The organism is Streptomyces sp. NPDC053079 (assembly GCF_044546695.1).
GTDB lineage: Bacteria > Actinomycetota > Actinomycetes > Streptomycetales > Streptomycetaceae > Streptomyces.
Genome location: NZ_JBITZJ010000004.1, coordinates 1 through 115,343, shown reverse-complemented (window position 1 = coordinate 115,343; position 115,343 = coordinate 1). Strand labels below are relative to the sequence as shown.

Below are 115,343 nucleotides of genomic sequence, written 5' to 3'. Positions count from 1 at the left end.
CTGCCCGCGGCCAAGCGACGGGCCATGTCGGCTCTGTACGCCTTCTCGCGGCGCGTCGACGACATCGGTGACGGCCCCCTGGACCCCGAGTCCAAGCGGCTGCGGCTCGAGGAGGCCCGTACGACGCTGGACCGGATCCGGGACGGCGCCGTCGACGAGGACGACACCGACCCGGTGGCCGTCGCGCTCGCGCACGCCGTGCGCCGCTTTCCCATTCCCATCGGAGGGCTCGACGAACTGATCGACGGCGTTCAGATGGATGTGCGCGGCGAGACCTACGAGACGTGGGACGAGCTCGCCGCGTACTGCCGCTGCGTCGCCGGCGCCATCGGACGGCTCTCCCTCGGCGTGTTCGGCACCGTGCCCGGCGCCCGGGACGCCGCACGCGCCCCCGAGTACGCCGATACGCTCGGCCTCGCCCTGCAGCTCACCAACATCCTGCGGGACGTGCGCGAGGACGCGGCCAACGGCCGCACCTATCTGCCCTCCGAGGACCTCGCCAAGTTCGGCTGCTCCGCCGGCTTCCACTCCGTGCGGCCCCCGGCCGGCGCCGACTTCACCGGCCTGGTGCACTACGAGGTGCGCCGCGCCCGCGCCCTGTTCGCCGAGGGCATGCGGCTGCTGCCCATGCTCGACCGGCGCAGCGGCGCCTGCGTCGCCGCCATGTCCGGCATCTACCGCAGGCTGCTGGACCGCATCGCCGAGGAGCCGCAGGCCGTGCTGCGCGGCAGGGTCTCCCTGCCCGGGCGCGAGAAGGCCTTCGTCGCCGTGCGCGGACTGTCCGGGTACGACGCCCGCAGCGTCCACCGGCAGACCGCCAGGGGGCGCGCTTGATGACCCGCACGCACACCGGCACCGGGCGCCGCCGCGGCGGCAAGCGGTGCGCAACCCTCCACCCGGCGATCGCGTCCCTGACAGAAGCCGAGGGAGTGGGCGCATGACATCACGGACGACAACCCGGCCCGACCGGCTCCCCACACAGGCAGGCCGCTCCGACGGAGCGGCCGCGGTGGTGATCGGGGGCGGCCTCGCGGGCATCACGGCGGCGCTCGAGCTCGCCGCCGCCGGAGTGCGGGTCACCCTCGTCGAGGGCCGGCCCCGCCTGGGCGGCCTCGCCTTCTCCTTCCGCCGCGGCGAGCTGGCCATCGACAACGGCCAGCATGTCTACCTGCGCTGCTGCACCGCCTACCAGTGGTTCCTCGACCGGGTCGGCGCCCGGCACCTCGCCCCCCTGCAGGACCGGCTCGACGTGCCCGTCCTCGACGTCGGCCACCCCTCGGGCCGCCCCCGCCTCGGCCGGCTGCGCCGCACCGCGCTGCCCGTGCCGCTGCACCTCGCGGCGAGCCTGGCCACGTACCCGCACCTCTCGCTCGCCGAGCGCGCGAACGTGGGACGGGCCGCGCTGGCCCTGCGCGGCCTGGACCCGATGGACCCGGCGCTGGACGGCGTCGACTTCGCCACCTGGCTGCGCCGCCGCGGCCAGTCGGACCGCACGGTCGAGGCGCTGTGGGACCTGGTGGGCGTGGCCACCCTCAACGCCACCGCCGACCGCTCCTCGCTGGGCCTGGCCGCCATGGTCTTCAAGACCGGCCTGCTCTCCGAGCCCGGCGCCGCCGACATCGGCTGGGCGCACGTCCCGCTGGGCGAGCTGCACGACACCCGGGCCCGCGCCGCCCTCGACGCCGCGGGCGTGCGTACCGCCCTGCGCACGCGCGCCACGCGGATCTCCCGTGGCACGGACGGCGGCTGGCACGTGGACATCGAAGCCGGGCCCGGCAGCGCCGAGCGGCTCGACGCCGGCACCGTGGTGCTCGCCGTGCCCCAGCGCGAGACCCACGCGCTGCTGCCCGAGGGCGCCCTGGACGAGCCGGACCGGCTGCTGGGCATCGACACCGCCCCCATCCTCAACCTGCACGTCGTATACGACCGCAAAGTCATGCGACAGCCGTTCTTCACCGCCCTCGGCAGCCCGGTGCAGTGGGTCTTCGACCGTACCGACTCCTCCGGGCTGGCCGCCCTCGACGGCGCGGCCCAGTACCTGGCCGTGTCCCAGTCGGCCGCCCAGGACGACATCGACCGGCCGGTCGCCGAGCTGCGCGAGCGCTACCTCCCCGAGCTGGAGCGGCTGCTGCCCGCCGCCCGGGGAGCGGGCGTGCGCGACTTCTTCGTCACCCGGGAACGGACGGCGACGTTCGCCCCCACCCCCGGCGTGGGCCGGCTGCGGCCGCACGCCCCCACGAACGCGCCCGGCCTCTTCCTGGCCGGTGCGTGGACCGCCACCGGCTGGCCCGCGACCATGGAGAGCGCGGTGCGCAGCGGTCTGACTGCCGCCGGCGCGGCCCTCTGCGAGCTCGGCCGACCGCATCGGGACCCCCTGCGGGAGGCGGCGGTATGACCCAGCGAGCCATCAAGGCGCGCGTTCCCGGAACGGGGCGCGCGTGAGCACGACCACCAGAGGAGAGACCGTGACATCGGCGATCCCAGCTGTCGACACCGCAGGCGTCAGTGCCCTGCTGGAGCGCGGACGGACGCTTGCCACGCCGGTGCTGCGTGCCGCCGTCAACCGGCTCGCGGCACCCATGGACACCGTCGCCGCCTACCACTTCGGCTGGATCGACGCCGAAGGACGGCCGACGCACGGCGACGGGGGCAAGGCCGTGCGGCCCGCCCTCGCCCTGCTCTCGGCCGAGGCCGCCGGCGCCGCACCCGAGGTGGGCATCCCCGGCGCCGTCGCCGTCGAGCTCGTGCACAACTTCTCACTGCTGCACGACGACCTGATGGACGGCGACGAGCAGCGCCGCCACCGCGACACCGTCTGGAAGGCGCACGGCCCCGCGCAGGCCATCCTCGTCGGCGATGCGCTCTTCGCGCTCGCGAACGAGGTGCTGCTGGAGCTGGGCACCGTCGAGGCGGGCCGGGCCACCCGGCGGCTGACGACCGCCACCCGCAAGCTCATCGACGGCCAGGCCCAGGACATCTCCTACGAGCACCGCGAGCGCGTCACCGTGGCCGAGTGCCTGGAGATGGAGGGCAACAAGACCGGAGCCCTGCTGGCGTGCGCGGTCTCCATCGGCGCGGTCCTCGGCGGCGCCGACGACCGTACGGCCGACACCCTGGAGGCCTACGGCTACCACCTCGGCCTCGCCTTCCAGGCCGTCGACGACCTGCTCGGCATTTGGGGCGACCCGGAGACCACCGGCAAGCAGACCTGGAGCGACCTGCGCCAGCGCAAGAAGTCCCTCCCGGTGGTCGCCGCCCTCGCCGCCGGCGGCCCCGCCTCCGAGCGGCTCGCCGCCCTGCTCGCCGCCGACGCCAAGCTCACCGACGCCCAGGCCGCCGACTTCGACGAGGACGAGTTCGCGGCCCGCGCGGCGCTGATCGAGGAGGCGGGCGGCCGGGAGTGGACCTCCCAGGAGGCCCGCCGCCAGCACGCCACCGCCATCGAGGCCCTGAGCGGCGTCGACATGCCCGCAGAGGTCCGCGCGCAGCTGATCGCGCTGGCGGACTTCGTCGTCGTACGGAAGAGTTGATCGCCATTAACCCGATCTAGCCCTCGCGGTCGCCGGCCGGTGTCAATTGTGCGGCACCGGCCGACGGAAGCCCCCCAGTACGGCAGTCACAAGCAGTACGGCAGAGAAGAAACTCACTGCATTAGGGGAAGCCATGACAGCGACGACCGACGGCACCGGGGCCTTGCCGCCCCGTGCAGCCGAGGCCGGCCCGAGCACAACCGTTTTGCCTCCGCACGTGGCGGCCACCGGGTCGCCGAAGACGTACGAAGCCGCGCAGCGGGCCGCCACCCGCGCCGTGGAACACCTGCTGTCCCGCCAGGACCCCCAGGGCTGGTGGAAGGGCGACCTGGAGACCAACGTCACCATGGACGCCGAGGACCTGCTGCTCCGCCGGTTCCTGGGCATCCAGGACGAGCGGACCACCGCGGCCGCCGCCCGCTGGATCCGCTCCCAGCAGCGCCCCGACGGCACCTGGGCCACCTTCCACGGCGGCCCCGCCGAACTGTCCGCCACCATCGAGGCCTATGTCGCCCTGCGGCTCGCCGGGGACGCCCCCGACGCCTCCCACATGGCCGCGGCCTCCGCCTGGATCCGCGCACAGGGCGGCATCGCCGCCGCCCGCGTCTTCACCCGCATCTGGCTGGCCCTCTTCGGCTGGTGGCGCTGGGAGGACCTTCCCGAACTCCCCCCGGAAATCGTCTACTTGCCGAAGAAGTTCCCCCTCGGCATCTACGCCTTCGGCTGCTGGGCCCGGCAGACCATCGTGCCGCTGACCATCGTCTCCGCGCTGCGCCCCGTGCGCCCGGCGCCCTTCGCCCTCGACGAGCTGCACACCGACCCGCGCCGGCCCGTCCCGCCCCGCCCGCTCGCCCCCCTCACCGGCTGGGACGGCCTCTTCCAGCGCCTGGACAAGGTGCTGCACGCCTATCACCGCTTCCCGATCCGCCCGCTGCGCCGTGCCGCACTGGCCTCGGCGGCGCGCTGGATCGTCGAGCGGCAGGAGAACGACGGCTGCTGGGGCGGCATCCAGCCGCCCGCCGTCTACTCCGTCATCGCCCTCCACCTCCTCGGCTACGACCTCGAGCACCCGGTGCTGCGCGCCGGGCTCCAGTCGCTGGACCGTTTCGCCGTATGGCACGAGGACCCGGACGGCGCCCCGGTCCGGATGATCGAGGCCTGCCAGTCCCCGGTGTGGGACACCTGCCTGGCCACCGTCGCGCTCGCCGACGCGGGTGTGCGCCCCGACCACCCGGCGCTCGTCAAGGCCGCCGACTGGATGCTGGACGAGCAGATCCTGCGCTCCGGCGACTGGGCCGTACGGCGGCCCGAACTGCCCCCCGGCGGCTGGGCGTTCGAGTTCCACAACGACAACTACCCCGACATCGATGACACCGCCGAGGTCGTCCTCGCCCTCAAGCGCGTCCGCCACCCCGACCCCGGGCGGGTCGAGGAGGCCGTCCGCCGGGCCGCCCGCTGGACCGCGGGCATGCAGTCGCGGAACGGCGCGTGGGGCGCCTTCGACGCCGACAACACCAGCCCCTTCCCCAACCGGCTGCCGTTCTGCGACTTCGGCGAGGTCGTCGACCCGCCCTCCGCCGACGTCACCGCGCACGTCGTCGAGATGCTGGCGGTCCTCGGCAAGCAGCACCACCCGCGCACCCGGCGCGGCATCGAGTGGCTGCTGGCCGAGCAGGAGGAGTGCGGCGCCTGGTTCGGCCGCTGGGGCGTCAACTACGTCTACGGCACCGGCTGCGTCGTCCCGGCCCTGGTCGCCGCCGGACTACCCCCCGGCCACCCGGCGATCCGCCGGGCCGTGGCCTGGCTGCGCGGCGTGCAGAACGGCGACGGCGGCTGGGGCGAGGACCTGCGCTCGTACCGGGACCCCGAGTGGATCGGGCGCGGCGCCTCCACCGCGTCGCAGACCGCCTGGGCGCTGCTGGCCCTGCTGGCCGCCGGGGAGCACGACAGCGAGGCCGTCGAGCGGGGCGTGCACTGGCTGGCGGACACCCAGCGCGAGGACGGCTCCTGGGACGAGCCGCAGTTCACCGGCACCGGCTTCCCCTGGGACTTCTCCATCAACTACCACCTCTACCGCCAGGTTTTCCCGCTCACCGCGCTCGGCCGGTACGTGCACGGCGAGCCCTTCGCCACCGAACGGCTGGAGGGCTGATGACCCCCGGCACGGGTACCCCCGCCCCCGCACCGCTGCTGGTCGCCTGCGCGCTCGGCATCGAGCGCCTGGCCCTGCGCGGCGGTGCGGGCGGCGCCGCCGGGCCCGTGACCGTACTGCGCACCGGCATGGGGCCCCAGGCGGCGGAACGGGCGGTGACCCGGGCCCTGACCGACGGCACGGTCCGTGCCGACGCGGCCGTCATCGCCACCGGCTTCTGCGCCGGCCTGGCCCCCGGAATGCACCCCGGCGACCTGGTCGTCGCCGACGAGACACGGGACGCGACGGGGCGCACGGAGTGCACCGGCGTGGAACTGCTCGCCAAGGAGCTGGCGCACGTGGCGCCCCGGCGCGTCATCCACACCGGCCTGCTCGTGGGGTCCGACCACGTCGTGCGCGGCGCGGAACGCGCGGCCCTGCACGCCGCCGGCGCACTGGCCGTGGACATGGAGTCGGCCGCGACGCTCCGAAGCGCCGCGCGGGCCGGCACACGCCCGGTTGCGGCCGTAAGAGTGGTCGTGGACGCTCCAGAACATGAACTCGTACGAATCGGGACCTTGCGGGGTGGAATATCGGCTTTCCGCGTGCTCCGCACCGTCCTTCCGGCCTTTTTCGAATGGCACCGTTCTTTGCTGCTCCCCAGGAGGTGAGCTAGATGGCCATGCCGCTCCGCCAGACCATCCGGGTCGGGACCTATCTTTTTGAGCAGAAGCTCCGGAAGCGGGAGAAGTTCCCGCTGATCGTCGAACTCGAACCGCTCTTCGCCTGCAATCTCAAGTGCGAGGGCTGTGGCAAGATCCAGCATCCGGCAGGCGTTCTCAAGCAGCGCATGCCCGTTGCCCAGGCGGTCGGCGCGGTTCTGGAATCCGGTGCGCCGATGGTCTCGATCGCGGGCGGCGAGCCGCTCATGCACCCTCAGATCCATGAGATTGTACGCCAATTGGTGGCCCGGAAGAAGTATGTCTTCCTGTGCACCAACGCCCTGCTGATGCGGAAGAAAATGGAGAAGTTCACACCTTCCCCGTATTTCGCATTCGCGGTGCACATCGACGGACTGCGCGAGCGTCACGACGAGTCCGTGGCGAAGGAAGGCGTATTCGACGAAGCGGTGGAGGCCATCAAGGAGGCCAAGCGGCGCGGTTTCCGGGTCACCACCAACTCGACGTTCTTCAACACCGACACCCCGCAGACCATCGTCGAGGTCCTCAACTTCCTCAACGACGACCTGCGGGTGGACGAGATGATGATCTCGCCCGCCTACGCCTATGAGAAGGCACCCGACCAGGAGCACTTCCTGGGCGTCGAGCAGACCCGCGAGCTGTTCAAGAAGGCCTTCGCCGGCGGCAACCGGCGCCGCTGGCGGCTCAACCACAGCCCACTGTTCCTCGACTTCCTCGAGGGCAAGGCGGACTTCCCCTGCACCGCCTGGGCCATCCCCAACTACTCCCTCTTCGGCTGGCAGCGCCCCTGCTACCTGATGAGCGACGGCTACGTCCCGACGTACCGGGAGCTGATCGAGGAGACCGACTGGGACAAGTACGGGCGCGGCAAGGACCCGCGGTGCGCCAACTGCATGGCCCACTGCGGATACGAACCGACGGCGGTTCTGGCCACCATGGGCTCGCTGAAGGAGTCGCTGCGCGCGGCCCGCGAGACCGTCTCCGGCAACCGGGGCTGACGGCCATGGCCACGACGGAGCCGGTATCCCTCGGGCTCCCCGCCGTACCGGCCCGGGCCCTGGCGGTGCGCCGCCCCGCCCGGCGCATCCAGGTCGGGACGGTGGCGGTCGGCGGGGACGCGCCGGTGTCGGTGCAGTCGATGACGACGACGGTCACGGCCGACGTCGGCGCGACGCTGCAGCAGATCGCGGAGCTGACGGCCTCCGGCTGCCAGATCGTCCGGGTGGCGTGCCCGTCGCAGGACGACGCCGACGCCCTGCCGGTCATCGCCCGGAAGTCCCAGATCCCGGTCATCGCGGACATCCACTTCCAGCCGAAGTACGTCTTCGCCGCCATCGACGCCGGCTGCGCGGCCGTCCGGGTCAACCCGGGCAACATCCGGCAGTTCGACGACAAGGTCAAGGAGATCGCCAAGGCCGCCGGCGACGCCGGCACCCCGATCCGCATCGGCGTCAACGCCGGCTCGCTGGACCGGCGGCTGCTGGAGAAGTACGGCAAGGCCACTCCCGAGGCGCTCGTGGAGTCCGCCCTGTGGGAGTGCTCGCTCTTCGAGGAGCACGGCTTCCGCGACATCAAGATCTCGGTCAAGCACAACGACCCGGTCGTCATGGTCAACGCCTACCGCCAGCTGGCCGCCCAGTGTGATTACCCGCTGCACCTGGGCGTCACCGAGGCCGGCCCGGCCTTCCAGGGCACCATCAAGTCGGCCGTCGCCTTCGGCGCGCTGCTCTCGGAGGGCATCGGCGACACCATCCGCGTCTCGCTGTCCGCCCCGCCCGCCGAGGAGATCAAGGTCGGCATCCAGATCCTGGAGTCCCTGGGGCTGCGTCAGCGCCGTCTGGAGATCGTCTCCTGCCCGTCCTGCGGCCGGGCGCAAGTGGACGTCTACAAACTCGCCGACCAGGTGACCGCGGGCCTGGAGGGCATGGAGGTGCCCCTGCGCGTCGCGGTGATGGGCTGTGTCGTCAACGGCCCCGGCGAGGCCCGCGAGGCCGACCTGGGCGTGGCGTCCGGCAACGGCAAGGGTCAGATCTTCGTCAAGGGCGAGGTCATCAGGACCGTCCCCGAGTCCAAGATCGTGGAGACCCTCATCGACGAAGCGATAAAGCTCGCCGAGCAGATGGAGGCGGACGGCGCCCTCTCCGGGCCGCCCGCCGTCACCGTGCTCTGACCGGCGGAGTCCGACAACGAGGCCTGTACGACCAGGCCGACAAAGGAGGGGGCCGGCGTGTCGTTGCTGGAGAACATCCGCAGTCCGCGCGACCTGAAGGCACTGGACGGTGAGGAGCTGACCGACCTCGCCGAGGAGATCCGCCACTTCCTGGTCCACGCCGTGGCCAGGACCGGCGGCCATCTCGGCCCGAACCTCGGCGTGGTGGAGTTGACCATCGCCCTGCACCGCGCCTTCGACTCGCCCGCGGACCGCATCCTGTGGGACACCGGCCACCAGTCGTACGTCCACAAAATGCTCACCGGGCGCCAGGACTTCTCCAAGCTGCGCGGCAAGGGCGGCCTGTCCGGCTACCCCTCGCGCGAGGAGTCCGAGCACGACGTCATCGAGAACAGCCACGCCTCCACGGTGCTGGGATGGGCCGACGGCCTCGCCAAGGCCAACCAGGTGCTCGGGCGCTGGAACCGCCACGTCGTCGCCGTCATCGGCGACGGCGCCCTGACCGGCGGCATGGCCTGGGAGGCGCTGAACAACATCGCCGCCGCCAAGGACCGGCAGCTGATCATCGTCGTCAACGACAACGAGCGCAGCTACGCCCCCACCATCGGCGGCCTCGCCAACCACCTCGCCACCCTGCGCACCACCGACGGCTACGAACGCGCCCTGTCCTGGGGCAAGGACGCCGTCCAGCGCGTGCCGCTCCTCGGCAAGCCGCTGTACGAGTCGCTGCACGGCGCGAAGAAGGGCTTCAAGGACGCCTTCGCCCCGCAGGGCATGTTCGAGGACCTGGGACTGAAGTACCTCGGCCCGATAGACGGGCACGACGTCGCCGCCGTCGAATCGGCGCTGCGCCGGGCCAAACGTTTCCACGGGCCCGTCGTCGTGCACTGCCGGACCCAGAAGGGCCGCGGCTACCAGCCCGCCCTGGAGGACGAGGCGGACCGCTTCCACACGGTCGGGGTGATGAACCCCCTGACCTGCCAGCCGCTGTCCACCGGCGGCGGGACGTCATGGACCTCGGTCTTCGGCGACGAGATGCTGAGGATCGGCGCCGAGCGGCCGGACGTGGTCGCGATCACCGCGGCGATGCTGCACCCCGTGGGCCTGACGAAATTCGCCGAGGCCTACCCCGATCGGGTCTGGGACGTCGGCATCGCCGAGCAGCACGCCGCGACCTCCGCCGCAGGCCTGGCCACGGGCGGTCTGCACCCGGTCTTCGCCGTCTACGCCACCTTCCTCAACCGGGCCTTCGACCAGGTCCTGATGGATGTGGCCCTGCACAAGTGCGGCGTCACCTTCGTCCTGGACCGGGCCGGTGTCACCGGGACCGACGGCCCCTCGCACAACGGCATGTGGGACATGTCGATCCTCCAGGTCGTCCCCGGCCTGCGCATCGCCGCCCCGCGCGACGCCGACCAGCTCCGCGCCCAGTTGCGCGAGGCCGTCGACGTCGACGACGCGCCGACCGTGGTGCGCTTCCCGAAGGAGAACGTGGGCGAGCCCGTCCCCGCCCTCGGCCGCGTCGGCGGCATGGACGTCCTCGCCCGCCCCGACCAGGAGGCCGCGGTCACGGACGTCCTGCTCGTCGCGGTCGGGGCCATGGCGCCGGTGGCGCTGAACGCCGCCGAGCTGCTCGAGGCGCGCGGCACCACCTGCACGGTGGTGGACCCCCGCTGGGTCAAGCCCGTCGACGAGGCGCTGCCCGCGCTCGCCGGCCGGCACCGCCTGGTCGCCGTCATCGAGGACAACAGCCGCACCGGCGGCGTCGGCTGCGCCGTGGCCCAGTCGCTGCGCGACGCAGGCGTGGACCTGCCGGTGCGCACCTTCGGCATCCCCGAGCAGTTCCTGGCGCACGCCAAACGGGCCGAGGTGCTGGCGGACCTGGGGCTGACCCCCGCCGAGATCGCCGGGCGGATCAGCGCGGCCCTGGCCCGCAAGGAGGCCCCGCAGGCCCCAGGGGAAGCCGGACCCGGCCGCAAGGAGGCCGCCCTGGTCGGTAAGGAGAGCGACAACGCATGACGGCCGACGGCACCAAGAGATTCGACCTGACCCGGCTGCTGGCCGAGCGCGGTGGCGAACGGTACGACCTGCACGCCCGGCACCTCAACCACCAGCTGCCGCGCATGCTGCGCACCATCGGCTTCGACAAGGTCTACGAGCGGGCCCAGGGCGCCTACTTCTGGGACTCCGAGGGGCAGGACTACCTCGACATGCTCGCGGGCTTCGGGGTGATGGGGGTGGGGCGCCACCATCCGGTCGTCCGCCAGGCGCTCCACGACGTCCTCGACGCCTCCCTCGCCGACCTGACCCGCTTCGACTGTTCGCCGCTGCCGGGCCTGCTCGCCGAGAAGCTGCTGTCCTACGCGCCCCACCTGGACCGGGTGTTCTTCGGCAACAGCGGCACCGAGGCCGTCGAGACCGCGCTGAAGTTCGCCCGGTACGCCACCGGCCGGCCCCGGGTGCTGTACTGCTCCCACGCCTTCCACGGGCTCACGGCCGGCTCGCTGTCGGTCAACGGCGAGGACGGCTTCCGGGACGGCTTCGCGCCGCTGCTGCCGGACACCGCGGTCCCCATGGGCGACCTGGAGCGGCTGGAGCGGGAGCTGGGCCGCGGCGACGTGGCGGCCCTGGTGATCGAACCGATCCAGGGAAAGGGCGTCCAGCTCGCACCGCCGGGCTATCTGCGCGCGGCACAGGAGCTGCTGCACCGGCACAAGGCACTGCTCATCGCCGACGAGGTGCAGACCGGCGTCGGGCGCACGGGGGAGTTCTTCGCCTATCAGCACGAGCAGGGGGTCGAGCCCGACCTGGTGTGCGTGGCCAAGGCGCTCTCCGGCGGCTACGTCCCGGTCGGCGCGACGCTCGGCAAGGACTGGATCTTCAAGAAGGTCTACTCCTCGATGGACCGGGTGCTGGTCCACTCGGCCAGCTTCGGCTCCAACGCCCAGGCCATGGCGGCAGGCCTCGCGGTGCTCGCCGTCATGGAGGACGAGCACATCGTGGCCAACGCCCGGGAGACCGGCGAGCTGCTGCGCTCCCGGCTGGCGGCGCTGGTCGGCAAGTACGAGCTGCTGCACGAGGTGCGCGGCCGCGGCCTGATGATCGGCATCGAGTTCGGCAAGCCCAAGTCGCTGGGCCTGCGCAGCCGTTGGACGATGCTGCAGGCGGCCCGCAAGGGGCTCTTCGCCCAGATGGTCGTGGTGCCGCTGCTGCAGCGGCACCGCATCCTCACCCAGGTCTCGGGGGACCATCTGGAGGTCATCAAGCTGATCCCGCCGCTGATCATCGGCGAGCGGGAGGTGGACCGCTTCGTGACGGCCTTCGAGGCGGTCATGGACGACGCCCACGACGGCGGCGCCCTGATGTGGGACTTCGGGCGGACGCTGGTCAAGCAGGCGGTGGGCGGGCGCTGAGGGGACCGTGGGGGCCGCGGCGCACGGCCCCCACGTTGCCCGGTCAGTCCGTGAGCAGCAGCTCCCGCAGCCGCTCGCGCATCAGCGGGTCCACTCCCAGCCCCTCGGCCAGATACCGCTCCGTGGTCCCCCAGGTCTCGGTGATCGCGGTGAACGCGGCGGCCAGATACGCCGCCCGCGCCTCGAACAGCGGCGAGAGCAGCTCGCTCACCTCGGGCGAGCGGTCCGCGTCCGTACCGTCGCCGCGCCGCACGCGGTAGCGGCGGTGCGGCGCGTTCGACTCGAGGTAGTCGGCCTCGACGGCCTCGTGGGGAACGCCGAGCGCGAGCAGCGTCACCGCGATCGACAGTCCGGCCCGGTCCTTGCCGGCGGCGCAGTGCATCAGGGCGGGCACGCTGTCGTCGGCGAGGGTGCGCAGCACCCGGCCGTGCTCGGCGGTGCGGGTGACGATCATCGTGCGGTACGACTCGGCCATCCGGTCCGCGGCCCGGCCCTGGCCCAGGACCGACCGCAGGGTGTCCAGGCCGCCGTCGCGGACCATCCGCCAGAACTCGCTGCCGTCCGCGGGGTCGGACAGCGGGATGTTCACGTTCCGCACCCCGGTGAGCTCGACGTCCGGGCCCTCCAGGGCGATGTCGGCGGCGTTGCGGAAATCGAATACGGTGTGCAGGCCGAGCGAGTCGAGGAAGGCCGCGTCCGTGTCCGTCGCGTGCGCGAGGTGGCCGCTGCGGAACAGGACGCCGGGCCGTACCCGCCGCCCGTCGGCGGCCGGCAGCCCGCCCAGGTCGCGGAAGTTGCGGATTCCGGCCAGCTCGGGCTCGGTCGACGGGACGTGCGGCGTCTGGGTCACGTGCGCTCCTCGGGTCGCGGATGCCGCAGCCGATCGTATTCCGGCTGACGGCATTTTGCCGGGGTGGGATACATCACGGCACGTCAACCCCTGGTTACGGTGGCGTAGGTCACTCCGTAAGGTGAAAGATGTACTGACGTGGCAGACGATTCGAATTCATTCAGCAAGAGCGCGATCGGGTCGTACGCAGCCGTCGGGGACAGCTTCACCGAGGGCGTCGGCGATCCAGGACCCGACGGCACCTTCATCGGGTGGGCCGACCGACTGGCCGTACTCCTCTCCGACCAGCAGGCGGAGCACTCCTTCACGTACGCCAACCTCGCGGTCCGGGGGCGCCTCCTGGACCAGATCGTCGAGGAGCAGGTGCCGCGGGCCGTCGAGCTCGGCCCGGACCTGGTGACCTTCTGCGCGGGCGGCAACGACATCCTGCGGCCGGGCAGCGACCCGGACGACGTGGCGGAGCGCTACGAGGCGGCCGTGGTCCGGCTCAAGGACTCCGTCGGCACGGTGCTGCTGTGCACCGGATTCGACACCCGCGGCGTGCCGGTCCTGCGTCACCTGCGGGGCAAGATCGCGACCTACACCGCCCATGTGCGTTCCATCGCCGACCGTCATGACTGCCCGGTGCTCGACCTGTGGTCGCTGCGCTCGGTGCAGGACCGGCGGGCCTGGGACGAGGACCGGCTCCACCTCTCGGCGGACGGGCACACCCGCGTGGCGCTGCGCGCCGCCCAGGTGCTCGGTCTGCGGGTGCCGGCCGACCCGGACCAGGAATGGCCGGACGAGGGCCAGCGGTCGCCCGCCGAGGTGCGCCGCGACAACATCCACTGGGCGCGCGAGCACCTGGTGCCGTGGATCGGGCGCCGGCTGCGCGGCGAGTCCTCGGGCGACAACGTCGAGCCCAAGCGGCCGGATCTGCTGCCGCTCTAGGGCCGTATACGAGGGGGTCAGCGGGGGAGCCGCCCGTGCGGCAGGTCGGCCCAGACGACACGGCCTCGGCCGGTGTCGTCGGGCCGGACCCCCCAGGCCTGGGACAGCGCACCGACCAGCAGCAGTCCGCGCCCGCTCTCCTCGTCCGCACCGCTGCACCGCGCTCTGGGCTCCGTCGGGGTGTGCCCCTGGTCCGCGACCTCTATGCGCAGGGCCACCGCGCTGATCCGCAGCTGACAGCTGACCTTGTCGCTGTCCGTGTGCCGCACCGCGTTGGTGAACAGCTCCGACACCACCAACTGGGCATCGTCGCAGGCCACTTCGTCTATGCCCCACTCCCGCAGCCGCGCGAGAACTCGTTTTCGCGCCTCCGCCACCGAGGCGTTGAGGGCGGGGAAGTGAAAGGCGTCCTGCAGGCGGCCGGCGAGGTAGCTGCCGCAGAACCCGAGCGAGGGTGCGTCATGGGAGGGGAGCACTCCGCAACTATGTGCGATAGAGCTCATCTGTGGCAAGGTTCAATCTGCAAATTACAGAATCGCAAGGACAGTCTGTCCGGCCGACAGACTGCGTGGCACACTGCTGGCATATGACGGCAGTTGGAGGGGGTGGACAGTGGCGGACTCGCGGCCGGCAGGCGCGCCGACGGTCCTGAGGGTCGTGCTCGGCAGACGGCTGCAGGACCTGAGGGAGAAGGCCGGGCTCTCCTACGAGGAGGCGGGCCGCGCCCTGGACGTCACCCACGCCACCGTCCGCAGGATGGAGAAGGCCGAGGTCGGGCTGAAGATCCCGTATGTGGAGAAGCTCCTCCACGTCTACGGCGTCCTCGACCCCGAGGAGGTCGAAGGCTTCCTCACCCTCACCCGCGAGGCCAACCGCCCCGGCTGGTGGCACCGGTTCCGCGACGTGCTGCCCGAGTGGTTCAGCGCGTTCGTGAGCCTGGAGGGCGAGGCCAACCTCATCCGCGCCTACGAACCCCACTACATCCCCGGCCTGTTGCAGACCGAGGACTACACCCGCGCCGTACTCCGCGCCGGAATGCCGCACGCCCGCGAGGCCGACATCGAGCGCGCCGTCACCGTCCGCCGCCAGCGCCAGGCCCTGCTCACCCGGGACCGGGCGCCCCTGCTGTGGGTGGTGATGGACGAGACGGTCCTGCGCCGGCCCATCGGCGGGCCGGAGGTGATGCGCGCCCAGATCGACCGGCTCATCGAGGCCACGGACATGCCCAACGTACGGCTGCAGTTCATGCCGTTCGCCGCCGGCCCGCACCCGGCGATGTACGGCCCCTTCCATATCTTCCGGTTCCCCATCCAGGAGCTGCCGGACATCGCGTACGCCGAAAACCTCGTCGGAGCCTCGTACTTCGACCAGCGCGACGACGTCTCGTCCTTCCTGGAAGCCCTGGACCGGATGTGCGCGCAGGCCGCGCCGGCACACACCACCAAGGCGATCCTGGGTGGCATTCGTAAGGAGATCTGAACCATGGATCTGGATCACATATACAACGGCATGCCCGCGAGCGACCTCGGCACCGAGGGCTGGAGCAAGCCGTGGAGCGGCGGCAACGGCGGCAGCTGCGTCGAGGTCATGCGACTGGTGGACGGCCGCATCGCCCTGCGGCAGTCCACCGACCCCGGCGGCCCCGCGCTGATCTACACGCACCACGAGATGGAGACCTTCATCCGGGGCGCCAAGGCCGGCGAGGCCGACTTCCTGCTGGCGGGACCGAGCGTGAGCGCCGAGTAGGGCCGGACAGGCGCGAGGGGCCGGCCGCATCCGACCGAGCGGCGACAACTGCATGCGTACCGAAGGGGAACACGGCGTGATCGAGCAAGGCATGCCCGGCATAGGCGCGGGCGGACAGGGTTTCCCCGCCGAGGAGATCGACACCAGCAGGCCGCACCCGGCCCGCATGTACGACTACTACCTCGACGGCTGGGACAACTACGAGGTCGACCGCGCGGCGGCCGAGCGCGTCATCGAGGTCCACCCCCAGGTGCGGCTGTCCGCCCGCGCCAACCGCGCCTTCCTGCGCCGGGCGGTGCAGGCGGCGGTGCGCGGCGGCATCCGCCAGATCCTCGACATCGGCACCGGCATCCCCACCTCGCCCAACACCCACGAGGTGGCACGGGAGATCGCGCCGGACGTCCGCGTCGCCTACGTCGACAACGACCCCATCGTGGCCACCCACGCGGGGGCGAAGCTCACCAACGCGGGCGGCGCCGGGTTCGCGCTCGCGGACGTACGCCGCCCCCAGGCGATCCTGGAGGACCCGGTCGTCCGCGGGCTGATCGACTTCGATCAGCCCGTGGCCCTGCTCCTCGTCGCCGTCCTGCACTTCGTCAAGGACGAGGAGGACCCGGCGGGCATCGTCGCCACCCTCGGCGACGCCCTGCCCGCCGGCAGCGTGCTCGTCCTCTCCCACGCCACCGAGGAGCCGTACGAGGGCTACGCCGCCGGCCGCACCGACACCGTGGCCCGCGACGGCGTGCTGGACGTCTACAAGAACGCCACCGCCGCCCTCAACCTGCGCGGCCGGACCGCCATCGAGCCGCTCTTCGGCGACTTCGAGCTCCTCGACCCCGGCCTCGTCCGGGTGCCGCTGTGGCGACCCGACGGCCCGGTGCCCGGCCCCGAGGAGCTCAGCAACACCATCTTCTACGGAGGAGTGGGCCGCAAGGGCTGAACGGGCGCCCCGCCGCCCTCACGCCCCCGGACGCGCCGGGACGTCACAGCGGTCCTTGAAGCCCTGACTGGTCAGCCCCAGCGCGGAGTTGACGCGCGAGCGGAGGTTCTCCACCGCCACCATCGCCGTCAGCTCCACGAGGGCGGCCTCGCCCAGGCGCCCGCGCAGCCGCTCCACCAGCTCGTCCTCGACGACCGGCGGAGTGGCGGTCATCGCCTCGGCGTACTCCAGCACGTCCCGCTCCAACGGGGTGTAGACCTGGCTGTCCCGCCAGCGCGGCACGTCGCGCAGCTTCTCGTGCGACACGCCCCGCCGCCGGCTCTCCCAGTACCCGAAGTCCATGCACCAGGAGCAGCCGATGGCCGCGGACGACGCCATGACGGCGAGGTCCTTCAGACCGGGGTCGAGCTTCTTCCAGCGGGCCACCGACAACTCGAACAGGGAGTCGGAGACCAGGACCCGTCGGTTGTGCGCCAGCGCCATCAGCGGGTCGAGGACCTTGCCGTAGGCGCGCCTGCTGTACCACGCGGCGAGACGGGTCAGCGGGGTGCGGGACGGATCGAGCGGAACGCGGGCCATGGCCGGTGCCTCCAGCAGAAGAGGAGCGGTTGCTTTCCACCGTACGACGGACCGGCCCCGCGAAAACGTGACACCGTTCCGAAAGATTTTTGAAACCGCAGGTCAGGGGCGGTGTCAGTGGCCTGTCCTAGGGTGGCGGCATGGATGGTGAGCTCTTCCCCCGGCCCCCGGCGGAGATCGCCCCCGGCGCGGTCCACCTCCCCGCCTGGCTGGACGGGGCCGCCCAGCTCCGCCTGCTCAAGGCCTGCCGCCAGTGGGCCAGGCCACCGGCCGGTCTGCACAGGGTGCGGATGCCGAGCGGAGGGCAGATGTCCGTCCAATCCGTCGGACTGGGCTGGCACTGGTTCCCCTACGGCTACGCCCGTACCGTCGTCGACGGCGACGGATCGCCCGTCAAGCCGTTCCCGCCCTGGCTGGACGAGCTGGCCCGGCGCGCGGTGGCGGACGCCTACGGGCGGGAGGCCGGCCCGGAGGCGTACGACATCGCCCTCGTCAACTTCTACGACGACACCGCGAAGATGGGCCCGCACCGCGACAGCGACGAGAAGTCCGACGCGCCGGTCGTCTCGCTCAGCCTCGGCGACAGCTGCGTCTTCCGGTTCGGCAACACCCAGGACCGGGGCCGCCCCTGGACGGACGTCGAGCTGCGCAGCGGCGACCTCTTCGTCTTCGGTGGCCCCTCGCGCCTGGCCTACCACGGCGTCCCCCGGACGCTGCCGGGCACCGCTCCCGCGGCCCTGGGGCTGAAGGGACGGTTGAACATCACGTTGCGGGTGAGCGGGCTGTGACCGGCGTGGCCGGATAATGAGGGTGACCCGCCTCCCCCACGGCCCGACGGCATGGGGGTGCCCCCACTGCCCTGGAGGCGCCGTGACCGGCTCCCGCCCGACGTACTCACCACTCGACTCGCTGCGCCCGGCCGCGTTCGGCGCGGATCCGGCGGGGGAGCGGATGGCGCGTATCCGGCGGTCGCCGAACTTCTCCGGCGGCGTGTTCGTCAACCCCGAGGGCACCCGGGCCACGCCGTCCTCGTCCATGCTGGCGTTCCTGCCCACGTACTTCCGCAAGGAGGAGCGCCTGCGCAGGGCCCCCGCCCACGCCGTGCCCGTCCACCCCACCACCGTCGCGGACCTGGCCACGCCCGCCGCCTCGGGGCTGCGGCTCACCTGGATGGGCCACTCCAGCGTGCTGGCCGAGATCGACGGCGCCCGGGTGCTGTTCGACCCGGTGTGGTCGGAGCGCTGTTCGCCCTTCTCGTTCGCGGGCCCCAGACGGCTGCACCCCGTGCCCGTGCCGCTGGCCGAGACCGGCCCCCTTGACGCCGTGGTCATCTCCCACGACCACTACGACCATTTGGACATGGCGACGGTCCGGGCGCTGGCCCGGACCGGGGTGGCCTTCGTCGTCCCGCTCGGCGTCGGCGCCCACCTGGAGCACTGGGGCGTTCCGGCGGAGCGCGTCACCGAGCTCGACTGGCACGAATCGGCCCACGTCGCCGGACTCACCCTGACCGCGACCCCGGCCCGGCACTTCTGCGGCCGGGCGCTGCGCAACACCCAGCACACGCTGTGGGCCTCGTGGGTGGTCGCGGGCGAGAAGCACCGCATCTTCCACAGCGGCGACACCGGCTACTTCCCGGGCTTCGCGGACATCGGCCACCGCTACGGGCCGTTCGACGCCACGATGGTGCAGATCGGTGCGTACAGCGAGTTCTGGCCGGACATCCACATGACGCCCGAGGAGGGCATGCGCGCCCACCTCGACCTCCAGGGCGGCGACGCGGCGGCGGGCGTCATGCTGCCGATCCACTGGGGCACGTTCAACCTCGCTCCGCACCCCTGGGACGAGCCCGCCGAGGGGACGGTCACCGCGGGGCGGCGCACCGGAGCGCGGGTCGTCGCCCCACGGCCCGGCCAGCCCTTCGAGCCGGGCGTGGGGTTGCCGCTCGAGCTGTGGTGGCGGGCGGTCGCGGCACGTCCGGCGGGCCGGGAGGCCGCGGTGCCGGCCGACAGTGTCGTCGCGGGCACGGAGGCGGCCGCCGGTGCTCCGGCCGCCGGGGCGGGGCCGGCCGGCGCGAGCGAGGCGGAGTCCATCCTGCGGGCGTAGCAACGCCGTTGGCCGGATCTGGTGGGGTGTCAGCCGACGATCTTCGAACGTTTGGCGTTTTTACGCACACGCGTGCGTGTCCCCCTTGTCAGGCAAGTGGACCGGCCGCTTCAATGCCTGACAACGGTTAGGAAAGCTTCCTAACCCATTCCGGACGATCGGGAACGGAGTTCTGCATGCCCACGCGCACCTCGACGCAGATGACGGCGCAGATGACGAGGAGGACCGCTCGGGTCGTCCTCACCGGGATGGCGGTGGCCCTGCCCTTCTCCCTGGTCCTGGGGGGAGTCGGTCAGGCGGCGGCACCCTCCAGACTCCCGGACGCGGGTGTGTCGGCCGCGGCCGCCACCGGCCTGGACGACCCGCACAAGAAGGACATCGCCATGCGGGTGGTCTCCAGCGCGGAGAACTCCTCGCTCGACTGGCGCGGCCAGTTCAAGTACATCGAGGACATAGGCGACGGCCGCGGCTACACCGCCGGCATCATCGGCTTCTGTTCGGGCACCGGCGACATGCTCGACCTCGTCGAGCTCTACACCAAGCAGAAGCCGGGCAACCCGCTCGCCAAGTTCCTCCCCGCCCTGCGCAAGGTCAACGGCGGCGACTCGCACGACGGCCTGGGCAAGTCCTTCGAGGACGCCTGGCGCAAGGCCGCCCAGGACAAGGCGTTCCAGGACGCCCAGGAGTCCGAGCGTGACCGGGTGTACTTCAACCCCTCGGTCAAGCAGGCCAAGCAGGACGGTCTGCGCGCGCTCGGCCAGTTCATCTACTACGACGCGATCGTCATGCACGGCGGCGGCGACGGGAAGTACAGCTTCGGCGGCATCCGCAAGACCGCCCTGTCGAAGGCGAAACCCCCGGCGCAGGGCGGCGACGAGAAGACGTACCTCAACGCCTTCCTCGACGCCCGTAAGAAGGCCATGCAGAGCGAGAAGGCCCACGAGGACACCAGCCGCGTCGACACCGCGCAGCGCGTGTTCGTCAAGGAGGGCAACTTCGACTTCCAGCCGCCGCTGAAGTGGAAGGTCTACGGCGACTCCTACGAGATCAAGGAGTAGGAAACGGCCCACCGGGACGACCGCCCGCGCACCCGCCTCGGGGGAGTGCGCGGGCGGTCGGCTTGCCGGAGCCGGGCCGTCAGTGGCCCGGGCCGTGCTCCATGTCGCAGCACGAGTCGCGGCGCAGCTGCCGCCCGACGGCCGGCCAGTCCTCGTGCGGCCGGCCGTGGCGCACCGCCGGCTTCCCCGCCCGCTCATAGGCCCCGACCAGCTCGCTCTGCCGGTACTCGACGCCGCCGCTCAGCACCGACGTCGTCCGTACGAGCGTGTCGAAGTCGCTGAAGGGGTCGCCGTCGACGACCGTGACGTCGGCGAGCTTGCCGACCTCCAGCGTGCCCAGGTCCCGCTCCGCGCCGAACACCCGCGCGGGCAGCACGGTCGCGGTGCGCAACGCCTGCGCGGCCGACAGCCCGTGCCGGTGCAGGGCCCGCAGCCCCATGTGCAGGGAGAGGCCGACCGGCACCAGCGGGGCGTCCGTGCCGAGGGCGACGATCCCACCGCCCTCCAGCACCCGCCGGTAGACCTCCAGCTCACGACGGAGCGTGTCCAGCTGGGCGGTGGTGGGCGCCTTGGCGGCCGTCTGCTGGACGAGCGTGACGTCCCAGGGCGGCATCAGCTCGGTGACGCGGGGGTCCTTGGCGAGGGCGGGGTCCTGGCCCAGCAGCGGCACCGAGGTGAAGGGCGTGGCGATCAGATGGAAGTCGCCCGCGGTGTAGATCTCGGTCAGGTCCTGGTACGAACGCCCCGTCGCCGACGTGGCGTGCCCGAACTCCAGCCGCTGGGTGGCCTGGAGATGGGTCGTCAGATCCTGGCCCAGCTGCATGCCCGGCGAGCACAGATGGCTCCCGGAGCGCACCCCGAGCCGCTCGTGCGCGAAGCGCGCCGCCTCCTGCATCACCCAGCCCGGCGCGCGGACGTAGGTCTTGACGAAGTCCCAGTCCAGGGCCTCGCCACGGCTCAGCGACCGGCGCAGCCCCTCCCGGGTGCGGTGCGCGCGCCCCATGCTGTACGCGACGCGCGACCCGTCGAGCAGCTCCCCGGTGCTCAGCAGCCGCGGCCCGGCCAGGGCGCCGGCCGCCACGGCCTCGCGGATACGGGCCTGCTCGTAGGCGCCTCCGCCGAAGGAGACCGCCGTCGTGATGCCGTAGGCCAGCTGCAGGGCCGTCTGCCGGCCGCCGTAGGTGACCTGCCACGGATGGGTGTGGGCGTCCCACAGGCCGGGGATCACCGTCCGGTGCGAGGCGTCGACCGTGCGCCGGGCGGACCGCCGGGCCCGGTGCGGCTCGACGGCGGCGATGCGGCCGTCCCGCACCACGATGTCGATGTCCTCGCGCACGGTCGTGCCCGTGCCGTCCCAGAACCGGCCGGCGCGCACGACGGTGTCGGCGGGGGCCGGGCGCCGGTAGTCGAGCGCGACCGAGAGCGTACGGGTGCTGCCGCTCGCCGTGTCCAGCAGCCGCAGCCGCCCGGCGGACAGGTAGAGGATCTTGCGCCCGTCGGCGGAGAACGACGGGTGGTCGGCGGCCTCGTCCGTCAGCCGGCGCGGTGCGCCCTCGGGCGTCCCGTCGGCCCGTACGGGCACCAGCCACAGCGCGGACTCGCTGATCACGGCCATGGAGCGGCCGTCCGGCGACCAGACGGGCCCCGCGTCGAAGCGGTCGGAGATCGAGGCGTGCGGCGCGATGGCGTGCAGACGGGGGGTGCTGCCGTGCCGGGTGTCGACGACGCGGATGAGGTTGTAGCCCTCACGGAACCGCTGATTGAGGCGGTTGCGGTCGCAGAGGGCGACGAAGCGCCCGTCCGGTGACCAGCTGGGTCTGCCCGGCAGCCCGCCGGCGCCCAGCGGCGCCGCCAGCACCCGGTCCTCGCCGGCCACCAGGTCGCGGACGAGGAGGTTCCCGGACAGGTCCAGGCACGCGAGCCGCGTCCCGTCCGGCGACAGCGCGGGCTGTACGCGCCCCCCGTCCGCCAGCACGGTCTCCTCGCCGGAGGCCAGGTCGTGGCGGCGGACGGCGAACAGCCCGTCGCGGTCGTCGGCGTAGAGCAGCGCCCTCCCGTCCGGGGTCCAGGAGGGCGAGTGGAGAAAACGGGTGGGGTCGGCCCGTACCACCTGCCGGGGCGCCCGGCCGCCGGAGACGTCCGCGACCCAGAGGGAGTTGAGTGCGGCGAAGACCACCTGGCGCGCGTCCGGGGAGAGCGCGGGCAGATGCACGGCACGCACGCGCCGCGCGCCGCCGCCCGCGGCGAAGTCGTACCGCTTGACCTCGTAGCGCGGACGGTCCACCGGCAGCTTCGCCATGAAGGGGATCGTGACCGAGGGCGCGGTGCGGGCCCCGGCCGGCGGGGTGGGCGCGGGGGCCGCCGAGGGGTGCGGCAGGGAGTCGGCGGCCGGTGCCTCCGTGGCCCCGGCCGCCTCCGGCCGGATGATCCGGAACTGGCCGCTCACCGTCAGCAGCAGCTCCTCGCCGGACACCCACCGCGGGGGCACGGGCTCCACGTCCCCGTCGACGGCGACCGCGCCGCCGTCCACGACGAGGGTGCAGGTGGCCTCGGGCGAGGCGGTCGTCCGCAGATAGGCCAGCCGCCCGCCCGGCGCGACGGCGGGCGTCATGACCTGCGCCGCGACGCTCTCGGTGTGCTCGGTCCGCACCGGCCCCCGCCCGTCGGCCGGCACGGAGGCGACCGTACGGGCCTCCAGCGACGTCCCCACCACGCGGCCCCGCACGAACCACAGCCGACTCCCGTCCGGCGACCAGACGGGATCGAAGTCCTCCCACGCCCCGTCCTGCCCCGGCCCCTCCTGCCCGGCCACCCCGGTGACCTGCGTCAGCCCGCCCGTCCGCACGTCCACCACCCACACCCGGTACGGACTGCCCGCCACCGGATCACCCCCGCGCTCGGAGGCGAACGCGATCCGCGTCCCGTCCGGCGACCACGCCGGCCCCCGGTCGTCCCACGGCCCGTCCGTCACCTGCCGCAGCCCCGACCCGTCGGTCCGCAGCGTCCAGATGTGGAAGCCCCCGTCCCGGTAGGCGCACACCGCGAGCCACTTGCCGTCGGGCGAGTGCACGGGCCGTGTGGGCTCGAGATCCACCGGAGTGATCGCCACGGCGTCCCCGCCCTTGCGCGGGACGGACCACAGGACGTTCTGCACCTCGGCGATCAGCCGGTCACCGGCGGGGGAGAGGGAAGCGGCCCCGTTGGTGGCCCCGGTGAAGGAGAGGACGGTACGCCCCGAGCCCGCCGCCGGGGGCGCCGTCGCGCCCCCGGGCAGCGCGACGGCGGCACCGGCCGCCCCGGCCGCACCGGCCACGGCGGCGGTCCCGGCCGCCGCCGTCTGCAGAAATCTGCGCCGGGAGATGCTGGTGTTCAACTGTCCTCCTGTGTCAAGGGAGTTACGCGAGGTGGCAGCTAAAATCCAAAAGGCGATCGTTGCACGGCACACACGGGATAGGTCAACACCCCATCAACCACCAAAAACAGGTGAATGTCGGTACGGGGTCGGTGGTGTGGGGTGGCGAGCAGTGATGTGCGCGTGGCGCGTGGGTGAGGAGGTCCGCCCGGAGTCGATCACTGGCCGATCGCCGGTCGATCACCCCGGTCGATCACTCGGGCCCGCCGGGATTCTTCATCCGAACGGGGCACGGGGGCATGGCGTCGACGCTCGACGCGGCGTCGGAGTGCCGTCACCGTGCGTAGCGGCGGGATGGAGTCCCGCACCTGGCTCCACGGGGTGCGAAGCCGTGCGCGACCACCTCACGAAGTGCGGTATTGTTCTCATGCGCGGTCGGCGAGGGCGAAAGCCCGGGCCGGACAAGCACCGGGACGTGGCGCAGTTTGGTAGCGCACTTGACTGGGGGTCAAGGGGTCGTGGGTTCAAATCCCGCCGTCCCGACTTGCATTTTCGCAGGTCAGAGGCCGTTTCCTCGTAGTGAGGGAACGGCCTTTCTGATGTTGTGTCGGTTTGTGGTCGCAATGTGGTCGCACGTGCTCACCGCCGCCGGGGCTGTTCGGGGGTAAGCCCTGGTGCAGGTGGGCTGACTGATGGTGATCATCTGGTTGTGTAGCTGCGGGATGTGGTCGCAGAGCGGTCGCGGTGCCGGGATCGGGCCTGGGGGAGTGGGTGGCCGGTCGGCCTGGGTGAGGGTTTTGTCGATGGCGTCGACGGCTTCGCGGGCTGCCTGAGTGGTGAGATGGCTGTAAATGTTCGCGGTTGTAGAGAGCGTCGAGTGCCGCAGGGTCTTCGACACCACGGTGAGCGGAACGCCGGCGTTGATCGAGATCGTGGCCGACAGGTGCCGGAGATCATGGATCGTCGTACGGGAGACGCCTGCTTTGCGGCAGAGCAGGTGGAACCGGTTGAGGACGTACTCCGGGTGAAGCGGTCGGCCGTCGGGACGGTGGAACACGAAATCACCTTCGAGCCCTGCCATCGTTGACGGGCGTCTGTCTCGGGCGCGGTGGTGGAGGGCGGTGGCGACGCGGCCGGAGACGGCGACCCAGTTCCTGCTGCTCCTGGTCTTGGGCGTGGTGATCACGAGGCGGTTGTTGTCGATCGCGGAGAGCGTCGCGTGTATATAGAGGACGCGCTTGTCGAGGCGGACGTCGTCCCAGCCCAGAGCGAGTGCTTCTCCCTTGCGGATGCCGGTGCCGATGAGGACCTCGACAAGATCGGCCATGAGCGGGTCGGCCGTATGGCAGTACCGCAGGAAGGCCACGGCCTCGTCGACGGTCCAGATGTGACGCTCGGCGGCTGCCGGCCGGGGGATGATCGTGGGCCGGGCGGGGTTGTGGTCGAGCCGGTGGTGCCGGACAGCCTCGCCGAGTGCGCTCGACAAGGTGGTGAGGATCCGGTGAATGGCTGGGCCCCGTCCGCGCGAGAGCTGCGCTCGGACGAAGGCCGTGATGTGACCGTAGCCGAGATCGTCGAGCTTGATCTTCCCGAGCGCGGGGACGAGATCGTCCTCGGCGTAGGCGCGGTAGCGGACCGTGGTCGTCGGCTTCAAGGTCATGGCCTTGGCCTGGAGCCAGGCAGTCAGGTAGTCGGCGACCGTCTGGTTCGGATCGGCGAGAAGACCCGTACCAGCGGTGTCGATCAGGCGCCGCAGGGCCTGTGACGCGGTGCCCCGGTCAGGGAAGCCGCCACGACGGACGGTGTGACGCCCCGGCGCGCACTGAGGGACATCGACGGCGAACGTCCACGTGCCATGATCAGGATCGGCGAGGAGCCGTGGACAGCGTGATCCGAGCTGCTTGTGCAGCTGGTCCCGACAGCTGCAGCGCCGGTAGACACGCCCCCGAGAAGCGGCGGAGCGCATGATGATCGCTTCCAAAAGTTGCGCATTGAACTGCTAGTCCCAGTGTCGACCTGGGGGCGGCGGTTCGTGCGACCACATGCGACCACAACGGCATACGTACTGGCCCTGACCTGCGGATATCCCTTGGCGGGGCGACAGGTACGTCGGCAGGGATTCGTGTTCGAATCCCATCCCGGAATCTTCCAGACAGAGCGTGGCACGAGCCGCTCCATGAGCGACCTCTCGCTCGCCCGGGGAGAAATGCCCCGTTGGTTCGCCGACCTAGCAGTCGAAGATGCCTCGCAGCAGCGAATGCTTCCCTGAGGAAACAAGCGGCCGCTACAGTGCTGGGGAGCGGCCCGGGGGCTCATACGGGGCCGGCGACTTCACCTGCTACGCGGCGTCCCTGCTGCGCACGAGTAGCGGCACAGCATCAACCTGGTCCGCTACCGCTTCTTCGGCAGCGAATCACTCTGGAGACGTTGACTTCCGTCTGGCCCGACAGCTGTCCCCCAGAGCTACCTGCCGCCGTCCGGGGCAGGTGCCGGTGCTGGCTGTTCGAGGCTTCCTTCGGCGGCGATCTGCCGCTCACAGATACCGGGGCCTGGCCGATGCCGATGCGTCCAAGGGTGCGCCACCGGGGGATGGACGTAACCGACTCATTGTCCCGGAACACCTTAACCAGGTGTCGCCCTTGCCGATACGATCTCCGGATGCATGGTGGGGCAGGTCAGAGGCGGGGGATGCAATGAGCGGCAAGTCTGATCCCTTTGAGGCATCCGCAGCGGCGCTCGGCTATCTGCACCAGTTGCGCATGGCTTTGCTGGTGTGCGTGGATCATCTCCAGGCAGGTCTCGACTGGACGGTTGCTGTCGAGGCAGGGGACGACATTGAAACTGTGCGCGAGGATTCAACGGACTGGTGGCAGCTCAAGCACCGTGCGCCCGGGACGCGGATGACCGATGCCAGTAGCGACCTGTGGAAGACGCTCCGGATCTGGGCTACGGCCGTCTCCGACCAGCGGATCGACCTGGAGCGGACGAACCTGTTTCTTCTGACGACTGGTATCGCGCCAGAGGGGACCGTCGGGTCCTACCTGGCGCCGAGTCGTCCCGGTGGATTGCGGAACGAAGCCGAGGCGCTGAAGCTGCTGAATGCGGCACGCGCTAACTCTGCAGCGAAGAGCTCGACCACCCTGGCTAACTTCGCAGCATGGGATGCTCTGGACACAGATGAGAAATTGAACTTGCTCAAACGTATTCAGGTACTCGATGAGGCTGACAACATCACGAAGGCCGGTGACCAGCTGGAGGGCCGGGCTGCCCTGGTTGTCGGTCACCCCCACGCACAAGCCTTCCTTCAGCGCCTGGAGGGCTGGTTTCTTCAGCGCTGCATCGCCCACTTGGCGGGCAGGGGGTCTGGCCCAGTCACCGGGGTTGAATTCGATGACATCTTCGATCAGCGTCGCAACCAGTTCCGGCCCGATAACCTTCCCATCGATGCTGACGTCGTCGACCTCACCGGTCAGGTGACCGAGCACACGGAAAAAGCCTTCGTGCGACAGCTTATGCTCGCCGGGATTGGTAACGCCCGCATACGGATGGCGGTTAGGGACTATGTCCGGGCTTATGAACAGCGCTCCCGGTGGTCCAATGAAAACCTTCTACGCCCTGGTGAACTCGGCCGTTATGAGCGACGCCTGGTCGAGGAATGGGAGAGGCGCTTCTACCTGATGGCCGACGATCTGGGTGAGGACGCGGCTGAATCGGAGATGCGCGTACAGGCGAAGAAGATCTATGCCTGGGTCGAGCAGGACGCTCGATACAGAATCCGGGCCGGCTGTGACGAGGCGTTCGTGACGACAGGTTCCTACCAAATGCTGGCGGATGAACAACGTGTCGGGTGGCATCCCGACTTCGAAGCCCGGCTGATGGCGCTTCTGGAGCCGGCGGTGGGCCGATGACTGTGCCAGTCGAGCTCAGTCGCGAGGAGCGGGCCCTGTTCAACCCGGCGTTCATGGCCCTCGTCAGCTGTCGCGCCGTTCAGGGACACCAACGCGAGGCGGGCCCCTGCCCCCTGCCTATCGCGGTCACCGCTGCGGTGATGGCCCTCCAGCCGGCCATTCGGTCTCTTTTGCCAGGAACAACCAAGGCCAGCCTGCCCAAGTGGGCCGCGGAGAACCAAACCGTCCGCGTCCTGATGGCAGCCAACGCACCCAGTCTGGCAACGATGGTCCGCCCCGGCATCCTTCTCGCTTTGCAGACGGAGCTGCTCAGCCTCAATGACACCGCGCGGTTGCACCTGCGCCTTCGCGCGATACCGGCAACGATCAACGGCACCTCAGACACCTTCGTTGCGATCCAGAAGACCGCGCACATGCTCGGCCGCTGGCTACCCACCGGCGGAAGTGCCGCCACGACCCTGACCCTGCTCGGAGTGCGCCCGTGACTTACCAGATCAAATCGCTGACTCTGTATGGGCACCGTCCCGAGCAGATGCGGGTCCTTGAGCTCCATCCGGGTCGCCTCAACATCATCACCGGAGACTCACGCACCGGTAAGACATCGATCTGGACTATTACCGACTACTGTATGGGCAGCAGCGACTACCCTGTCCGCGCTGGCAAGGTCCGTGATTACACCAGCATCTTTGCCCTGCAACTGGTACGCGGCGATCAGCAGCTGTTCATCGCCCGTCCGGCTCCCGAGAACAGCACCAGCCCCGCTCCCCGACTGTGTCTGCAGTTCCAGAGCGCGGGCGCACCCCCGCTATCCCGAGGCGACATCGACTTCACCTTTCCCCTGGATGCCGCTCGACGCCTGCTCAGCGAGTTCTGTGGCATCGATCGAACAGTCCGTATCCCTGCGCAGCGCGGTACCACTATGGCGCCGTCCATTCGCCACGCTCTGTTCTTTTGCCTTCAGGCACAGAACGAAATCGCCAACCCTGACCACCTATTCCACTCCCAGGGCCATGAGTGGCGGCCGCAGGCCATCCGCGACACGCTGCCCTACTTCCTGGGAGCAGTCGAACCGGAACAGGCCCTACGCCGCGCCCGGCTCAAGCAGCTGCGCGCAGAGCTCAAGAACGTCGAGAGGCAGATCGCCCAGGCTGCCCAAGCAGCTCCCGCGCCTGGACAGGCCCGCGCCCTGATATCTGAGGCTGAGAGTGTAGGCCTCTTGCCCGCCCGTGCCGACGACACCGTCAGGCTCGACGAGGCGCTGAGTATCCTCGCCTCCGTCCTCACCCACGCCCCCGGTCAGCTCGAGTACTCCGACTCCACCGACCACGCTGCCCTCCTGGACCGCGAGCGACAGGAACTGCGCTCCCGGCATCAGCAGATCAGGGCACGAATCACAGAGCTTCGCCAGACTCTGGCCGAAGAGAGCAACTATCTGGCCCAGGCCCGCGACCAGCGTGAACGACTCGCCTCCCTCGGCCTGCTGCGGGCCGCAGCTGACGGCACCGGCCAGCACTGCCCTGTATGCGACAGCGTGGTCTCTCCGGTACAGCAGACCGTCCAGGTGATCCGTAAGGATCTGGAGCGTTTGGACTCCGACGTTGCCTTCGTCAGTGACGACGCCCCGGTCATCCAGGGCCTGATCGCTGCCGAGGAAGAGCGGCTTCAGGAACTGCGCACCGAGGTGGTCCGTAACCGTGAGCAGCGTGAAGCGCTGGACGCCGGCATTCGTGAGGCGGCCCGCTTCCGCAGCCAGGCTCTCCGCGCGGCTTCTGTCCAGGGCAGGATCAGTCTCTTCCTCGAAAATGCGGCCCGCGCCGAACACGCTCCACCCGTCGCTGATACGCGTGAAGAACTGAAACGGGAGATCACTGACCTTGAGGAGGCGCTCGGCTCAGACACGCAAGCCGATCGGCTCGCCAGTTGCCTCTCGTTGATCAATCAGAAGATCGCGGCCAAAGCTCGCGCACTGAGCCTGGAACACTCCGAACATCCTGTACGACTGGACTTGCGTCGCCTCAGCATCGTGGCTGACACTCCTCGCGGCCCGGTGCCCTTGAGCGACATGGGCAGTGGTGAGAACTGGCTTGGATACCACATCGCGGCCTTGTTGAGTTTGCATGAGTGGTTCGCCGAGCAGGGACGTCCTTTGCCGCGACTCCTGGTACTCGACCAGCCGTCCCAGGTGTACTTTCCATCCGACTACGACGGACCCCAAGTAGATCTCGCCGGTGAGGACCGCACCTCACTGCTACGGGTCTATCAAGCAATCAACGATACTGTGAGCCACCTTGACGGAGACTTCCAGGTGATCGTGATGGAGCACGCGGATCTGGAAGACGACATCTTCCACACCGCGGTCGCAGAACGCTGGCGCGGTGGGCACACGGCCCTTGTCCCGCCGGCCTGGATCGACCAAGACAACTGACGCTAGAAGAGGATCCGCTGCAGAGTGCGAGCAGTCTGGTCCTACGAATCGTGCCGTCGGGCAGGCGCAGACGTTGCACCGATGGAGGGTTCACAACGCGACTGTAGGGCTGCGTCCTACTTCTTCGGTACTCGTGCCACAGCAGCATTTGGCGGCCGGCAACTGAACCCAGAGGGGCCAGCTGGCACTGTCAGTGCCCGGGGCTAGGCTCGTGAGCCGAGCCCGACCAGGGGAGGATCCATGCTCGATTGCTCGCTGACCGCTGATGTACCGCTCGGCCCGTTCGAGGGGACCCCGGTCACTGTTCATTCGGCCAAAGGTAAGAACGCCAAGCTGCACGCCACGCCCAGTTGCACCCAGCTGCGGACACACAACGTGACGACGGCAGAGTTGCCGCTGAATGCGACAACGATCGGTCGACTGTGCTCGCGGTGTACGCAGTGGGGCTCGTGGGCACGGCCGGAGAGCGGGCTGGGCATCTTCCTCGGGGCACTTGGCGGAGTGGGCCTGCTGTACCAGCTGCAGTCCTATACCGCGCCGGACCCGGACGACGGCTGGGAGCAGGAAGAAGCGAAGGCCGCGGCTGACCTCCTCCAGGCCGAGTCCACGGCTGAGCGCGACGAGGAAGAAGAGGACGACGCCAGAGAACAGGAGGCGCGCGACGAGGCGGAGTGGCTTCGGGGCCGGGTGTTCGATGACTGGCGCGATGCCGCGAAGAGCCTGCACCAGGCCCGGGCCGTCGCCGCGATGTTCCCTTGGCTCGAGGACTGGGCGGAGCCGAAGCTGGTGGCGAAGGAGCGGTACCTGGAGGTTCTGCGGGCGCAGGCGGCCTTGTTCGTCGATCCGGCGGGGCTTCTTCTGGCCGCCGCAGTGGCCGGTATGAGCGAGCCGGAACTCCCCCTCGAGGATGAGGAATTCAGGGCGCTGGGAAAGAGCGCGGACATCGAGAAGCATGTGAAGGCGCTGTGGGGCGAGTGGCAGCGCAGGGCCTCGGAGGGCTGGGGGCGCCCCGGCGACCGCTCTTACGTCGCCTACAGCCTGGTGCGGCACATCCGTAGCAACCGCAAGGGCTATCACCAGGCTGTGAACGGTGCCCAGGGCCTCGTCGCCTCCTGGGAGGACGCCGCCCGCACGGCCGCGTCCTCAACGGCCCCTGTGCCCACGAGGCGCGTGATCGCGCGCCTGCCGGAAATCGGCGACGATACGGCGCACTCCCGTGAGACGGGCTTCCTGGCGAACCTGGACCGGTGGACGACGGGTGTGCTGGTCACCTACCTCGCCGATGCCGACTGGCGCCGCCGCACTCTCACACTTGAGGTCCCCGATCTCATCGCCGACCGGCTCCTTGCCCGGTCCTACCCAATCGAGTGCGAACTCCACGACGGCGGAGACGGCCCAATCGCGGAGGGGGAGGCGAGTGATCGTGCGAGCCATGTCCAGCCGGGGGTCTTCGATGACACCCCGGTTCTCGGCCGACTCCCGGTCACCGCCGATCACTTCCGCGCCTTGGGTACTGTCTCGCCCAACGCCGACCAGCTCTACATCGTCTTCTCGACGAGCAATGGGGCCGAGGTGCTGCCGCTGGCAGCCATCGAGAAGCGGCTGGCAAGCGGCTGGCACGGGGTCGTCATCGCCGGTGCCTCGGACCTTCCCTCGAGTGTGATCGAGCCATGGGTCGGTGAGATCGGCCGGAGGCCGGAAGAGCGGGAGAGCATCTGGCCCGAGCAAGTCCACGACGTGCATGACCCACGCTTCGGGGACTGGCTGGGCCTCACCGATGGAGCGCGGATGACTGCGTGGCTGACCTTCAGGGATCAAGACATCGAACGTAACCTCCGCTGCCTCGCCATGGCCCGGGGTGTTCATGATCTTCGGACCCTCGACAGCGGGAGCCGTCGGCGCGGAGTGCCCCACGATGTGTGGCAGGGCTTGCTGACCAGCAGGCGCCTGGACCTCGAGCCGTTCGAACCGCCCACCAGTGACCGGTGGCGAGGAGGCAGCGGAATTCCGCTGGGCGTGCTTGCCGAGGTGCAGATCTACACCACCAACGCCGATCCGCGAATCGAGGGCAAGGGGCACTCGCCGCTGTGCAGGCACTCCCGGGAGCGCGGCGTCATCGACGATGACGATCTGCTGACCGTAGGGGACCTGCTTGCCCGGGACGACTTCGACTGGTGCAGCAAGTGCGGCGGCTACGCGGCGCGTCGGCTCACCGACACCCAGCTTTCCTACTACCGCGCAGCTCACCGGCTCCACGACATCGCCCAGAGGCTCGACCCGAAGCGAGCCGGATACGGCCGGGCCGACTTGGAGAAGATCATTTCCCAGCTGAGCGAACTCGCCGATTGGCGCCCGATCGGCGAAGACCACTGGTACTCCCGGGGGGCGAGGAAGTGGTGGCAGATCGTCCGCCGCCTGCAGGCCCAGGCCGAGGCCGGCCGCCATGACATCCCATGACCACCCACACGCGACCAGCTCCTGACCACACTCGCTCCGCCTTGCTGGCTGGACTGGGTAGGGAGCCCTGCCGGATCGCCTCTTTGAGCTCGGTGCGGACCGCGCCCAGCTGATGCCGCCGTGCGACTCCGACGGACAACGAGACCACGAGGACATCAAGGGACGGGTGGAAGGTCGTACGAGACGCTGGGGTCGACGCCTCGCAGCGACGCGGCGGTGACCGTGTCGATCCAGCCCTGGGCTTTGGTCGATCGTGGCGCTGGACTCGGAGAGGGACCTGCGTTCGCGGGTGTGGGAATCAACCCACCGGACGCGCACCCGGTAGGGGAGCGGACGATCGGGGCGGTCTCGATGTCGGGGGAGAGGGGGATGGCGATGGGCAGTTGGTCGACGTGCACCATGAGGCGGCCCGCGCCGGGTCGATGCGGTGGTCGGCCAGCCACCGGTGGACGTCGCAGGCGCTGTACATCGTCAGGCGAGGGGACAGGCGGACGAAGGGAGGGCCCTGGGGCGTGCGGTTCGCCACCTGCGGAGGGTGGACGGATCCAGGTTGAGCATCCGGGCGAGCTGTTCGGTGGAGTGCCAGGACCCCTCCCCTTGGGCCGTCGGGCAGTGGCGCAAACGCAGACACCATCCGGTCCAGTCAAGGTGGGAAGAGCTCACTGTCCAAGGCTGCTTCCCGCACGCGATGGTCGGCGTAAGAGCGAGATGGCAGGGCCCGAAGTGCCGCAGGCAGGGCTCTGCGTGCGGCACTTTGAGCCGTGAGCAGTCCTCGCGGCAACGTGACATGCTCTCGATTCCCCGAATCCTGGGTGGAGCCCACGGTGCCCGGGCCAGGACCAGCGAGATCCGCTGGCCCTGGAGTCTCTAATCCCAAGGTGGGCCCTGCCGTGCGCGAGGTCAACCCTGAATGGGAACAGCGATGCGGGAATCGCGACTCGACAACCGCGCTACCTGCGTAAACGGATCGGTTGGGAAGCACCTGAGGCGTCGGCAACATGGATGCGGGAAACGGTTCAATGAGCGCTATGCGGCTTGGGTGCAGCGCTGATGAAGTGCCAACATCGGTTCGTGCGTGAGAGCGGCGTCGGCAACCGCTGCTCTGCGTGTGGTAGTTGGAGCCCGAATGCCCGAAAGGATCAGCGATGAGTGAGCAGAGTCGACGCGCAGCTTGCGTCGAAGCCGGCATCAAGCCCCTTGCCCCTACCGAGGCGATCTTGGTGATCATCATCCTCCTGGCGGTGACGGTCCTCGCTGTGACGGGAGTGCCTTCGCCTGCGGTTGCTGCTCTGTTGGGCGCGTGCTGTGCGGATGGCAGGCGCCTGGTGCAGAGGCTACGTGTTATGCAGCTTGGAATCGTTTCGCCGGAGCTTGGGCAGGCGTAGGCGTGGGGCGCCGAGAGAAGCCCATCGGCGCATGCAGTAAGTCCCTCGCAGCTCTCGTGTCGTGGCTACGGGCCAGGCGCGAGAGCTCAGGACTGAGCTACGCATGCCTCGCCGAGCGCACTCCCTATAGCGAAGACACCCTGGCTCGCGCCGCATCGGGCAGGTCCGTTCCAAAACTGATGGTGGTTCTGGCATTTGCTCAAGCCTGCGATGCGGACCTGGCTGAGGCGGAGCGACTGTGGAAGAGGGCCCGATATGAATCTCGCAGTGATGGAGAACGAGCGCAGCGTGTGGCCGTACACATAGATTTCGTCGGTAACTTCGTCGACTTGCACGCGGCTCTGATGGAACTCTACGCGCGGGATGGCCGTCGACCATATCGAGAGTTGAACGAGCGGGCGGGAGGATATGGCCGCCTTCCCCCGGCTACGGTCAGCCGTGTCCTCAATCGCCAAGTCTTGCCAAGCCGCGGCTTCGTGCTCTCCTTGGCGCAGGCATGTGGAGTACGCGGCGCTGCGCTCGAAGCCTGGGGAGAGGCGTGGGACCGTGCGGATGCTGTGCGCCGACCATGGCGTCACAACTCATATGCCCGCAACCGTCATCACGCGGGTCATAGAGGGCAGTCCATGCTACATGCGCCACTCGGAACGAGCAAGATGTATTCAGCAACCTCCGGAATGCCCCAAGAATCGTTTAAAGCTACGCCGAGGACGGGCTACGGAACCTCCTGTGTGGCCTGCGGCTATCTCGTGTGCAGCCATTCGGACATGGGAGCCCGCATGGGTGAGTACGTGTGGTGTATGGCCTGTGCCGATGGATCTCTCCAATTGAATGTAGCGTTGATCAATCGTATGCGCAGACGCCTGAATGCTCAGTTGAGCCTTTCTCTTGACCGTCCCGGCGAAGTGAGTGGCGGGGAAGGGTAGGGGAGGAGGATAGTGAGCTCTTCCGAGCTTGCCTAAGGCTTTTCCCGTAAAGAGCTTGGAGTAGGGAGTGACAAGGTCGTATGCAGTACGGCTTGTTCGCCTACCCGACGAGGGTGAGGTTGTGCAGGCGGGCGATCGTCCCTCTGGTGACGAGACTGCTGGACAGCCTCTACTGTGAGCGCGCCCTGCTCTCCAGGGTCTTCAGCGTCACGCAGGTGCCGACAGATCGCGGCGGCAGCGCTGGACAGCCCCTGAGGGCCTTCCCACTATGCCGGTTCTCACCTCTCCGGACCCCCGCTTGCGCCCGAACCGACGGCGACCGAGCAGCGTCCGCCTGCTCGTCAACCACAGGCGGATCAAGGAAGGCGCCGACTCGTCTTCCGCATCACCACACGCCCGGAGGAGCAGGCGCTCGGCGACTGGCTCGGCGAGGATCCGCGCCGCTATCTCGCCACCTGGGTCAATGACGCGGGTGCGCCCCTGATCTGGGCGGTGGATGGCGCGCGCTACTCCTCGAGCGGCCTGGTGATGCGCATCTGGCAGGCAGCCTCGTGGGCCGAGGCTCCTGTGGCGGTGCAGGGACCGGGTGCTGGGTCCTGCTCGGGGAAGGCACTCTCGTCGAGCTCGCCGAGGAACTCGCGGCCGACGGCGCGACCGGATCGGGTGATGACGTCTGTGGATCGTGACATCGGGGTCCTGGCGGTCCTCGACCACCGCTACGAACTGCGCACGCGACTCGGCGCCGGGGCCATGGGACAGGTCTGGCAGTCGTACGACCTGGAGCTGTGTCGCCCCGTCGCCGTTAGGCTCATCCATCCACACCATCTCCCCGCCACCGGCGACCGGACGGCCGCTGACGAGCTGATCGAGCGCTTCCGCCGGGAGGCCCGGCTTGTCGCGGGCTTTCGCCATCCCGGCCTCCCGGTGCCTCTACGACGCGCGCCTCGGACGGGATGCGGAGCACGTCTACATGGTGATGGGGCTCGTTCTCGGCGACACCCTCGAATCCGTCCTGCGGCACGGACAGCCGCTCACATAGGCGCAGGTGGTCGACATCGCTCTGCAGCTCTGCGACATCCTCACGCACACCCATGCCCTCCCAGTGATCCACCGGGACCTCAAGCTGGCGAACACCATGGTGTCGCCCACAGACCGGATCACCATGCTCGACTTCGGGGTCGCGGCGACGTTCAAGGGCGCTACTCGAACCCGCCAGCGGCTGACGCGCAACCGCCAGGTTCTCGGCACCGTCGGATACCTGGCCCCCGAGCAGGTCGTGCAGTCCGGGCTCATCGTCCCGCAGACCGACCTGTACGCGATCGGCTGCATCCTCTACGAACTCCTCACTGGAGGGGCGCCCTTCACAGACGCGCTGAACGTGCTCCTCCACCAGCCTCCGGTCCCGCTATCGATGCTGCGCCCCGAGATCCACCCAGTACTGGAAGCCGTCATCACCGAGACGCTGGCCAAGCGGCAGGACAAGCGCCCCCTCCGCACGGGCCGTCCTCGACCGCTTACTTCTCCCTCCAGCCCGGCGCGGAGCCCACTTCCGCCGCCTCTGTCTCGCTATCCGCCCCCGGCCCCGGCTCCGTGCCGGTACCGGTTCCCGAGCGCTTCAGTCACGCCTAGGCCCTCTTCGACGAGGGCGACCTCGGTCAAGCCCTGCCCGCCTACACGGCCCTCGCGAAGGAACTCGGCAGCGCTGGCCCCCAGCACGCGGACCAGGCGGCGCAGTGCGGGCTCGCGCCGCCCACTGCCGCATGGGCCTCGGGCACCTCCACCAGGCGCACAGGCAGTTCCGCGCTCTGGTCGACGAACTGGCCCCCGTCCGACGACCCCCCTTCTGCTGGGGGTTCGGCTCTACGCCGGAACTTTCCTGGTCAACTTGGGCGACTACGGCGCGGCCACGACCGAACTCACCGATTTTCACTAGTTTCTGCTGTCCCTGCCCAGGGAGCAGTACCGTCAGGAACTGATGGTGGTAAGCCAGCATCTGGACCGGATCAGGCGGGGTTACGCTGGCTGATACGTATCGGTTCCTCACTGTCCCTCCCTCCGCTTGGGCCGGATTCATCGCCTCCGAGAGGCCGTGTACGAGTCCACTCAAGCGCGGTCGAGTTGTCACGTCCGCCCACAGTGCCGGACCTCCTCGGACGCTGTGGGCCTGGGCTCGGGGATGCGCCAGACGATTCGGACCTGCTCGTCAAGGGGGAGGGAGGGGCCACCGACGTAGATGCGGTGAATGAGGTAAAGGATGGCCAGGCGAAATGCCTCCGGCTCGATGTTGCCCATCGTAGCTACTCTCGCCCGGCTCAGCTTGTTTACCTGGCGGACGATGCGCGGCTCGGATTCGAGAGGGCCGAGCTCGGCGACGACGTCTGTTTCGAGCCTGTCGTCCTCGCGCATGGCCAGGATCGAGCGCTGCATTAGACCGGGTTCGGCTTCAATCCGGTCGAGAATGCGGGTGAGGATGTAGTCATGGATCACATCCGCCTCGATTCTGCCGTGCTCCTCGAACTCCTCGCCTGCGCAGCTCGGACACCCCTGGCACTCGACGGGGTCAACGAGGCCATCTTCCGGCCCTTCGTCGGCTTGCCGAGTGGAGATGAAGCACGAGGCTGCCCACATGATCTCGGATCGGCTCAGCTCCAGATCTTCGGCGGTGGACAGGTCGGGGTCGGCGAGTCCGGTGTCTCTTCCGTCCTCCGGCATCGAAAGCTCGGAGCGCATCAGGGACTCCAGGCTGACCCAAACCGGTTGCCAGCCTTGGGTGCTGAGCAGTTGCGTCGCCACCGCGTCTCCCGGGCGTTTCCAGAAGATGAGGTCCTCGTCGTCGCCGTTGACGAAGTGCAGAACGTGGTCCGCCGGGTCGAATTCGGCTCCGGACATTTCGCTCAGATGGGTTAGGACGGCCTGTCGGCCTCCGTAGCGTCCGACGTAGCGGCGGGCCTGGGTGACGAAGGAGCCCATTGTCGTGTCGTCCAGGACCGCGTTGGGGCTGACGCCGATGAAGCGTGGTGGATGAAGGGGGCCGAACCGGCGGAGCTGTTGGGTTGCGTTCGCCCAGTGCAATCTCTTGCTATCCGGGTCGTACACCACGCAGTAGACGGGGATGTTCCCGTTCGCCCAGGTGTCGCCGTGGTGGTGGACGGGCACCGCGTAGCCGTTGCCTCGACGCCAGCTGTCCCCACCCTTGACCTGGACTTTAATCGTGTCGCTCGTGACATTCCCGTCGTCGGTGAAGGTGACGTAGAAGTCCTCACCGAAGTCGTTCTGTCCGGATATCTCTTGAACGATGTGATCATGCTTTTCGAGCAGGGCGCGCAGCGCGTTCACAGCAGCCTGCCCAACGCGCCGTCCATTCGGGAGCTTCGGCATGTCGCCCTCTCTAGAGGTTTCTCGTCTACCCGGGCGGATCCGGACAATGTCGTCATCCGTCATCGTGCCCCATGCCTCTGACATCGGGCCTCGTAGGAGGGAAGCGTCGGGTCCCAGCGGAGCGTGGGTGGCACCGCTCGTTAACGATGAAGGCCAAGGCCGCTGATCGGCAACTTGCCTGGTCGGATCGGTACGGCAGCCGATGTGGTGACAGCAGTGGAGCTGTTCAGGCGACGTGACTCCATATCCGCTTCGTCCTGCCGGACGCATCAGCGCGCAGTCGGATCCCGTGGCCGGCCGCAGGGCGGCTTCCCACAAAAGGGCCGGCGTATGGAAGGCGATGGGTGGGAGGCGCGGGGGACGCTCGCGGGGCGGACTGACCAGCAAGGTCCATCTGCTGTCCGGCGACCGCGCCCGCCCGCTGGTTTGGCGGACCTCGCCCTACCGGCGGGGCGACAGCCTCATGCTCATCCTGGTGCTGGAGGACCTGCGGATCCAGCCGCATGGACCGGGCCGGCCGCGCCGCCGTCCGGACCGCGTGCGCGGTGACAAAGCGTATTCCGGCCGTGACAACCGCACCTACCCGCGACAGCGGGGCATCAAGGTCACCATCGAGGGCCAACCGCAAGTGCCGGGGCCGGGTAGGCGGTCGCCCCCCCGCCTTCGATAAGGGCCAGCACCGGGCCGTCGTCCGATCTGGCGCTCGGCGTTACGCTGGCATTGTGGCCAGCCGGCAATCCCTGAACCGTGGGTGACCAAGATGCAGGGGCTGGGGACCATTTGGGGACCACATGTTGTGCATGTTAATGAACAACTGGTGCGTTAGTGAGTGAATCGCCATGGCGGTTTGCCTTATTCGACGTTGCTGTGACCCTCGGATACTTGACTGGGGGTCAAGGGGTCGTGGGTTCAAATCCCGCCGTCCCGACTAGAGGTTCGCCTCGTAGTCGCAGATCAGAGCCCTGCTTCACTGAAGTGAAGCAGGGCTCTTGTTCGTTTTCCGCCCTGTTGTGTCACATTTGGTCACAGATGTTGTGGATCACACCGATTCGGCCAGGAAGGTGAGGGAGCGGCCCAGCCCGCCCTTCCGGCTCCGGCACAGTCAGGCAGGCTGTTCATTGAACGGGGTGACGCCGATGTTCTCGGCGTTCACAAGCACCCAGAAGTCATCTGCGAGGCCCTGGGTGACGTAGTCGTACGGCATGTAGCCGTAGCCGTTGTCGCCCCAGGACGTACCCCAGGAGTTGCGGATGATGAGTGCGCCTGTCGTGGTGCTGCTGTCGACAGGGTTGGCCACAGCACGGTTGTCGTCGTAGCCGACGGCAACGATCGCGTGCCCCCCCGAGAACGGTCTCATGCGACGAGGGGAAGGGGATGTTACCCCCGGTGGCTTGCCGGATGCTCGTGTAGACCGGGAAGCCGAACATAGAGGGCAGCCCAGCCGCGAGGCTGGCCTTGATGTCGGTGAGCAGTTCGTTGAGGTTGATGGCCGGTGGGTCCAGCCGGTAGTACAGCAGGGCCTGGTAATTCGCTCCGAAGGCGTAGCAGAACGCGGGCGGTTCGTCGTCGAAGTGCTCGACATCGTAGGCCCAGAACTTCTCCGGGGGGACGCCGAAGAGCGCAAGCGCACCCATGGTGGAGCGGAGGTACGCACCGGTGTCGCCCTGGAGGTTGAGGAAGTTGCGCGTCACCTTGTAGACGAAGCGGCGGGAGCCGGGGATGTAGGAACCGGAGGACTGAATCTGAAAGTACTCAAGTACTCCAGTGGCGGCATTGGCCGTGCACGAGCCAAGATCCCCCTGATCCACAATGGGAGAACACTTGGGGCGCAGGTCAACGAGCGGAGGTGGCGCAGCGAGTGCTCGGGAAAGCATCCCTGCTGAGCCGAGGAGTTTGTTGACCTGCGGTGCGTCTTTGGTGTAGTCGCGGATGTCAGGGCGGTCGGGTATCCAGCCCATCCCGCCAACTGGTCCATTGAGTGGAGCGTTCATGAGCGGACCTTCTCTTCAAGAGCGGAGCACGGAAGAAATAGGCCCAAATGGGCGAATCCATCCTCTCTTGGTATAAAAGACTTACGAGTGGGCCGCAAACGGGACTAGGCCAAACGGGCGATGTGTGGGGATCTTCCTCAAGGCGCGAGCAGCTCCCCGAGCTTGTCCGAGCCGGCCTGAAGGCTCCTGGGGTCGGGGTGAACGTAGATCCGCTTGATGAAGGACAGGTCCGAGTGGCCCGCCCAGGCTGAGACCACGGTGTCGGGGACGCCGTTGTTGGCCATCCAGGACAGGACCGCATGACGGGCGTCGTAGAGACGGACACGACGTACACCGGCCTTCTCCATGAGCCGGTAGGCCTCCCGCCGCAGCTTGTCGGTCTTACAACGGCTAACAGAATGAGGTTGGTTGTTGCTGGTGGCCGCGTCTGGCGGGCGGGTTGAGCGTTGTCCGGCTTGTGGGGGCATCACTGTGGATCGTGTCGGATGAGCTGTGAGAGCGGATCGAGCCGCTGCTGCCCTGCAAGGAGCGGAGGTTCCGGCATCCGGGCCGTCGGCGGCTGCCGGACCGGCAGGTGCTGTGCGGCAAAAGTGTTCGTTGAGTTGCGGGTACGAGCGCCGAGGGGGCATACATTCATCGAAGAGCAGCTTATGCTTGTAAAATGCTTTAGGAATGGACGGGACGATCGGACAGCTGGACTACTTCATCGACGCGCCGCGGAGCGTATTGAGTGAGATCCAGGGATACCAGCCGTGGATCTCTTCGAATGAGGCACCCTCAAGACGCAGACTGAGAACGTGGGCAACGCGAATTTGAATGCCCCTGATAACGGGGTGCTCAGAAGCCACTTGCGGCTTTGAGCCAATATATTTCATATAGATACGGCACCTTTCTCATAACACACCCCACCACCCGAGATCAACCCCCAACTTTTTCCTTCTTCCGTCTCTTGATTCTCGGAAGCCGAAATACCGTTGTCGCGGTCTCATCGTCCATAGGGCGTCCTCGTCGGGCGACGGAGCGGGGTATCGGCGGCGGGGTCGGCTTCTCCATGACGCCGGGGACGAAATAGCGGTCTAGATGGTATTCCTCGACCGCGGCGAGCTCGGACGGATCCACTGCGAGGTCTGGGAGATCCGGCGTTCGGACCTTGCGGGTGGTGTCGTTAGGCAGGCACATGAAGGCCTCACCGACGCTCAGGCCCTGGATCTCTCGGGCAATGGCGCTCCCACTGTTCGATCAGTGAGCGTGGATCGACCAGACAAGCGTTTCACGCTTCAACGATTTAGACCTCCATCATTCAGCCAGCTGACCTGGGCTGGCGTATGAAGAGCGGGAGTGTAAGAGAGCGCGCGCTGTCGGCGAGCTTCGCCCGCTTTCGAGACCGGGGTTCGCAATCGGTGGCTGTGGGAGAGAATTCGGCGGGGCGACTCACCCAACTCACCCGGCGTGAAGGGGCTTCAGCCGTGGCCGGAATGTGGGAAGCGAAGATCAACCGTCTGTACTTCGCGCTCGACGGGACCTTGAGCGCCGCCGACAGCCTCAAGATCGGCCAGCCGTACGATGTCATCGCCGAGATCGAGGTCGGCGCAGCACTCAACAACGTAAACATCGAGGACAAGCTCGTGGTCACCGTCACCAACCTGACGACTGGCATGGTTGTCAGGACGGAGAAGCCCACCCGTGTCCTGACGCCGACCAACACCATCCGCCGGGAATCACGCTCGGTAGATTTTGCATCACTGGTCGCACTCGACGGAGACGTTCTCACGGCGACCTGCTCCTACCGGGCCGAAGGTGGCGGCAACGTAAGCACCGACACTGGCAGCACCATTCCGACGCCCGCCGTCGCCTGACGGATTCACGGGATTCTCTCGGAAACGGCGGGTCCAAAACGCCCACGCGTGACGTGTCACCGCGGTGTCACACGCTCCGCGTGACAACCCGGACCACACCCCGCTGAGCTGGACGCTTCCCCTGCTCCGTGGACCATGCGGACCATTCGGACTGGGTTTCAGCCTCTGGGGGTCAAGGGGTCGTGGGTTCAAATCCCGCCGTCCCGACCAGCGATTTTCGCAGGTCGGAGGCCGTTTCCTCGTAAGAGGGAACGGCCTTTTCTGATGTTCCGTCGGCTTTCGCCGCTCTGCGTCGGCGGCTGCTCTGCCGGACCATGGCGGTGTGGACGGGAACCCGGTTTTCGGTGGGGCCGGGCCGGTGGGTGTGCTCGAGGTGGCGCCTACGGCGCGGACGGCGGTGGCGTGGTTGCCGCCGCGGGAGCTGTGGCCGGCGATCCAGGACATCCGCTGGGAGCACGATCCTCAGGTGCGGCGGTGGCCGCCGCATGTGAATCTGCTGTTCGGGTTCGTGCCGGAGGAGGAGTTCGCGCGAGCCGTGCCGCTGCTCGCCGCCGGGGCGGCGGAGAGTCCGGTGTTCACGGTGCGGCTGGCCGGCGTGAAGTATTTCCGGCACCGGGGCTACGCGACGGTGTGGCTCGATCCGGCCGCGGCGGGGGCGGCGCCCTGGGACCGGCTCCATCAGGTGCTGGGGTCGTGGTTCCCCCTCTGCCGCGGGCGCGGCGGGCGTTTCACCCCGCATCTCTCCCTCGGTCGCACGGGGGAACCGCGGCGTCTGGCCGCCGAGTGCGCCGCCCGGCTCGGCGCGCTGCCGGCCGTGGTCGAGGAGGTGGTCCTGCTCTCCCGGCGCGGTGAGGGGCCCATGCGGCCCCGGGTCGTGATCGCGCTGGGCACGGGCGAGGTCCGCCGGCTGGCGGAGTACTGAGTCGCACATAGCGTGTATATCGGACGATTTCGATCCGGTTTAACGACCTCAGGAGTGATCATGACCGGCTCTTCTACCCAGGGGATCAAGACCGTGCTGCACCCCGTCTCCGACCTGGCGGCCGCCAAGAAGGTGTATGCCGCCCTGCTCGGCCTGCCGCCGCAGTACGACGACTCCTCCTACGTCGGCTTCGAGGCCGGGGGTCAGCACATCGGGCTGGTGCCGGGCGGCGGACCGCAGGGCATGACCTCGCCGGTGGCCTACTGGCACGTACCGGACATCGAGGCGAAGCTGGCCGAGGTGACCGCCGCGGGGGCCACCGTGAAGGAGCCCGCGCACGACGTCGGCGGCGGTCGCATGGTGGCCACCGTCACCGACCCCGACGGCAACGTCCTCGGGTTGCTCCAGGACCGGTGAGTCGCCGCCGCTTCCGCTTCCGCGTGCGTACAACTGACCGCCTCGTACGGCTCGGTGGGCACACGCGTACCCTCGGAGCCGTTCAGATCGAGCCAGGCGACCACGGCGGAAACCGCGAAGGCGGCCCCGCCTGACGGATGGAGACACGATGAGCACGGCGAAGAGGACGGGCGCACAGCCGTCCGCGCAGCACGATGCCGACAGCCACGATCTGATTCGGGTGTACGGCGCGCGCGTGAACAACCTCAAGGACGTCAGCGTCGAGATCCCCAAGCGCCGGCTGACGGTGTTCACCGGCGTCTCCGGCTCGGGCAAGAGCTCGCTGGTGTTCGACACGATCGCCGCGGAGTCGCAGCGGCTGATCAACGAGACGTACAGCGCCTTCGTACAGGGCTTCATGCCGACGCTGGCGCGGCCCGAGGTCGACGTCCTCGAGGGGCTGACGACCGCGATCATCGTCGACCAGCAGCGGATGGGCGCCGACCCCCGCTCCACCGTCGGCACCGCCACCGACGCCAACGCGATGCTGCGCATCCTCTTCAGCCGGCTCGGGAAGCCGCACATCGGCCCGCCCAGCGCGTACTCCTTCAACACCGCCTCGGTCCGGGCGAGCGGGGCGATCACGGTCGAGCGCGGCGCCAAGAAGGCGGTGAAGGCGACCTACTCCCGCACCGGCGGCATGTGTACGCGCTGCGAAGGCCGCGGCACGGTCTCCGACATCGACCTCACCCAGCTCTACGACGACTCCAAGTCGCTCAGCGAGGGCGCGCTCACGATCCCCGGCTACAGCATGGACGGCTGGTACGGCCGCATCTTCACCGGCTGCGGCTTCTTCGACCCGGACAAGCCGATCCGGAAGTACACGAAGAAGGAGCTGCACGACCTCCTCCACAAGGAGCCGACCAAGATCAAGGTCGAGGGCGTCAACCTGACGTACGAGGGGTTGATCCCGAAGATCCAGAAGTCGATGCTGGCCAAGGACATCGACGCGCTGCAGCCGCACGTCCGCGCGTTCGTGGAGCGGGCGATGACGTTCACCACCTGCCCCGAGTGCGACGGCACCCGGCTCAGCGAGGGGGCCCGTTCGTCGAAGATCAAGAAGATCAGCATCGCCGACGCCTGCGCGATGGAGATCCGCGACCTGGCCGAGTGGGTCCGCGGTCTGAAGGAGCCGACGGTGGCGCCGCTGCTCACCGCCCTGCAGGGGACCCTCGACTCGTTCGTGGAGATCGGTCTCGGCTACCTCTCGCTCGACCGGCCCTCGGGCACGCTGTCGGGCGGTGAGGCGCAGCGCGTCAAGATGATCCGCCACCTCGGCTCCTCGCTCACCGACGTCACGTACGTCTTCGACGAGCCCACCACGGGCCTGCACCCCCATGACATCAGCCGGATGAACGACCTGCTGCTCCGGCTGCGGGACAAGGGCAACACGGTGCTCGTCGTGGAGCACAAGCCGCAGGCGATCGCGATCGCCGACCATGTCGTCGACCTCGGGCCCGGCGCCGGTACGGGAGGCGGCACCGTCTGCTTCGAGGGCACCGTGGAGGGGCTGCGGGCCGGCGACACCGTCACCGGCCGCCATCTCGGCGACCGGACCGCCCTCAAGGAGACGGTGCGCGAGCCCACCGGGACGCTGCGGATCCGCGGCGCGTCGACGCACAACCTGCAGGGCGTCGACGTCGACATCCCGCTCGGGGTGCTGGTCGTCGTCACCGGCGTCGCCGGCTCCGGCAAGAGCTCGCTCGTGCACGGGTCGATGCCCTCCGAAGAGGGGGTGGTGTCGGTCGACCAGGGCGCGATCCGCGGCTCCAGGCGCAGCAACCCGGCGACGTACACCGGGCTGCTCGACCCGATCCGCAAGGCCTTCGCGAAGGCCAACGGCGTGAAGCCGGCCCTGTTCAGCGCCAACTCCGAGGGCGCCTGCCCCACGTGCAACGGTGCGGGCGTCATCTTCACCGACCTGGCGATGATGGCCGGTGTCGCCGTCACCTGCGAGGACTGCGAGGGCAAGCGGTTCCAGGCGTCGGTCCTCGAATACCTCCTCGGCGGTCGTGACATCAGCGAGGTGCTGGCGATGTCGGTGACCGAAGCCGAGGAGTTCTTCGCCGACGGCGAGGCGCGCATCCCGGCCGCGCACAAGATCCTCACCCGGCTCGCCGACGTCGGTCTCGGCTACCTCAGCCTCGGCCAGCCGCTCACCACGCTCTCCGGCGGCGAGCGGCAGCGCCTGAAGCTCGCGACCCACATGGCCGGGAAGGGCGGCGTCTACGTCCTCGACGAGCCGACCACCGGCCTGCACCTCGCCGACGTCGAGCAGCTGTTGGGCCTGCTCGACCAGCTCGTCGACTCCGGCAAGTCGGTCATCGTCGTCGAGCACCACCCGGCGGTCATGGCGCACGCCGACTGGATCATCGACCTGGGCCCCGGCGCCGGCCACGACGGCGGCAGGATCGTCTTCGAGGGCGCACCCGCCGACCTCGTCGCCGCCCGTTCCACCCTCACCGGCGAGCACCTCGCGGACTACGTCGGCAGCTGACCGGGGCCCCGGACACCGGGCCCACCCGACGCGGTGAGCATGATCTCCCTGACCCGGTCGAGGTACTTCGGCACGCCCGCCGCGGCCTGTGGGGTGTCGGGCATGCTCACCACCAGGTCGGCCCGGTCGGGGAACCAGTTGAACCACATCGACACGCCGCTGGCGTTGTCGGGGCCGGTCAGGAGCCTGGTGTCCGCACGGAGGTAGTCGGCGGATCCCGGCGCGGTCCGGCCGTCCAGGTAGGACGCCATCGGAGGGATGGCGGGGACGTCGCCTTCCGTGAGGAGGAGTTCCAGCGCCCGGTGCACCGGCACGTCGTATCCCGCGCGGGCCTTCTGGAAGCCCTGTTGGGCGGCGGCGATCGCGCCGGCGAGCGTGGGGGAGGAGGGCAACCGGAACAGCAAGGGCACGAGGTTGACCAGCCAGCCGTGCGTGTGGAGCAGCCGGGGGTAGGCCCTGGTCGACACGGCGGTGAGCACGCGGTAGACGTCGTTGCCGGTGAACTCCCACTGGGCGAGCGCCAGCGCGGCGAAGGCGCCCGCGCCGAACCCGCCGCCGTGCCGGCCGCAATAGGCGCGGAACGCGCGTGCCTGGGCGCCGGTGAGCACCGGGTAGTGGAGCCGCGTGCCGGGCAGCAGTTCGCCGGCGTCGTTGCCCAGCTCGACGGGGAAGTGGGGGAAGCCGCCGTCCCCCACGGCCAGGAACTCCGACCAGGCGGCGAGCTCCGGCGCGTCCGCCGTCAGCGCCGCGGAGCGTTCCCGCTCGCGGCGGTTGCAGTCCAGGTAGCCGTGTGCCGGTGCCAGGTCGACCGGGGCGCCGCCGAGGGCCGCGTCGTACCGGGTGCGGAGCTCGTCGAACAGCAGCGCGAGGGAGTGCCCGTCGGTGTAGGCGTGGTCGATCGCGAAGTACACCGTGGACGTCGTGTCCCGGCGGACCACTCCGGCCAGCAGACCCGGCCAACTCGTCGTCGCGGTCCGCTCGTCGAGCCGTCGGTGCAGGTAGGCGCGCAGGTCGTCCGTGCTCGTGAAGTCGCCCACGTGCGACGGGCGTACCGTGACGGAGCCGGGTGGCAGGCGGAACCCGGTCAGGTCGTCGTCCTCCGGCTCGTACCAGGTGTGGAACGCCTCGTGCCGGCGCACGAGCCCTTGCCACGCGGCGGCGAGCGCGTCGGTATCGGCCCGGCCCGGCAGGTCGAACACCATGGCCACCCAGGGCGACTGCCGCCGCCCGGCGGCGCGGTGGGCGGCCGCCGACTGCATGTGCGACCGCTGGAAGTACGACGCGGGCACGTCGTGCGGTACGGGCGCCCGGTCGGTGGCCGGCTCGAACTCGATCACCTCGCCCGGATCGGGCCGCCAGTCGAGGATCTGGGTCATACGCACGGTGGGGTCTCCTCCTCCATGGGGGGTGGCCGGCTAGGCGGGCATCGGCAGGGCTTCGGCCGCCCGGTGGCCGCCGGCGACGCGGGCGGCGGTGTGCGCGGCGGCCAGCACGAAGCGCCCGACGCTCTCGCGCGCCACGGCCGTATCGGGGAAGCGGGTCGACAGGTGCACGCCGTGCTCGCCCCTGGTCAGCCACACGTACACCTCGGCCTGGCCGTGGATCCGGCTGCGCAGCATCATGTCCTCCGGCTGGGGCGGGGTGCCCGCCGCCCGGCGTACGTCGAGGTAGGACACGACGAACCGGGGGCGGATCTCCCTGCGCAGCATCCGGCTGATGTGTGGCAGCGAACTGCCCGGCCCCGGTCTGTGCCGGCGCAGTTCGGCGGAGGCGAGGGCGACGGTGTCCTCGAAGGCCGACCCGGGAGCCGTCGGGATCCGGACCGGGTGCAGGCCGACGAACCAGCCCGGCGACGCCTGCCACCGGTCGGGCCGGGTGTTGGCCAGGCTTACCACGGACAGGTGCCGTTCACCGGCGACCTCCTCCGCGGCGAGCGCGAGGCAGGCGAGCAGCCCCGCGGCGGTGGTGCCTCCGCCCGCGCGTGACGCGGCGGCGAACCGGGTGGTCGCCGGCCCGTCGAGGAGCCGGCGGTAGGCGCTGCCCTGCGTGAGCGGCGCCTCCGACGCGCCGAGCGGCAGGGGGAAGGCGGGCGTCCTGCCACGGTCGTCGCCGAGCAGGGCCCGCCAGCGGTCCACGTGCTCGGGCCCCATCGGCAGCCGGTCGACCAGGCGCCGTTCCGCGGCCCCGAAGTCCAGGAAGGTCGGCCTGGGTACGCCCTCGGCGCGGCCGGCCAGGGCGCCGCGGATCTGCCCCGGGATCATGGCGAGGGTATAGCCGTCCACGATGCCGTGATCCGCCCCCACGAACACCGTCACCCCGTCCGCGCCCTCGACCGTGGCGAAGACCACCTGCGGCCAGCCCAACGGTCCGGCGCCGCAGTCGAAGAAGGCCTCGATCTGCCGCCGCGCCGAGGTGCCGTCGGCGAAGACGCCGATCTCCTCCCGCCGCAGCGTGACCGCGCTCGCGGGGAGCGTGCGGCGCACACAGCCCTCGCGGGTCGGCACCAGCCTGCTCCGCAGGTGCTCGTGCCGGCGCAGCCAGGACGAGAAGGCGGCACCCATCCGGTCCCGGCCGACCCGGCCCACGCCGAACGACACCCCGACCCACGCCGGATCCACATGCCGCAGGCCCCGCGCGGCCGCGGCACGCACATGGTGCTCGTGGACGAGCGCGGGCGCCCGCGGGTCGTCCGCCCAGGAAGAGGCCGGGGCGGACGGTGTCCAGAACACCAGCCGGCCGGCGGGAATCGTGCAGTCACCCAATTCTATGAATTCCAATTTATTGCCGACCCAACACAGTGCGGCGCCGGCCGCGAACCATCATCACGATGCTCTCCTTATGACGCCTCGATGCAGCTTGCCGAAGCTATCGGGCCGCGATGAAACAAAGATGAAACGGAGACGTGTTCGCTGGTCAGGCGGACCGGGGCGGCATCATGGAAAACCAATCCTCTTGTTGCCCCTTGAACGCGCTGGTAGCGTCCGCTCCCGTCATCGATTCCGCACTGCGCAGATTCATCGACCGTATTCGATGGAGGGCCAATTCATGAACGCGCGAGCAGACACCAAATCCCCCCGGGCCGTGGGCGGCTCACCACCGTCCACGGACTATGTCGCGCTGCGTCTCGACCGGGAATACGCCGAGTTGAACCGTACGCTGCTCGACCTGGTCCCGGTCGGCTCCGGGCCGGCCGTCCTCGACCTGGGGTGCGGCGACGGTGCCGTCAGCGAGCAACTGCTGCGGCGCGACCCGGCCATGTCCCTGGTCGGAGCCGACCCCGACGCCGCCCTGCTCGACGCGGCCCGGGCCCGGCTGGGCGACCGGGCCCGCTTCGTCGAGGGCGACGCGGCCTCCGTCTCCCGGCTGTTCCCACCGGGCGTCTTCGACACCGTCGTGCTGGCCAACTGTATTCATCTCGTCCCGGACCTCGGCGAGGCCCTCGACGCGATCGGTCAGGTCCTCACCGGCGGTGGGCGCCTGGTGTTCAACTCGGCCTTCTACTCGGGTGCGGAGAGCTCGGCCGACCTGCCGCTGTACGCCGAGCTGGTCGGCACGGCCCGCCGCGTCGCCCGGACGCGCGGGCTCCCCCTGGCCCGGTCGGTCGCCGGCCGGCCCTCGGGGCTGCGCAGGAGCGCCGGGGACTACCGGGCCGCCCTCGACGCGGCCGGTTTCACCGACGTGGTCGCCACCGAGCGGGCGTTCACCCTCGGCCCGCGCTTTCTCACCGCATTGTGCTCGACCCCGATGTTCGCCACCGCCGCGTTGCCCGGAATCGACCGGTACACCGCGGGCGAACTGCTCACCGAGACGCTGGAACAGCTATACGGGCGCGCCCCGTTCACGATCACGCGACGCTGCGTGTACTTCTCCGCCGTACGGCCGTAAAAACCCCACGAAAGGAATTCATCATGACCGAGGTGTTCCACGTCGTCACCCAGGCCATCATCGGAATCCGGCCGGACCTGGGCGAATCTCCGAAGGCAATAACCCGCGACGCGGCCCTGTTCTACGCGGCCGACCCCGGCCAGCCGGTGCTGGGCCTCGATTCCATGGAGGCGCTGGAGCTGATATCCACGCTGGAGAAGGAATTCAAGGTCGAGCTGGCGGACACCGACATCAGGATCTCCGACCTCCGCACGGTCGGGGACGTGGTCGACGCGATGGCGGGGGCATTGTGATGTTCGAGGCGCCGCGCAACCGTGTGCTGGTGACCGGCATCGGCGTCGAGTCGTGTGCCGGTCCCACACCGGGCGAGTTGTGGGACGCCCTGTCCGCGGGGCGTCCCGCGATCTCGGCACTGGAGCTCGAACAACCGCTGCCGTGCCAGGTCGGCGGTGTGGTCAAGGGATTCGACCCCCGCGAGCACATGTCCGCCCAGCAGATCCGCCGCACCTCACGCTTCCAGCAACTGCTGTTCGCCGCGGCGATGAAGGCACGGGCGGACGCGGGGCTGAGCACGCCACCGGGGGCGCTGTACGTCGGCACCGGCGGCGGCGGGCTCGACGAAGCCGCACGTCTCGTGACCACCCTGCGCCAAAGCGGCTGGTCGCAGATGAACCGGCTCGGCCTGCTCCGGCTGCTGCCCAACCAGGCCGCAGGCCTCGTCGCCCAGGAACTGGACATCACCGGCCCGGTGCTCACCATCTCCACCGCCTGCGCCTCCTCGACGGACGCCATCGGAGCCGGAATGCGCGCGGTGCGCGACGGCACCGCCGACGTGGTCCTCGTCGGCGGCGTGGAGAGCTGGCTGGACCTGCCGTGCCTGGCGTCGTTCTGCCTGCTGGACGCACTCTCCCAGCGACCCGCCGAGCAGGCGGCGGTCGCCTCCCGGCCGTTCGACCGCGATCGCGACGGCATGGTGCCGGCCGAAGGCGCCGCCGTGCTCGTGCTGGAGTCCGAACGATCCGCGCTGCGCCGTGGCGCGACCGTGCACGGCGAGGTGCTCGGCGCCGCGTCCACCTGCGACGCCCACCACGCCCTGGCTCCCCGGCCGGACGGCGCGGTGGCGGCCAGGACGATCGAGCTGGCCTGCGCCGACGCCGGCCTCGACACCGCCGCCGTGGACCTGGTCAGCGCACACGGAACGTCGACACCGCTCAACGACCGGGCGGAGACAGCGGCCATCAAGCGCGCCTTCGGCTCCCACGCCCGACACGTGGCGATCACGGCGCCCAAATCGGTCATCGGCCACGCCTGCGGCGCGTGCGGGGTGCTGGAGAGCGTCGGCGTGCTGCTCGCCATCCGCGAGAAGTACGTGCCGCCCACCGCGAATCTGGACCACCCGGACCCGGACTGCGACCTGGACTACACCCCGGTCGTGGGCCGGTCCACCCCGATCAACGTCGCCGTCAAGCAGAACTTCGGATTCGGGGGTCAGAACTCGGCGGTCGTGTTCGGTGCCGCGTGATCACGTACGCCTCTCCGGCCGCCGGGGGGCGTGGCGCGCGCGGTAGGTGCGGGCGAGGTGGTCCTGGAGGCGGGCGTGGCGGAACTGGTAGACCGCGCCCGCCTGGCGCAGGACGCCCCGCTCGTACGCGTCCTCGAGGAAGCCGACGACGGACCAGGGCAGCCGGCCGGTCAGCGGCAGCCAGATCCGGGAGAAGACCACCCACTGGCCCCAGGCCGTCAGGCTGAGGGAGTAGCCGAGTACGCCGCAGAGCCCGCTGATGAGGCCGAGCTTGAGCGAGGAGGCGGTGTTCCAGGCGATCGGGCCCAGGAGGGCCGGCAGGACGCGGACCACCACCCCGGCCCCGACCCCGACCAGGAGCCCGAAGGTGGGAGCCCACACGAGCAGTTGGGCAGTGACCGTCCGGCAGTTGGTGCGCAGCAGGCTGGCCGGACTGATGGCGGACCGGATGTCGAGGGGCGTTTGCAGGAGGCCCAGCAGGCCGAAGGTGGGACCGGCCGCCAGGCTGAACGGGAGTCCGTAGATCATGCCGTCGTAGAGGCCGGCGCGCAGGGTCATCGCAGGCCCGACGCCGAAGACGATGCCGTCGTGGATGCCGCGGATGAAGCCGTAGCCGAAGCCGAAGACGAGCCCGGCCAGCAATCCGATCACCAGTTGGGAGGCGGCCCTCCGCGCGGCCTTTCCGTCCCTGCCGGACATCTTCATGCGCACGCCCGACGGCGCCACCGCCGTGTCCCTGGCCGCGACCATGAACCAGTGCAGGATCCCGAACATGAACCCGCCGATGGTTCCCACGACCAGCCCGTCCGGGAGCTGGAACTCCAGGGTGTCGAAGAGGGTGCCGACGAGGCAGTCGACGAGCCCGATGACCAGGCAGATCACCAGCGCGGTCACCAGCGTGCGCGTGGAGCGGCGCAGCCCTGAACCAAGCCGCCACCACTCCAGGTTGGGGGTGTCGAGCCGGTCCAGGTGGTGGGCGAGGTAGCCGAGCCAGTACCGGGCGCGTTCCGGTTCGACGTCGCGGCGCGCACCGCCGCCCGGGCGGTGTTCCGGCCGGGGGCGGTAGACGGCGGCGACGAAATTGTCGAGGAGGTGCTCCTCCAGCTCCGCCGGGCTGCCGAACCGGCCGGTGTCCAGGAGCGAGACCGGGTCGTGGCCGGGGGTGTCGCTGTAGACGGCGCGGGCGAGAGTCACCATCAGCGGGGTGGTGAGCACCGCGGCGAGGTCGGCGCCGGCCCGGCTGTGCGGTCTCTCGCGCAGTTCGCTCAGCACGGGGTCCCAGGCGGTTCTCGCGGGGTCCCCGCCGCGGGCCTTGCGGGTGGTGCGCGGCAGGTAGTCGGCCAGGTCGCCGAGGGTGAGATCGGTCAGGATCACCGCCGCGGCGGACGTGAGCACATCGGTCTCCGCCACCGCGGCGGCGTACTCGGACGGCCGGCTCGTCAGCACGAGGGGCAGGGTGGTGGCGTTCAGCGCTTCCAGCGCCGGCCGGCGCAGACCGCCGGCGATCTCGTCGAAGCCGTCCAGCACGGGCAGCACCCGGCCGCTCTCGACCAGTGCGGCGGCCAGGCTCGCCCCGGCGGGCCCCGGGGCGGCGAGACCGGGGTGATCGCGCGTCAGCTGCCGCGTCAGCCAGTCCCGGAACGTGAGGGCGGTGGGATCCCACGAGCCGATGCTGAAGATCACCGGTACGGCGTCGGTACGGGCCCTCGACTTCAGGTGGTCCAGGACGAACCGCACGGCGAGGACCGTCTTGCCGGAGCCGGGCCGGCCCAGCACCACCAGCCGCCCGGACGGTATCCGCCGGTAGACGCCCACGATCTCGTCCAGCCGCCCGCTCAGGTCCAGCGGACCGTCCCCGACCCCGGCGGGCAGACAGCGGATGTTGGCCCAGTGGTCGGTCAGCTCCTCGGGAGCCGGCTGCCAGCGCACCGGCAGCGGGTAGGGATCGTGGACCTGCCGGTGCTCCTCCTCGCGCTGCCAGCGGGCGGCCACCGCCTGCGCGAGCTGCTCGCCGACGTCGGCCAGGGCCTCCTGGAACGCCGAACCCGGCTGCCCGGTGACGGGCCGGACGTGGGCGGTCGACTCGTCCGGCGGGTTCCCGCGCCCGGTGGGGAGGTCCGGCCGGTTCCCGGGGCCGGGGGAGCCGTCCGGCTGCCGGTGCCCGGTCGCCTCGTCCGGCTGATTTCCGTTCCCGGTCCGGCTGATGGCGGCGGCCAACAGCTCCTCGCGGTCCTCCGGCGCCAGCCCGAGCGCGTCGGCCAGCAGCCGCACCGTGGTCACCCGGGGGTCGGCGCGCTCGCCGGTCTCCAGCCCGCGGATGGTGCGCACGCCCACTCCGGCGCGCTCCGCCAGGGTCTCCTGAGTCATTCCCGCGTCGCGCCGCAGCCGCCGTAACAGCGCGCTGAACTCACTGGCCACAGGTCACGGCCTTCCCCCTCGATATGTAGTTTCCCCAGGTGAGGGACTCTAGCGCGGCCACCGGCCGCATACGGCCGGTCCCTTGGCCTGTCCGATTCCCGGCCCCGGGGCCAGCGTCGACGGCGTCGCCGCAGGAAGCGGCACAGAGCCTCGGGGAGCCACGATGCCGATCACCGCAACCACCGGCCAGCCCACCGTCACCACGCTCAGGCACCAGGAGCGCGAGGTGCTCTACGCGGTCGGCTGCGGCCTGAGGAACGACGAGATCGCCGCCGCCCTCGCCATCCCCGAGGACGCCGTGGCCGGATACCTCGCACGGATCCTCGCCGAACTCGGGCTGCGCGACCGGGCCGCCGCCATCGTCCACGCCTTCGACTGCGGTCTGGTCGCCCCCGGCCGCGGCCCCCGCAGGCGGGCGGCGAGCCCGCTGCCACCGACCGCCACCCGTCGTGTGGCCGGACCGCGGCTGCGGATATCGCTGCTCGGACCGCTGCGGGCCTGGCGCGACGGACAGCCCCTGGACCTCGGGCATCTGCGCCAGCAAGCCGTACTGGCGGCGCTGGCACTGTGCCAGGGCCGGACGGTCAGTCAGCAGGAACTGCTCGACGGGGTGTGGGGGGAGGAGCCGCCCAGTACGAAGGTGGTGCCGGTGTACATCTACCGGCTGCGCAAGATCCTGCACGTGGTGGGCGGCCCGGACTCGGTGATCGGGCGCGACCGGTGCGGCTACCGGCTGCTCCCCGGGGCGGTTGCCGTGGACGTGGCGCGCGTGGAGGAACTGGTCTCCGCGGCCGGTAGGGCCGGGCGGGCGGGCGAGCTGACCGAGGCGGTGCGCGCCTGCTCCCAGGCGCTGGACCTGTTCCGCGGCGAGCCCCTGGCCGGCCTGCCCGGCCCGTTGGCCGAGCTGGAGCGGCTGCGGCTGACCGAGCGCAGGATCGTCCTGGTGCAGCGGAAGCTCGACTGGCAGCTGCAGTTGGGCCAGCACTCCGAAGCGATCGCCGAGTTGTCGGCCCTGGCCGGGGCGCAGCCCCTGAACGAACCGGTGGCCGCGATGCTCATGCGCGCCCTGTACCTCGGCGGCCGGCAGGTCGACGCCCTGACCGTGTTCGACCGTACCCGCCGCCGTCTGGCCGAGGAGCTGGGGGTCTATCCGGGCCCGATGCTGCGGCGGACGCACCAGATGATCCTGCGCGGGGACGAAGCCCGCCTCGGCCTCACCGGAACCGCACAGTGACGGGACCGACGCGGCGTACGCGCGGCGAGGAGCTGCTGCTGGCGAGGATCTCGGCAGCGGCCGGCCGCGAGCGCCTGGGCAAGCGGCGTGCCACCTACGCGGGGTACGCGCACACGGCACCTGCGAAGGACCCACGGGCCCGGGGGATGCGGAGTCTGCTGGGCTTCGTCCGGTACGGCAGGTCGTCCGGGGCGAACGAGCGCGACGAGGCGCGACTCGACCTGTACGTGCACGGATTGACGGTGGCCGTGAAGGGGCGGATCCATGTCGTCCGCTACGACGCCACCTCCGTGTTCCGGACGGGTTCGCCCGACCCGCATGACGCGGCCGGCGCCGGCACCGCCTGCACGCTCACCGACGTCGACGGGGAGCGGGTCGTGTTGCGCGCCTGGCCGGAGCGCGGCGACGCGGCGGAATGGCGCTCCGCGATACAGCGGGGCGTCATCAGCGCCCAACTGCCCCGTGCGCTGTTCGCGCTTGACGAGGGCGAACGTTTGACCTTCGGCGATATCTGGCTGACCAGGGAGGCGATCGGGTACGGAGAGGTCTGTGCGCCGTGGCCGCAGGTCCGTGGCATCCGGGTCCGGAAGGGGGTCGTCGAGCTCGACGTCGACGGGACGTGGCACCGGTTGGGCCCCACGGCCTCCGGGATCCCCAACCTCTTCATCCTGCGCGCGCTCGTCGAGCTGTTTCATCGCGATGTCAACGGCCGTGCCTAACGTCGTAGCGGTTCACGGCAGTTGTGTGCCGTATCGCCTCATGGAGGAGCAGAGAATGACCCTGGTCAGCAGATGGAAGAAGGCCCTCGCCGTAGCCGGTGCGACGGCGGCGGTCGTGGCCGCCACCGCGATCACGCCCACCGCGGCCCACGCCGATCCGGTACGTCATTACTACCTGGAGATCGGCGGCACGGGCTCGGCGGCGCCCGCCCCCGACTGCACCAGCACCTTCGCCATCGCCAACAAGTACCTCAACGGCGGCATTCCGGTGCCGGTGTGCTACCCGGCGAGCGCCGGACCCTGGCTCAACGGTCGCAACGTCCCGGATGTGACCGCGCCGAGCTTCGACGCCAGCGTGCGCGAGGGATACAAGAACCTGCTGGCCGCCGCCGAGGACACCCACCGTCGCGACCCGAACGCCCGTCTCACGATCGTCGGGTACTCCCAGGGCGCGCACGTGGCCGACCAGGTGCTGCAGACGATCGCCAAGGGCGGCACCGGCATTCCCCGCTCGCAGGTGAACGGCATGCTCTACGCCGACCCGCTGCAGCCCGGCACCGGCATCTGGGCCAAGATCCCCAAGGGCTGGAGCGCCTTCGGATTCACCTCTCCGGGCGCCGGCCCGGCGAAGTTCGAGGGCATCCCGGTGCAGCGCTTCTGCCTGCGCACCGACGGGGTGTGCGACGCGACCTCGGTGGCGTCCGTCGGCGGCTTCCTGCAGCAGCACCCCAAGTACTGGCAGGAAGGCAACATCATGGCGAAGACCATCGGCCATGACGGCGGCGACGGAATCGTCTGGGTCGACTGACCGACCCCTTTGACCGCCCGGGGAGCGCCCGGGTCCGGTGGACCTCCACCGGACCCGGGCGCATCCAGAAGCGCGCATACGGCTACAGGTGCCGGAGGTGGTCGCGCAGGGTCCGGGCGACCTGGGCCATGAGGGCTTCGGCGCCGGGCTGGGAACTGGCCGGGACGAGCGACTCGGTGAGGACGGCGATGGCGAACGCCTGGCCGTCGGAGTGCTCGACGACGCCGATCTCGTGGCGCAGGTTCAGCAGCGTGCCGGTCTTGGAGGACCAGGTGGTGGCGTCGGAGCTGAAGTCCGGGGCGAGGCGGTGCAGGAGCAGGTTGTGGGCCATGAGGTCGCGCACCCGCTCCGCCACCTCGGGGTGGATCGTCGACGGGGTCCACAGGGCCTGGAGCAGCGCGACCCAGGCGCGTGCGCTGCCGGTGTTGGCGCGGGTGGTGTCGAGTTGGGGCACCCGGTGTCCACGGCCGCCGGTGCCGGCGTCGATGGCGAGGGCGTGGGCGAGATGGGCCTGGGCGGCGCCGAAGCGTTCCTCGGGGGTGTCGGAGAGCTCGCCGGTGACGTGCCGGACGGTGATGCCGCGCAGGCCGTGCTCGTGGAGGATGTCGGTGACCCGGGCGGGCGGGGTGAGGGCGAACAGCGCGTCGGCGGCTGTTCCGTCGCTCACGCAGGTGCTCAGGTAGAGCAGGTCGTCGATCGCGATCCGGACGGGGTGGCGGAAACGGCTCAGCCCGGTGGGGCCGGGCGTGGTGATCCGCCCCGGCTGCACGTCGAGCAGCGTGGCTCCGTCGAGCTCGCCCCGTCGTATGCGCTCCACCGTCGCCAGCGCGAGCGGGACCTTGACCAGGGATGCGGAAGGCAGCGGGGTGTCGGGGTCGATCCCCAGCTCCTCTCCCGTGTGGAGGTCCCGTACGAGCAGGCAGCCGTGCAGGCCGCCGTCGAGCAGCTGCCGGCGCAGGTCGTGGAGCAGCGCCTCGGTGTTCATGCAGTGGTCCCTCTCGCGGTGTCCGCCCGGGTGTCCGCGCCGAGGCAGCAGGCGATGGCGTCGCCCAGGCGCGCTTCGATGTGCTGGGGATTGCCGTCCGCGGCGGCGGCGAGGGCGTACCCCCGGCCGAGCGCGATCTCGCCGATGGGGCACCAGTGCAGGGCGAGTTCCGCGGCCTGCGCGGGGGAGCACAGGAGCAGGTCGCGTGTGCACAGGACCTCCGCCGCGGCGGTCGTCAGGTCGGACGCCGCGACGAGCTGCGCGGGGCGCAGGCCGAGCGCGTCGCGCAGTCGCGTCAGCGGGTCGCGGATGTGCGGTACGTCGTCCTCCGGCTGGAGCCAGACGCGACGGGCCGGGTCGGGGGACGCCCGTCCGACCCGCAGCGTCTCCAGGTAGACGCGCTTCACGCCAGGATCGTGGGCGCCGGCGAGCCCGAGCGGCACGGTCCACGTCGCCTCGGCCGGCGGCACCGCGAGCAGGGCGGCACGCGCCTGCTGCGCGTGGATGAGCTCCATGCGCTGCGCGGGCGCCGCGACGCGGAGGTCGAGCGTGATGTCGTGCCCCCGTGCCTCGGCGACGAGACGGGCGAGGTCGACGGTGGAGCAGGTGCCGGGCACCGCGAGCCGCCACGGCTTCCGCTTGGCGGCTTCCGCTTCGTGGAGCAGCACGTCGGCCGCCTGGACGAGCTGCCTGGCCACCGGCAGCATGTCCCGGCCGAAGGGGGTGAGGACGGCCCGCCGCGAGGTGCGCTCGAACAGCTGCTCACCGAAGCGTTCCTCCAGGGCGGCGACGCGACGGCTGGCCACCGACTGGGACATCCGGGCGGCGGCCGCTCCGTCGGTGAAACTGCCGTGCTTGCTGACGCTGACGAACGCGCGACATGCCCCCACAAGATCCACGGCCCGAACTCTATGCCACATCAGCATGGAACCGCGCACAAGCGTATTGGACCGCATGGACCTCCGGCGGTGAGGGTGGTCCCAGCAGTCGTGATCGCCCATCGGGACGGTCCGTGCCACCCGTCCCCAACGCGCCCTGTGCCGGGCGCCCCTGGAGGTTTGGACCATGCAGCACAGCCGTGCCCGCCGTGCCGTTCTCGGTGCGCTCGCCGCGCTCGCCATCATCCCGCTCACGGCCTGCGGCCAGGGCGGCTCCCCGGCCCCCTCGTCGTCCGCCGCGACGCCGGGTGCGGCCGAGAAGTCGATAGGCGAGCTCAAGGAGCTCGAGCGCAAGTTCGACGCGCGGCTGGGCGTCTACGCCGTCGACACCGGCACCGGGCGCGAGGTGGCCTACAACGACGGCGCGCGGTTCGCCCACGCCTCCACGTTCAAGGCGCTGGCCGCCGGTGCCGTGCTGAAGAAGTACTCGCTGAGCGGGCTGGACCGCAGGGTCACGTACTCCAAGGACGATCTCGTCGACTACTCCCCGGTGACCGAGAAGCACGTCGAGACCGGCATGACCCTGCGCGAGCTGTGCGACGCCGCTGTCCGCTACAGCGACAACACCGCGGGCAACCTTCTCTTCGACGCACTCGGTGGTCCCAAGGGCCTGGACGCCGTCCTCGAAGGGATGGGCGACGACGTCACCCGGATGGAGCGCCGCGAGCCCGAGCTGAACCTGTGGGCCCCGGGCGAGACGCGGGACACGAGCACCCCGCGGGCGCTGGCCAAGGACCTGCGCGCGTTCGTCCTCGGAGACGCCCTGGGCAAGGGCGAACGCGCACAGCTCGAGCAGTGGCTGCGGAACAACACCACGGGAGGCGAGCTCATCAGGGCCGGAGTGCCCAAGGGCTGGGCGGTCGGCGACAAGACCGGAGCCGGCCAGGGCTACGGGACCCGCAACGACATCGCGGTGGTGTGGCGCCCCGGCGCGGCCCCCCTCGTCTTGGCGATCATGTCGAACCGCACCAAGAAGGACGACAAGTACGACAACAAACTGATCGCGGAAGCGACGTCCGTGATCACCGGCGCACTGTCGTAGCGGGAATGGATAGAGCCCCCGCCGTCGAACGGCGGGGGCTCTACCTCCGGGTGCGCCGCCAGGGACTCGAACCCCGGACCCGCTGATTAAGAGTCAGCTGCTCTAACCAACTGAGCTAGCGGCGCGCGACATGAATATTACCTGAGGAAATGCGGGTCGCCGACCACGGCGACAATGGCCTGGTGAACAGCATCACCCCTGATCCGGCACCGCATCCGGTACCCGACGTCGCGGCCTATCTGACCGGGCGGTGGACCGTCGACCGCACGCTGGTCGACCTGGCCACCGGGGACCGGGGGACGTTCCGCGGCACGGCCGAGTTCCGGGCGGCCGGGGACGGGGCCGGGCTCGTGCACGTCGAGCGGGGCGAGCTGACCTGGAACGGTGCCGTCAACCAGGCCGGCCGGACGCTCGGGCTGCGTCCGAAGCCGGACGGCACCGCCGACGTCACCTTCGCCGACGGCCGGCCGTTCCACGATCTGGACCTTCGCACGGGCCGCTGGACGGCCCGCCACCCCTGTGCCCGTGATCTCTACGACGGGACGTTCACCGCCCTCTCCCCGGACGAATGGCACCTGCGCTGGCACGCCGCCGGCCCCGCCAAGGACCAGCTGCAGTACTCGGTGTACCGGCGGCAGGCGGGGGGTGCCGTGCGCCGGGCCACCGGCCGTGGCACGAATGCCGCCCCTGCGTAGGATGCGGCCACATGCACATCGTCGCCATCCTCGCCCTCGATGACGTGTCGGGCTTCGATCTGGCCATTCCGTGCCAGGTGTTCGCGCTCGCACGCAAGCCTGACGGCACGCCCGCCTACGAGGTCAGGGTGTGCGCCCAACGGACGGTCACGGCGACCGCGGGGGAGCAGTCCCCCTTCCGTATCTCCGCGCCGTACGGTCTGGCCGGCGTCCGTGACGCCGACACCGTGATCGTCCCCGGCGTCGATCCGCACCGGCCGCCGTCCCCGCGCACCGTGCGGCTCCTGCGCGACGCGGCCGCCGCGGGCGCGCGTGTGGCGTCGATCTGTACGGGGGCGTTCGTGCTCGCGGCGGCCGGGCTGCTCGACGGGCACCGGGCGACCACCCACTGGATGTTCGCCGAGCATTTGGCGAAGTCCTTCCCCGAAGTGGAAGTGGACCCGTCCGTCCTGTTCGTCGACAACGGGCACGTCCTGACCTCCGCCGGCGTCGCCGCGGGGCTCGATCTGTGCCTGCACATGGTGCGACGCGACCACGGCGCCGCGGCGGCCGCCCACACCGCGCGGATGACCGTCATGGCTCCGCAGCGCGCCGGCGGGCAGGCCCAGTTCATCGAGTACCGCGACCCCGCGGGCGACTGCGCCGACCTCGGCCCCACCCTGCAGTGGATGCAGGACAACCTCGACCGGCCGCTGACCGTCGCCGACGTCGCGGCCCGGGCCGCGATGAGCCCGCGCAGCCTCTCCCGGCACTTCCGTGCCCAGACGGGGACCACTGTGCTGCGGTGGCTGCTCCACCGGCGTCTGCAACGGGCCAGGGAGCTGCTCGAGACCACCGACCTCCCGGTGGAGCGGATCTCCCGGGCCGCGGGTTTCGGGTCGATCGAGGCCCTGCGGCACCACTTCGCACGGCACGTCGGCACCACACCGAAGGCATACCGCGCGACCTTCCGGGCGGAGCCCGGCTCCTGACCGCACCGGGAGGCCCGCTCCCACGCCCCTTCCCGCATCCCCACCGATCGGCGCAATGGCCAGGTATGGGCGATATGTGCGGATAGGGTGCGGCCTGGCACCGACGAGTCGACGACGGGAGGTCGGCACGTGGCGGGACGTCCGGCGACGCGGCTGCGGCGGTTGCTGCGGTCGCTGCTCACCGTCCACCCCGCCCGGACCCTCGTCCTGGCCTTCGCGCTGGTGATCCTGGCCGGGGCGGCCCTCCTGGCGCTGCCGCCCGCCGCCGAGCGCGGGGGCGGCACGGGCTGGGTCACCGCGCTGTTCACCTCGACCTCCGCGGTCTGCGTGACCGGACTGGTCACGGTGGACACCGGCACGTACTGGAGCGGCTTCGGCGAAGGCGTCATCCTCCTGCTGATCCAGGTCGGCGGCTTCGGCATCATGACCATGGCCTCGCTGCTGGCGCTCCTGGTCTCCGGCCGGCTGCGGCTGCGGATGCAGCTGACCGCACAGGCGGAGACGAAGAGCCTGGACATCGGCGCCGTACGGCGCGTGCTGCTCGGCGTCGCCGGCTCCACCCTGGTCGTGGAGGCCGGCGTGGGCGCGATCCTCGCCCTGCGCTTCCACTTCGGGTACGGCGAGGACGCCGACGACGCCACCTACCTCGGGTTCTTCCACGCCGTCTCGGCCTTCAACAACGCCGGCTTCGGACTGCGCGCCGACAACCTCGTCCCGTACGCCCGGGACCCGTGGGTGACGCTGCCGGTCGCGGGCGCCGTCATCCTCGGCGGGCTCGGCTTCCCCGTCCTGCTGGAGCTGGTGCGCCACCGGCGCCGCAGGCGCACCACCGGCAAGCGCAACTGGTCGCTGCACACCAAGCTCACCCTGCTCACCAGCGTGCTGCTGCTGGCCGTCGGCACCGTGCTGACCTGCCTGCTGGAATGGACCAACCCCGGGACGCTGCGCCCCTTCGACTGGGACGAGAAGGTCCTCAACGGCTTCTTCCACTCGGCGGTGAGCCGCACCGCCGGCTTCAACGCCCTCGACATCGGCGCCCTGCGGCCGTCGACGCTCCTGGCGACCTGCATGCTGATGTTCGTCGGCGGCGGCAGCGCGGGCACCGCCGGCGGGATCAAGGTCACGACCTTCGCCGTCCTGGCCGTCGCCATGCTCGCCGAGGTCCGCGGCGAGCCCGCGGCCGAGGTCATGGGGCGGCGCCTGGGGCCGTCCGTGCTCCGCCAGGCCGTCACCGTCGCCCTGCTGGGCGTGGGCCTGGTGGTGGTCGCCACCCTGGCGCTCCTCACCGTCTCCGGCATGCCGCTGGCGGCGGTGCTGTTCGAGATCGTCTCGGCCTTCGGCACCGTGGGCCTGTCGACCGGCATCACCCCGGACCTCCCCACGTCCGGCCAGTTCATCCTCATCGCCCTGATGTTCGTCGGCCGGCTCGGGCCCGTCACCTTGGTGTCGGCCCTGGCGCTGCGCGAACGCCGTCGCCGCTACCAGCTACCCGAGGAGCGACCCGTCATTGGCTGATCACCCCAACCCCCTCCGCCGACGCCTGCGCCGCACCGAACGAGGCGCCCGGCGGGCCCGCCCCACCGGGGACCAGCGGATCGCCGTGATCGGCCTCGGCCGGTTCGGCAGCTCGCTCGCCCACGAACTGATGCGCCGCGGCTGGGACGTGCTGGGCGTGGACACCGACCCCCGGCTGGTCCAGAAGCTCAGCGAGGAGATCACCCACGCCGCGACGGCCGACTGCACCGACCCGATGGCCCTCCAGCAGCTCGGCGTGCACGACTTCACCAGCACCGTCGTCGGCATCGGCACCGACGTCGAGGCCAGCATCCTGGTCACCGCCAACCTCCTGGAGGTGGGCGTGCCCAACATCTGGGCCAAGGCCATCAGCCGGCAGCACGGCCGGATCCTGGAACGGCTCGGCGCCCACCACGTCGTCCTCCCCGAGCACGACATGGGCGAGCGCGTCGCCCACCTGGTGGCCGGCCGGATGCTGGACTTCATCGAATTCGACGACGACTACGCCCTGGCCAAGACCGGCGCCCCGGGCGTCGTCACCGGGCTGCCCCTCGGCGAGAGCCACGTCCGCAGCAAGTACGGGGTGACGGTCGTCGGCATCAAACGGCCCGGCCAGGACTTCACCCACGCCACGGCCGAGACCGTCGTCGAACCCGGCGACATCCTCGTCGTCACCGGCAGGACGACGGCGGTGGAAGGCTTCGCCGAGCTCGGTTAGGCCGCCTGCCCGGGCCGCGCCTCCGCCGTCGGCGGGGGCAGGGCCGAGGGAGCGGCGCCCAGGGGATATCTTGATGTCGAGCAATGTTACAGACGTGAAGCGGAGCACCCGGTGACTGACTCGACCATCATCTACACCCACACCGACGAGGCCCCGGCCTTGGCGACGTACTCGTTCCTGCCCGTGGTCGAGGCCTACGCCTCGACGGCCGGGGTCACGGTGGAGAGCCGGGACATCTCCCTGGCCGGGCGGATCATCGCCAGCTTCCCGGAGCGTCTCGAGGAGGGCCAGCGCATCGACGACGCGCTCGCCGAGCTCGGTGAGCTGGCGAAGACCCCCGGGGCGAACATCATCAAGCTGCCGAACATCTCGGCCTCGATTCCGCAGCTCAAGGCCGCGATCGCCGAGCTGCAGCAGCAGGGCTACGCGCTGCCGGACTACCCGGACGACCCGAAGACCGACGAGGAGCGCGACGTCCGCGCCCGTTACGACAAGGTCAAGGGCAGCGCCGTCAACCCGGTCCTGCGCGAGGGCAACTCCGACCGCCGTGCCCCCGCGTCGGTCAAGAACTACGCCAAGGCGCACCCGCACCGCATGGGCGCCTGGACGTCCGAGTCGAAGACGAACGTCGCCACCATGGGCGTCGACGACTTCCGCTCCACCGAGAAGTCCGCGGTCATCGCCGAGGCCGGCACGCTGCGCATCGAGCTCTCCGGTGACGACGGCTCCACCACCGTCCTGCGCGAGTCGGTGCCGGTCCTCGCGGGCGAGGTCGTCGACGCGTCCGTCATGCGCGTCGCGGCGCTGCGCGAGTTCCTCACGGCGCAGGTCGCCCGCGCCAAGGCCGAGGGCGTGCTGTTCTCCGTGCACCTGAAGGCCACGATGATGAAGGTCTCCGACCCGATCATCTTCGGCCACGTGGTCCGCGCCTTCTTCCCGAAGACGTTCGCGCAGTACGGCGAGCAGCTCGCCGCCGCGGGCCTGACCCCGAACGACGGCCTCGGCGGCATCTTCAAGGGCCTGGAGGCCCTGCCCGAGGGCGCCGCGATCAAGGCCTCCTTCGACGCCGAGCTCGCCGAGGGCCCCGCCCTGGCGATGGTCGACTCCGACAAGGGCATCACCAACCTGCACGTCCCGAGCGACGTCATCGTCGACGCCTCCATGCCGGCGATGATCCGCACCTCCGGTCACATGTGGGGCCCGGACGGCCAGGAGGCCGACACCCTCGCGGTCCTCCCGGACAGCAGCTACTCCGGCGTCTACCAGGTCGTCCTCGACGACTGCCGCGCCAACGGCGCCTTCGACCCGTCGACCATGGGCTCGGTGCCCAACGTCGGTCTGATGGCGCAGAAGGCCGAGGAGTACGGCAGCCACGACAAGACCTTCGAGGTCCCCGCCACGGGCACCGTGCGCGTCGTCGACGGGGCCGGCAATGTCGTCCTCGAGCAGGTCGTGGGCGCCGGCGACATCTTCCGCATGTGCCAGACCAAGGACGCGCCGATCCAGGACTGGGTCAAGCTCGCCGTCACCCGCGCCCGCGCCACCGGCGACCCGGCCGTGTTCTGGCTCGACGAGGGCCGCGCCCACGACGCGCAGCTGATCGAGAAGGTCCGCACCTACCTCGCCGAGCACGACACCGAGGGCCTGCAGATCGAGATCATGTCGCCGGTCGAGGCCACCGCGTTCTCCCTGGAGCGCATCCGCCGCGGCGAGAACACCATCTCCGTCACCGGCAACGTCCTGCGCGACTACCTGACCGACCTCTTCCCGATCCTGGAGCTCGGCACGAGCGCCAAGATGCTCTCGGTCGTCCCCCTCATGAACGGTGGCGGTCTCTTCGAGACCGGTGCCGGCGGCTCCGCCCCGAAGCACGTGCAGCAGCTGGTCAAGGAGAACTACCTGCGCTGGGACAGCCTGGGCGAGTTCCTCGCCCTCGCGGTCAGCTTCGAGCACCTCGCGCAGACCACGGGCAACGCGCGCGCCCAGGTCCTCGCCGACACCCTCGACCGCGCGACCGCCACGTTCCTCAACGAGGACAAGTCGCCGAGCCGCCGCCTCGGTGGCATCGACAACCGCGGCAGCCACTTCTACCTGGCGCTGTACTGGGCCCAGGAGCTGGCCAAGCAGACCGACGACGCCCAGCTCGCGCAGGCGTTCTCGGCGCTGGCCGCGACGCTGACCGAGCAGGAGCAGGCGATCGTCGACGAGCTGATCGCCGTGCAGGGCCAGCCGGTCGAGATCGGCGGCTACTACCAGCCCGACGCCGCCAAGGCCTCGGCCGTGATGCGTCCGTCGAAGACCTTCAACGAGGCCATCGCGACCCTCGGCTGATCCGAGACGGCACCGCGTTCCGCCCCGGTCGGCACCCGCCGACCGGGGCGGTCCCGTATCACCGCCCCTCCACCGGGGCCGTCCCGATGCGCAGCCCGTCCGCGACGATCGTGCCGCTGGTGACGAGGGCCTGCTCGGCGTCGACGTCCGTCAGGAAGACGAAGGGCGGCACGACCGGCGGCACGGGCAGCGTGTCGGGGGTGAACGTGGTGCACACCAGGCCCTGGACGCAGCCGCTGAACCGGGTGAGGTAGAGCGTGACGTCACCGCTCAGGTGCAGTTCGGCCACGTCGAGGGCGAACTCGGCCCCGCCGTCGTGGGTCCGCAGCCGGTAGTCGGACAGCGAGGCCGCCCGCATGCGCAGCACCATGACCCGGCGCGGGCCGTCATCGGTACGCACCTCCTCGACCCCGGCCAGGGTGAGGCCGCGGGGGGCGAAGCGCGTGGTGGTCACCGTCGGCGGCGTACGGGGCGCCGTGACGGCCGCGGGCACCCGGTCCGCCCGCTGGGGGACCGTCGGACCGGCCAGCAGTACGACGGGCAGCACGGCCGCGAGGCTCCTGGGCGGGCCCCCGGGACGCAGGGGGGCCGGCTCGGGGGAGTGCGGCTGCGGGGGCTCCGGCGCGGGCGCCGGCGTCCAGGCGAAGCCCATCGCGCCGCCCGCGATGCCCAGCAGCGCGCCGAGGAGGAAACCGCCGAGGTTGGTGGCCGCGAAGGACACCACCGCAAGGATCACCGCGTGGATGCCCACGTAGTGCCGGGTGTGCGGAAGGAACCACAGGAACAGACCGGCGGCCGCCAGCGCGGCCCCGATGCCCAGGGCCGCGATGCCGCCGAGCCCCAGCCCGACCAGCACCGTCCACGGCGCGAGCGGGACGACGAGCAGTTCGGCGCCGCCCAGGATCAGCAGGGCCCCTGCCCAGAACGGGCGGGTGCGCCGCCAGCCGCGCAGGGCCCGCGCGAGGCGCACGGCGCGCGCCCTCGGCGGCGGGTCGGAGGGGCCGTGGCCCGGTGCCGTCCTCAGAAGCACGTCCGGCCGTCGAGGCTCACATCGAGGCTGAGCCCTTTGAGGCGGAAGTCGCCGCCGGTGGCGGACCAGGCGTGCGACTTCACTCCGCTCACCGTGACATCGGCGGCCTGCAGGCCGAACCGCCCCGGCTCACCCCTGATGCCGGGCACCCGGTCCAGCGTGGAGGCGTCCCGGCCGATCTGCACATCGCCGAACTCCGCGTCACCGGCGAGGTCCTGGCTGTGCAGGACCAGATTGCGCACGGCCACCTGACCGGCCTTGCCGCCGGCCGTCAGCTTGAACACCACGGCTCCCACGGGGGTGTCGATCCGGGCGGACTGGCAGATGTCCGACAGCCGGGCGTCGCCGATGCCGAGCAGGGCACCGGCGTGGCCCTCCCCGTCGGCGGCCCGGGCGACGTCGACGAACGAGGCCAGCCCCTTGCTCGAGAGCCGGCCCGACGACACCTGAAAGGCCTTGCCCGACACCGCGAAGGACGACGCCAGCACGCCCTGCGCCATCCCGACGGACATCGCCGCCACGGCCGCCACGGCCGGGAGGGCGACAAGTGCCGCCTTCCCCCAGGCCGTTCCGCCCTCGGCCGGCCTCCGTCCTGTGCGGCTCACGGTGCCCCCTCGTCGGTCCTCGTCAGCCCCGCGTCGGCGCCAAAGGGTTGGATGCCCACAAGAGGGACGGCCACCCCTGCGCCGGCATCACCCACTCGAATGAGTTCGGGGCGTCGGCGGCCGCCGACGACCGGACGGCCACCCCCGCACTCGCGATGCCCCAAGTCCCTGCTCCCACAGGGCGCGTGGCGGATATTCGCCCGCGCTTTCGCGTGGTTCATACGAAGGGGGCATTGTCCGTTTGCGCCCGTTCCGGAAGGCAACTGATATCAGCGTCGCGTCGCGACCGGTTGCGCTCTGCTGGGGAAAGGGCTGAGAACCATGGGCGTTGACGGATACGGAACGGTCCCCGCCGGCGAGCTGATCGCGGTGGTGGGCGCCTCCTGCCGGCTTCCCGGCGGCATCACGGACCTCGACGAACTGTGGCAGGCGCTGCGCGAGGGCCGCGACCTCATCACCGCCGTACCGGCCGACCGCTTCGACGCCACACGGTTCGTCGACCCGTCGATGCCCCGCCCGGGGAAGAGCTACACCGACGCGGGCGGCTTCCTCGACGACATCGGCGGCTTCGACGCCGACTACTTCGGCATCTCGCCGAAGGAGGCCGCGCAGATGGACCCCCAGCAGCGGCTCCTGCTGGAACTGGCCGCCGAGGCGTGCGACGACGCGGGCCTGTGCCCGCGGAAGCTGGCCGGATCCGACACGGCCGTGTTCGTGGGCATCTCCGACCACTCCTACGGCGCGCTGCAGCTGCTCATGACCGAGAGCGTCAACGCGTACACCATGTCCGGCGCCGCCTCGTCGATCGCCGCGAACCGGATCTCCCACTTCCTGGACCTGCGCGGCCCGAGCCTGGCCGTGGACACCGCCTGCTCGTCCTCGCTCGTGGCGCTCGTCCAGGCCTGCCGGAGCCTGCGGACGGGAGAGGGCCGCGCCGCGCTGGTCGGTGGCGTGAACCTGCTGCTGAGCCCCTATCACTACGTGGGCTTCTCCCAGGCGTCGATGCTCTCACCGACCGGCCGGTGCCGGTCGTTCTCCGCCGGCGCCGACGGCTACGTGCGCGCCGAGGGCGGCGGAGTGGTCGTCTTGAAGCGGCTGACCGACGCGATGGCCGACGGGGACCGCGTCCACGCCGTGATCGTGGACAGCGGATCCAACAGCGACGGCCGCACCCCGGGCCTGGCGCTGCCCCGCAGGGAGACCCAGGAGAGCCTGCTGCGGCTGCTGTACGACCGGGCGGGCGTCGCCCCCGACGACCTCGCCTACCTGGAGGCGCACGGCACCGGGACCCCGGTCGGCGACCCCATCGAGTGCGAGGCCATCGGCCGCGCCCTGGGCAGCCGCCGCACCCGCGGCGAGCTCCCGATCGGCTCGGTCAAGTCCAACCTCGGGCACCTGGAGCCCGCCTCCGGCATCGCGGGCCTGCTGAAGGCCCTGCTCGTGCTGCGGCACGGCGTCATCCCCCCGACCCTGCACGCCGAACCGCCCAACCCCCACGTCGACTTCACGGCGCTGCGGCTGACGCCGGCGCTGGACTGCCGGGAGGCGGACATCGGCCGGCGCAGCGTGGTGGGGGTCAACTCCTTCGGATTCGGCGGCGCCAACGCGCACGTGATCCTCGCACCGCCGCCGCCCGTCACCGCCCCTGCCGTGGCCCCGCCGGACACGGCCCGCCCCGTGGTCGTCTCCGCCCGGACCCACGACGCGCTCGCCGAAGCGGTCCGCCGCACCGCGGCCCGCATGGCGCAGGCCGACCCCCGGGAGTTCTACGACCTGGCGTACACCGCCTGCCTGCGCCGCGGCAAGCACCCCCACCGCGCCGCCGTGCTCGCCACCGACCCCGCCGACGCCGCCGCCCGGCTCACCGCGCTCGCCGGGCAACTCGCGGCCCCGGACGAACCGGCGGCGGCCGGGACCCCGCCGGAGCCCGAACGGACGGCGTCCACCCCGGCCGGGCAGCGCACCGCGGTAGCAGAAGGCGTCGGCCGCGGGCGCGTCGTCTTCGCGTTCTCCGGCAACGGCGCGCAGTGGGCCGGCATGGGCGTCGACCTGCTCGCCAAGGATCCGGTGTTCAGGGAAGCCGTCGAGGGCGTCGACGCGTTGCTGTCCCCGCACACCGGATGGTCGGTGGTGTGCGCCCTCACCGACCCCTCGCTCGCGACGCGCATGGCCGCCACCGACGTCTCCCAGCCCCTGCTGTTCGCCGTGCAGATCGCCCTGGTCGAGGTGCTGCGGCGCCGGGGCGTCGAACCGGCCGCCGTGGTGGGGCACAGCGTCGGCGAGATCGCGGCGGCCCATGTGGCGGGCGCCCTGACCCTGGCCGAGGCCGCCCGCGTGATCGCGGCCCGCGGACGCGCCCAGGCCGCCACCGCCGGGGCCGGGCGCATGGCCGCCGTGTCCCTGCCGCGGGAGAGGGCCGAGAAGGCGGTCGAGGCCCACCCCGGGCTCACGGTCGCCTGTGTGAACACCGGCCGCGACGTCACGGTCTCGGGCCCCGCGGACCGGCTCGCCGCACTCGCCGACGAGCTCGCCCGCGACGGCGTCGCCTGCACCGTCCTCGACGTCGACTACGCCTTCCACAGCCCCGCCATGGACCCCGTCCGGCCACCCCTGACGGCCGCCCTCGCGGGGCTGCGCCCCACACCCGTCCGCATCCCGATGGTCTCCACCGTCACCGGCGGCGCCGTCGAAGGCACCGAACTGGACGCCGCGTACTGGTGGCGCAACGTACGCGAACCCGTCCTGTTCGCCCCGGCGGTGCAGTACCTCCTGGGCCGGGGGTACGACGTCTTCGTCGACATCGGCCCGCACCCGGTCCTGCGGCCCTACCTGCGCAGGCTGACGGAGAAGCGCACCGCCCCCGTGGCCGTCGTGCCCACCCTCGCCAAGGACGCCGGGGGACCGGCGGCGCTGGACACCGCCGTCGCCGCGCTGGCCGCCGCCGGCGCCGACCTGGCCTGGGACGTCCACTTCCCCGTCCCCGGACGCGTCGCCGGCCTGCCCGCTTACCCCTGGCAGCGGCAGCGGCACTGGAACGGATCCCCCGGCGCCTGGGCCGGCAACTTCCGCGACGGGGGAGTGGACCATCCCCTGCTCGGCGACCGGATGCCGCTGTACGAACCCACCTGGCGCGGCGCCGTCGAGCCCGTGCTCGTCCCCTGGCTCGCCGACCACCGGGTCGGCGGCTCGGTCGTCGTACCCGCCACCGGCTACGCCGAAATGGCGCTGGCGGCGGGCCGGCGGGTGCTGGGCGCCCGGGCGGAGCTGGCCCACCTGGAGATCACCCGGGCGCTCCCCGTCCCCTGGCAGAACCCCGCCGGCACGCACCTCTACGTCCAGCTGTCCCCCGACGACGGCGCCGTGACCGTCACCAGCGCCGTCGGACGCGCGGGAGACCCCGTGCACCACGCCCGCGGCCGGGTGCGCCGGCTGCTGCGCCCCCGGCCCGGCCCCGTCGACGTCACGGCGGTCCGCGAGCGCTGCGGGCGGCAGGCGGACCCGCAGGAGCTCTATGCGACCGTCGCCGCAGCCGGGCTCGACTACGGACCGGCCTTCCGGACCCTGCGCACCCTGCACGCAGGAGACGGCGAAGTCCTCGCCGCCTACCGGCACGAGGCGCCCTCCGGTGACTACGAGATCCACCCGGCCCTGCTGGACGGGGCGCTGCAGGCCGGCCTCCCGCTGATGAACGGCGACCTGCGACGCCGGCACGCCTTCCTGCCCGGCGCGATCGACGCCCTCCGCGTCTGGCAGGCGCCCCCCGACCACGGCCTGTTCCACTTGCGCGAGCGCGGCCGCACGTGGACGGAGATCTGCTGGGACGTCACCGTCACGGACCCCGACGGCACCGTCATGGCCGAGCTGGAGGGATGCCGGCTGCGGCGCTTCGACGGCCTGCGGGGGACCCCCCTGAGCCGCCACGCCGGCGTCATGCGGGCCCAGCCCCACGCGGACGTCCCCGCCGCCCCCTCACCCCTGCCCGCGCCGGCGGACATCCTGGCCGCCGCGCAGCCGCGCATCGACGAACTGCGAGCGGCGTGGCGGGAATTGCGCTACGCGCGGGCGCGGCAGTCGCACAAACACGTCGTGGCGCTCGGATTCGCGGAGTTCGTCGCCGGGGATCTGCCCGACGCCACGGCCTCCTTCACCCCGGACGCGATCCTCGGCCCGGACGCGGCCCCGCACCTGCGCCGGCTGACCGCATTCCTGCTGGACTTCCTCGAACGCCGCGGCCTGGCACGGCACGAGCAGGGCGGCACGTGGCGGCTGACCGCGCGCGAGACGACGTCACAGGAGGCGGCCCAGGGGCTGGTGCGCGACTTCCCGGCCTACGCGGCCGAGGCCGCCCTGTCGTCCAGCCACGCACGGAGCCTGGCAGAGGTGTTGCGGGGCACGAAGGACCCGCTGGAGTTCCTCGCCGAAGGCGGCACGGAACTGGTGGAGCACTTCTTCGACATCGCCCCGTGGTACCGCTTCCACAACCGCCTGGCCCAGGCGCTCCTGACGGCCATGACCGGTCACTGGCCCGCCGACCGGCCCCTGCGCGTCCTGGAGATCGGCGCCGGCACGGGCGGGACCACCGCGGCCCTCCTGCCGCTGCTGCCGCCCGAACGCACCCGCTACGTCTTCACCGACCTCTCCCCGCTCTTCCTCGGCCGGGCCGAGAAACGGTTCGCTGCCTACGACTTCGTCGACTACCGCACGTACGACCTGGACACCGACCCCGCCGAACAGGGACTGACCGACGGCGGCTTCGACCTGATCGTGGCGTCCAACGCCCTGCACACCGCCAAGGACCTGCGCGGCTCCCTCGCCCGGGTGCGCCGCCTCCTGGCCCCCCGGGGACAGCTCCTGGTGATCGAGCAGCACGACGCCGACAGCATCGCGCTCTTCTTCGGCGCCCTGGAGAGCTTCTGGAGCCGCACCGACCACGACCTGCGGCCCGACACCCTGCTGCTGCCGGCCGCACGGTGGCCGCGGCTGCTGCGCGAGTGCGGCTTCACCGACGTGGTCCGCACCGATGAAGGGCGCCGCGTCGCCGACGCCCACGGATCCGTCCTGCTGGCCGCCGCCCCCGAACGCCCCGTACCCACGACGGCCCTGCCGGCCGCGGACGAGGCGGCGGTATGGATCGTCGCCGGCGAGAGCACCGGCGACCGGGCCCTGCCCGACGCGGTGGCCGGCGCACTCGGGAGCGCGGGCGGCCGCGTCCTGCGGGCCCCCGCCGCGGCCGGCACCCGCCGGGAATGGGAAGAACTGCTCCCCGGCGACGCGGCCGCCGTCACCGTCGTCCTGCTCCTGGACGGCGACGACACCACCGAGCCGTCCCCCGAGGACCTGCTCGACGTCACCACCCGTCGCGCGGCGGTGCTCCGGGCCCTCGCGGCCGCCTGCGAAGGGCTGCCGGAGGGGGTCCGTCCCACTCTGTGGCTGGTGTCCCGCCCCAGCGGCGCCCTGCCCGCCCCCGAACGCCCCGCGGCCCCCCTCGACGCGGCCGCCTGGGGCATCACCCGCACGCTGGCCAACGAACACCCCCGGCTGACGGTGCGCCGGCTCTCCCTGGAACGCACCGGCGACGACCCCGCCGGGGACGGCCACCGCGTGGCCCGGGAACTGCTCACCCCGACCGACGAGGACGAGATCGCCCTCACGGCCCGCGGCCGCTTCGTCCCCCGCGCGGTGGACGTGAGCGAGACCCCGCAAGGCACCGCCGACAGCCGCGAGGTGCCCGCCTACGCACTGGAGGTCCGCGACCCGGGGCTCGCCTACCGGCTCGCCTGGACCGAGACCGGGGCCCCCGCCGCACCCGGCCCCGGCGAAGTGGTCGTCGCCGTGCGCGCCGCGGCACTGAACTACCGCGACCTGATGCAGACGGTCGGCGTCCTGCCCCCCGTCGAGGGGGCCCAGCGGCCGGCCCGGCAGCCCGGACCCGGCATGGAATGCGCGGGCGTCGTCGAAGCGACCGGCCCCGGCGTGAGCACGGTCGCACCGGGCGACCGCGTCTTCGGCCTGGCGCCCGGCACGTTCGCCTCCCACGTCGTCACCACCGAACACGCCCTCGGCCGGATGCCGGACAGGATGACCTTCACCGAGGCCGCGACCCTGCCCGTGGTCTTCCTCACCGTCCACTACGCGCTGGGACACCTGGCCCGGCTCTCGGCCGGCGAGACGGTGCTGGTGCACGGGGGCACGGGCGGCGTCGGACTCGCCGCGCTCCAGTACGCCCGCAGGCGCGGCGCGCACGTCATCGCCACCGCGGGCAACGGCGTCAAGCGCGACCTGCTGCGCGTGCTGGGAGTCGAGCACGTCCTCGACTCCCGGGCCCTGCGTTTCGCCGAGGACGTACGCGAGCTCACCGGCGGCCGCGGCGTCGACGTCGTGCTGAACTCCCTGGCCGGCGAGGCCATCGCACGCGGCCTCGAGGCCCTGCGCCCGGGCGGCCGCTTCATCGAGCTGGGCAAGCGCGACATCCACGAGGACAAGCCGCTGCGGCTGCGCCCGTTCGACAAGAACATCGCGTTCTTCGGCGTCGACCTCAGCCGGCTCCTCCACGACCCCGAACTGGCCATGAAACAGTTCGCCGAGGTCGCCTCCCTGGTGCGGTGCGGCCGCTACCGGCCCCTGCTGCACAGCGTCCACCCGGCCGCGCGCGTCACCGAGGCGTTCCGGCTCATGCAGCACTCACGGCACATCGGCAAGGTCGTGGTCGCCTTCGACGACCTGGACGAGCCCTTCAGGGTCGAACGCACCGTACGCCCGGCGCGCCTCGACCCCCGGGGCACCTATCTGGTGACGGGCGGCCTCGGCGGCTTCGGAGCCGCGACCGCCCGCTGGCTGGCCGCCCGCGGCGCGCGTCACCTCGCCCTCGTCGGCCGCAGGGGCGCCGACTCGCCCGAGGCCCCGGCCCTGTTGGCCGAGCTGGCCGACCGGGGCGTCGAGGCACGGGCCCACGCCCTGGACGTCTGCGACGCCGCCCGGATCCGCGAGGTCGTCGCGGAGGCCGAGGCACGGGGGCGCCCGCTGCGCGGAGTCGTCCACTCCGCGATGTACCTGGACGACGGCTTCCTGGCCGAGCTCTCCGACGAGCGGTTCCGGGCCGGCCTCGCCGCCAAGATCGGCGGCGGAGCGGTCCTCGACGCCGTGACCCGCAGCAGCACCCTCGACCTGTTCCTGGCGTACTCCTCGGCCGTCGCCGCCGTCGGCCACCTCGCCCAGTCCAGCTACGTGGCGGGCAACCTCTACCTGGAGGCGCTGGCCCGCAGGCGCCGCCACGACGGCCTGCCCGCGACGGCCGTCGCCCTGGGAGCCCTCGGCGGGACCGGCTACGTCGCCCGCAACAACCTCGTGGACACCATGAGCCAGGTGGGCATCGAACCGGTCATGCCCCAGGAGGCGTTCGAGGTCGTGGAGGAGTTCCTCACGGGCGACCGGGACGTGGCGGGGACCGGCCGCTACAACTGGATCACGCTGCGCGGCCTCCTGCGGACCGTGGGCGTGCCGCGCTTCGCCGACCTGGTCCCCGCGCTGGGCGGCGACCGGGCCCCGACCCGGGACGAGATCCTCGCCAAGCTCTCCGGGATGACGCCCGGGCAATCCCAGAAGTACATCGCCGACTCCCTCGCCAAGGTCCTCGCCGACGTCGCCCAGCTGCCCGTCGAGAAGATCGACCACCACCGCAGGATCGACACCTACGGCATCGACTCCCTGATGGCCACCGAGGTCCTCACCTCGCTCCGGCAGCAGTACGACGTCGACATCCCGCCCATGGAACTGCTGCGCAGCGACGGCACGATCGCCGACATCGCCCGCATCATCCACCTGCGGCTCGGCCTGTCCACCGCCGGGGACGGCGACGCACCGCAGCGGCGGATCCCGCCGCAGCGCACCGAACCGAAGGCACTGGAGGCACCGAAGGAACCCGAGCCCGGGAGCGCGTACGTGCCTGACGGGGAGCGGGGCGATGCCGGCGCAGCGGGGTGACGGCCTTCCCGACGACTTCTACGCCCTGTGGCTGGACCGGACGATGACCTACTCCTGCGCCCTGTGGGCCGACGGCGACACCCTCGAGGACGCCCAGATCCGCAAGATCGACTACCTCGCGGCGCAGGCGGGGGCGGGCGGGGCCGCCCGTGTGCTGGACATCGGCTGCGGATGGGGCGGCACCCTGGAGCGCCTGGTGCGCACCCACGGCGTCGGGCATGCCGTCGGCCTCACCCTCGACCGGCGGCAGGCCGCCCGGGCACGGCAGCGGGCGGCCCGCTGCGAGGTACGGCTGGAGGGCTGGGCGGATCACCGGCCGGACGCACGGTACGACGCGATCCTGTGCGCCGGGGCGTTCGAGCACATCGCCGGACTGGAGCTGTCCCGCGAGGAGAAGGTCGCCGGCTACCGCGCCTTCTTCACCCGGTGCCGCTCGTGGCTGCGGCCCGGCGGCCGGCTCTGCCTCGAGACCGTGGCCGCGGGATACCCGCCGGACGGCCCGCAGGCGGCCCGGGACGCGGTGCTCACGGCGCTCACGCTCTTCCCCGGCGCCCAGCCGCCGGGCCTGGCGGAGATCCACGAGGCGAGTTCCGGCGTCCTGACGTGCGTCCGGGTGCGCAACGACCACGAGGACTACGCCCCCACCTGCCGCTGCTGGCTGGAGCGGCTGCTCGCCTCCAGGGCGCGGGCCGCAGCCCTCGTCGGCGACGAGACGACGGCGGACCACGAACGGTGTCTACGGGCGTCGGTGCGGCTGTTCGAGCAGGGCCACGCGAGCCTGCTGCGCTTCACCTTCCGGCGGTGAGAGCGGGAGCACAGGTCAGGCGAGGCTTCTCCACCCCATCCACAACAGGAGCGGGGCGAGCAGGGCGACGAGCACGACCGACGCCGGGCGCCGCATGCGCGGTGAGCGCAGGGCGACGACCAGAGCGGGGCCGGCCGTGCTCATCAGGTAGAAGAGCCAGGACCGTGCGAGCCCTCCCACCTCGGCCCAGAGCATCATGGTGCACAGCGACAGCGCCGTGCAGGCCGCCACGGCACCGGCCAGGGGCCTGACGCGCAGGGCCCACAGCAGGATCACGAAGCCGGCCAGGGCCACCGCGATCCAGCCGGCGATGCCCATCAGGGGATAGAGGGTGAGGCAGCCCTGGAGGGGGTCCTTCTCGCACACGCGGGACTCGGCCTCCTCGGCCCGGCGCAGTATCTCCAGGCCGGCCGCGCCGACGGCCGCGCCGACGAGGGCGGCACCCACTACCGTCAAGCGGTCGTCCAGCACGCGTCGTACCACGGAACGCTCCTCCCGGGCTGCTCTCATCCTCATCGCCCCTTCCTACATGCCGATCTTCCGCAGGGTGCTCTCGAGGGAGTCGGCGTACAGCCGGGCGCCCTCTGTCTTCGGGTGGAAGGACTGCGCGGATGCCGGCTGTTCCTTCGTGCTCGGATTGTCGCCCGGAGTCTTGTCCGTCACGATGCCGTGCACGCTCTCCGGGTCGCCGCAGACGGCCTTGCCCTTGAAGAACTCCTTCGGGTTGGAGAAGGCGACGTTCGCCCCGGCGGCGTTGGCGTCCGCCGTCGCGTCGTCCATCACCTGGAGCATGAGCTCACCCATCTCGTTGATCCAGGGGGCCTCGGCCGTGCCGATGCCGATGATGCACTGGCCGCCCTTCTCCAGCAGGATCGGGTACCCCATGAGCACGATCTTCGCGTTGGGCGCCTTCTTGTGGATCGCCTTCAGCGTCTCGGCGACGGCGGCCCGCACCTTGCCCTTCATGACCTTGGGCTGTGCGTCCTTGAGCGCCTCGCCGTCGCCGTCCAGCGTGCCTTCCTGGCAGACCTCGGGAAGTCCGATGCCGCCGAAGATGCACTTGCTGATGATCTTCGAGAAGCGCGAGTCGTTGCCGCCGATGGAGATGGTGACGAGCGAGGTGTTCTCGTCGAGGTAGCCCTGGTCGAGCTGGGTCAGCTCGCCGTACTGCATCTGGTCCCAGGCGACCCGGCCGTTCTCGCCGCCCGGCAGGATGTTGTCGGTGGTGGCACCGGAGCAGGCGATCAGGTGGTAGTCCATGGAGGTGTCCCAGGAGTCCGCCCGGGCGCCGATGGAGCTGCCGGAGTCGGCGAGCTTCGCCTGGCGGGACCAGGCGTTGCGGGAGCGGTGACAGGCGTTGCGGAGCTTGTCGTTGTCGCCGTAGAGGTCGGTCTCCTTGTAGTAGTCGCCGCCGCCGGACTTCGAGGCGCCCTCACCGGAGGAGTAGGAGTCGCCCATGGCGACCACGAAGTCCTTCGGCTTGGCGGACAGCTTCTGGAACCCGACCGCGTCCCAGGCGATGTCCTCGCTGCCGTCCCCGTCCAGCGAGTGGTTGTCGAGCGAGACCTTGGGCGTACCCGAGAACTGGAACACGCCGAGGGAGACCCACTTGTTCTCCAGCGTGCGCTGCGGCACGACGCGGAACTTGGTCCCCTTGCCGGTGTCGACCACGTACTTCGCCTGACGGGTGTGCGCACCGTTGTCGGGCGTGTGGACCATCACCCGGGCCCAGCCGTTGATCTGCTGGCCCAGCGTCCAGGTGCCGGTGACCGTGAGGTCGTGGTTGTCGGTCGCCGTGCCGCTGCCGCGGGTGTGGGCGAAGTAGAAGTGGCCGTTGTACCCGGCGCCCAGCTGGTGGGTGTCCATCTTGGACGGGTACAGCCCGGCGGCGCCCTCGTTGGTGGCGAAGGTGAACTTGAACGAGCCGTCCGAGGTCACGTTGCCACAGCCGGGCCGGGTCGTCGGGGTGCCGGCGGGCAGGTCGTCGACGACGAGCGTTCCGGCGGGCAGACCGTCCTTGGAGCAGTTCGGCTTGTAGGCCTCGCCGTCCGCCTCCTCCTTGTACGTGTCGTCGAAGCGCAGGATCTCGTTGCCGCAGGCCGCGGAGTCGCAGTTCTTCCAGCTGACCGGCTGGTTCCACCAGCACTTGAGGTCCTGCCGGTTGCAGGCGCCGAGGCCGGGCGTGTTCTGGTCGTTCGGCCCGATCTTGCTCTTGTCGCAGTTGTTGGCCTCGGTGCAGAACAGGCCTTCCGCGGGCTTCACCAGTGTGCGCAGGGAGGGCGTGGTCCACCACGCGGGGCGGAAGCCGGAGACCATCTTGCCGGGGGACTCCAGGGCCTCCAGCGGCCGTGCGGCCCAGCCGAGGACCTTCTCCTGGTAGGGCCAGTCCTGGGGGTGCGAGGCGTCCTTGTAGCGGTCGCGCCCGTACTCGTCCTCGAGGAAGGGTGTGCGGTTGGCCTTCCAGAGGGGGTTGGCGGGGTTGTTGGTGAAGCCGACGCCCCACAGGCCGCCGTTCTTGGCCGCCTGGGCCTTGGGGTAGTACCCCGCGTTGTAGGCCCACAGCGCGAAGAACCAGTTCTCCATGTACTGCGGCTTGCCGTTGTTGACGATCAGGCCGTCACGACGGGTGAGGTTCCACTTGTCGATCAGGATGTTGATGCCGCCCGCGATGTTGGCGGTGTAGTCCAGCGCCGCGGCTTCCTGCTGCGTCGTGGTGAGCGGCTTCTCGTCCTTCTTCTCCTTGCCGTGCATCCGCATGCCGTCGGTGATCTGGGTGATGCCGTAACCGCAGTCGGCCTCGGCCCAGTTGATCGCCCACGGGTCGGCCTGCTTGCCGTCGGGGTTGTAGTCGATGCCGTAGAAGTTGCCGATCAGGGAGTTGGCGGTGACGCCGGGCACGGCCATCCGCGCCGCCTGCCACATGTTCGACTCCTGCGCGGTGATGCCGAGCATCACCTGGGCCGGAACGCGGCCGCCGCCCTCGAGCTCGGCGCGCGGGAAGAGGGACTGCGGCTGGTACGCCGACATGCCCGTGTTCTTCCAGTTCGCCGGGCGGGAGATGTGCTTGTTCAGGTTGTTGGTGATGGCCTGGTCGACGGCCCACTCGACCTGGCGGGGCTTGGGCTGCATGGCCATCTTGCCCGGGTCGTTGCGGGGCACCGAGCAGTAACGTTCCGCTTCGACCGGGTTGTTGGGCGAACCCGCCAGGGCGCGCGGTGCGGCCGGCTTCTTCGCGCCCGGGCCCGAGGCGAGGCTCGGCGAGCGCTCCCGGCCGGTGGCCGCCGCCTTCCCGGCGCCGGCCGGTGTGACCTGGAACCCGGCGGACTTGCCCGTGCCGGGCACCGTCATGCCGATCTTGACGGTACGGGCGGTGAGCGCCTCGTCCGGCCGGATGCGGGAATCCTTGCCGGAGGCCCAGACGGTGTCGGTGACGAGGGCCTCGCCACGGGTGGTGGCCTGCGCCTCCTTGGGCGTGCCGGAGGGCCGCTTGACCGAGCCGGGCAGTTTGGCGCCGGCGGTGGTCTCACCGGTGATGAACACCGTGCCGCGGGCGCTGCGCGAGAGGTCCATCTTCGTCAGCGCGCCGGTGGCCAGGACCGATGGTTTCGCCTTCTTCGCGTCCCCCTCGGCGATGTCGCCGGCGGTGACCCGCTTGACCTCGCCCTTGGCGGAGGCGGGCGTCGGGGCCGCGAGCGAGGGGGCCTTGGTGGCGGGGCGGTCGAGGTAGACCACGCCGCCGTCGCTGTCGGGCTTGAGCTGGAAGGGGATCTGGGCCGTCGTGGCGATGGCGGTCCGCTTGCCGGAGTCGTCGATCCGCACGAGCCGGGCGGCGTCCGCCGCCACGATGTCCTTGCCGACCGGGACGGCCGAGGTGATCTGGCCCTCGAGCTCGACGGTCGTGGCGAGCCTGCCCGCCGCGGCGTCGACCTTCAGCAGGCGGGTGGCGTTCTTGTCCTCGCCGCCGGCCTGGGTCAGCACCGCCGTCTCGCCCGTACCGCAGCCGGGGCTGAAATAGGCAAGTGAGGCCTGCTGGTCGAGCTTGGTCACCTTGCCGGAGGCGAGGTCGACGACGGCGGTGAAGGCGCCACGGGCCATCAGCTGGGCCTTGTTGGTGAACGTCCGCGGCGCGTAGGCGACCACCGCGCGCTGACCGGAGCCGGTCACACAGGCGTTGCCGATCCACATGTCCGTGTCGAAGCCGGGCTCCGACAGCGATGCCGCCGTCCGCCAGGCGTAGCCGTTCTTCTTGTCCGCGACGAGCAGATGGAAGCCGTCGGCGTCGCCGCTGGTCGTCCAGGCCCGGTCCGCGGAGCTCTCCCACCCCTTGCCGAGGGTGGCCTTGCGGTCCGCCGGAGGCACCGCCGCGGGCGAGGGCCCGTCCTGCTGTACGGCCCGGGATTCGGCGGCGGGTGCGGACGTGCGGTTCGCCGCCCAGGACGCCGGCGCCTGGAGCGTCGAGGCGCCCACGGCCAGTACCGCTGCCGCGATGGGTATCGAGTGTTTTCTGCGTCTGTGCATGTAACCCCGTCTCGAATCACACGGAAAGGCGAGCGAGGCCACACGCTACACAGCCGGGAGAGCTCCGATAAAGAATTTCAAGGAAACCCGTGCATGCTACATGCGGGAAATCGAAATGCGGAATTCGGACCTCCGAATGTGTTCGTTGCGGCAATTCCGGAGGATTTCGGCGGCATGGTCAACGTCACATCGGAGGTTTCCGTGCGCGCCCGGTGACCGCACGGCCCGGCGGGTGTCCGAATGATCACCACAAGGGGGTCGATGGAGTGATGTGAAAGGGTCACGCACCGCCGCAGAAGTAAAAGCCCGTATTCCGGTTCGCTGTCCGGGGTGCCCGCCGGGCGGGCGATTGTTCTACGCTCCGTCCTGATCGCGGGATTCGCCTTCCGCGCATTTCTCGACCATCGCAATAGGGGGCGTACATGTTCACTTTCGCCAGGCCCGTCGTCATGGGTGCGGCCGCCGCCGTCGGCGTGCTCGGGTTCGCCGTGCCGCAGGCCCAGGCCGCCGACGTCACCGTGGCGCCCGGCGTCACGGTCACCGCCAAGGCCGACGCGAACACCCGCGCGATCGCCAAGGCCAACCCGGCAGCCGTCGCGGCGGGCACCAGCCTCTGCGGAGCGGGCTACACGCTGAACTACGCCGAGCGCCTTCCGGACGAGTCCCGCAAGGGCACGCTGTTCACCTACGCCAAGCCGATCCCCCCGGGCGGCAGCTACAACGACATCCCGACCTGCGCCATCTTCGACAACAACACCGGCTCGGCGAAGTACATGAAGCTGAAGCTGTGCTCCAACTACACGGCGCAGCCCTGCTCCGTGAACGAGGGCACCTTCTCCCAGTACGCGGGCCCGGTCTTCCAGAAGAAGGGCGGCTGCGGCTACGTCTACGCGATCATGAAGACGTCCAAGGGCGCCTCCAGCGCGATCATCGACGCCAAGCGCGGCGCCACCGCCTGCGACTAGCAGCCGCCGCCACCGCGCACACGCACGAGGCCGCAGCCTTCAGGCTGCGGCCTCCCGCGCGTAAGAAGCGCCCTATTCGTTGGGCGGACGGCTGAAGCAGCGCACCGCCACGAAGCCGGCGCCCGCCAGGACCACCGCGCCCGCCCCGAGCGCCCCGGGGACGGCCGAGCCCAGGTCCCAGCCGAGGGCGAGCCTGCGGGCTCCGCCGACCGCGTGCGTGACGGGGTTGACCTGCGCGACCGCCCGCAGCCAGCCGGGCAGGTTGTCGAGGGGGACGAAGGCGCTGGAGGCGAACATCAGCGGGAACATGAAGAACACCGAGATGCTCGTCATCACCTCCACCTTCCGCAGCCAGGCCGCGAGCGCGATGAAGACCCAGATCAACGACCAGATGACGAACGTCGAGAGCAGCAGCGCCGCCACCACGCCCGCCGCCCCGCCCTCGGGCCGGAAGCCCAGGGCGACCGTTCCGAAGACCAGCAGCACGACCAGCTCCGTGAAGATCCGCAGAAGGTCGGCCAGCGACCGGGCCGCCAGCACCAGCGGGAGCCGCACGGGCAGGGTGCGGAAGCGGGCCACGATGCCGTTCTGCATGTCCTTCACGAGCCCGATGCCGGCGAGCTGGGCGGAGCTGATGCCGGTCGTCACCAGCAGGGCCGGCATCAGATAGTCGATGTAGGGCACGCCGTGGGGCAGCTGGGCGGGGCGCGTCATGCTGCCGAAGACCTGGCTGAGCAGCAACAGCATGATCAGGGGCTGCAGCAGGCCGAAGAGCGCGAGGCGCCGGTCCCCGTACATCGCCCGGATCTGCCGTCCGGTGAGCACCCACAGCTGGGTGGCGGGGCCGTTGCCGCGCCACCCGGCACGGTCGTGGAGCGCGCGGACAGCGGTGTCCGCGGCGCGTTCCTGAATGGCCAAGGGGACTCCTGGGATCTCAGACCGCGGTGCGGACGGCTCGGGACGCCTGGGTGAGCGCCAGGTACACGTCGTCCAGCGTCGGTTCCTTGTAGGCGAGTTCGTCGATCTCCGCCGCGACGGTGTCGAGCGCCCGGACCACCTCGGCGAGGTCGGCCGACGTGGCGACCGGCATGGACAGCGTCCGCCCGGTGTCCGCCATCGGCTCGAAACCCGCGGCCGTCAGCGCCGCGACGGCGGTCGCCGTGCCGGTGGCCGCGGCGAGCCGGACGTGGACGGAGCGGCTGCCCGTCTCCGCCTTGAGCTCGGCGCTGGTCCCGGACGCGATGACCTCGCCCTTGGACAGCACGGTGATGCGGTCCGCGAGCCGGTCGGCCTCCTCCAGGTACTGGGTCGTCAGAAGCACGGTCGTGCCCTGGGCCACGAGCTTCTCCACCGTCTCCCACAGGGCCATCCGGGTCGTGGGGTCGAGCCCGGTGGTGGGCTCGTCGAGGAAGAGCACGTCGGGGTGGCCGACCAGGCTCGCGGCCAGGTCGAGCCGCCTGCGCATGCCGCCGGAGTAGGTGCGCGAGGGCCGCCGGGCGGCCTCGGTCAGCGCGAACGCCTCGATCAGCTCCTCCGCCCGCGCCGCCGCCTCGCGCCGGCCGGCGCCCAGCAGCCGCGCGATCAGCACGAGGTTGTGGAAGGCGGACAGCTGCTCGTCCACGGAGGCGAACTGCCCCGTGACACCGATCCTGCTGCGCACCTGGCGGCCGTGGGTGGCCACGTCGTACCCGGCGACCTCGACGGTTCCGCCGGACGCGGGGGAGACGGTGGAGAGGATGTTCACCAGCGTCGTCTTGCCCGCGCCGTTGTGCCCGAGGAGGCCGAGCACCTCTCCCCGGGCGACCTCGAGGTCGACGCCGTTGAGGGCGTGCACGCCGCCGAAGCTCTTGCGGACGCCGACCGCCTTGATCATCGGTTCGGACCCGGCGGTTCTGTCCTGGGACACGTCTTTCCTTGCTCTTCGGTACGTGGGTCAGGCGGGAGGGACCGTGAGCAGGGGCCGGTAGTGCCCGGCCGGGTAGGGCTCACCGACGGGCTCGCCGCCGGCCTCCACCCATGCGTGGGCGGCGAACGGGCTGGTGCGCACGCCGGTGCACCAGGTGGGCCAGGTGCCACGGGCCCGGCAGAGCAGTACCGTGGCGACGGAGCGCTGCAGACAGGCCTGGCCGGTGCAGCGCAGGCTGACCGAGGTCACCGCCTGCAGCGCGGCGAGCGCCTGCTCGGGGGTGGCCGGCGGGGCGCCGCGCCGGACGAACTCCAGCACGCGCCGCAGCCGGGCCGGGCTGAGCTCGGCGAGCAGCCGGGCGGCGCCCACGGCGGCCAGCGGCAGCAGACGCCGGTGCGGGGGCAGCCGGCGTCGCCCGGACAGGGCGACCGGCATGCTCACGGCGTGCCCTCCAGCAGACGGGCGGAGCCGAGCTGTTCCACCACGCGCAGGACGTCGCGCCGCGCCAGCTGCGGGTCGATGCGGTGGCGGTCGGCGAGGGCGGTGGCGATCTGATCGGTGCTCAGTCCCTCCAGCAGGCTGCGCAGCACGTGCGAGCCGGTGGGGTTGAGCTGCCAGTACCGTCCGGTGCGCTGGTGGAGCAGCACCATTCCGTCGTCGGTGTCGGTGCTGGCGACGTCAGGGTGCAGACGCAGGGTCATCGGTTCTCCGGAGGGATACGGGTCGTCGTGCGGCGCGGAGCCAGGTCTCGCAGCCGAGGAGGTGCTCCACCGCGATGTGCCGGGTGTTGTCGGCCTGGGGTGCCAGCAGCCGGTCGCGCAGCGTCTGCGGGTCGATCAGTCCGTCGGCGGCCAGCGCCGAGTCGGTGAACAGCTCCAGCAGCTGCGGCAGGTGCCGGCGCCAGCCGATGTGCAGGTCACGGCTGAACTCGCCCTTGGTGGACCGGTCCAGCACGAGGTCGGGGACGATGCCGCGCATGGCGTCGGCCAGCAGCGGCTTGTAGCGCCAGGGCGTGGCGCGCTCGTGGAGCCGGACGGCCAGGGCGGCTTCCACGACGCGGTCGTCGAAGTACGGCATGTGCAGCTCGACGCCCTCGGCGGCGAACAGGCGCGCCATCTGCCGGTAGGCCGGGCCGGTGGTGCGCAGGGCGAGCAGGAACTGGTGCTGTCCGCGGTCCTCGGCGAAGGGGCGGACCTGCCCGGCCGTCTCCCGTAGCGTCCCGCGCGTGCTCGCCAGTACGTCGCCGGTCACCCATTCCGGGGCGCGCAGCGGTACGAAGCCCCAGCCCAGCGGAGGGTGCCGCGAGGCGACGGACGGCTCGCCGAGGTGGTCGGCCTGGTCGTTCCACCAAGCGGCGGCGGTGCCCGGCCGGGCGAGCTCGCCGACCGTGGCGGCCAGCGGCCAGCGGCTGAGGGCGCGGTGACCGCGCATGTGGCGCAGTCCCGTCAGGGGACGGTGGCGCAGCAACCGGTGCAGATAGCCGGGGAACTTGACGAAGAGCTCGTCGCCGCCGTGCCCGGCCAGGTGCAGCCGTGAGCCGTGCTCGCCCAGGAGCCGGGCCGTGTGCACGGTCCGGGCGAGGGTGCGGGTGAAGGGGTAGGGCTGCTCGGGGTCGGCCGCCGTGGCAGGGTCGGCGAAGATCTCCGGCAGCTCGCTCTGCGGTACGACCAGGTGCTCGGCCAGGGGCAGGGACTGTGCGGCGCGGGCGGCGTAGAAGGCGTCGTCGTTGCCCGCCTCGGCCTCGCCCCACCGGAAGGTGAGCAGCTCGGGGGTGTGCCGGGCCGCGAGGAAGGCCAGGGAGGTCGAGTCCATGCCGCCCGACAGGTCGGAGCTGAGCCGGCCGTCGTCGGGCCGGCGGTCCGAGAGCGCCGTCGTCAGCGCCTCGCGCACCGCCTGGGCGCCCTCGGTCAGCGAGGTCCTGGGCTCCGGCGGCCACCACCAGCGGACCTCCCGCGCGCGGGTCCGGTCCAGCAGGAGGTAGTGGTCGGGGGCGAGGGCCGTGACCCCGCGCCACATGCTGCGCTCGCCCAGCGGCGGGGGCAGCATGCCACCGCAGGCCACCCGGGTCGCCAGCATGTCCTGGTCGACGGGGGCCCGCGTCATCGCGGCCAGCACGTCGGCCCGGTCGGCCGCCACCGTGACGCCCTCGAAACGGGCGTGGAAGATCCGGGTCACGCCGGTCAGGCTGCCCTGGATCCGGATGCGGCCGTCCACGACGGCCACGAGGTGGAAGCTGCCCGGCAGTGCCCGGGAGAGCCGGTCGACGTCGGCCACGGTGCGGACCCGGCCGGCCAGCTCGGTCAGCTGTCCGGCGGTGACCGGGCAGAACCCGATCACCGCCACGTGCACCGAACCCGCCGTCGCCAGAAGGACCTCGCCGGGTTGCCAATGGCCGATCAGCCAAGGGCGGCCCGACGGATGTGCCACCATCCGCGGTTCCTCGAACGGAGCCGCGGCGGCCGCGGGCCGGGCATCGGCCACATCCGGCAGGACGACGAACTCGGTGCGCGACATCAGCCTTTACCGGAAGTTGAGGCCGAAGCTGTCGAGCGGCTTGCTACCGAAGCCCAGCGTGTCCTCGGAGAACTCGCCGACCTCGACCAGGGCGGGAGCCTCGTACAGATCCGCGTAAACCTGCTCTTCCATCTTCTCCATGGAAAACCCCTCCTTGTCATAGCGCACTTGGGAACAGAACGTCTGTGCGCTTGCCGGACAACGTATCGTCGCTAAAGGATCAAGACAAGCGGTATCGCTGCACGTCACACGCACTACGGCCGGAAGCAAGCAGTCCGCAAAGTCGACGGCGCTTAGCATGTGTTGAACTCACTGCCGACAGACGGACGTGCGAGACGATGAGGAACGGACTGGGAATGCTGAACCGACGGCCCCCATGGATAGGTGGCGAAATCGTCAGGTTCGGGGCGGTGGGGAGCCTGGGGTGGGTCGTGGACACCGCGGTGTTCAACCTGTGCCTGCACCTGCTGCAGTTGCAGCCCGTCCGCTCCGGACTCATCGCCTCGGCAGTCGCTGTCGTCGCCACGTATCTGGGCAACCGTTACTGGACGTACAGCAGCCGGACCGGTGGCCGGCGTTCCCGGGAATTCGCCCTGTTCGTCCTGTTCAGTGGTGTGGGAATGGTCATTCAAAACGGCCTTCTCGCCCTGTCCCACTATGGCTTCGGCTATACCTCGGCCCTTGCCGACAACGTCGCGAAGAACATCATCGGCCTCGGCCTGGCCACCCTCTTCCGCTTCTGGGCCTACCGCACCTGGGTCTTCCGGCCCGCCCCCGCCAGCACCGTCGTCGCCGGAGCCGGGGGCAGCCCCGGGGACCGGGCGCGGGCCGGCGTCGAGCAGGCGGGGCGCGTCCACCGGTGACCCTCCCTCCGCGTGCGGTCGAGAGCGCCCGCCCCGACGGCGAGCCCCCGGCACAGACCCCGCCGGGCACGGCCCGCGTTCACGTCGACGAGCCGCTGCTCGCCGCCCGCGTCCACCGGCCCTCGGACCTGCTGCGCTTCCTCGCCGGCCTGCTCGGCGTCGTCGCCGTCCTCGCCCTCGCCGGCATTGCCCACAACACCACTACCGGCATCACCAGCGACATCACCTCCGGGGCCACCAAGGTCCACGGCCTGTCCACCACCCTGTCAGGCCTCCTGGCGGGCGCCGCCGTCCTCCTGGTCCCCCTCGCCTTCACCGTCGAGCGCCTGGCCAGGCGCGACGGCATGCGCCTGGCCGACGGCGTCCTCGCCGCCGTCCTCGCCCACAGCCTGACCCTCGGCCTGGACTGGTGGGTCGTCGAAGGCGCCGGTGAGGGCATCCGCAACGCCCTCACCCGATCCCCCCAGCCGGGCGGCGGCCTCACCGACCCCGTCCACGGCTACCTCGTCCCGGTCATCGCCTACATGACGGCAGCCGCCCCGCCCGGCCGCCCCCGATGGCGCATCGCCCTGTGGTCGGTCGTCGTCCTCAACGGCGGCACCGAACTGATCAGCGGCTACAACTCCCCGATGTCCCTGGCCCTGACCGTCATCCTCGGCTGGACGGTCGCCCACGGCACCCGCTACGCCCTCGGCTCGCCCAACGCCCGCACCACCGGCCGCAGCCTGCTCGTCGAACTCCGCAAGGCCGGCTTCCACCCCGCCACCGCCCACCGCGCCCCCGACGGGCCCGGCGGCACCCACCGCTACTACGTCGCCCAGCAGCAGGGCCCGCCGCTCGACGTCCACGTCATCGACCGCGAACTGCAGGCCTCCGGATTCTTCTACCGCCTCTGGCGCCGCATACGGCTGCGCTCCGCCGCCGTGCGCCGCAGCCCGCGCTCCCCGCGCCAGGCCCTGGAACACGAGAGCCTCATCTCCTACGCGGCCGCCTCCGCCGGCGCCCGCGCCCCCCGCCTCGTCGCCACCTCGGAGCTGGGCCCCGACGCGGTGATCCTCGTCTACGAACACGTGGCGGGCCGCACCCTCGACGAACTGCCGGACGCCGAGGTCACCGACGAGCTGCTGACCGGCCTGTGGGAATCGGTCCGCGCCCTGCAGGACCGGCAGATCGCCCACCGCCGCCTCACCGGCGAGTCCCTGCTCGCCGTCGCACAGGGCCCGGCGCATCTGACCAACCTCTCCCACGGCGACGTCGCCGCCGGCGACTTCGCCCTGCGCATGGACATCGCGCAACTGCTCACCACCTTCGCCCTGCGCGCCGGGCCCGAGCGGGCGGTCGCCACCGCCGCCGACGTCCTCGGCCCCACCCGGGTCGCGGCCGCGCTGCCCCTGCTCCAGCCCATCGGCCTGAGCCGCTCCACCCGCGCCGACCTGCGCCGCTACAACCGGGAACACAAAGCCGAAGCACCGGACGGCGACGAGGAGAGCACCGAAGGCGCCACCGAGGGCACTACCGGGGGCACCACCGAGGGGGACCTGCTCTCCCGCATCCGCCGGCTCATCCTGGACATGGTCCCCGAGACCCCGGCCGCCCCCGTCCGCCTCGAACGCTTCAAACCCAAGACCCTCTTCACCGCCATCGGCGGCGCCATCGCCGTCTACTCCCTGCTCACCGCCTTCCCCGCCACCCAGATCGACTTCGCCGACATGAACGGCGCCTGGGTCCTCGCCGCCTTCGCCGCGGCGGCCCTCAGTCACCTGGCGGCGGCCATGTGCCTCATCGGATTCGTCCCCGGCAGGCTCCCCTTCGGCCGAACCCTCCTGGCCCAGATCGCCGGATCGTTCGTCAAACTCGTCACCCCCGCCGCCGTCGGCGGCGTCGCCCTCAACACCCGCTTCCTGCAGAAGGCCGGCGTCCGCCCCGTCCAGGCCGTGGCCAGCGTCGGGGTCTCCCAACTGGCCGGACTCGCCTGCCACCTCGTGCTGTTGTTCACCTTCGGCTACATCGGCGGCACCGAGCAGGGCACGGACCTGGCCCCCTCCCGGACCGTCGTCGCCGGCCTGCTGACCGCAGCCGTCCTGGTCCTCACCGTCACGGCCGTCCCGCCCCTGCGCCGCTTCGTCGCCGCCCGGCTGCGCCCCCTGCTCGCCGGAGTCGTGCCGCACCTGCTGGACCTCCTGCAGCGCCCCTACCGGCTGGCCGTCGGCTTCGGCGGATACCTGCTGCTCACCGCGGCGTTCGTGGCCTGCCTGGACGCCTCGCTGCGCGCGTTCGGCGGCCACGCGAGCCTCGCCGTCGTCGCCGTGGTCTTCCTCACGGCGAACGCCGTCGGCTCCGCCGCTCCCACCCCCGGCGGGATCGGGGCCATCGAGGGCGCGCTGATCGGCACGTTCGTCGGGCTCGCCCACGTGCCGATCGAGATCGCCACCCCGGCGGTCCTGCTCTACCGCATCCTCATCTTCTGGCTGCCCGTACTCCCGGGCTGGGCGTGCTTCGGCTATCTCCAGCGAAAGGGCGCCCTGTAGGGCCGTGGTCCGCCCGCTCACGGTGAGAACGACCGCTGACCCCATCACGTTGATCAACTATGCTGACCGGGCCGGATGTTGATCTACGCAATCGATCCGGACGGAAAGCCGAACACGACTTGAAAGGGCGGCGGATCATGTCGTTCCCAGCTGATCCCAAGCCCCCACACACGGGGGAAATCCGGCTTGAGACACCGCGACTGGAAGACGGTCACGCAATATGGCGTCTTGCCTGCGAACACGAGAAGTCGGTCGACGTCAATTCACCGTACTTCTATCTTCTTTGGTGCCGTGACTTCGCTAAGACCTCGGTGGTCGCCCGCTCCGCGGACGGTGTGTGCGGATACATCATCGGCTTCGCCCGGCCGGACGATCCGGAGACGGTGTTCGCCTGGCAGAGCGGGGTGGACGCCACGCTGCGCGGCAGGGGGCTCGCGCGGCGCATGATCGACCACATCGCCCACTCCGACCCGCGCTTCCGCTACCTCGAAGGCACGGTCACGCCCGACAACACGGCCTCGGAGAACCTCCTGCGGTCCTTCGCCCGCGACCATGACGCACCGCTGGAGCAGGTGCCGTTCCTGGGCGCGGAACTCTTCCCCGACGGCCATGAGCCGGAAGCGCTCTTCCGTATCGGCCCCTACCATGCCTGACCCCCACCCCGATTCCCCCTCCGGTATCCCCTCAGATCCCCGACAAGGGAGCGACATGACGGCAACGGGCGTATTCGAAGACCGCGAATCGGTGGTGCGCAGCTACTGCCGTAGCTGGCCCGCGGTCTTCGGCAGGGCACTGGGCAGCCACATGTACGACGAAAGCGGGCGCCCCTACCTCGATTTCTTCGCCGGAGCCGGGACGCTCAATTATGGGCACAACAACCCGCGCATCAAGGCGGAACTCCTCTCCTATCTCGCCGACGACAACATCGTGCACAGCCTCGATATGTACACGGTCGCCAAAAGGGAGTTCCTGAGCACCTTCCACGAAGTCGTCCTGGCGCCGCGCGGACTCGACTACAAGGTCCAGTTCCCCGGCCCGGCGGGCACCAACGCGGTCGAGGCGGCCCTCAAGCTGGCCCGCAAGTACACCGGCCGCCGCACCGTGGTGAGCTTCACCAACGCCTTCCACGGGATGACGCTCGGCGCCCTCGCGGTGACGGGCAACGCCATGAAGCGCGCCGGCGCCGGCGTCCCCCTCGAGCACACCGTGACGATGCCCTACGAGAACTACCTGGGCGAGGGCACCGGGGACGCGGGCGGCCTGGCCCTGCTGGAGGGCATGCTGCGGGACAGCGGCAGCGGCCTCGACAAGCCGGCCGCGGTCATCGTCGAGACCGTCCAGGGCGAAGGCGGCCTCAACGCTGCCTCCGCGCCGTGGCTGCGCGACCTCGACGCGCTGTGCAAGCGGCACGGGATCCTGCTCATCGTCGACGACGTACAGATGGGCGTGGGGCGCACCGGAGCGTTCTTCAGCTTCGAAGAGGCCGGGATCACCCCCGACATCGTCTGCCTCTCCAAGTCCCTGAGCGGCCTGGGCCTGCCGATGGCTCTCACGCTGTTCCGCAGCGGCCTGGACATATGGGAGCCGGGGGAGCACAACGGCACCTTCCGCGGCTTCAACCCCGCGTTCGTCACGGCCACCGCCGCCCTCGGCTACTGGCGCGACGACGCGTTCGAGAAGGAGACCCTCGCCAAGGGCGAACAGGTCGGGCGGGCGCTCGCCGGGATCGCCGAGGCGAGGCCGGGCGGCGTCAGCGGCCTGCGCGGGCGCGGACTGGCCCGGGGCATCGTCCTGGCCGATCCCCACCAGGCCGCTGCCGTCTGCGAAGAGGCGTTCCGGCGCGGCCTGCTGATGGAGACCTCCGGGCCGAAGGGCGAGGTCGTCAAGCTCATGCCGCCGCTGACCACGACCGCCGAGGAGCTCACCGAAGGCCTGGAGATCCTCGCCGACTCACTGGAGGCGGTGCTGTAGGGGGCCACGGAACGCACCCGCGGAACCGGCCGCGGACACCCCCTCACGAGAAGGGGTGTCCGCGGCCGGTCCTTTCGCGTCAGCTACGGGCGGCGGAGGCCGCGGTGAAACGGCCGACCTTGCCGATCACGTCCTCGCTGTACAGCCGCAGCGACTGCTGCAGGGCGAACTCGGCCATGTACTGCCGGAACGCCTCCGGCGGCTCCTCGGCCAGGTTGACCATCCGCCGGTTGGTGACCACCGCAGGGCTGTCGAGGCGCCGCAGGGCGTCCTCCACCGCCGCGTCCAGCTCCTGCGGCTCCACCACCTCGTCGAAGAGGAACCCGGCGTCCGGCTCGGTGGCCCGGATCAGGCGGCCCCACAGCACCACCTGGCGGGAGATCCGCCCGCCGGCCAGCCGGCCCAGCCGCAGATTGCCGGCGCCGGGCACGATGCCCTCCTGCGCCGCCGGCAGACTGAAATAGGTGTCGGCGCCGGCCAGGACCCGGTCGAAGACCATGAGCAGCTGGGCCCCGCCGCCGATGGCGAACCCGTCCACCGCCGCCACCCACGGCTTCTCGATCGTGCGGGACTGCCACGACCGGTCGTGGTCGGTCAGCACCCCGCGGATGATCTTGTGGATGTAGCCCAGTTCCCGGCGCAGCAGGAAGTCGACCAGGGAGATCTCCCCGGCGTGCAGGCTCTTGAGGTTGATGCCCGCGCTGAAGACCCGCCGGCCCCGGTAGCGGGGGTGGGTCATGACGCCGCCGCGCACCAGCGCGACGCGCACCGCCGGGTCCAGCAGCGCCAGGTCGACGGCCGTCTCCATGTCCTCGACCTGCCGGTTGTCCTCGGCGTTGAGGCAGTCGTCCCGGCACATCGTCAGATGCGCGGCACCGTCCCGCCGTTCGAGCAGCACGGAGCCCAGGTCCACGCTCCCCGTGCGCTCGAACTCCGCCAGCAGGCCCAGGGCCCGCGGCGTGGGCCTGAGCATCGCGTCCATGAGGTGGGGACCGGAGACCGGCGAACCCAACACCTGGCTCAGGAAGATGCCCTGGTCGATCTCGTGCCCCTCCTTGCCGGCCTGCGGACGGGTCCGCTCGGCCGCCATCCGCCCGGCGGTGGGCACCAGCCCGGGAAAGGCCGCCGCGGCGGCCTCGACCAGCTCCGCGAGGCGCAGATGGACCGTGCGTTGCTGCGTCAGCTCGTCGTACACCGCCTCGCCGTGCGTCCGCATGAACCGGCTGCGCAGCGCCCGGCCGCGGTTCTTGGCCTCGGCGGCCAGCGCGCGCTGCTCCGGGGAGCGGTCCGCGGGCTCGGGGAGCGACGCCAGCAGCTCGTCGACGCCGGCGGCCTCCTGCGCCAGGGCCTGCCGGGCCTCGGCGAGGCCGGCCGGCGCGCTCACGGAGCGACCTCGGCGGGCACCCGGCGCAGCACCCGGTCGCAGGCGGCGAGGTGGCTGCCCAGGGCGTCCTCGAAGCGGGTGGTCGTCGCGTCCAGCATGAGCTGCCGTCGTACGCCCAGGCCCTGGCCCGCCCTGGAACCGAGGAGGGCGACCGTCTTCGCCAGCGCGGCCTCGGTGTCGTCCGCGACCTCGTCGACCAGGTGCAGGCCCAGGGCCTCGCTCGCGGGGAGGGGGAGGCCGAAGAGCACCGTGCGGCGGGTCGGGCCGATGCCGATCTGGTTGGCCAGGCGGTAGACGGCCATGCCGGGCCAGACGCCGTTGACGTCGGAGGGCACCGTCAGCCGGGCGCCGGCGGCGGCTATGCGGTAGTCGGTGGCGAGCAGCGCCTCGAACGCCACGCCGCCGCAGTCGCCCGTGGCCACGGCGACCGTGGCGGCGTCCAGTCGCTCCAGCCTGCGCAGGGCCCGCTCCCACTTGTTGACCAGGGGCAGGCTCACCTCCCGGGTCCAGGAGTCCTCGGGGGCGCCGGTGACGTGCAGGACGGCGACCTGCGGGGCGCCGGAGTCCTCGACGCGGTCGGCGAGGGCGGTCAGCCCCGCGACCGTCGCCGCCGTCAGGGGCCGGGCGCCATCGACGCGGATCGTGAAGTCCTCGGCGGACCGGGGGGAAATACCGGTGGGGTTCAACTTCTCATTGCCTCTCTGCTCGGTCACATCGTCACCAGCGGACCAGGGCGGTCTCGATCGTCGAGCCGGGTCCCATCGTCATCAGCACGCAGTACTCGCCCGGCCGGGCGACGCCCTCTTTGAGCAGCCGTTCGTAGGAGAAGAGGAAGGAACCGCTGGAAAGATTCCCGTAGTCACGCAGCACACCCGTGGTGTGCCGCAGGTCGTAGCGCGTCAGGCCGAGGTTGACCATGACGGCGTCGATGACCTTCTTGCCGCCGGAGTGCACCAGCCAGTGGGCGATGTCGCTGCGGCGCAGCCCGGTGCCTTCGAGCAGCCGGTCCACGACGATCTCGGCGTGGGCTCCCACCACGTACGGCACGTGGGGGTCGAGGTAGAAGCTGAACCGGTCCTGCTCGGCGTCCCAGTCGTAGCGCATCGCGTCGACGGCGTCGGTGATGACGCAGCTGGCGAACTTCAGGATGCGCGGCTCGGGGACCGGCTCCACGGCCACCGCGGGCAGTGCGGCCGGCGGCTCGTCGCGGCCGTCCCGCTCGCCGGCGACCAGGGCCACCGCGGCCGAGCCGTCGCCGAAGAGGCTGTTGACGACGGACGTACGCATGGTGCCGTCGAAGACGTACGCGGCGGAGCACGACTCGATGCACACCATGACCGCCAGCTGGCCGGGGTGCGCCCTGGCCCAGCCGTTCACCGCGTTCAGGGCGTTGAGCCCGGCGTTGCAGCCCATCCCGACGATGTCGATCCGGCTGCAGTGGCGGCTGATGCCGAGTTCGCGGATGAGCAGCGCGCTCAGCCCCGGGGTGAGGAAGCCCGTGGACGTCACGCAGCACAGGTAGCCGATGTCGGACAGCTCGGCGCCGGCGTCCTTGAGGCACTCCTCGACGGCCCGGACGCCCATGTCGATGCCCTGCGCCTTGTGCTTGGCGAGCAGTTCGCCCTGCTTCTCCAGCACGCGGGTGCCGTCCTCGCCCTGCGGGGGCAGGGTGAGGAAGCGCCGGTCGATCGCGCTGTTGAGGAAGATCGAGCGGATCCGCGGATCCTCGATCCGGAAGATGTCGAGCAGGTCCTGCTGGGAGTACGAGGTGGGGGGCACGGCGGTTCCCACCCCGACGACGCGGGCCACGCCGGGCACGTCGAGCGCGGTGTGCGGGGCGGTGGCCAGCGCACCGGGGTGCGGAAGGCCCGCGGTGGCGGACAGGGGGGTGGGCAGGTCGGCGGTCATGGTCATCGGTAGGTCCATCCCCACGACCTGCGCTTGCTCCGGATTACCGGAATGTAGTGTTCCATGGCTCCTCTTGATCGCGTCGCGCTGGTGTCGCGCTCTCGGTGGTGTGTCGGGAACTAACGGCCGGCGGACTGCTCACGGACGAAGTCCGCGAGCCGGTCCAGACCCGCCTCGATCTCCGGCGCCAGCAGATGGCTGAAGGACAGCCGGATCTGGTTGCGGGGCCGGGAGTCGGCGTAGAAGTGGTGCATGGGGGTCCACAGCACCCGGTGGCGCTGTGCGCTCAGCTCCAGCAGGTCGTCGCCTGCCGCGAAGGGCACGGTGACGACGAGGAAGAAGCCGCCGCCCGGCGTGTTCCAGGAGACCTGCGGGGCCCCGTCCTGGCCGAAGCGCTCGGAGAGCCCCTTCAGCATCCGGCGGAGGTTGTCCTGGTACGTGCGGATCTCCCGCTCGTTCGCCGTGCGCAGGCTGCAGCCGTTCTCCAGCAGCTTGCCGCCGATGACCGCCTGCGCGATGGGCGAGGTGTTCACCGTGAGCATGCTCTTGACCTTCGCGAGCTGGTCGGCGAGGCTCTCCGTCCCGCCGCCCGCCACGGCCACCCGCTGACCGGCCACGGCGAAGCCCACCCGCGCACCGGGAATGCCTGTCTTGGCGAACGAGCCCAGATAGACCACGCGTTCGTCGCCGTCCAGCGACTTCAGCGTCGGCAGCCCGGCACCGTCACCGAAGAGACCGTACGGATTGTCCTCGAGGACGAGGAAGTCGTGCTCCTGCGCGATCCGCAGCAGATCCAGCCGCGTCTGCCGGCTCAGGCTGGCACCGCTGGGGTTCGCGAAGTCCGGGATCACATACAGCGCACGGGGATTCTGTCCCGCCGCCCTGGCCCGCTCCACGACGGCCACCAGATCGTCCAGGTCGATGCCCGCGCCCGACTCCCGGACGGGCAGGACCGGCATGTCCACGAGCTGCGCCGCCCCGTGCGCCCCCACGTAGGTGGGCGTCACCGCCAGCAGCACGTCCTTCTCGGTGCGGCGCAGGGCGCGCAGCGTCAGGTACAGGGCCTCCTGGCAGCCGACCGTCACCACGATCGACTCCGGGTCGGCGACGATGCCCTCGTCGATCCGCAGGTTCTCGGCGATCAGGCCGTGGATGATGCCCTTGGTCCGCCCGTACTGCAGGATCGTGCGGGTCACCGCCGCCTCGTCACCGCCCAGTTCGGACGTCAGGTGCCGGCGGAAGGTGTCGAGGTAGCGCGGGATCGCGTCGAGGTCGAAGTACCCCTCGAACGGGCGCCCGGCCGCCAGTGAGACGGCGTCGGGGTAGCGCTGGGCCACCTCGTTGAGGAAGTTCATGGATTCGCTGACCGGTGATCCCAGCGAACCGTGCAGATCCATGATCTGCAGCAGGTTCTCAGATGAGCTGGACACGTCGGGCCCCCTTCGAGAAGGAATTGAGGATGTCGGACGAGATGGCTTCGGGCGCGCTGTCGGGATGCGCCGTCCGCAGGTCGGGACGGTGACAGGCGCCGTCCAGCGCCGCGAAGGAGCGCCGCCGCCCGCCGCCCGTCACATTGAGCAGGATCCGGGCGTCCTTCGGCACGCGGCCGTCGAGAACGGCGTCGCGCAGACAGGCGACGGCCACCGCCGCGGCCGGCTCGATGTCCACGCCCTCCAGTTCCTCGAACATCGCCGACGCGGCCAGCGCGGAGGTCCGGTCCGCGACGAGCATCTCGCCCGCACTGTGCGTCAGGATGTCCCGCACCCCGCCGGCCAGGGAGAACGGCGGCGCGGCGTTGACCAGTTCCGGCGCGAGCACCTGCCGCTGGCCGTCGGGATGCGCACCCTCCGCCCCGGTCCACGCCTCGTGGAGCGGGGCGAACTCCGCGTTCTGGCAGAGGAACAGGCGGGGCATCGCCTCATCCCCGCCGGACGACGCCGACGCACGGATGATGCGGCCGGCCGCCTCGTACGTCGCGATCGCACCGGCCCCGCTGCCGACCCCCTGGAAGTAGAAGTCCGGCAGCCGGCCCGTCTCCTCGTACGCGGTCAGCGCCACCACGGCCAGCCCGTCCCTGCGGCCGACGTTGCGGACGCCGCCCTCGGCGAAGAACTCGGGCGAGGACGCGACGAGCCGGCGGCTGTAGGCGATCGCCTGGTTGTACGTGGCACCCTCCAGTGCCACCACCTTCACGTGCTCCCCGACCTCCCCGGCGACCGCCAGGCCCGCGACGGCCCGCTCGGGAATCACCAGCAGGCACGGGAACGCGTAGTCCCGGCAGGCGGCCGCGAAGGCCGCCGCCGTATTGCCCGCGGACGCCACGACCATCACCCCGGCATCCTCGGGGACGCGCCCCAGGACCGTGTACGCCTCCAGTTCCTTGAACGTGCCCGAGCGCATGCCGCAGTTCCGCTCGGGCCAGTAGCCGCTGAAGGAGATCCACAGATCCCGCAGCCCGAGCGCGCCGCCAAGGCCCTCGCTCCGGAACACCGCGGGCCTGCCGGAACCGGCCACCTCGCGCCGCACGGGCAGCCACTGGCGGTAGCGGAACACACCGGACGCGCCGGGATCGACGCCGAAGCCCTCGGCCTCGTACTCCGTACGGAGCATCGAATCGTCGCCGCACAGCGCACAGCCCGATCTCGTACCGTCATCGGCCACCCGCGCTCCGCATCGCGTGCAGACGAGCGAGTAGTGATCACCGGAATTAATGACGTACCTCCTGCAGAGATCCCCGCCGGAGCGGGGAGTTTTCACGACTGGGCGCTGACGCGCGGTTGCGGGTAGACGCGCCGGATGCTCGAGCCCAGCCGGCCGACGTCCGCCCCGTAGACATGGAGGGAGATCGCGCGCGTGGAACCCGAATTGCGCACGAGATGGATGTCGCCGGGAGGCGCGAACCCGCCGACCTCACCGGCGGAATTGACGATCACCTCGGTGGCCAGCAGCCGCTCGCCGCCGTCACCGCCGACGACGCGGTAGCGGTGCTCGGTCTCCTCGCCCTCGTGCACCCCGGTCACGCACCACGAGACGTGATCGTGCACCGGGGTCTCCTGACCCGGCAGCCAGACCAGGGCGACGACGGAGAAGCTCCCGTCCGGCTCCGTGTGCAGGACGTGCTGGCGGTACCCCGCCGGGTCGCCCTCGCACTGCGGCTCCGCCAGCAGCCCGGGACGGGTGAGGAACGGCCGCAGCCGCTCCGCCACCCGGTCCGCGGCCTGCGCCGGCGCCGACGCGCCCACCACGGCCTCGCGCACCGCCGCGACGAGCGCGGCGAGATCGCCGGCGAGCTGGGGGAGAGTGGCGCTGCCACCGTACTGCGGCGTCACTTGGACGACCTCCACATCTTCTGGACCAGATCAAGGTCGGCTTGGGAGAGGGACACCAGGGGCACGTCGGACGGGGTGTGCCCGCCGGCCTCCGGATCACGGGTGTGCTCGATCAGCACCCGCAGCGCCCGGAACCACGCCTCGGCCAGATCACGCATGTCGGCCTCGGCCAGCAGCTCCCCGGGCCACGACCACGTCACCGTCAGCCTCGGACCGTCCGCGTGGTCCTCGGTCATGGCGTTGACCGACAGCGCGTGCGGCAGCGGCATGCGCGGGTCGGCGCCCGTCAGACCGGTGTCCTCGGCGACCGGACGCCAGTCCCCGGCACCCGGGACACCGCTTCCGGTCCCGTGCCCGGCCCGGTCGCCCACCGCGAACCGGCCCAGGTAGTTGAAGCCGATCTGAGGCTGCGCCAGAGCGGCCAGCACCGGGCCCGTCTCCGGGTTGAGGTGGCGCAGCAGGCCGTAGCCCACCCCGTTGTCGGGCAGCGCCCGCAACTGCTCCTTGACCCGCTTGAGCGCGTCGCCCACGGCCGGCCCGGCGGCCCACACCTCGTCCCAGTCGTCGACGGCCGTATCCAGGCGCACCGGATAGATGCTGGTGAACCAGCCCACCGTCCGCGACAGATCGGCCCCGACCACGGCCTCCTCGCGGCCGTGCCCCTCCAGGTGCAGCAGCACCGAGGAGTCGCCGCCCCGCCCCAGCCGCCGGCGCCGGTCGGCCACCGCCAGGGCCAGGCCCGTCAGCAGCACGTCGTTGACCCCGGCGTGGAAGGCCGCCGGCACCCGCGTGAGCAGGGCCTCGGTCTCCTCCACCGGCAGCGACATGGTCACCGAACGGGCCGAGCCGACCACATCGACCAGCGGGTCGAACGCCCGGCCGCCCAGCAGCGGGTCGTCGCCCTCCAGGATGCCCTGCCAGGTCGTCAGCTCCGCCGCCCGCGACGAGCTGCGCGCGAGGGCCGTCAGCCCGTCGGCCCAGCGGCGCAGCGACGTACCGGTCGGCTCCGGAGCGGGCCTGCGGCCCGCCGCCAGCTCCGCCCACGCCGCTTCCAGGTCGGTCAGCAGGATCCGCCACGACACACCGTCGACCACCAGGTGGTGCAGCACCAGCAGCAGCCGCCCGGACTCGCGCGGACCCGCGTCGAACCACACGACCTGGACCATCGCCCCGGCGTCGGGAGCGAGCCGGTCCCGCGCGGCCAGGGCCTCCTCGGCCGTCACCGCGCGGCGCGCCTCCTCGTCCGTACCGGTCACGTCGACCCGGCGGACGCACGCGTCGGCGCGCACCGCGCCCCGCTCCGCGATCTCCAGCTCCCACCGGTCGTCGCCGTCCGTCCGGGACAGCCGCATGCGCAGGGCGTCGTGGTGGTCCAGCAGCGCCTGCACGGCCGTGGTCAGCCGGACCTGGCCCAGGGTGGCCGGCACGCTCAGCAGCACGGACTGGTTGAACCCCTCCACCGGGCCGCCGCGCTCACGCAGCCAGTGCACGATCGGCGTCGGTTCGAGGGGGCCGGTCCCGTCCCGCGGATCCTCCGCCACGGCCCCGTCCGCCTCGGCGGTGACGGCGACCGCGGACAGCGCCTCGACGGTCTTGCAGCGGAACACGTCCGCGGGCGAGACGACCAGACCGGCCTTCCGGGCCCGGCTCACCAGCTGGATCGACAGGATGCTGTCGCCGCCGAGCTCGAAGAAGTTGTCGTCGATGCCGACCGTCTCCAGGCCGAGGACCTCGGCGAAGAGGCCGCAGAAGACCTCTTCCTGGGGCGTGCGGGGCCTGCGGCCGGTGGTGAGGGCCGTGTAGTCGGGTGCGGGGAGGGCCTTGCGGTCGAGCTTGCCGTTGGGCGTGAGGGGGAGGGCCTCCAGGGTGAGGACGGTGCTGGGGACCATGTAGTCGGGGAGGCGTCCGGCGAGGGCCGCCCGGAGGGTGTCCGTCGACAGCTCCGCGCTCTCGGCGACGACGTAGGCGACCAGTCGCTTGTCACCGGGCCGGTCCTCGCGCACGACGGCGGCGGCGTGGGCCACGTGCGGCTGTGCGGCCAGGGCGGCCTCGATCTCGCCGAGTTCGATGCGGAAGCCCCGGATCTTGACCTGGTCGTCGGCCCGGCCCAGATACTCCAGGCTCCCGTCCACCCGGCGGCGTACGACGTCACCGGTGCGGTACATGCGCGCACCCGTGGCGCTGTGGGGATCGGCCACGAACCGTTCCGCCGTGAGGGCGGGCCGGCCCAGGTAGCCGCGGGCGAGACCGGCACCGGCGACGTAGAGCTCGCCGGGGACCCCGAGGGGAGCCGGCCGCAGCCTGTCGTCGAGGACGTACGTCCTCAGGTCGGCGATCCGCTGCCCGATCAGGCTGCCCGACCCGGCGGCGGCCGACGCACGGGTGAGGGTCTTCCACGTGACGTGCACGGTGGTCTCGGTGATGCCGTACATGTTCACCAGAGCGGGCGCGTCGTCGGCGTGCCGCTCGTACCAGCCCTTGAGGTGGCCCGGTTCGAGCGCCTCGCCGCCGAAGACGACCAGGCGCAGCGCCAGGTCCTGGCCGAGCGCCGGGTTCTCGGCGTCGGCCTGCGCCAGCTGGTGGAACGCGGTCGGCGTCTTGTTGAGGACGGTGACCTTCTCCCGGACCAGCAGCCCGAGGAAGTCGGCCGGGGTACGGGAGGTCCGGTGCGGGACGACCACGAGGCGGCCGCCGTGCAGCAGGGGGCCCCACAGCTCCCAGACGGAGAAGTCGAAGGCGAAGGAGTGGAACAGCGTCCACACGTCGTCGCCCGTGAAGCGGAACGTGTCCTGGGTGGCGCCGAAGAGCCGCACCACGTTCCGGTGCGGGACGACCACGCCCTTGGGCCGGCCGGTGGAGCCGGAGGTGTAGATGACGTACGCGGGGTGGCCGGGCCGCAGGGAATCACCCCGGCCGGGGTCGGTGTGCGGCAGGCCGCGCAGGAGCGCCCCGGTCGCGGGATCGTCCAGCACCACCCGCTCGGGACCGCTCCCCGGCAGGCGGGACGCGGTCCGCGCGTCGGTCAGCACCCGCACGGGCCGGGCGTCCGCGAGCGTGTAGGCGATGCGGTCGGTGGGGTAGTCGGGGTCGATGGGCAGGTAGGCGGCCCCGGCCTTGAGCACGGCCAGGACGGCGACGACCAGCTCGGCGGAGCGGGGCAGCGCGATCGCGACGATCTGCTCGGGGCCGGTGCCCCGGTTCATGAGGTGGTGGGCGAGCCGGTTGGCCCGGCTGTTGAGCTCGGCGTAGCTGAGCTCCTCACCCTCGAACACCACCGCGGTGGCATCGGGCGTGCGGGCCGCCTGCCGCTCGAACAGCTCGGGGATCGTGACCGCGGGGACCTCGGGGGAGCGGGAGGTGTCGTTCCACTCGGTCAGGATCCGGTGCCGCTCCCGGTCGGAGAGGACATCCACCTCCCCGACGGTCCGCTCGGGGTCGGCGACGACGGCTTCGAGCAGACGCACCAGTCGCTGCGACAGCAGCTCCACCGTGGAACGGTCGAACAGATCGGTCGCGTAATCGGCCTGCCCCTCGATGCCGGACGGGCTTCCGTCGGCGGCGAAGCGTTCCGCCAGGGTGAATCCCAGGTCGAACTTGGCGGCGCCCGGCCCCAGCGGTTCGACGGCGACGTCGACGCCGGGGAGGCCGAGCGTGGCCGCCGTGTTGTTCTGCAGCGTCAGGACGACCTGGAACAGCGGGTGCCGCGCCATGGAACGGACCGGGCTCAGCACCTCCACCAGCCGCTCGAACGGCACGTCCTGGTGGGCGAAGGCCGCGAGGTCCGTCTCCCGTACCCGCTCCAGCAGCTCCCGGAACGTCGGGTCGCCCGAGGTGTCCGTGCGCAGGACGAGGGTGTTGACGAAGAAGCCGACCAGGTCGTCGAGCGCGTCGTCGGTGCGGCCCGCGATCGGAGAGCCGATCGGGATGTCCGTACCCGCGCCGAGGCGGGTCAGCAGAGCGGCCAGGGCCGCCTGCATCACCATGAACACGCTCGTACCCTGAGCACGCGCGAGGTCGACGACCCGCCCGTGCAGTGCGGCGTCGACACCGAAGAACACGGAGCCGCCCTCGTGCGACGCCACGGGCGGCCGGCCGCGGTCGAAGGGCAGCGGCAGCTCCTCGGGAACGCCGGCCAGCGTCTGCTGCCAGTGGGCCAGCTGCCGGGCGACCAGGCTCCCGGAGTCCTTCTCGTCGCCCAGGAGTTCACGCTGCCAGAGCGTGTAGTCGGCGTACTGCACCGGCAGCGCCGCCCAGCCGGGCGCCGCCCCCTCGATCCGTGCGGCGTAGGCCGTGGACAGGTCCCGGGCCAGGGGCGCCATGGACCAGCCGTCCCCGGCGATGTGGTGCATGACCAGCAGCAGGACGTGCTCGTCCGGGCCGGTGGCGAACAGCGACAGTCGCAGCGGCAGGTCGGCGCCCAGATCGAACGCGAAGCCCGCGTCCCTCCGCAGCAGCACGCCCAGGTCCTGCCCGCCGGAGACCGCGGTCTCGGTGAACGACAGCAGCCCGGCGGCCTCGCCCGGCTCCAGCACCCGCTGGTACGGCTGGGCGTCGGCGTCCTCGGGGAAGACCGTCCGCAGGCTCTCGTGCCGGGCGACGACATCGCCCAGGGCCGCCCTGAGGGCCGCCGCGTCGAGCGGCCCGGAGAGGCGGAGCGCCATGGGCACGTTGTAGGTGGCGCTCGGGCCCTCGAGCCGGCCGATGAGCCACAGCCGGCGCTGCGCGAACGACAACGGCAGCCGCTCGGGCCGGACCGCCGGCAGCAGCGACGGCCGTACGACCTCGCCCCCGCCCTCGGCCAGCCGGCCGGCCAGGCCCGCGACGGTCGGCGCCTCGAACAGCACCCGGATGCCGAGCTCCGCGCCCAGCGTCGAACGGACCCGGCTGATCAGACGCGTGGCGAGCAGCGAGTGCCCGCCGAGCTCGAAGAAGCTGTCGTCGATGCCGACCCGCTCCACGCCCAGCACCTCGGCGAACAGCCCGCACAGCACCTCCTCCCGCGGCGTCCGCGCCTCACGGCCCCCGGCCAGCGCGTCGAAGTCCGGCGCGGGCAGGGCAGCGCGGTCGAGCTTGCCGTTCGGGTTCAACGGCAGCGCGTCCAGCACCACCACGGCGGCCGGGACCATGTACGCGGGGAACCGCTCCATCAGATAGGCCCGCAGCTCCCGCGCGTCGAGCGGGACCGCACCCGAATCCGCGCCGGCCGCCGGCGCGGGCACCGCGTAGGCGATCAGCCGCTGGTCGCCCGGGACGTCCTCGCGGACCCGCGCCACGGCACGGGAGACCCCCGGATGCTGCGCCAGCACCGACTCGATCTCGCCGAGCTCGATCCGGAAACCGCGCACCTTCACCTGGTCGTCCGCACGGCCCAGGCACTGCAGCAGGCCGTCGGCCGTCCACCGGGCGACGTCCCCGGTCCGGTACATCCGCTCGCCCGGACCGCCGAACGGATCCGCCACGAACCGCTCCGCGGACAGCCCCGGCCGCCCGATGTACCCGCGCCCCACCTGGGCGCCCGCGACGTACAGCTCACCCGCCATGCCCGGCGGCAACGGCCGCAGCCCGTCGTCGAGGACGTAGACGCGGGTGTTCCACATGGGCCGGCCGATCGGCACCGGACCCGGGACGTCGAGCGGCCGCCCGACCTCGATCGGATTGTCCAGGCAGCCCACGGTCACCTCGGTCGAACCGTAGTGATTGACCACGGCGGCGTCCGGATGGGCGGCGCGCCAGGCCCGCAGCCGCTCCACGGAAATGCCCTCGCCGCCGATCATGAGCTGCCCCGCCCACGACCCCGACAACCTGTCGGCCAGCAGCGGCAGATGGCTGGGCGTGACCTTGAGGAACGTGAAGTCCCCGAAATCCTCCGCCGCGACGTTCTCGATCGCCGACACACGGACACAGCCGCCGACGGTGAGCACGGCGTGCAGCGTCGTCACGATCGCCCCGAACGCGAACGAGGCGTGCAGAAGCACGGTGCCCTTCACACCCGGGTACGCGCTCCAGCACCGCACCGTGTAGTTCGTCAGGCTGTGGTGCTCGACCACGACGCCCTTGGGCAGGCCCGTCGAGCCGGACGTGTAGATGAGGTACGCCGGGTGGGACAGCGACAACGGCGCCGTGCGCTCCGCGTCGGTGACATCCGTACCGGCGAGCGAGGCCAGGCTCGCCACGGTCGCCGGGTCGTCCAGCACGACCCGTCGGGGACCGTCGGCGGGCAGCAGCCCCGCCGCCCCGCGAACCGTCAGCACACACGCCGGAGCCGCGTCCTCCAGCATGAACGCCACGCGCTCCGCCGGATACTCCGGATCGATGGGCAGATAGGCGGCCCCGGCCTTCAGCACGGCCAGCAGCGCCACGACCATCTTCTCCGAGCGGGGGAAGGCCAGCGCCACCACCCGCTCCGGACCGATGCCCATGCCGACCAGCAGCCGCGCCAGCCGGTTAGCCTGCTCGTTCGCCTCGGCGTAGCTCAGCACCGTGTCCTCGAACACGAGCGCCGGCGCGTCGGGTGTACGGGCCACCTGCTCCTCGAACAACGCCGGAACCGTCGCCGCCGGCACCTCGTGCCGGGTGTCGTTCCACTCCACGAGCAGCTTGTGGCGCTCGTCCTCGGACAGCACCTCCACCCGGCTCAGCGGCGCGTGCGGATCGGCGACCACCGCCGCCAGCAGCCGCTCGAAGCGGCGCGCCATCGTCTCGACCGTGCCCTGGTCGAACAGGTCCTTCGCGAAGTCGAAGGTCCCCGAGAGGCCGGTCGCGGCCCCGTCGGCGCCCCGCTGCTCACTGACGTGCACACCGAGGTCGAACTTGGACCGGATGGCGGCCACGTGCTCCATGCCGACGCTCAGCCCCGGCAGCTCCAGCACCGCCTCGGCGTTGTTCTCGAACCCGAACATCACCTGGAAGAGAGGGTGCCGGGCCATCGAGCGCGTGGGGTTGAGCGCCTCCACCACGTGCTCGAACGGGACGTGCTGATGCGCGAAGGCGGCCAGGTCCACCTGACGGACCCGCTCCAGCAGATCGGCGAAGCTCGGCCTGCCGGACGTGTCGACGCGGAACACCAGCGTGTTCGAGAAGAAGCCGACGAGGTCGTCGAGCCCGTCGTCGGTCCGGCCGGCGACCGGCGAGCCGATCGGGATGTCCTCACCCGCGCCGAGGCGGGTGAGCAGCGCCGCGAGGGCGGCCTGCATCACCATGAACACCGTGGACCGGTGCTCCGCCGCCAGGTCCAGCAGCCCCTGGTGAACGGCGGCGTCGACCGTGAAGGAGGCCGTACCGCCCTCGTACGACGCCACGGCGGGACGCGGCCGGTCGGCCGGCAGCTGAAGCTCCTCGGGGGCACCGGCGAGGGCCTGCTGCCAGTGGGCGAGCTGCCGGGCGATCAGGCTCTCGGGGTCGTTCTCGTCGCCGAGGAGCTCGCGCTGCCAGAGCGTGTAGTCGGCGTACTGCACGGGCAGCGGCGCCCAGGCGGGCGCACGGCCGTGAAGGCGCGCGGCGTACGCGGCGGAAAGGTCCTTGGCCAGGGGCGCCATGGACCAGCCGTCCCCGGCGATGTGGTGCATGACGAGCAGGAGTACGTGCTGGCCGGGGCCGGTGGTGAAGAGGCGTGCGCGGAGGGGGAGGTCGGTGGCGAGGTCGAATGGGCGGGTGGCCTCGGCGGCGAGCAGAGTGGGGAGCTCGGCGGCGTCGGCCGGGACGATGCCGAGGACGGGGCTGAGCTCGGCCATGTCGAGGATGCGCTGGTAGGGCTGTCCGTCGGCGTCCTCGGGGAAGACGGTGCGCAGGCTCTCGTGCCGGGTGACGACGTCGTGGAGGGCTGCCTGCAGTGCCTGCTCGTCGAGGGTGCCGGTGAGGCGGACGGCGAGCGGCATGTTGTAGGTGGCGTTCGGGCCCTCGAGCTGGCTGATGAACCACAACCGGCGCTGCGCGAACGACAACGGCAGGCGCTCGGGGCGGACTTCCGCCGGCATCAGCGGCGGGTGTGCCGCCTCCGCGTCTTCGGTGAGTTGGTCGGCGAGGCCGGCGACGGTGGGGGTTTCGAAGAGGGTGCGGATGGCGAGTTCGGTGCCGAGGGTGGTGCGGATGCGGCTGATGAGGCGGGTGGCGAGGAGGGAGTGGCCGCCGAGGTCGAAGAAGTTGTCGTCGATGCCGACGGTGTCGAGGCTGAGGACTTCGGCGAAGAGGTTGCAGAGGGTTTCTTCGTGGGGGGTGCGGGGTGTGCGGTTGGTGGTGAGGGCGGCGTAGTCCGGTGCGGGCAGGGCCTTGCGGTCGAGCTTGCCGTTGGGGGTGAGGGGGAGGGTGTCGAGGGTGAGGACGGTGCCGGGGACCATGTAGTCGGGGAGACGCCCGGCTATGGCGGAGCGGAGAGTCTCGGAGGTCGGCTCCGCACCCTCGTCCGGGACGACGTAGGCGACCAGTCGCTTGTCGCCGGGCAGGTCCTCGCGCACCAGCACGACCGCCTGGGCGACGTGGGGGTGGGCGGTGAGTGCGGCTTCGATTTCGCCGAGTTCGATGCGGAAGCCTCGGATTTTGACCTGGTGGTCGGTGCGGCCGAGGTATTCGAGGGTTCCGTCGGTGCGGTGGCGTACGAGGTCGCCGGTGCGGTACATGCGTGCGCCGGTGCCGGTGAAGGGGTCGGCTACGAACCGTTCGGCGGTGAGGGCGGGTCGGTTGAGGTAGCCGCGTGCGAGGCCGGTGCCGGCGAGGTAGAGCTCGCCGGGGGTGCCGGGTGGCACGGGCTGGAGGCGGTCGTCGAGGACGTAGGTGCTCGTGTTCCAGATGGGTGCGCCGATGGGGACGGTGGTGGTGTTGGCGTCTTCGGTGCGGCATTCCCATTCGGTGACGTCTACGGATGCTTCGGTGGGGCCGTAGAGGTTGTGGAGCGGGGTGGTGGTGAGAGCCCGGTGGAACTGGGTCTGGATTGCGTGGGGGAGTGCTTCGCCGCTGGCGAAGACGTGGCGGAGTGTGGTGCAGCGGCCGGCGTCCGGGTGGGCCAGGAAGGTCTGGAGCATGGACGGCACGAAGTGGGTGACCGTGACCTGCTGCTTACGTATGAGGCCGGTGAGGTAGGCGGGGTCCTTGTGGCCGTCGGGCTTGGCGACGACGAGACGGGCGCCGGTGATCAGGGGCCAGAAGAATTCCCAGACCGAGACGTCGAAGCTGGAGGGCGTCTTCTGCAGGACCCTGTCGTCGGCGGTGAGTTCGTAGCGTGACTGCATCCACAGCAGGCGGTTGACGATTCCGCTGTGGGGGACGACGACGCCCTTGGGCCGGCCGGTGGAGCCGGAGGTGTAGATGACGTAGGCGGGCTGGCCGGGAAGCAGATTCCGGTCGGGGTTGTCGACGGTGTCGGTCGTGGTGGCACCGGCGTGGTCGTCGAGGACGATCACGGGGACCTCGGACCGGGGGATCACCGGCAGAGTCTGCGTGTTGGTGATGACGCACGCAGGTGCCGCGTCGCTGAGCATGTAGGCGATGCGGTCGGCCGGGTAGTCCGGGTCCACCGGCAGATACGCCGCACCGGCCTTGAGCACGGCCACGAGCGAGACGATGAGCTCGATGGAGCGGGGCAGCGCGATCGCGACGATCTGCTCGGGTCCGGTGCCCGTGCTGATGAGGCGATGGGCGAGCTGGTTGGCGCGGACGTTCAGCTCGGCGTAGGTGAGTTCCTCGCCCTCGAAGACCACGGCAGTGGCGTCAGGGGTGCGGGCTGCCTGCTGCTCGATGAGGTCGGGCAGAGTCGTCTGCGGAACCTCATGGAACGTGTCGTTCCACTCGGTGAGCAGCCGCTGTCGCTCCTCGGCGGAGAGGATCTCCACCCGTCCGATGGGCCGCTCGGGATCGGCCACGACGGCGTCGAGCAGCCGCACGAGCCGCTCCGCCACCAGCTCCACGGTGGCCGCGTCGAAGACGTCCGCGGCGTATTCCACATGGCCCTCGACACCCGCCGGGCTGCCGTCCGCGGCGAAGGACTCACCGAGGTGGAACCCGAGGTCGAACTTGGCGGCCACCATCTCCAGCGGTTCGAGGCCGACGTCGATGCCGGGCAGGTCGAGGCCGGCGGCGGTGTTGTTCTGGAAGGCCAGCATGACCTGGAACAGCGGGTGCCGGGCCATGGAACGGGTCGGGTTGAGGACCTCCACGAGCCGCTCGAACGGCAGGTCCTGGTGGGCGTAGGCCGCGAGGTCCGTCTCCCGCACCCGCTCCAGCAGCTCCCGGAACGTCGGGTCGCCCGAGGTGTCCGTGCGCAGGACGAGGGTGTTGACGAAGAAGCCGACGAGATCGTCCAGCGCCACGTCGGTCCGGCCGGCGATGGGCGAGCCGATGGGGATGTCCGTACCCGCGCCGAGGCGGGTCAGCAGGGCGGCGAGGCCGGCCTGCATCACCATGAACACGCTCGTGCCCTGCTCGCGGGCGAGCGCCGCGATCCGCCCGTGCAGCTCCGCGTCCAGCCCCAGCGGCACCGAGCCGCCCTTGTGCGAGGCGACGGCCGGGCGGGGCCGGTCGAAGGGGAGCCGCAGCTCCTCCGGAACGCCCTCCAGCGTCTTCCGCCAATACGTGATCTGGTTGGAGACGACGCTCTCGGGGTCGTCCTCGTCGCCGAGGAGTTCACGCTGCCAGAGCGTGTAGTCGGCGTACTGCACCGGCAGTTCGTCCCATGAGGGGGCCAGGCCCCCGGTCCGCGCCGCGTACGCCGAGGACAGGTCCCGGGCCAGGGGCGCCATGGACCAGCCGTCCGCGGCGATGTGGTGCAGCACCAGCAGCAGGACGTGCTCGTCCGGACCCTTGGTGAACAGCCACGCGCGCAGGGGCAGGTCGTGCGCCAGGTCGAACTCGCAGCGTGCCGCGCGCTCCAGCGCCGACGTCAGCTCCTGCTCGTCGGCGACCTCCGCCCTGACGAACTCCAGCAGCCCGGCCGCCTCGGCCTGCCCCAGGATCCGCTGGTACGGCTCCCCCTCCGGCCCCTCGGGGAAGACGGTCCGCAGGCTCTCGTGCCGGTCGACGACATCACCCAGGGCCGCCTGCAGGGCGTCGTGGTCCAGCGCACCGGACATACGCACCGCGAGCGGTCCGTTGTACGTGGCGCTCGGGCCCTCCAGTCGGCTGATGAACCACAGCCGCCGCTGCGCGAACGACAAAGGAATCATGTCATCTCCTTCATTTTTGAACCCACATCGCGCGTGGGCCCAAAGGGCAGTACAAAACGGCGAACAGGCTTGGTGCCGTTCTGCCGGCACACGGAACGAACCACTGCTTCTGTCGGTCTTCGCTGCGTCAGTCGGGCCTGCGCATCCGCCGCAGTGCCGGGCGACGGGCCTGGCCGGACGCCGGGAGCCGCCCGGCCAGACCGGCCACCGTCGGCGCCTCGAACAGTTCACGGATCTGCAGTTCCACACCGAGGGCCGCCCGCACCTGGCTGACGAGGCGCGTGGCGAGCAGCGAGTGCCCGCCGAGGTCGAAGAAGCTGTCGTCGATGCCGACCCGCTCCAGGCCGAGCACCTCGGCGAACAGCCCGCACAGGATCTCCTCCTGCGGCGTGCGCGGACGGCGCCCGGTGGAGAGGGCCTCGAAGTCGGGAGCGGGGAGGGCCTTGCGGTCCAGCTTGCCGCTCGGGGACAACGGCAGGGCGGGCAGGACCATGACCGCGGCCGGAACCATGTACTCCGGCAGTCGTCCGGCCACCGCCGCGCGCAGCTCGGCCGGCGCCGGACGGGCGTCGCCGGCAGGCACGACGTAGGCGACGAGCCGCTTGTCGCCGGGCCGGTCCTCGCGTGCGACGACGGCCGCGTGGGCGACCTGCGGTTGCGCGGCGAGGACGGCCTCGATCTCGCCCAGTTCGATGCGGAAGCCCCGGATCTTGACCTGGTCATCGGCCCGGCCCACGTACTCCAGGTTTCCGTCGGCGCGCCGGCGCACCACGTCACCGGTCCGGTACATCCGCTCGCCAGGGCCCCCGAACGGGTCGGCCACGAAGCGGTCCGCGGTCAGGGCGGGGCGCTTGAGGTAGCCGCGCGCCAGGCCCACTCCCGCGATGTACAGCTCACCCGCCACGCCCACGGGCACCGGACGCAGCCCGCCGTCGAGCACGTACACCCGCGTGTTCCAGACGGGGACGCCGATCGGGACCGAGACGTCGGCCCGGCCCTCGTCCCGGCACTCCCATTCCGTCATGTCGACCGTCGTCTCGGTCGGGCCGTAGACGTTGTGCAGCGGAACGTCGAGCGCCTTGAAGAACTCCGTCTGCAGTGAGGAGGGGACCGCCTCGGCACCCACGAAGACGTGGCGCAGCGAGGTGCATTCGCCGACGCCCCGGGCGGTGAGGAACGCCTGCAGCATCGAGGCCGGGAAGCCCGCGATCGTCACCTTGCTGTCGCGGATCAACGCGCTGATGTACGCCGGGTCCTTGTGCCCGTCCGGCTTGGCGAGCACCGTCACCGCCCCGGTGATCAGCGGCCAGAACAGCTCGCGCACCGAGCCGTCGAAGCTCGACGGCAACTGCTGGAGCACCCGGTCGTCCGCGGCGAGTTCGTACCGCTCCTGCATCGCCAGCAGGCGGTTGACGATTCCGCTCTGCGGGATCACCACTCCCTTGGGCCGGCCGGTGGAGCCGGAGGTGTAGATGACGTACGCGGGGTGGTCGGGGTGCGCGGTCCGGTCGGGGGCGGCGTCGGTACGGTCCGCGAGTGCGGCAGCGGTGCCGGGGTCGTCGAGGACGATCACGGGAGCGGTGGTGGACCCGACGACGGGCAGGGTCTGTGTGTCGGTGATGACGCAGGTGGGTGCAGCGTCGCCGAGCATGTAGGCGATGCGGTCGGCCGGGTAGTCCGGGTCGACGGGCAGGTACGCAGCCCCGGCCTTGAGCACGGCCATGAGCGCGACGACCATCTCGGGCGAGCGGGGCAGAGCGACGGCGACGATGTGCTCGGGGCCGGTGCCCGCGCCGATGAGGTGGTGGGCGAGCCGGTTGGCGCGGGCGTTGAGCCGGGCGTAGCTGAGGGCCTCGCCCTCGAAGAGCACGGCGGTGGCGTCGGGAGTACGGGCCGCCTGCTGCTCGAACAGCTCGGGGATGGAGGTCCGCGGAATGTCGTGGCGGGTGTCGTTCCATCCGGTGAGGAGCTGGTGTCGCTCCTGTTCGGAGAGGATCTCCACCTGTCCGACGGTGGTGGTGGGGTCGGTGACGACGGCGTCGAGCAGGCGGACCAGTCGCTGCGAGAGCAGCTCGACGGTGGAGCGGTCGAAAAGGTCCGTCGCGTAATCGGTGCAGCCGTCCATGCCCGCCGGGGCGCCGTCCGGAGTGAAGCGCTCCGTCAGCGTGAGACCGAGGTCGAACTTGGCGGTGGTCAGATCGAGGGGCTCGAGGCCGAAGTCGACGCCCGGGAGGTCGAGACCGGCCTCCGTGTTGTTCTGGAGAGCCAGCATGACCTGGAAGAGGGGGTGGCGGGCCATGGAGCGGACGGGGTTGAGGAGTTCCACGAGGCGTTCGAAGGGGAGGTCCTGGTGGGCGTAGGCCGCGAGGTCGGTGTCGCGGACGCGCTGGAGGAGCTCTTCGAAGGTGGGGTCGCCTGAGGTGTCGGTGCGCAGGACGAGGGTGTTGACGAAGAAGCCGACGAGGTCGTCGAGCGCGTCGTCGGTACGGCCTGCGATCGGGGAGCCGATGGGGATGTCGTTGCCGGCGCCGAGGCGGGTGAGCAGGGCGGCGAGAGCGGCCTGCATGACCATGAACACGCTCGTGCCCTGAGCACGCGCGAGGTCGACGATCCGCTGGTGCAGTTCCGCGTCGAGAGCCAGCGGCACTGAACCGCCCTTGTGGGAGGCGACGGCAGGACGCGCCCGGTCGAAGGGCAGCTCCAGCTCCTCGGGAATCCCGGCGAGGGTCTGCTTCCAGTACGTGGCCTGGTGGGAGATGACGCTCTCGGGGTCGTTCTCGTCGCCGAGGAGTTCGCGCTGCCAGAGCGTGTAGTCGGCGTACTGCACGGGCAGTGCCGTCCAGGCGGGGGCGGAGCCCTGAAGGCGCGCGGTATAGGAAACGGAAAGGTCGTGGGCGAGGGGGGCCAGGGACCAGCCGTCGCCCGCGATGTGGTGCATGACGAGCAGGAGTACGTGCTGGTCGGGGCCGGTGGCGAAGAGCCAGGCCCGCAGGGGCAGATCGACGGCCAGGTCGAACCCGCAGCTCGCGTGCTCGTGGAGGGCGGCGGACAGCTCGGCCTCGCCGGTGACCTCGGCCTCGGTGAACGCGAGCAGCTCGACGGCCCGGCCGGGCTGCAGCACCTGCTGGTACGGCTGACCGTCCGCGTCGTCGGGGAAGACGGTGCGCAGGCTCTCGTGCCGGCTGATGACGTCGTGGAGGGCTGCTTGGAGTGCCTGTTCGTCGAGGGCGCCGGTGAGGCGGACCGCCATGGGGATGTTGTAGGTGGCGTTCGCGCCTTCGAGCCGGCTGATGAGCCACAGCCGGCGCTGCGCGAACGACAGCGGCAGGCGGTCGGGGCGGACTGCCGGGACCAGCTCGGGTCGTACGGGTGTGGTGTCGGTGTCGGTGAGTTGGTCGGCGAGGCCGGCGACGGTGGGGGTTTCGAAGAGGGTGCGGATGGCGAGTTCGGTGCCGAGGGTGGTGCGGATGCGGCTGATGAGGCGGGTGGCGAGGAGGGAGTGGCCGCCGAGGTCGAAGAAGTTGTCGTCGATGCCGACGGTGTCGAGGCTGAGGACTTCGGCGAAGAGAGCGCAGAGGGTTTCTTCGTGGGGGTTGCGGGGTGTGCGGTTTGTGGTGAGGGCGGCGTAGTCGGGTGCGGGGAGGGCCTTGCGGTCGAGCTTGCCGTTGGGGGTGAGGGGGAGGGTGTCGAGGGTGAGGACGGTGCCGGGGACCATGTAGTCGGGGAGGCGGGTGGCGAGGGCTGCCCGGAGGGTGTCCGTCGACAGGTTGGCGCTCTCGGCGACGACGTAGGCGACCAGTCGCTTGTCGCCGGGCCGGTCCTCGCGGACGACGGCGGCGGCGTGGGCGATGTGCGGCTGTGCGGTGAGTGCGGCTTCGATTTCGCCGAGTTCGATGCGGAAGCCTCGGATTTTGACCTGGTGGTCGGTGCGGCCGAGGTATTCGAGGGTTCCGTCGGTGCGGTGGCGTACGAGGTCGCCGGTGCGGTACATGCGTGCACCGGTGCCGGTGAAGGGGTCGGCTACGAACCGTTCGGCGGTGAGGGCGGGCCGGTTGAGGTAGCCGCGTGCGAGGCCGGTGCCGGCGAGGTAGAGCTCGCCGGGGGTGCCGGGCGGGACGGGCTGGAGGCGGTCGTCGAGGACGTAGGTGCTCGTGTTCCAGATGGGTGCGCCGATGGGGACGGTGGTGGTGTTGTCGTCTTCGGTGCGGCATTCCCATTCGGTGACGTCTACGGATGCTTCGGTGGGGCCGTAGAGGTTGTGGAGCGGGGTGGTGGTGAGGGTGTTCCGGAACTGGGCCTGCACGGGGCCGGGGAGTGCTTCGCCGCTGGCGAAGACGTGGCGGAGTGTGGTGCAGCGGCCGGCGTCCGGGTGGGCCAGGAAGGTCTGGAGCATGGACGGCACGAAGTGCGTGACCGTCACCTGCTGCTTACGTATGAGGCCGGTGAGGTAGGCGGGGTCCTTGTGGCCGTCGGGCTTGGCGACGACGAGACGGGCGCCGGTGATCAGGGGCCAGAAGAATTCCCAGACCGAGACGTCGAAGCTGGAGGGCGTCTTCTGCAGGACCCGGTCGTCGGCGGTGAGTTCGTAGCGTGACTGCATCCACAGCAGGCGGTTGACGATTCCGCTGTGGGGGACGACGACGCCCTTGGGCCGGCCGGTGGAGCCGGAGGTGTAGATGACGTAGGCGGGCTGGCCGGGACGCAGAGTCCGGTCGGGGTTGCCCGTGAGCTCGGTGATGGTCCCGGGGTCGTCGAGGACGATCACGGGAGTGGTTGCGGACCCGACGACGGGCAGGGTCTGTGTGTCGGTGATGACGCAGGTGGGTGCCGCGTCGTCGAGCATGTAGGTGATGCGGTCGGCCGGGTAGTCCGGGTCGACGGGCAGGTACGCCGCACCGGCCTTGAGCACGGCCACGAGCGAGACGATGAGCTCGATGGAGCGGGGCAGGGCGATCGCGACGATCTGCTCGGGTCCGGTGCCCGTGCTGATGAGGTGGTGGGCAAGCCGGTTGGCGCGGACGTTGAGCTCGGCGTAGGTGAGTTCCTCGCCCTCGAAGACCACGGCAGTGGCGTCAGGAGTGAGGGCCGCCTGCTGCTCGATGAGGTCGGGCAGAGTCGTCTCCGGCACCTCATGGAACGTGTCGTTCCACTCGGTGAGCAGCCGCTGCCGCTCCTCGTCGGAGAGGATCTCCACCCGTCCGATGGGCCGCTCGGGATCGGCCACGACGGCGTCGAGCAGCCGCACCAGCCGCTCCGCCACCAGCTCCACGGTGGCCGCGTCGAAAAGGTCTGCGGCGAACTCGACCTGACCCTCGATGCCGGACGGGCCTCCGTCGGCGCCGAAACGCTCCGCCAGGGTGAATCCCAGGTCGAACTTCGCGGTGACCTGGCCGAGAGGCTCGACGTCGATGTCGACACCGACCAGCTCGAGGCCGGCGGCGGTGTTGTTCTGGAAGGCCAGCATGACCTGGAACAGCGGGTGCCGGGCCATGGACCGGACGGGGTTGACGAGCTCCACGAGCCGCTCGAACGGCAGGTCCTGGTGGGCGTAGGCCGCGAGGTCCGTCTCCCGGACCCGCTCCAGCAGCTCCCGGAACGTCGGGTCGCCGGACGTGTCCGTGCGCAGGACGAGGGTGTTGACGAAGAAGCCGACGAGGTCGTCGAGCGCGTCGTCGGTACGGCCTGCGATGGGCGAGCCGATGGGGATGTCGTTGCCGGCGCCGAGGCGGGTGAGCAGGGCGGCGAGGGCGGCCTGCATGACCATGAACACGCTCGTGCCCTGAGCACGCGCGAGGTCGACGACCCGCTGGTGCAGATCCGCGTCGAGAACCAGCGGCACCGAACCGCCTCGATAGGACGCCACGGCCGGGCGGGTCCGGTCGGCCGGGAGCTGCAACTCCTCGGGAAGGCCGGTGAGCTGCTCCTGCCAGTACGCGACCTGCTGGGCGACCAGGCTGTGGGCGTCGTCCTCGGCACCGAGGAGCTCACGCTGCCACAGGGCGTAGTCCGCGTACTGCACCGCCAGTTCGTTCCACTCGGGGGACAGTCCCCGGCAGCGTTCCGCGTAGGCCTGCGACAGATCCCGCATCAGGGGTGCCGTCGACCAGCCGTCTCCGGCGATGTGGTGCATGACGAGCAGGAGTACGTGCTGGTCGGGGCCGGTGGTGAAGAGGTGTGCGCGGAGGGGGAGGTCGGTGGCGAGGTCGAATGCGCGGGTGGCCTCGGCGGCGAGCAGAGCGGGGAGCTCGGCGGCGTCGGCCGGGACGACACTCAGGATCCCGCCCGGTTCCGCTACGTCGAGGATGCGCTGGTAGGGCTGTCCGTCGGTGTCCTCGGGGAAGACGGTGCGCAGGCTCTCGTGCCGGGTGACGACGTCGTGGAGGGCTGCTTGGAGTGCCT

The 115,343-nt window shown here is 71.0% G+C and carries 79 protein-coding genes, 2 tRNA genes and 2 pseudogenes (1 of these 83 running past the window's edge); 49 read left to right on the top strand and 34 right to left on the bottom strand.

Features of this window, described 5'->3' with window-relative positions; all coding sequences use genetic code 11:
* From hpnD to ACIGXW_RS16275, 9 genes are all read left to right on the top strand, one after another.
* A protein-coding gene (gene hpnD, locus ACIGXW_RS16315; protein WP_071965409.1) for a presqualene diphosphate synthase HpnD crosses the window boundary here: on the top strand, positions 1-834 show its 3' portion. It extends 117 nt beyond the left edge of the window; 834 of the gene's 951 nt are visible here — the last part of the coding sequence; its start codon lies beyond the left edge, outside the window; its stop codon occupies positions 832-834.
* Positions 835-937: 103 nt separating this feature from the next.
* Entirely contained in the window at positions 938-2,395 is a 1,458-nt protein-coding gene (gene hpnE / locus ACIGXW_RS16310; RefSeq protein WP_079274266.1) for a hydroxysqualene dehydroxylase HpnE, read from the top strand.
* Positions 2,396-2,465: 70 nt separating this feature from the next.
* The gene (locus ACIGXW_RS16305) at positions 2,466-3,530 is read left to right on the top strand and encodes a polyprenyl synthetase family protein (RefSeq protein ID WP_360914489.1); all 1,065 of its coding nucleotides are present in this window, start codon (positions 2,466-2,468) and stop codon (positions 3,528-3,530) included.
* A gap of 133 nt (positions 3,531-3,663) precedes the next feature.
* A complete protein-coding gene (shc, locus tag ACIGXW_RS16300) occupies positions 3,664-5,682 on the top strand; it encodes a squalene--hopene cyclase (RefSeq protein ID WP_399573586.1) in 2,019 nt (672 codons plus the stop codon).
* Positions 5,682-6,332 (top strand): 1-hydroxy-2-methyl-2-butenyl 4-diphosphate reductase, encoded by a 651-nt coding sequence (locus ACIGXW_RS16295; RefSeq protein WP_399573585.1) that lies wholly within the window; start codon positions 5,682-5,684, stop codon positions 6,330-6,332. Before shc ends, ACIGXW_RS16295 begins: the two co-directional genes overlap by 1 nt.
* Positions 6,333-6,337: 5 nt before the next feature.
* Positions 6,338-7,360 carry an adenosyl-hopene transferase HpnH gene (gene hpnH, locus ACIGXW_RS16290; protein ID WP_071965404.1) on the top strand — a complete coding sequence of 341 codons (1,023 nt, stop codon included), beginning with the start codon at positions 6,338-6,340 and terminating at the stop codon, positions 7,358-7,360.
* Positions 7,361-7,365: 5 nt separating this feature from the next.
* Positions 7,366-8,532 carry a flavodoxin-dependent (E)-4-hydroxy-3-methylbut-2-enyl-diphosphate synthase gene (gene ispG, locus ACIGXW_RS16285; protein ID WP_399573584.1) on the top strand — a complete coding sequence of 389 codons (1,167 nt, stop codon included), beginning with the start codon at positions 7,366-7,368 and terminating at the stop codon, positions 8,530-8,532.
* A 57-nt stretch (positions 8,533-8,589) separates the two neighbouring features.
* Entirely contained in the window at positions 8,590-10,551 is a 1,962-nt protein-coding gene (gene dxs, locus ACIGXW_RS16280) for a 1-deoxy-D-xylulose-5-phosphate synthase (protein ID WP_399573583.1), read from the top strand.
* Positions 10,548-11,945 (top strand): aspartate aminotransferase family protein, encoded by a 1,398-nt coding sequence (locus ACIGXW_RS16275; RefSeq protein WP_399573582.1) that lies wholly within the window; start codon positions 10,548-10,550, stop codon positions 11,943-11,945. Before dxs ends, ACIGXW_RS16275 begins: the two co-directional genes overlap by 4 nt.
* Before the next feature lie 43 nt (positions 11,946-11,988).
* Here the strand turns inward: ACIGXW_RS16275 and ACIGXW_RS16270 are convergent, their stop codons facing one another.
* A complete protein-coding gene (locus ACIGXW_RS16270; RefSeq protein WP_079274265.1) occupies positions 11,989-12,849 on the bottom strand; it encodes a tyrosine-protein phosphatase in 861 nt (286 codons plus the stop codon).
* Between the two features lie 84 nt (positions 12,850-12,933).
* Between ACIGXW_RS16270 and ACIGXW_RS16265 the strand changes: the two genes are divergently transcribed.
* Positions 12,934-13,725 carry an SGNH/GDSL hydrolase family protein gene (locus tag ACIGXW_RS16265; RefSeq protein WP_071965399.1) on the top strand — a complete coding sequence of 264 codons (792 nt, stop codon included), beginning with the start codon at positions 12,934-12,936 and terminating at the stop codon, positions 13,723-13,725.
* 17 nt (positions 13,726-13,742) lie between these two features.
* Here ACIGXW_RS16265 and ACIGXW_RS16260 read toward each other — a convergent pair whose 3' ends face one another.
* A complete protein-coding gene (locus ACIGXW_RS16260; RefSeq protein WP_360914509.1) occupies positions 13,743-14,201 on the bottom strand; it encodes an ATP-binding protein in 459 nt (152 codons plus the stop codon).
* A gap of 136 nt (positions 14,202-14,337) precedes the next feature.
* On the opposite strand from ACIGXW_RS16260, the gene ACIGXW_RS16255 reads away from it, so the two are divergent.
* The 3 genes from ACIGXW_RS16255 to ACIGXW_RS16245 all read left to right on the top strand — a co-directional run bounded on the left by ACIGXW_RS16255 (position 14,338) and on the right by ACIGXW_RS16245 (position 16,411).
* Positions 14,338-15,204 carry a Scr1 family TA system antitoxin-like transcriptional regulator gene (locus ACIGXW_RS16255; RefSeq protein WP_071965398.1) on the top strand — a complete coding sequence of 289 codons (867 nt, stop codon included), beginning with the start codon at positions 14,338-14,340 and terminating at the stop codon, positions 15,202-15,204.
* A 3-nt stretch (positions 15,205-15,207) separates the two neighbouring features.
* The gene (locus ACIGXW_RS16250) at positions 15,208-15,471 is read left to right on the top strand and encodes a DUF397 domain-containing protein (RefSeq protein WP_071965397.1); all 264 of its coding nucleotides are present in this window, start codon (positions 15,208-15,210) and stop codon (positions 15,469-15,471) included.
* Between the two features lie 91 nt (positions 15,472-15,562).
* A complete protein-coding gene (locus ACIGXW_RS16245) occupies positions 15,563-16,411 on the top strand; it encodes an SAM-dependent methyltransferase (RefSeq protein WP_399574030.1) in 849 nt (282 codons plus the stop codon).
* 18 nt (positions 16,412-16,429) lie between these two features.
* Here ACIGXW_RS16245 and ACIGXW_RS16240 read toward each other — a convergent pair whose 3' ends face one another.
* A complete protein-coding gene (locus ACIGXW_RS16240) occupies positions 16,430-16,990 on the bottom strand; it encodes a carboxymuconolactone decarboxylase family protein (protein WP_399573581.1) in 561 nt (186 codons plus the stop codon).
* A gap of 140 nt (positions 16,991-17,130) precedes the next feature.
* Between ACIGXW_RS16240 and ACIGXW_RS16235 the strand changes: the two genes are divergently transcribed.
* The 3 genes from ACIGXW_RS16235 (at position 17,131) to ACIGXW_RS16225 (ending at position 20,154) form a co-directional block, all read left to right on the top strand.
* Entirely contained in the window at positions 17,131-17,778 is a 648-nt protein-coding gene (locus tag ACIGXW_RS16235; protein ID WP_399573580.1) for an alpha-ketoglutarate-dependent dioxygenase AlkB family protein, read from the top strand.
* An 82-nt stretch (positions 17,779-17,860) separates the two neighbouring features.
* A complete protein-coding gene (locus ACIGXW_RS16230) occupies positions 17,861-19,096 on the top strand; it encodes an MBL fold metallo-hydrolase (protein WP_399573579.1) in 1,236 nt (411 codons plus the stop codon).
* Between the two features lie 176 nt (positions 19,097-19,272).
* Positions 19,273-20,154: a chitosanase gene (locus ACIGXW_RS16225; protein ID WP_399573578.1), complete on the top strand. Its 882-nt coding sequence runs from the start codon at positions 19,273-19,275 to the stop codon at positions 20,152-20,154.
* Between the two features lie 79 nt (positions 20,155-20,233).
* On the opposite strand, the gene ACIGXW_RS16220 is transcribed toward ACIGXW_RS16225, so the two are convergent.
* Positions 20,234-23,527: an amidohydrolase family protein gene (locus tag ACIGXW_RS16220; protein WP_399573577.1), complete on the bottom strand. Its 3,294-nt coding sequence runs from the start codon at positions 23,525-23,527 to the stop codon at positions 20,234-20,236.
* A gap of 448 nt (positions 23,528-23,975) precedes the next feature.
* Here ACIGXW_RS16220 and ACIGXW_RS16215 point away from each other — a divergent pair.
* A tRNA-Pro gene (locus ACIGXW_RS16215) sits at positions 23,976-24,049 on the top strand.
* 16 nt (positions 24,050-24,065) lie between these two features.
* Here the strand turns inward: ACIGXW_RS16215 and ACIGXW_RS16210 are convergent.
* The gene (locus ACIGXW_RS16210) at positions 24,066-25,487 is read right to left on the bottom strand and encodes a tyrosine-type recombinase/integrase (protein WP_399573576.1); all 1,422 of its coding nucleotides are present in this window, start codon (positions 25,485-25,487) and stop codon (positions 24,066-24,068) included.
* A 712-nt stretch (positions 25,488-26,199) separates the two neighbouring features.
* Between ACIGXW_RS16210 and ACIGXW_RS16205 the strand changes: the two genes are divergently transcribed.
* From ACIGXW_RS16205 to ACIGXW_RS16185, 5 genes are all read left to right on the top strand, one after another.
* A complete protein-coding gene (locus tag ACIGXW_RS16205; protein ID WP_399573575.1) occupies positions 26,200-27,414 on the top strand; it encodes an ABC-three component system protein in 1,215 nt (404 codons plus the stop codon).
* On the top strand, positions 27,411-27,899 hold the full coding sequence (locus ACIGXW_RS16200; RefSeq protein ID WP_399573574.1) for a three component ABC system middle component: 489 nt from the start codon (positions 27,411-27,413) through the stop codon (positions 27,897-27,899). The genes ACIGXW_RS16205 and ACIGXW_RS16200 overlap by 4 nt, the downstream gene beginning before the upstream one ends.
* Positions 27,896-29,839, top strand: coding sequence for a DUF3732 domain-containing protein (locus tag ACIGXW_RS16195; RefSeq protein ID WP_399573573.1), 1,944 nt, complete (start codon positions 27,896-27,898; stop codon positions 29,837-29,839). The genes ACIGXW_RS16200 and ACIGXW_RS16195 overlap by 4 nt, the downstream gene beginning before the upstream one ends.
* 240 nt (positions 29,840-30,079) lie before the next feature.
* The gene (locus tag ACIGXW_RS16190; protein ID WP_399573572.1) at positions 30,080-32,296 is read left to right on the top strand and encodes a hypothetical protein; all 2,217 of its coding nucleotides are present in this window, start codon (positions 30,080-30,082) and stop codon (positions 32,294-32,296) included.
* A gap of 1,300 nt (positions 32,297-33,596) precedes the next feature.
* Positions 33,597-34,607: a helix-turn-helix domain-containing protein gene (locus ACIGXW_RS16185; protein WP_399573571.1), complete on the top strand. Its 1,011-nt coding sequence runs from the start codon at positions 33,597-33,599 to the stop codon at positions 34,605-34,607.
* 506 nt (positions 34,608-35,113) lie between these two features.
* Here the strand turns inward: ACIGXW_RS16185 and ACIGXW_RS16180 are convergent.
* Entirely contained in the window at positions 35,114-35,296 is a 183-nt protein-coding gene (locus ACIGXW_RS16180; RefSeq protein ID WP_399573569.1) for a hypothetical protein, read from the bottom strand.
* A 203-nt stretch (positions 35,297-35,499) separates the two neighbouring features.
* On the opposite strand from ACIGXW_RS16180, the gene ACIGXW_RS16175 reads away from it, so the two are divergent.
* Together ACIGXW_RS16175 and ACIGXW_RS16170 are read left to right on the top strand one after the other, a co-directional pair.
* Positions 35,500-35,646, top strand: a complete 147-nt coding sequence (locus ACIGXW_RS16175; RefSeq protein WP_399573568.1) for a hypothetical protein — start codon at positions 35,500-35,502, stop codon at positions 35,644-35,646.
* Positions 35,647-35,652: 6 nt separating this feature from the next.
* On the top strand, positions 35,653-36,540 hold the full coding sequence (locus tag ACIGXW_RS16170) for a serine/threonine protein kinase (protein WP_399573567.1): 888 nt from the start codon (positions 35,653-35,655) through the stop codon (positions 36,538-36,540).
* A gap of 188 nt (positions 36,541-36,728) precedes the next feature.
* Here the strand turns inward: ACIGXW_RS16170 and ACIGXW_RS16165 are convergent, their stop codons facing one another.
* Both ACIGXW_RS16165 and ACIGXW_RS16160 read right to left on the bottom strand, forming a co-directional pair.
* Positions 36,729-37,985, bottom strand: coding sequence for a DUF4365 domain-containing protein (locus ACIGXW_RS16165; RefSeq protein WP_399573565.1), 1,257 nt, complete (start codon positions 37,983-37,985; stop codon positions 36,729-36,731).
* 1,102 nt (positions 37,986-39,087) lie between these two features.
* Positions 39,088-39,342, bottom strand: a complete 255-nt coding sequence (locus ACIGXW_RS16160; RefSeq protein WP_399573564.1) for a C1 family peptidase — start codon at positions 39,340-39,342, stop codon at positions 39,088-39,090.
* A 34-nt stretch (positions 39,343-39,376) separates the two neighbouring features.
* Here ACIGXW_RS16160 and ACIGXW_RS16155 point away from each other — a divergent pair, with 34 nt between their 5' ends.
* A complete protein-coding gene (locus ACIGXW_RS16155; RefSeq protein ID WP_399573563.1) occupies positions 39,377-39,868 on the top strand; it encodes a hypothetical protein in 492 nt (163 codons plus the stop codon).
* A 245-nt stretch (positions 39,869-40,113) separates the two neighbouring features.
* On the opposite strand, the gene ACIGXW_RS16150 is transcribed toward ACIGXW_RS16155, so the two are convergent.
* The gene (locus ACIGXW_RS16150) at positions 40,114-40,443 is read right to left on the bottom strand and encodes a tyrosine-type recombinase/integrase (protein ID WP_399573562.1); all 330 of its coding nucleotides are present in this window, start codon (positions 40,441-40,443) and stop codon (positions 40,114-40,116) included.
* On the opposite strand from ACIGXW_RS16150, the pseudogene ACIGXW_RS16145 reads away from it, so the two are divergent.
* Positions 40,434-40,562, top strand: a pseudogene (locus ACIGXW_RS16145) (IS5/IS1182 family transposase); the annotation flags it as partial. The gene ACIGXW_RS16150 and the pseudogene ACIGXW_RS16145 sit on opposite strands and share 10 nt — an antisense overlap.
* Before the next feature lie 112 nt (positions 40,563-40,674).
* Here ACIGXW_RS16145 and ACIGXW_RS16140 read toward each other — a convergent pair.
* A complete protein-coding gene (locus ACIGXW_RS16140; protein ID WP_399573561.1) occupies positions 40,675-40,851 on the bottom strand; it encodes a DUF433 domain-containing protein in 177 nt (58 codons plus the stop codon).
* A 591-nt stretch (positions 40,852-41,442) separates the two neighbouring features.
* On the opposite strand from ACIGXW_RS16140, the gene ACIGXW_RS16135 reads away from it, so the two are divergent.
* The 4 genes from ACIGXW_RS16135 to ACIGXW_RS16120 all read left to right on the top strand — a co-directional run bounded on the left by ACIGXW_RS16135 (position 41,443) and on the right by ACIGXW_RS16120 (position 45,707).
* Entirely contained in the window at positions 41,443-41,832 is a 390-nt protein-coding gene (locus ACIGXW_RS16135) for a hypothetical protein (RefSeq protein ID WP_399573560.1), read from the top strand.
* Between the two features lie 322 nt (positions 41,833-42,154).
* Positions 42,155-42,754, top strand: a complete 600-nt coding sequence (locus ACIGXW_RS16130; RefSeq protein ID WP_399573559.1) for a 2'-5' RNA ligase family protein — start codon at positions 42,155-42,157, stop codon at positions 42,752-42,754.
* Positions 42,755-42,814: 60 nt separating this feature from the next.
* Positions 42,815-43,171, top strand: a complete 357-nt coding sequence (locus ACIGXW_RS16125) for a VOC family protein (protein ID WP_399573558.1) — start codon at positions 42,815-42,817, stop codon at positions 43,169-43,171.
* Between the two features lie 148 nt (positions 43,172-43,319).
* Complete coding sequence (locus ACIGXW_RS16120; RefSeq protein ID WP_399573557.1) at positions 43,320-45,707, top strand: ATP-binding cassette domain-containing protein; 2,388 nt, start codon at positions 43,320-43,322, stop codon at positions 45,705-45,707.
* Here ACIGXW_RS16120 and ACIGXW_RS16115 read toward each other — a convergent pair.
* A complete protein-coding gene (locus tag ACIGXW_RS16115) occupies positions 45,692-47,083 on the bottom strand; it encodes a condensation domain-containing protein (RefSeq protein WP_399574029.1) in 1,392 nt (463 codons plus the stop codon). The genes ACIGXW_RS16120 and ACIGXW_RS16115 overlap by 16 nt on opposite strands.
* Positions 47,084-47,122: 39 nt before the next feature.
* Positions 47,123-48,469, bottom strand: coding sequence for a hypothetical protein (locus ACIGXW_RS16110; protein WP_399573556.1), 1,347 nt, complete (start codon positions 48,467-48,469; stop codon positions 47,123-47,125).
* Between the two features lie 283 nt (positions 48,470-48,752).
* Here ACIGXW_RS16110 and ACIGXW_RS16105 point away from each other — a divergent pair, with 283 nt between their 5' ends.
* Genes ACIGXW_RS16105 through ACIGXW_RS16095 form a run of 3 tightly spaced genes read left to right on the top strand, consistent with a single transcriptional unit; the run spans position 48,753 to position 51,114 of the window.
* On the top strand, positions 48,753-49,592 hold the full coding sequence (locus ACIGXW_RS16105; RefSeq protein WP_399573555.1) for a class I SAM-dependent methyltransferase: 840 nt from the start codon (positions 48,753-48,755) through the stop codon (positions 49,590-49,592).
* A 23-nt stretch (positions 49,593-49,615) separates the two neighbouring features.
* On the top strand, positions 49,616-49,885 hold the full coding sequence (locus tag ACIGXW_RS16100; protein WP_071965390.1) for an acyl carrier protein: 270 nt from the start codon (positions 49,616-49,618) through the stop codon (positions 49,883-49,885).
* Positions 49,885-51,114, top strand: a complete 1,230-nt coding sequence (locus ACIGXW_RS16095) for a beta-ketoacyl-[acyl-carrier-protein] synthase family protein (protein ID WP_071965389.1) — start codon at positions 49,885-49,887, stop codon at positions 51,112-51,114. The genes ACIGXW_RS16100 and ACIGXW_RS16095 overlap by 1 nt, the downstream gene beginning before the upstream one ends.
* Here the strand turns inward: ACIGXW_RS16095 and ACIGXW_RS16090 are convergent, their stop codons facing one another.
* A complete protein-coding gene (locus tag ACIGXW_RS16090) occupies positions 51,115-53,532 on the bottom strand; it encodes a helix-turn-helix domain-containing protein (RefSeq protein ID WP_399573554.1) in 2,418 nt (805 codons plus the stop codon).
* A 163-nt stretch (positions 53,533-53,695) separates the two neighbouring features.
* Here ACIGXW_RS16090 and ACIGXW_RS16085 point away from each other — a divergent pair, with 163 nt between their 5' ends.
* The 3 genes from ACIGXW_RS16085 to ACIGXW_RS16075 are packed head-to-tail and all read left to right on the top strand — an operon-like array spanning position 53,696 to position 56,293.
* Positions 53,696-54,766, top strand: coding sequence for a BTAD domain-containing putative transcriptional regulator (locus tag ACIGXW_RS16085; protein WP_399573553.1), 1,071 nt, complete (start codon positions 53,696-53,698; stop codon positions 54,764-54,766).
* Positions 54,763-55,485 carry a DUF6585 family protein gene (locus ACIGXW_RS16080; RefSeq protein WP_399573552.1) on the top strand — a complete coding sequence of 241 codons (723 nt, stop codon included), beginning with the start codon at positions 54,763-54,765 and terminating at the stop codon, positions 55,483-55,485. Before ACIGXW_RS16085 ends, ACIGXW_RS16080 begins: the two co-directional genes overlap by 4 nt.
* 55 nt (positions 55,486-55,540) lie before the next feature.
* On the top strand, positions 55,541-56,293 hold the full coding sequence (locus ACIGXW_RS16075) for a PE-PPE domain-containing protein (protein WP_071965385.1): 753 nt from the start codon (positions 55,541-55,543) through the stop codon (positions 56,291-56,293).
* Positions 56,294-56,375: 82 nt separating this feature from the next.
* On the opposite strand, the gene ACIGXW_RS16070 is transcribed toward ACIGXW_RS16075, so the two are convergent.
* Together ACIGXW_RS16070 and ACIGXW_RS16065 are read right to left on the bottom strand one after the other, a co-directional pair.
* Complete coding sequence (locus ACIGXW_RS16070; protein ID WP_399573550.1) at positions 56,376-57,278, bottom strand: serine hydrolase; 903 nt, start codon at positions 57,276-57,278, stop codon at positions 56,376-56,378.
* Positions 57,275-58,177 carry a LysR family transcriptional regulator gene (locus ACIGXW_RS16065; RefSeq protein ID WP_399573549.1) on the bottom strand — a complete coding sequence of 301 codons (903 nt, stop codon included), beginning with the start codon at positions 58,175-58,177 and terminating at the stop codon, positions 57,275-57,277. The genes ACIGXW_RS16070 and ACIGXW_RS16065 overlap by 4 nt, the downstream gene beginning before the upstream one ends.
* Before the next feature lie 166 nt (positions 58,178-58,343).
* On the opposite strand from ACIGXW_RS16065, the gene bla reads away from it, so the two are divergent.
* Positions 58,344-59,258: a class A beta-lactamase gene (gene bla / locus ACIGXW_RS16060; RefSeq protein ID WP_399573548.1), complete on the top strand. Its 915-nt coding sequence runs from the start codon at positions 58,344-58,346 to the stop codon at positions 59,256-59,258.
* A gap of 51 nt (positions 59,259-59,309) precedes the next feature.
* On the opposite strand, the gene ACIGXW_RS16055 is transcribed toward bla, so the two are convergent.
* A tRNA-Lys gene (locus ACIGXW_RS16055) sits at positions 59,310-59,383 on the bottom strand.
* Positions 59,384-59,440: 57 nt separating this feature from the next.
* On the opposite strand from ACIGXW_RS16055, the gene ACIGXW_RS16050 reads away from it, so the two are divergent.
* The 5 genes from ACIGXW_RS16050 (at position 59,441) to ACIGXW_RS16030 (ending at position 65,488) form a co-directional block, all read left to right on the top strand.
* Positions 59,441-59,953 (top strand): DUF6314 family protein, encoded by a 513-nt coding sequence (locus ACIGXW_RS16050; protein ID WP_399573547.1) that lies wholly within the window; start codon positions 59,441-59,443, stop codon positions 59,951-59,953.
* An 11-nt stretch (positions 59,954-59,964) separates the two neighbouring features.
* Positions 59,965-60,924 (top strand): GlxA family transcriptional regulator, encoded by a 960-nt coding sequence (locus ACIGXW_RS16045; RefSeq protein ID WP_399573546.1) that lies wholly within the window; start codon positions 59,965-59,967, stop codon positions 60,922-60,924.
* A 129-nt stretch (positions 60,925-61,053) separates the two neighbouring features.
* Entirely contained in the window at positions 61,054-62,439 is a 1,386-nt protein-coding gene (locus ACIGXW_RS16040; RefSeq protein WP_399573545.1) for a TrkH family potassium uptake protein, read from the top strand.
* Positions 62,432-63,157, top strand: a complete 726-nt coding sequence (locus ACIGXW_RS16035; RefSeq protein WP_399573544.1) for a potassium channel family protein — start codon at positions 62,432-62,434, stop codon at positions 63,155-63,157. The genes ACIGXW_RS16040 and ACIGXW_RS16035 overlap by 8 nt, the downstream gene beginning before the upstream one ends.
* A 111-nt stretch (positions 63,158-63,268) precedes the next feature.
* Entirely contained in the window at positions 63,269-65,488 is a 2,220-nt protein-coding gene (locus ACIGXW_RS16030) for an NADP-dependent isocitrate dehydrogenase (protein WP_399573543.1), read from the top strand.
* Between the two features lie 58 nt (positions 65,489-65,546).
* On the opposite strand, the gene ACIGXW_RS16025 is transcribed toward ACIGXW_RS16030, so the two are convergent.
* On the bottom strand, positions 65,547-66,458 hold the full coding sequence (locus ACIGXW_RS16025) for a DUF6114 domain-containing protein (protein ID WP_399573542.1): 912 nt from the start codon (positions 66,456-66,458) through the stop codon (positions 65,547-65,549).
* 50 nt (positions 66,459-66,508) lie between these two features.
* Entirely contained in the window at positions 66,509-67,123 is a 615-nt protein-coding gene (locus tag ACIGXW_RS16020; RefSeq protein WP_399573541.1) for a DUF6230 family protein, read from the bottom strand.
* A gap of 321 nt (positions 67,124-67,444) precedes the next feature.
* Between ACIGXW_RS16020 and ACIGXW_RS16015 the strand changes: the two genes are divergently transcribed.
* Both ACIGXW_RS16015 and ACIGXW_RS16010 read left to right on the top strand, forming a co-directional pair.
* Positions 67,445-75,103 (top strand): SDR family NAD(P)-dependent oxidoreductase, encoded by a 7,659-nt coding sequence (locus ACIGXW_RS16015; RefSeq protein WP_399573540.1) that lies wholly within the window; start codon positions 67,445-67,447, stop codon positions 75,101-75,103.
* Positions 75,084-75,908, top strand: a complete 825-nt coding sequence (locus ACIGXW_RS16010; protein WP_399573539.1) for a class I SAM-dependent methyltransferase — start codon at positions 75,084-75,086, stop codon at positions 75,906-75,908. The genes ACIGXW_RS16015 and ACIGXW_RS16010 overlap by 20 nt, the downstream gene beginning before the upstream one ends.
* A gap of 15 nt (positions 75,909-75,923) precedes the next feature.
* Here ACIGXW_RS16010 and ACIGXW_RS16005 read toward each other — a convergent pair whose 3' ends face one another.
* Together ACIGXW_RS16005 and ACIGXW_RS16000 are read right to left on the bottom strand one after the other, a co-directional pair.
* On the bottom strand, positions 75,924-76,418 hold the full coding sequence (locus tag ACIGXW_RS16005; RefSeq protein WP_399573538.1) for a hypothetical protein: 495 nt from the start codon (positions 76,416-76,418) through the stop codon (positions 75,924-75,926).
* Between the two features lie 15 nt (positions 76,419-76,433).
* Positions 76,434-80,426, bottom strand: coding sequence for an SGNH/GDSL hydrolase family protein (locus ACIGXW_RS16000; RefSeq protein ID WP_399573537.1), 3,993 nt, complete (start codon positions 80,424-80,426; stop codon positions 76,434-76,436).
* Positions 80,427-80,848: 422 nt separating this feature from the next.
* On the opposite strand from ACIGXW_RS16000, the gene ACIGXW_RS15995 reads away from it, so the two are divergent.
* Positions 80,849-81,391 (top strand): hypothetical protein, encoded by a 543-nt coding sequence (locus ACIGXW_RS15995; RefSeq protein WP_399573536.1) that lies wholly within the window; start codon positions 80,849-80,851, stop codon positions 81,389-81,391.
* A gap of 72 nt (positions 81,392-81,463) precedes the next feature.
* On the opposite strand, the gene ACIGXW_RS15990 is transcribed toward ACIGXW_RS15995, so the two are convergent.
* Genes ACIGXW_RS15990 through ACIGXW_RS15965 form a run of 6 tightly spaced genes read right to left on the bottom strand, consistent with a single transcriptional unit; the run spans position 81,464 to position 85,952 of the window.
* Entirely contained in the window at positions 81,464-82,309 is an 846-nt protein-coding gene (locus ACIGXW_RS15990; RefSeq protein ID WP_399573535.1) for an ABC transporter permease, read from the bottom strand.
* Between the two features lie 16 nt (positions 82,310-82,325).
* Complete coding sequence (locus ACIGXW_RS15985) at positions 82,326-83,264, bottom strand: ATP-binding cassette domain-containing protein (protein ID WP_399574028.1); 939 nt, start codon at positions 83,262-83,264, stop codon at positions 82,326-82,328.
* A gap of 60 nt (positions 83,265-83,324) precedes the next feature.
* Entirely contained in the window at positions 83,325-83,738 is a 414-nt protein-coding gene (locus ACIGXW_RS15980) for a lasso peptide biosynthesis B2 protein (protein WP_399573534.1), read from the bottom strand.
* On the bottom strand, positions 83,735-83,998 hold the full coding sequence (locus tag ACIGXW_RS15975; protein WP_360914602.1) for a lasso peptide biosynthesis PqqD family chaperone: 264 nt from the start codon (positions 83,996-83,998) through the stop codon (positions 83,735-83,737). Before ACIGXW_RS15975 ends, ACIGXW_RS15980 begins: the two co-directional genes overlap by 4 nt.
* The gene (locus tag ACIGXW_RS15970) at positions 83,976-85,811 is read right to left on the bottom strand and encodes a lasso peptide isopeptide bond-forming cyclase (RefSeq protein ID WP_399573533.1); all 1,836 of its coding nucleotides are present in this window, start codon (positions 85,809-85,811) and stop codon (positions 83,976-83,978) included. The genes ACIGXW_RS15975 and ACIGXW_RS15970 overlap by 23 nt, the downstream gene beginning before the upstream one ends.
* A gap of 6 nt (positions 85,812-85,817) precedes the next feature.
* A complete protein-coding gene (locus ACIGXW_RS15965) occupies positions 85,818-85,952 on the bottom strand; it encodes a lasso RiPP family leader peptide-containing protein (RefSeq protein WP_104531718.1) in 135 nt (44 codons plus the stop codon).
* A 269-nt stretch (positions 85,953-86,221) separates the two neighbouring features.
* On the opposite strand from ACIGXW_RS15965, the gene ACIGXW_RS15960 reads away from it, so the two are divergent.
* The 4 genes from ACIGXW_RS15960 to ectB are packed head-to-tail and all read left to right on the top strand — an operon-like array spanning position 86,222 to position 91,173.
* Positions 86,222-86,674, top strand: coding sequence for a GtrA family protein (locus ACIGXW_RS15960; RefSeq protein ID WP_399573532.1), 453 nt, complete (start codon positions 86,222-86,224; stop codon positions 86,672-86,674).
* A complete protein-coding gene (locus ACIGXW_RS15955; RefSeq protein ID WP_399573531.1) occupies positions 86,671-89,202 on the top strand; it encodes a YbhN family protein in 2,532 nt (843 codons plus the stop codon). The genes ACIGXW_RS15960 and ACIGXW_RS15955 overlap by 4 nt, the downstream gene beginning before the upstream one ends.
* 59 nt (positions 89,203-89,261) lie before the next feature.
* Complete coding sequence (gene ectA, locus ACIGXW_RS15950) at positions 89,262-89,855, top strand: diaminobutyrate acetyltransferase (RefSeq protein WP_399573530.1); 594 nt, start codon at positions 89,262-89,264, stop codon at positions 89,853-89,855.
* Positions 89,856-89,910: 55 nt separating this feature from the next.
* A complete protein-coding gene (ectB, locus tag ACIGXW_RS15945) occupies positions 89,911-91,173 on the top strand; it encodes a diaminobutyrate--2-oxoglutarate transaminase (RefSeq protein WP_399573529.1) in 1,263 nt (420 codons plus the stop codon).
* 79 nt (positions 91,174-91,252) lie between these two features.
* Here ectB and dpgC read toward each other — a convergent pair whose 3' ends face one another.
* The 8 genes and pseudogenes from dpgC to ACIGXW_RS15905 all read right to left on the bottom strand — a co-directional run.
* Complete coding sequence (gene dpgC / locus ACIGXW_RS15940) at positions 91,253-92,557, bottom strand: (3,5-dihydroxyphenyl)acetyl-CoA 1,2-dioxygenase DpgC (RefSeq protein ID WP_399573528.1); 1,305 nt, start codon at positions 92,555-92,557, stop codon at positions 91,253-91,255.
* Entirely contained in the window at positions 92,554-93,270 is a 717-nt protein-coding gene (dpgB, locus tag ACIGXW_RS15935; protein WP_399573527.1) for an enoyl-CoA-hydratase DpgB, read from the bottom strand. The genes dpgC and dpgB overlap by 4 nt, the downstream gene beginning before the upstream one ends.
* A gap of 4 nt (positions 93,271-93,274) precedes the next feature.
* The gene (gene dpgA, locus ACIGXW_RS15930; RefSeq protein ID WP_399573526.1) at positions 93,275-94,471 is read right to left on the bottom strand and encodes a 3,5-dihydroxyphenylacetyl-CoA synthase DpgA; all 1,197 of its coding nucleotides are present in this window, start codon (positions 94,469-94,471) and stop codon (positions 93,275-93,277) included.
* 113 nt (positions 94,472-94,584) lie between these two features.
* Positions 94,585-95,862 (bottom strand): PLP-dependent aminotransferase family protein, encoded by a 1,278-nt coding sequence (locus ACIGXW_RS15925; protein WP_399574026.1) that lies wholly within the window; start codon positions 95,860-95,862, stop codon positions 94,585-94,587.
* 16 nt (positions 95,863-95,878) lie between these two features.
* A complete protein-coding gene (locus ACIGXW_RS15920) occupies positions 95,879-97,222 on the bottom strand; it encodes a cysteate synthase (RefSeq protein WP_399573525.1) in 1,344 nt (447 codons plus the stop codon).
* Positions 97,219-97,794, bottom strand: coding sequence for a cysteine dioxygenase (locus tag ACIGXW_RS15915; RefSeq protein WP_399573523.1), 576 nt, complete (start codon positions 97,792-97,794; stop codon positions 97,219-97,221). The genes ACIGXW_RS15920 and ACIGXW_RS15915 overlap by 4 nt, the downstream gene beginning before the upstream one ends.
* A pseudogene (locus tag ACIGXW_RS15910) lies at positions 97,791-108,941 on the bottom strand (amino acid adenylation domain-containing protein); the annotation flags it as partial. The pseudogene ACIGXW_RS15910 and the gene ACIGXW_RS15915, both read right to left, overlap by 4 nt.
* 130 nt (positions 108,942-109,071) lie before the next feature.
* A partial coding sequence (locus tag ACIGXW_RS15905) for an amino acid adenylation domain-containing protein (protein WP_399573522.1) occupies positions 109,072-115,343 on the bottom strand: 6,272 nt, incomplete at its 5' end.

Excerpts from the sequence above, each read along its gene's own strand:
- hpnE (WP_079274266.1), top strand. The coding sequence starts at position 938 with ATGACATCACGGACGACAACCCGGCCCGACCGGCTCCCCACACAGGCA.
- shc (WP_399573586.1), top strand. The coding sequence starts at position 3,664 with ATGACAGCGACGACCGACGGCACCGGGGCCTTGCCGCCCCGTGCAGCC.
- ACIGXW_RS16295 (WP_399573585.1), top strand. The coding sequence starts at position 5,682 with ATGACCCCCGGCACGGGTACCCCCGCCCCCGCACCGCTGCTGGTCGCC.
- hpnH (WP_071965404.1), top strand. The coding sequence starts at position 6,338 with ATGGCCATGCCGCTCCGCCAGACCATCCGGGTCGGGACCTATCTTTTT.
- ispG (WP_399573584.1), top strand. The coding sequence starts at position 7,366 with ATGGCCACGACGGAGCCGGTATCCCTCGGGCTCCCCGCCGTACCGGCC.
- ACIGXW_RS16275 (WP_399573582.1), top strand. The coding sequence starts at position 10,548 with ATGACGGCCGACGGCACCAAGAGATTCGACCTGACCCGGCTGCTGGCC.
- ACIGXW_RS16270 (WP_079274265.1), bottom strand. The coding sequence starts at position 12,849 with ATGCCGTCAGCCGGAATACGATCGGCTGCGGCATCCGCGACCCGAGGA.
- ACIGXW_RS16250 (WP_071965397.1), top strand. The coding sequence starts at position 15,208 with ATGGATCTGGATCACATATACAACGGCATGCCCGCGAGCGACCTCGGC.
- ACIGXW_RS16245 (WP_399574030.1), top strand. The coding sequence starts at position 15,563 with ATGCCCGGCATAGGCGCGGGCGGACAGGGTTTCCCCGCCGAGGAGATC.
- ACIGXW_RS16240 (WP_399573581.1), bottom strand. The coding sequence starts at position 16,990 with ATGGCCCGCGTTCCGCTCGATCCGTCCCGCACCCCGCTGACCCGTCTC.
- ACIGXW_RS16235 (WP_399573580.1), top strand. The coding sequence starts at position 17,131 with ATGGATGGTGAGCTCTTCCCCCGGCCCCCGGCGGAGATCGCCCCCGGC.
- ACIGXW_RS16225 (WP_399573578.1), top strand. The coding sequence starts at position 19,273 with ATGCCCACGCGCACCTCGACGCAGATGACGGCGCAGATGACGAGGAGG.
- ACIGXW_RS16205 (WP_399573575.1), top strand. The coding sequence starts at position 26,200 with ATGAGCGGCAAGTCTGATCCCTTTGAGGCATCCGCAGCGGCGCTCGGC.
- ACIGXW_RS16200 (WP_399573574.1), top strand. The coding sequence starts at position 27,411 with ATGACTGTGCCAGTCGAGCTCAGTCGCGAGGAGCGGGCCCTGTTCAAC.
- ACIGXW_RS16190 (WP_399573572.1), top strand. The coding sequence starts at position 30,080 with ATGCTCGATTGCTCGCTGACCGCTGATGTACCGCTCGGCCCGTTCGAG.
- ACIGXW_RS16180 (WP_399573569.1), bottom strand. The coding sequence starts at position 35,296 with ATGTCACGATCCACAGACGTCATCACCCGATCCGGTCGCGCCGTCGGC.
- ACIGXW_RS16165 (WP_399573565.1), bottom strand. The coding sequence starts at position 37,985 with ATGCCGAAGCTCCCGAATGGACGGCGCGTTGGGCAGGCTGCTGTGAAC.
- ACIGXW_RS16160 (WP_399573564.1), bottom strand. The coding sequence starts at position 39,342 with ATGAGACCGTTCTCGGGGGGGCACGCGATCGTTGCCGTCGGCTACGAC.
- ACIGXW_RS16150 (WP_399573562.1), bottom strand. The coding sequence starts at position 40,443 with ATGCCCCCACAAGCCGGACAACGCTCAACCCGCCCGCCAGACGCGGCC.
- ACIGXW_RS16140 (WP_399573561.1), bottom strand. The coding sequence starts at position 40,851 with ATGAAATATATTGGCTCAAAGCCGCAAGTGGCTTCTGAGCACCCCGTT.
- ACIGXW_RS16125 (WP_399573558.1), top strand. The coding sequence starts at position 42,815 with ATGACCGGCTCTTCTACCCAGGGGATCAAGACCGTGCTGCACCCCGTC.
- ACIGXW_RS16120 (WP_399573557.1), top strand. The coding sequence starts at position 43,320 with ATGAGCACGGCGAAGAGGACGGGCGCACAGCCGTCCGCGCAGCACGAT.
- ACIGXW_RS16115 (WP_399574029.1), bottom strand. The coding sequence starts at position 47,083 with ATGACCCAGATCCTCGACTGGCGGCCCGATCCGGGCGAGGTGATCGAG.
- ACIGXW_RS16105 (WP_399573555.1), top strand. The coding sequence starts at position 48,753 with ATGAACGCGCGAGCAGACACCAAATCCCCCCGGGCCGTGGGCGGCTCA.
- ACIGXW_RS16100 (WP_071965390.1), top strand. The coding sequence starts at position 49,616 with ATGACCGAGGTGTTCCACGTCGTCACCCAGGCCATCATCGGAATCCGG.
- ACIGXW_RS16095 (WP_071965389.1), top strand. The coding sequence starts at position 49,885 with ATGTTCGAGGCGCCGCGCAACCGTGTGCTGGTGACCGGCATCGGCGTC.
- ACIGXW_RS16085 (WP_399573553.1), top strand. The coding sequence starts at position 53,696 with ATGCCGATCACCGCAACCACCGGCCAGCCCACCGTCACCACGCTCAGG.
- ACIGXW_RS16075 (WP_071965385.1), top strand. The coding sequence starts at position 55,541 with ATGACCCTGGTCAGCAGATGGAAGAAGGCCCTCGCCGTAGCCGGTGCG.
- ACIGXW_RS16070 (WP_399573550.1), bottom strand. The coding sequence starts at position 57,278 with ATGAACACCGAGGCGCTGCTCCACGACCTGCGCCGGCAGCTGCTCGAC.
- bla (WP_399573548.1), top strand. The coding sequence starts at position 58,344 with ATGCAGCACAGCCGTGCCCGCCGTGCCGTTCTCGGTGCGCTCGCCGCG.
- ACIGXW_RS16045 (WP_399573546.1), top strand. The coding sequence starts at position 59,965 with ATGCACATCGTCGCCATCCTCGCCCTCGATGACGTGTCGGGCTTCGAT.
- ACIGXW_RS16015 (WP_399573540.1), top strand. The coding sequence starts at position 67,445 with ATGGGCGTTGACGGATACGGAACGGTCCCCGCCGGCGAGCTGATCGCG.
- ACIGXW_RS16010 (WP_399573539.1), top strand. The coding sequence starts at position 75,084 with ATGCCGGCGCAGCGGGGTGACGGCCTTCCCGACGACTTCTACGCCCTG.
- ACIGXW_RS16005 (WP_399573538.1), bottom strand. The coding sequence starts at position 76,418 with ATGAGAGCAGCCCGGGAGGAGCGTTCCGTGGTACGACGCGTGCTGGAC.
- ACIGXW_RS16000 (WP_399573537.1), bottom strand. The coding sequence starts at position 80,426 with ATGCACAGACGCAGAAAACACTCGATACCCATCGCGGCAGCGGTACTG.
- ACIGXW_RS15995 (WP_399573536.1), top strand. The coding sequence starts at position 80,849 with ATGTTCACTTTCGCCAGGCCCGTCGTCATGGGTGCGGCCGCCGCCGTC.
- ACIGXW_RS15985 (WP_399574028.1), bottom strand. The coding sequence starts at position 83,264 with ATGATCAAGGCGGTCGGCGTCCGCAAGAGCTTCGGCGGCGTGCACGCC.
- ACIGXW_RS15975 (WP_360914602.1), bottom strand. The coding sequence starts at position 83,998 with ATGACCCTGCGTCTGCACCCTGACGTCGCCAGCACCGACACCGACGAC.
- ACIGXW_RS15970 (WP_399573533.1), bottom strand. The coding sequence starts at position 85,811 with ATGTCGCGCACCGAGTTCGTCGTCCTGCCGGATGTGGCCGATGCCCGG.
- ACIGXW_RS15965 (WP_104531718.1), bottom strand. The coding sequence starts at position 85,952 with ATGGAGAAGATGGAAGAGCAGGTTTACGCGGATCTGTACGAGGCTCCC.
- ectA (WP_399573530.1), top strand. The coding sequence starts at position 89,262 with ATGCTGACCGGGCCGGATGTTGATCTACGCAATCGATCCGGACGGAAA.
- ectB (WP_399573529.1), top strand. The coding sequence starts at position 89,911 with ATGACGGCAACGGGCGTATTCGAAGACCGCGAATCGGTGGTGCGCAGC.
- dpgA (WP_399573526.1), bottom strand. The coding sequence starts at position 94,471 with ATGACCATGACCGCCGACCTGCCCACCCCCCTGTCCGCCACCGCGGGC.
- ACIGXW_RS15925 (WP_399574026.1), bottom strand. The coding sequence starts at position 95,862 with ATGGATCTGCACGGTTCGCTGGGATCACCGGTCAGCGAATCCATGAAC.